Source organism: Paraburkholderia bryophila (assembly GCF_003269035.1).
GTDB lineage: Bacteria > Pseudomonadota > Gammaproteobacteria > Burkholderiales > Burkholderiaceae > Paraburkholderia > Paraburkholderia bryophila.
Genome location: NZ_QLTK01000004.1, coordinates 112,487 through 225,618, shown reverse-complemented (window position 1 = coordinate 225,618; position 113,132 = coordinate 112,487). Strand labels below are relative to the sequence as shown.

General features: G+C 63.0%; 104 protein-coding genes, 1 tRNA gene and 2 pseudogenes (2 of these 107 running past the window's edge). 47 read left to right on the top strand and 60 right to left on the bottom strand.

The features are described from left to right. Positions 1-199, top strand: partial view of a hypothetical protein gene (locus BX591_RS09745; RefSeq protein WP_035552216.1) — the 3' portion only. Its footprint begins 23 nt before the window's first position; the window shows 199 of its 222 coding nt (coding positions 24-222); the start codon falls outside the window, past its left edge; the stop codon is at positions 197-199. 188 nt (positions 200-387) lie between these two features. Further along, positions 388-1,095 (top strand): glutathione S-transferase N-terminal domain-containing protein, encoded by a 708-nt coding sequence (locus tag BX591_RS09740; RefSeq protein ID WP_111930646.1) that lies wholly within the window; start codon positions 388-390, stop codon positions 1,093-1,095. A 78-nt stretch (positions 1,096-1,173) separates the two neighbouring features. On the opposite strand, the gene BX591_RS09735 is transcribed toward BX591_RS09740, so the two are convergent. Together BX591_RS09735 and BX591_RS09730 are read right to left on the bottom strand one after the other, a co-directional pair. Further along, the gene (locus BX591_RS09735) at positions 1,174-2,064 is read right to left on the bottom strand and encodes a LysR family transcriptional regulator (RefSeq protein WP_111930644.1); all 891 of its coding nucleotides are present in this window, start codon (positions 2,062-2,064) and stop codon (positions 1,174-1,176) included. A 285-nt stretch (positions 2,065-2,349) separates the two neighbouring features. Beyond that, complete coding sequence (locus BX591_RS09730; RefSeq protein ID WP_111930642.1) at positions 2,350-2,961, bottom strand: cysteine hydrolase family protein; 612 nt, start codon at positions 2,959-2,961, stop codon at positions 2,350-2,352. A 333-nt stretch (positions 2,962-3,294) separates the two neighbouring features. On the opposite strand from BX591_RS09730, the gene BX591_RS09725 reads away from it, so the two are divergent. Continuing rightward, entirely contained in the window at positions 3,295-4,797 is a 1,503-nt protein-coding gene (locus BX591_RS09725) for a sensor domain-containing diguanylate cyclase (RefSeq protein WP_338068889.1), read from the top strand. 12 nt (positions 4,798-4,809) lie between these two features. Here the strand turns inward: BX591_RS09725 and BX591_RS09720 are convergent, their stop codons facing one another. Further along, positions 4,810-5,034 (bottom strand): hypothetical protein, encoded by a 225-nt coding sequence (locus tag BX591_RS09720; protein ID WP_111930640.1) that lies wholly within the window; start codon positions 5,032-5,034, stop codon positions 4,810-4,812. Between the two features lie 227 nt (positions 5,035-5,261). Between BX591_RS09720 and BX591_RS09715 the strand changes: the two genes are divergently transcribed. Together BX591_RS09715 and modA are read left to right on the top strand one after the other, a co-directional pair. Further along, positions 5,262-7,391: a TonB-dependent receptor gene (locus tag BX591_RS09715; protein ID WP_111930638.1), complete on the top strand. Its 2,130-nt coding sequence runs from the start codon at positions 5,262-5,264 to the stop codon at positions 7,389-7,391. A gap of 2 nt (positions 7,392-7,393) precedes the next feature. Then, positions 7,394-8,233 carry a molybdate ABC transporter substrate-binding protein gene (gene modA, locus BX591_RS09710; protein WP_111930636.1) on the top strand — a complete coding sequence of 280 codons (840 nt, stop codon included), beginning with the start codon at positions 7,394-7,396 and terminating at the stop codon, positions 8,231-8,233. A 98-nt stretch (positions 8,234-8,331) separates the two neighbouring features. On the opposite strand, the gene BX591_RS09705 is transcribed toward modA, so the two are convergent. Together BX591_RS09705 and BX591_RS09700 are read right to left on the bottom strand one after the other, a co-directional pair. After that, positions 8,332-9,582, bottom strand: a complete 1,251-nt coding sequence (locus tag BX591_RS09705; RefSeq protein WP_111930634.1) for an RNA polymerase sigma factor — start codon at positions 9,580-9,582, stop codon at positions 8,332-8,334. Between the two features lie 39 nt (positions 9,583-9,621). Further along, complete coding sequence (locus BX591_RS09700) at positions 9,622-9,975, bottom strand: YciI family protein (RefSeq protein ID WP_111930632.1); 354 nt, start codon at positions 9,973-9,975, stop codon at positions 9,622-9,624. Positions 9,976-10,839: 864 nt separating this feature from the next. Between BX591_RS09700 and BX591_RS36425 the strand changes: the two genes are divergently transcribed. The 3 genes from BX591_RS36425 to BX591_RS36420 all read left to right on the top strand — a co-directional run bounded on the left by BX591_RS36425 (position 10,840) and on the right by BX591_RS36420 (position 11,980). Then, positions 10,840-11,064: a hypothetical protein gene (locus BX591_RS36425; RefSeq protein WP_167444521.1), complete on the top strand. Its 225-nt coding sequence runs from the start codon at positions 10,840-10,842 to the stop codon at positions 11,062-11,064. Then, positions 11,015-11,650: a DUF2335 domain-containing protein gene (locus tag BX591_RS09695; protein WP_111930630.1), complete on the top strand. Its 636-nt coding sequence runs from the start codon at positions 11,015-11,017 to the stop codon at positions 11,648-11,650. Before BX591_RS36425 ends, BX591_RS09695 begins: the two co-directional genes overlap by 50 nt. 177 nt (positions 11,651-11,827) lie before the next feature. Continuing rightward, complete coding sequence (locus tag BX591_RS36420) at positions 11,828-11,980, top strand: hypothetical protein (RefSeq protein WP_167444520.1); 153 nt, start codon at positions 11,828-11,830, stop codon at positions 11,978-11,980. A gap of 272 nt (positions 11,981-12,252) precedes the next feature. Here BX591_RS36420 and BX591_RS36890 read toward each other — a convergent pair whose 3' ends face one another. After that, a complete protein-coding gene (locus BX591_RS36890) occupies positions 12,253-12,468 on the bottom strand; it encodes a hypothetical protein (RefSeq protein WP_111929927.1) in 216 nt (71 codons plus the stop codon). A 99-nt stretch (positions 12,469-12,567) separates the two neighbouring features. Next, complete coding sequence (locus BX591_RS09680) at positions 12,568-12,969, bottom strand: hypothetical protein (RefSeq protein WP_146749751.1); 402 nt, start codon at positions 12,967-12,969, stop codon at positions 12,568-12,570. 59 nt (positions 12,970-13,028) lie between these two features. Between BX591_RS09680 and BX591_RS09675 the strand changes: the two genes are divergently transcribed. Then, complete coding sequence (locus BX591_RS09675) at positions 13,029-13,280, top strand: hypothetical protein (RefSeq protein ID WP_111930624.1); 252 nt, start codon at positions 13,029-13,031, stop codon at positions 13,278-13,280. Here the strand turns inward: BX591_RS09675 and BX591_RS09670 are convergent. Continuing rightward, positions 13,261-13,542, bottom strand: a complete 282-nt coding sequence (locus BX591_RS09670; protein WP_111930622.1) for a helix-turn-helix domain-containing protein — start codon at positions 13,540-13,542, stop codon at positions 13,261-13,263. The genes BX591_RS09675 and BX591_RS09670 overlap by 20 nt on opposite strands. Before the next feature lie 318 nt (positions 13,543-13,860). On the opposite strand from BX591_RS09670, the gene BX591_RS09665 reads away from it, so the two are divergent. Further along, entirely contained in the window at positions 13,861-14,976 is a 1,116-nt protein-coding gene (locus BX591_RS09665) for an acyltransferase family protein (RefSeq protein ID WP_167444519.1), read from the top strand. Positions 14,977-15,445: 469 nt separating this feature from the next. After that, positions 15,446-16,603 (top strand): acyltransferase family protein, encoded by a 1,158-nt coding sequence (locus BX591_RS09660; RefSeq protein WP_111930618.1) that lies wholly within the window; start codon positions 15,446-15,448, stop codon positions 16,601-16,603. 213 nt (positions 16,604-16,816) lie between these two features. On the opposite strand, the gene BX591_RS09650 is transcribed toward BX591_RS09660, so the two are convergent. The 6 genes from BX591_RS09650 to BX591_RS09630 form a co-directional block, all read right to left on the bottom strand. After that, positions 16,817-18,307: a hypothetical protein gene (locus BX591_RS09650; RefSeq protein WP_111930614.1), complete on the bottom strand. Its 1,491-nt coding sequence runs from the start codon at positions 18,305-18,307 to the stop codon at positions 16,817-16,819. Further along, positions 18,294-18,467: a hypothetical protein gene (locus BX591_RS36415; protein WP_167444518.1), complete on the bottom strand. Its 174-nt coding sequence runs from the start codon at positions 18,465-18,467 to the stop codon at positions 18,294-18,296. The genes BX591_RS09650 and BX591_RS36415 overlap by 14 nt, the downstream gene beginning before the upstream one ends. A gap of 56 nt (positions 18,468-18,523) precedes the next feature. Continuing rightward, positions 18,524-19,339 (bottom strand): DNA circularization N-terminal domain-containing protein, encoded by an 816-nt coding sequence (locus tag BX591_RS09645; protein ID WP_111930612.1) that lies wholly within the window; start codon positions 19,337-19,339, stop codon positions 18,524-18,526. Between the two features lie 321 nt (positions 19,340-19,660). Next, positions 19,661-20,044 (bottom strand): hypothetical protein, encoded by a 384-nt coding sequence (locus BX591_RS09640; RefSeq protein WP_146749750.1) that lies wholly within the window; start codon positions 20,042-20,044, stop codon positions 19,661-19,663. Further along, positions 20,014-20,388 carry a hypothetical protein gene (locus BX591_RS36065; protein WP_146749749.1) on the bottom strand — a complete coding sequence of 125 codons (375 nt, stop codon included), beginning with the start codon at positions 20,386-20,388 and terminating at the stop codon, positions 20,014-20,016. Before BX591_RS36065 ends, BX591_RS09640 begins: the two co-directional genes overlap by 31 nt. 86 nt (positions 20,389-20,474) lie before the next feature. Continuing rightward, positions 20,475-21,044: a hypothetical protein gene (locus BX591_RS09630; protein ID WP_111930606.1), complete on the bottom strand. Its 570-nt coding sequence runs from the start codon at positions 21,042-21,044 to the stop codon at positions 20,475-20,477. Between the two features lie 85 nt (positions 21,045-21,129). On the opposite strand from BX591_RS09630, the gene BX591_RS09625 reads away from it, so the two are divergent. Beyond that, positions 21,130-21,426 (top strand): hypothetical protein, encoded by a 297-nt coding sequence (locus BX591_RS09625; RefSeq protein WP_111930604.1) that lies wholly within the window; start codon positions 21,130-21,132, stop codon positions 21,424-21,426. A 38-nt stretch (positions 21,427-21,464) separates the two neighbouring features. On the opposite strand, the gene BX591_RS09620 is transcribed toward BX591_RS09625, so the two are convergent. The 12 genes from BX591_RS09620 to BX591_RS09570 form a co-directional block, all read right to left on the bottom strand. Then, positions 21,465-21,950 (bottom strand): TubC N-terminal docking domain-related protein, encoded by a 486-nt coding sequence (locus tag BX591_RS09620; RefSeq protein ID WP_111930602.1) that lies wholly within the window; start codon positions 21,948-21,950, stop codon positions 21,465-21,467. Then, the gene (locus BX591_RS09615) at positions 21,947-24,166 is read right to left on the bottom strand and encodes an AAA family ATPase (RefSeq protein ID WP_111930600.1); all 2,220 of its coding nucleotides are present in this window, start codon (positions 24,164-24,166) and stop codon (positions 21,947-21,949) included. Before BX591_RS09615 ends, BX591_RS09620 begins: the two co-directional genes overlap by 4 nt. Further along, a complete protein-coding gene (locus BX591_RS09610; protein ID WP_146749748.1) occupies positions 24,163-24,495 on the bottom strand; it encodes a hypothetical protein in 333 nt (110 codons plus the stop codon). The genes BX591_RS09615 and BX591_RS09610 overlap by 4 nt, the downstream gene beginning before the upstream one ends. Next, a complete protein-coding gene (locus tag BX591_RS09605) occupies positions 24,485-24,844 on the bottom strand; it encodes a hypothetical protein (RefSeq protein WP_111930596.1) in 360 nt (119 codons plus the stop codon). Before BX591_RS09605 ends, BX591_RS09610 begins: the two co-directional genes overlap by 11 nt. Further along, on the bottom strand, positions 24,837-25,124 hold the full coding sequence (locus BX591_RS36060) for a hypothetical protein (RefSeq protein ID WP_146749747.1): 288 nt from the start codon (positions 25,122-25,124) through the stop codon (positions 24,837-24,839). The genes BX591_RS09605 and BX591_RS36060 overlap by 8 nt, the downstream gene beginning before the upstream one ends. A gap of 293 nt (positions 25,125-25,417) precedes the next feature. Beyond that, positions 25,418-25,681, bottom strand: a complete 264-nt coding sequence (locus BX591_RS09600; RefSeq protein ID WP_111930594.1) for a transcriptional coactivator p15/PC4 family protein — start codon at positions 25,679-25,681, stop codon at positions 25,418-25,420. Next, positions 25,678-25,911 carry a helix-turn-helix transcriptional regulator gene (locus tag BX591_RS09595; protein ID WP_111930592.1) on the bottom strand — a complete coding sequence of 78 codons (234 nt, stop codon included), beginning with the start codon at positions 25,909-25,911 and terminating at the stop codon, positions 25,678-25,680. The genes BX591_RS09600 and BX591_RS09595 overlap by 4 nt, the downstream gene beginning before the upstream one ends. An 88-nt stretch (positions 25,912-25,999) precedes the next feature. Then, positions 26,000-26,449, bottom strand: coding sequence for a helix-turn-helix domain-containing protein (locus tag BX591_RS09590; RefSeq protein WP_167444517.1), 450 nt, complete (start codon positions 26,447-26,449; stop codon positions 26,000-26,002). Positions 26,450-26,653: 204 nt separating this feature from the next. Continuing rightward, positions 26,654-27,880 carry a tyrosine-type recombinase/integrase gene (locus tag BX591_RS09585; RefSeq protein ID WP_111930588.1) on the bottom strand — a complete coding sequence of 409 codons (1,227 nt, stop codon included), beginning with the start codon at positions 27,878-27,880 and terminating at the stop codon, positions 26,654-26,656. A 167-nt stretch (positions 27,881-28,047) separates the two neighbouring features. After that, positions 28,048-28,122: transfer RNA gene (locus BX591_RS09580), tRNA-Arg, on the bottom strand. A gap of 559 nt (positions 28,123-28,681) precedes the next feature. Continuing rightward, positions 28,682-30,160: a DEAD/DEAH box helicase gene (locus tag BX591_RS09575; RefSeq protein WP_111930586.1), complete on the bottom strand. Its 1,479-nt coding sequence runs from the start codon at positions 30,158-30,160 to the stop codon at positions 28,682-28,684. Between the two features lie 212 nt (positions 30,161-30,372). Continuing rightward, the gene (locus BX591_RS09570; protein WP_105507625.1) at positions 30,373-30,564 is read right to left on the bottom strand and encodes a rubredoxin; all 192 of its coding nucleotides are present in this window, start codon (positions 30,562-30,564) and stop codon (positions 30,373-30,375) included. 341 nt (positions 30,565-30,905) lie between these two features. Here BX591_RS09570 and BX591_RS09565 point away from each other — a divergent pair, with 341 nt between their 5' ends. The 5 genes from BX591_RS09565 to BX591_RS09545 all read left to right on the top strand — a co-directional run bounded on the left by BX591_RS09565 (position 30,906) and on the right by BX591_RS09545 (position 38,750). Then, positions 30,906-31,307 carry a DUF4399 domain-containing protein gene (locus BX591_RS09565; RefSeq protein WP_111930909.1) on the top strand — a complete coding sequence of 134 codons (402 nt, stop codon included), beginning with the start codon at positions 30,906-30,908 and terminating at the stop codon, positions 31,305-31,307. 182 nt (positions 31,308-31,489) lie between these two features. Next, on the top strand, positions 31,490-33,427 hold the full coding sequence (locus BX591_RS09560) for an ATP-binding cassette domain-containing protein (protein WP_111930584.1): 1,938 nt from the start codon (positions 31,490-31,492) through the stop codon (positions 33,425-33,427). A 316-nt stretch (positions 33,428-33,743) separates the two neighbouring features. Further along, a complete protein-coding gene (locus BX591_RS09555; protein ID WP_111930582.1) occupies positions 33,744-35,729 on the top strand; it encodes a DNA topoisomerase IV subunit B in 1,986 nt (661 codons plus the stop codon). 64 nt (positions 35,730-35,793) lie between these two features. Next, the gene (gene parC / locus BX591_RS09550) at positions 35,794-38,118 is read left to right on the top strand and encodes a DNA topoisomerase IV subunit A (RefSeq protein ID WP_111930580.1); all 2,325 of its coding nucleotides are present in this window, start codon (positions 35,794-35,796) and stop codon (positions 38,116-38,118) included. 173 nt (positions 38,119-38,291) lie between these two features. After that, the gene (locus BX591_RS09545) at positions 38,292-38,750 is read left to right on the top strand and encodes a CopD family protein (RefSeq protein ID WP_111930578.1); all 459 of its coding nucleotides are present in this window, start codon (positions 38,292-38,294) and stop codon (positions 38,748-38,750) included. A gap of 26 nt (positions 38,751-38,776) precedes the next feature. Here the strand turns inward: BX591_RS09545 and BX591_RS09540 are convergent, their stop codons facing one another. The 6 genes from BX591_RS09540 to BX591_RS09515 form a co-directional block, all read right to left on the bottom strand. After that, positions 38,777-39,985, bottom strand: a complete 1,209-nt coding sequence (locus BX591_RS09540) for a chromate transporter (RefSeq protein ID WP_111930907.1) — start codon at positions 39,983-39,985, stop codon at positions 38,777-38,779. A gap of 154 nt (positions 39,986-40,139) precedes the next feature. Next, positions 40,140-42,506, bottom strand: coding sequence for a bifunctional diguanylate cyclase/phosphodiesterase (locus BX591_RS09535; RefSeq protein WP_111930576.1), 2,367 nt, complete (start codon positions 42,504-42,506; stop codon positions 40,140-40,142). Positions 42,507-42,992: 486 nt separating this feature from the next. Further along, the gene (locus BX591_RS09530) at positions 42,993-43,913 is read right to left on the bottom strand and encodes a PhzF family phenazine biosynthesis protein (protein WP_111930574.1); all 921 of its coding nucleotides are present in this window, start codon (positions 43,911-43,913) and stop codon (positions 42,993-42,995) included. A 192-nt stretch (positions 43,914-44,105) separates the two neighbouring features. Next, positions 44,106-44,570, bottom strand: coding sequence for a RidA family protein (locus tag BX591_RS09525; RefSeq protein WP_111930572.1), 465 nt, complete (start codon positions 44,568-44,570; stop codon positions 44,106-44,108). Positions 44,571-44,639: 69 nt separating this feature from the next. Then, positions 44,640-45,836, bottom strand: coding sequence for an aminotransferase-like domain-containing protein (locus BX591_RS09520; protein WP_111930570.1), 1,197 nt, complete (start codon positions 45,834-45,836; stop codon positions 44,640-44,642). A gap of 78 nt (positions 45,837-45,914) precedes the next feature. Beyond that, positions 45,915-46,604, bottom strand: a complete 690-nt coding sequence (locus tag BX591_RS09515; RefSeq protein ID WP_111930568.1) for a VOC family protein — start codon at positions 46,602-46,604, stop codon at positions 45,915-45,917. A gap of 334 nt (positions 46,605-46,938) precedes the next feature. On the opposite strand from BX591_RS09515, the gene BX591_RS09510 reads away from it, so the two are divergent. Next, on the top strand, positions 46,939-48,393 hold the full coding sequence (locus BX591_RS09510; protein WP_111930566.1) for an aminotransferase-like domain-containing protein: 1,455 nt from the start codon (positions 46,939-46,941) through the stop codon (positions 48,391-48,393). Between the two features lie 195 nt (positions 48,394-48,588). Beyond that, positions 48,589-50,484 carry a molecular chaperone HtpG gene (htpG, locus tag BX591_RS09505; protein WP_111930564.1) on the top strand — a complete coding sequence of 632 codons (1,896 nt, stop codon included), beginning with the start codon at positions 48,589-48,591 and terminating at the stop codon, positions 50,482-50,484. A 115-nt stretch (positions 50,485-50,599) separates the two neighbouring features. Here the strand turns inward: htpG and BX591_RS09500 are convergent, their stop codons facing one another. Next, entirely contained in the window at positions 50,600-50,869 is a 270-nt protein-coding gene (locus BX591_RS09500; RefSeq protein ID WP_111930562.1) for a hypothetical protein, read from the bottom strand. Positions 50,870-51,171: 302 nt separating this feature from the next. On the opposite strand from BX591_RS09500, the pseudogene BX591_RS09495 reads away from it, so the two are divergent. From BX591_RS09495 to BX591_RS09465, 7 genes and pseudogenes are all read left to right on the top strand, one after another. After that, positions 51,172-52,509 (top strand): annotated as a pseudogene (locus BX591_RS09495) (tetratricopeptide repeat protein); the annotation flags it as partial. A gap of 109 nt (positions 52,510-52,618) precedes the next feature. After that, positions 52,619-53,362: a chorismate--pyruvate lyase family protein gene (locus BX591_RS09490; RefSeq protein ID WP_111930560.1), complete on the top strand. Its 744-nt coding sequence runs from the start codon at positions 52,619-52,621 to the stop codon at positions 53,360-53,362. Continuing rightward, positions 53,362-53,835, top strand: a complete 474-nt coding sequence (locus BX591_RS09485; protein WP_111930558.1) for a DNA-deoxyinosine glycosylase — start codon at positions 53,362-53,364, stop codon at positions 53,833-53,835. The genes BX591_RS09490 and BX591_RS09485 overlap by 1 nt, the downstream gene beginning before the upstream one ends. Beyond that, entirely contained in the window at positions 53,832-54,752 is a 921-nt protein-coding gene (locus BX591_RS09480) for a class I SAM-dependent methyltransferase (protein WP_111930556.1), read from the top strand. The genes BX591_RS09485 and BX591_RS09480 overlap by 4 nt, the downstream gene beginning before the upstream one ends. Positions 54,753-55,052: 300 nt before the next feature. Next, positions 55,053-55,292, top strand: coding sequence for a DUF3311 domain-containing protein (locus BX591_RS09475; RefSeq protein WP_105507641.1), 240 nt, complete (start codon positions 55,053-55,055; stop codon positions 55,290-55,292). Beyond that, complete coding sequence (gene mctP / locus BX591_RS09470; protein WP_111930554.1) at positions 55,292-56,842, top strand: monocarboxylate uptake permease MctP; 1,551 nt, start codon at positions 55,292-55,294, stop codon at positions 56,840-56,842. The genes BX591_RS09475 and mctP overlap by 1 nt, the downstream gene beginning before the upstream one ends. Positions 56,843-56,983: 141 nt before the next feature. Further along, positions 56,984-58,108 (top strand): FUSC family protein, encoded by a 1,125-nt coding sequence (locus BX591_RS09465; protein WP_176343050.1) that lies wholly within the window; start codon positions 56,984-56,986, stop codon positions 58,106-58,108. Positions 58,109-58,138: 30 nt separating this feature from the next. Here the strand turns inward: BX591_RS09465 and BX591_RS09460 are convergent, their stop codons facing one another. From BX591_RS09460 to BX591_RS09440, 5 genes are all read right to left on the bottom strand, one after another. After that, complete coding sequence (locus BX591_RS09460; protein WP_111930550.1) at positions 58,139-58,549, bottom strand: VOC family protein; 411 nt, start codon at positions 58,547-58,549, stop codon at positions 58,139-58,141. 245 nt (positions 58,550-58,794) lie between these two features. Next, positions 58,795-59,748 (bottom strand): transaldolase, encoded by a 954-nt coding sequence (gene tal / locus BX591_RS09455; protein ID WP_111930548.1) that lies wholly within the window; start codon positions 59,746-59,748, stop codon positions 58,795-58,797. A gap of 240 nt (positions 59,749-59,988) precedes the next feature. Then, on the bottom strand, positions 59,989-61,209 hold the full coding sequence (locus BX591_RS09450; protein ID WP_111930546.1) for a benzoate/H(+) symporter BenE family transporter: 1,221 nt from the start codon (positions 61,207-61,209) through the stop codon (positions 59,989-59,991). A gap of 56 nt (positions 61,210-61,265) precedes the next feature. Then, complete coding sequence (locus BX591_RS09445; RefSeq protein WP_111930544.1) at positions 61,266-62,441, bottom strand: vWA domain-containing protein; 1,176 nt, start codon at positions 62,439-62,441, stop codon at positions 61,266-61,268. Between the two features lie 102 nt (positions 62,442-62,543). Then, complete coding sequence (locus tag BX591_RS09440; protein ID WP_105507648.1) at positions 62,544-63,386, bottom strand: AAA family ATPase; 843 nt, start codon at positions 63,384-63,386, stop codon at positions 62,544-62,546. Positions 63,387-63,707: 321 nt separating this feature from the next. Between BX591_RS09440 and BX591_RS09435 the strand changes: the two genes are divergently transcribed. Continuing rightward, positions 63,708-64,076 (top strand): c-type cytochrome, encoded by a 369-nt coding sequence (locus BX591_RS09435; RefSeq protein ID WP_035551998.1) that lies wholly within the window; start codon positions 63,708-63,710, stop codon positions 64,074-64,076. A 58-nt stretch (positions 64,077-64,134) separates the two neighbouring features. Beyond that, on the top strand, positions 64,135-64,518 hold the full coding sequence (locus BX591_RS09430; RefSeq protein ID WP_105507649.1) for a c-type cytochrome: 384 nt from the start codon (positions 64,135-64,137) through the stop codon (positions 64,516-64,518). A gap of 107 nt (positions 64,519-64,625) precedes the next feature. On the opposite strand, the gene BX591_RS09425 is transcribed toward BX591_RS09430, so the two are convergent. The 3 genes from BX591_RS09425 to rsxB form a co-directional block, all read right to left on the bottom strand. Beyond that, positions 64,626-65,060, bottom strand: coding sequence for a DUF1841 family protein (locus tag BX591_RS09425; RefSeq protein ID WP_035551992.1), 435 nt, complete (start codon positions 65,058-65,060; stop codon positions 64,626-64,628). Between the two features lie 100 nt (positions 65,061-65,160). Beyond that, positions 65,161-65,805: an endonuclease III gene (nth, locus tag BX591_RS09420; RefSeq protein ID WP_111930542.1), complete on the bottom strand. Its 645-nt coding sequence runs from the start codon at positions 65,803-65,805 to the stop codon at positions 65,161-65,163. A 29-nt stretch (positions 65,806-65,834) separates the two neighbouring features. After that, the gene (gene rsxB / locus BX591_RS09415) at positions 65,835-66,740 is read right to left on the bottom strand and encodes an electron transport complex subunit RsxB (RefSeq protein WP_167444516.1); all 906 of its coding nucleotides are present in this window, start codon (positions 66,738-66,740) and stop codon (positions 65,835-65,837) included. Between the two features lie 235 nt (positions 66,741-66,975). Here rsxB and BX591_RS09410 point away from each other — a divergent pair, with 235 nt between their 5' ends. Beyond that, complete coding sequence (locus tag BX591_RS09410) at positions 66,976-67,608, top strand: TetR/AcrR family transcriptional regulator (RefSeq protein WP_105507651.1); 633 nt, start codon at positions 66,976-66,978, stop codon at positions 67,606-67,608. 150 nt (positions 67,609-67,758) lie between these two features. On the opposite strand, the gene BX591_RS09405 is transcribed toward BX591_RS09410, so the two are convergent. Together BX591_RS09405 and BX591_RS09400 are read right to left on the bottom strand one after the other, a co-directional pair. Beyond that, complete coding sequence (locus tag BX591_RS09405; protein ID WP_111930538.1) at positions 67,759-69,036, bottom strand: polyhydroxyalkanoate depolymerase; 1,278 nt, start codon at positions 69,034-69,036, stop codon at positions 67,759-67,761. Positions 69,037-69,217: 181 nt separating this feature from the next. Continuing rightward, a complete protein-coding gene (locus BX591_RS09400; RefSeq protein WP_111930536.1) occupies positions 69,218-71,098 on the bottom strand; it encodes a glycoside hydrolase family 15 protein in 1,881 nt (626 codons plus the stop codon). A gap of 230 nt (positions 71,099-71,328) precedes the next feature. On the opposite strand from BX591_RS09400, the gene BX591_RS09395 reads away from it, so the two are divergent. Then, the gene (locus BX591_RS09395; RefSeq protein ID WP_105507654.1) at positions 71,329-71,574 is read left to right on the top strand and encodes a hypothetical protein; all 246 of its coding nucleotides are present in this window, start codon (positions 71,329-71,331) and stop codon (positions 71,572-71,574) included. A gap of 171 nt (positions 71,575-71,745) precedes the next feature. Here the strand turns inward: BX591_RS09395 and BX591_RS09390 are convergent, their stop codons facing one another. Beyond that, positions 71,746-71,898, bottom strand: coding sequence for a DUF3096 domain-containing protein (locus BX591_RS09390; protein WP_081935917.1), 153 nt, complete (start codon positions 71,896-71,898; stop codon positions 71,746-71,748). Positions 71,899-72,297: 399 nt separating this feature from the next. Here BX591_RS09390 and BX591_RS09385 point away from each other — a divergent pair, with 399 nt between their 5' ends. After that, on the top strand, positions 72,298-73,455 hold the full coding sequence (locus BX591_RS09385) for a lactonase family protein (RefSeq protein WP_420849357.1): 1,158 nt from the start codon (positions 72,298-72,300) through the stop codon (positions 73,453-73,455). Between the two features lie 137 nt (positions 73,456-73,592). On the opposite strand, the gene BX591_RS37410 is transcribed toward BX591_RS09385, so the two are convergent. The 3 genes and pseudogenes from BX591_RS37410 to BX591_RS09375 all read right to left on the bottom strand — a co-directional run bounded on the left by BX591_RS37410 (position 73,593) and on the right by BX591_RS09375 (position 78,635). Beyond that, positions 73,593-73,817 carry a DNA translocase FtsK gene (locus BX591_RS37410; RefSeq protein ID WP_476739453.1) on the bottom strand — a complete coding sequence of 75 codons (225 nt, stop codon included), beginning with the start codon at positions 73,815-73,817 and terminating at the stop codon, positions 73,593-73,595. Between the two features lie 38 nt (positions 73,818-73,855). Continuing rightward, positions 73,856-77,915 (bottom strand): annotated as a pseudogene (locus BX591_RS37130) (FtsK/SpoIIIE family DNA translocase); the annotation flags it as partial. A 132-nt stretch (positions 77,916-78,047) separates the two neighbouring features. After that, the gene (locus tag BX591_RS09375) at positions 78,048-78,635 is read right to left on the bottom strand and encodes an META domain-containing protein (protein ID WP_176343049.1); all 588 of its coding nucleotides are present in this window, start codon (positions 78,633-78,635) and stop codon (positions 78,048-78,050) included. Positions 78,636-78,875: 240 nt separating this feature from the next. Between BX591_RS09375 and purT the strand changes: the two genes are divergently transcribed. The 3 genes from purT (at position 78,876) to BX591_RS09360 (ending at position 81,062) form a co-directional block, all read left to right on the top strand. Continuing rightward, entirely contained in the window at positions 78,876-80,096 is a 1,221-nt protein-coding gene (gene purT, locus BX591_RS09370; RefSeq protein ID WP_111930530.1) for a formate-dependent phosphoribosylglycinamide formyltransferase, read from the top strand. 305 nt (positions 80,097-80,401) lie between these two features. Then, positions 80,402-80,578 (top strand): DUF6726 family protein, encoded by a 177-nt coding sequence (locus BX591_RS37230; protein ID WP_338068888.1) that lies wholly within the window; start codon positions 80,402-80,404, stop codon positions 80,576-80,578. A 115-nt stretch (positions 80,579-80,693) separates the two neighbouring features. Next, positions 80,694-81,062: an MliC family protein gene (locus tag BX591_RS09360; RefSeq protein WP_111930526.1), complete on the top strand. Its 369-nt coding sequence runs from the start codon at positions 80,694-80,696 to the stop codon at positions 81,060-81,062. Here BX591_RS09360 and BX591_RS36050 read toward each other — a convergent pair. Continuing rightward, entirely contained in the window at positions 81,052-81,273 is a 222-nt protein-coding gene (locus BX591_RS36050) for a hypothetical protein (RefSeq protein WP_146749745.1), read from the bottom strand. The genes BX591_RS09360 and BX591_RS36050 overlap by 11 nt on opposite strands. Before the next feature lie 136 nt (positions 81,274-81,409). On the opposite strand from BX591_RS36050, the gene BX591_RS09355 reads away from it, so the two are divergent. The 3 genes from BX591_RS09355 to BX591_RS09340 all read left to right on the top strand — a co-directional run bounded on the left by BX591_RS09355 (position 81,410) and on the right by BX591_RS09340 (position 86,485). After that, a complete protein-coding gene (locus BX591_RS09355) occupies positions 81,410-83,062 on the top strand; it encodes an acetolactate synthase large subunit (RefSeq protein ID WP_111930524.1) in 1,653 nt (550 codons plus the stop codon). A 52-nt stretch (positions 83,063-83,114) separates the two neighbouring features. Then, on the top strand, positions 83,115-84,551 hold the full coding sequence (locus tag BX591_RS09350) for an aldehyde dehydrogenase family protein (protein ID WP_111930522.1): 1,437 nt from the start codon (positions 83,115-83,117) through the stop codon (positions 84,549-84,551). 440 nt (positions 84,552-84,991) lie between these two features. Continuing rightward, positions 84,992-86,485 carry a DEAD/DEAH box helicase gene (locus tag BX591_RS09340; RefSeq protein ID WP_111930903.1) on the top strand — a complete coding sequence of 498 codons (1,494 nt, stop codon included), beginning with the start codon at positions 84,992-84,994 and terminating at the stop codon, positions 86,483-86,485. 261 nt (positions 86,486-86,746) lie between these two features. Here BX591_RS09340 and gluQRS read toward each other — a convergent pair whose 3' ends face one another. Then, the gene (gene gluQRS / locus BX591_RS09335) at positions 86,747-87,640 is read right to left on the bottom strand and encodes a tRNA glutamyl-Q(34) synthetase GluQRS (protein ID WP_111930520.1); all 894 of its coding nucleotides are present in this window, start codon (positions 87,638-87,640) and stop codon (positions 86,747-86,749) included. 208 nt (positions 87,641-87,848) lie between these two features. Continuing rightward, entirely contained in the window at positions 87,849-88,712 is an 864-nt protein-coding gene (locus tag BX591_RS09330) for a sulfurtransferase (protein ID WP_111930518.1), read from the bottom strand. Between the two features lie 435 nt (positions 88,713-89,147). On the opposite strand from BX591_RS09330, the gene dnaE reads away from it, so the two are divergent. Continuing rightward, positions 89,148-92,729: a DNA polymerase III subunit alpha gene (dnaE, locus tag BX591_RS09325; protein WP_111930516.1), complete on the top strand. Its 3,582-nt coding sequence runs from the start codon at positions 89,148-89,150 to the stop codon at positions 92,727-92,729. A 217-nt stretch (positions 92,730-92,946) separates the two neighbouring features. On the opposite strand, the gene BX591_RS09320 is transcribed toward dnaE, so the two are convergent. Together BX591_RS09320 and BX591_RS36885 are read right to left on the bottom strand one after the other, a co-directional pair. Further along, positions 92,947-93,708 (bottom strand): glycosyltransferase family 2 protein, encoded by a 762-nt coding sequence (locus BX591_RS09320; protein ID WP_111930514.1) that lies wholly within the window; start codon positions 93,706-93,708, stop codon positions 92,947-92,949. Positions 93,709-93,870: 162 nt separating this feature from the next. Further along, positions 93,871-94,089: a hypothetical protein gene (locus tag BX591_RS36885; RefSeq protein WP_244146940.1), complete on the bottom strand. Its 219-nt coding sequence runs from the start codon at positions 94,087-94,089 to the stop codon at positions 93,871-93,873. Between BX591_RS36885 and msbA the strand changes: the two genes are divergently transcribed. Continuing rightward, entirely contained in the window at positions 93,983-95,746 is a 1,764-nt protein-coding gene (gene msbA / locus BX591_RS09315) for a lipid A export permease/ATP-binding protein MsbA (RefSeq protein WP_244146937.1), read from the top strand. The two genes, BX591_RS36885 and msbA, sit on opposite strands and share 107 nt — an antisense overlap. A gap of 323 nt (positions 95,747-96,069) precedes the next feature. Here msbA and BX591_RS09310 read toward each other — a convergent pair whose 3' ends face one another. Then, entirely contained in the window at positions 96,070-97,770 is a 1,701-nt protein-coding gene (locus BX591_RS09310) for a glycosyltransferase family 9 protein (protein ID WP_244146929.1), read from the bottom strand. 84 nt (positions 97,771-97,854) lie between these two features. Between BX591_RS09310 and BX591_RS09305 the strand changes: the two genes are divergently transcribed. Both BX591_RS09305 and BX591_RS09300 read left to right on the top strand, forming a co-directional pair. After that, positions 97,855-98,787, top strand: a complete 933-nt coding sequence (locus BX591_RS09305; RefSeq protein WP_111930508.1) for a glycosyltransferase family 2 protein — start codon at positions 97,855-97,857, stop codon at positions 98,785-98,787. Positions 98,788-98,865: 78 nt separating this feature from the next. Then, positions 98,866-99,711, top strand: coding sequence for a glycosyltransferase family 2 protein (locus BX591_RS09300; protein ID WP_111930506.1), 846 nt, complete (start codon positions 98,866-98,868; stop codon positions 99,709-99,711). A gap of 23 nt (positions 99,712-99,734) precedes the next feature. Here BX591_RS09300 and BX591_RS09295 read toward each other — a convergent pair whose 3' ends face one another. Then, positions 99,735-100,061 carry a hypothetical protein gene (locus BX591_RS09295; RefSeq protein WP_111930504.1) on the bottom strand — a complete coding sequence of 109 codons (327 nt, stop codon included), beginning with the start codon at positions 100,059-100,061 and terminating at the stop codon, positions 99,735-99,737. A 94-nt stretch (positions 100,062-100,155) separates the two neighbouring features. Here BX591_RS09295 and BX591_RS09290 point away from each other — a divergent pair, with 94 nt between their 5' ends. From BX591_RS09290 to BX591_RS09270, 5 genes are all read left to right on the top strand, one after another. After that, positions 100,156-101,079 (top strand): recombination-associated protein RdgC, encoded by a 924-nt coding sequence (locus BX591_RS09290; RefSeq protein ID WP_111930502.1) that lies wholly within the window; start codon positions 100,156-100,158, stop codon positions 101,077-101,079. A 267-nt stretch (positions 101,080-101,346) separates the two neighbouring features. Continuing rightward, positions 101,347-101,718 carry a hypothetical protein gene (locus tag BX591_RS09285; protein ID WP_111930500.1) on the top strand — a complete coding sequence of 124 codons (372 nt, stop codon included), beginning with the start codon at positions 101,347-101,349 and terminating at the stop codon, positions 101,716-101,718. 66 nt (positions 101,719-101,784) lie between these two features. Further along, positions 101,785-103,203 (top strand): HdeD family acid-resistance protein, encoded by a 1,419-nt coding sequence (locus BX591_RS09280; protein WP_111930498.1) that lies wholly within the window; start codon positions 101,785-101,787, stop codon positions 103,201-103,203. Between the two features lie 319 nt (positions 103,204-103,522). After that, positions 103,523-104,326 carry a transglutaminase-like domain-containing protein gene (locus BX591_RS09275; protein ID WP_111930496.1) on the top strand — a complete coding sequence of 268 codons (804 nt, stop codon included), beginning with the start codon at positions 103,523-103,525 and terminating at the stop codon, positions 104,324-104,326. Between the two features lie 151 nt (positions 104,327-104,477). Continuing rightward, positions 104,478-104,864: a hypothetical protein gene (locus BX591_RS09270; RefSeq protein WP_111930494.1), complete on the top strand. Its 387-nt coding sequence runs from the start codon at positions 104,478-104,480 to the stop codon at positions 104,862-104,864. A 21-nt stretch (positions 104,865-104,885) separates the two neighbouring features. Here BX591_RS09270 and BX591_RS09265 read toward each other — a convergent pair whose 3' ends face one another. The 6 genes from BX591_RS09265 to BX591_RS09240 all read right to left on the bottom strand — a co-directional run bounded on the left by BX591_RS09265 (position 104,886) and on the right by BX591_RS09240 (position 112,539). Then, entirely contained in the window at positions 104,886-105,842 is a 957-nt protein-coding gene (locus BX591_RS09265; RefSeq protein ID WP_111930492.1) for a Csu type fimbrial protein, read from the bottom strand. Continuing rightward, a complete protein-coding gene (locus BX591_RS09260) occupies positions 105,839-108,316 on the bottom strand; it encodes a fimbria/pilus outer membrane usher protein (RefSeq protein WP_244146928.1) in 2,478 nt (825 codons plus the stop codon). The genes BX591_RS09265 and BX591_RS09260 overlap by 4 nt, the downstream gene beginning before the upstream one ends. A gap of 119 nt (positions 108,317-108,435) precedes the next feature. Continuing rightward, complete coding sequence (locus BX591_RS09255; RefSeq protein WP_111930899.1) at positions 108,436-109,170, bottom strand: fimbrial biogenesis chaperone; 735 nt, start codon at positions 109,168-109,170, stop codon at positions 108,436-108,438. Positions 109,171-109,187: 17 nt separating this feature from the next. Beyond that, complete coding sequence (locus tag BX591_RS09250) at positions 109,188-109,673, bottom strand: Csu type fimbrial protein (RefSeq protein WP_244146936.1); 486 nt, start codon at positions 109,671-109,673, stop codon at positions 109,188-109,190. A gap of 627 nt (positions 109,674-110,300) precedes the next feature. After that, positions 110,301-110,774, bottom strand: a complete 474-nt coding sequence (locus tag BX591_RS09245; protein ID WP_111930490.1) for a VOC family protein — start codon at positions 110,772-110,774, stop codon at positions 110,301-110,303. Between the two features lie 169 nt (positions 110,775-110,943). Continuing rightward, positions 110,944-112,539, bottom strand: a complete 1,596-nt coding sequence (locus BX591_RS09240; RefSeq protein WP_111930488.1) for an SH3 domain-containing C40 family peptidase — start codon at positions 112,537-112,539, stop codon at positions 110,944-110,946. Positions 112,540-112,752: 213 nt separating this feature from the next. On the opposite strand from BX591_RS09240, the gene BX591_RS09235 reads away from it, so the two are divergent. Beyond that, positions 112,753-113,132 carry the 5' portion of a TOBE domain-containing protein gene (locus BX591_RS09235; protein WP_111930486.1) on the top strand. Its footprint extends 46 nt past the window's final position, so only the first 380 of its 426 coding nucleotides appear in the window; the start codon lies at positions 112,753-112,755; its stop codon lies beyond the right edge, outside the window.

Below are 113,132 nucleotides of genomic sequence, written 5' to 3'. Positions count from 1 at the left end.
GATGTTCGAACGGCAGTACCTGGAAGGCAAGGCGCCGGTCGATCTGGAACAGACCTGCGCGAGCTACGCCTCCTGGTTGGCGGCGGCATGGGAGCTACTCGACGGTGAGCAGAAGACGCTGCTGCTGACGGTCGGCGCGGCGCTGTGGCGCGAAGGCTATAACTTGCGCGCCGGCACGGCGACCAAGGACTTGTGGTGAGCGCGTGGTGAGCCTGTAGTGAGCGGCTCCGCACGCGTTGCGGCGAGTCGGTTTATATTTGGCGGTCGCGCAAATTCGCAGTCTCGCGTTCCGGGATTTCAATGCCGGGCCTCCGGGCCCGGACTGGCTCGCGCCTCCGATTTGCTCTCCTGCGTTGCTCAACTCTCGTACAAGGCTCACATCGTCCCATGACCGATCTCTCCGATTTTCCGATCACGAAGAAATGGCCTGCCGAGCATCCGGACCGGATCCAGCTCTATTCGCTGCCGACACCCAACGGCGTCAAAGTGTCGATCATGCTCGAGGAGATCGGTTTGCCGTACGAGCCGCATCTCGTGCGCTTCGATACGAACGATCAGATGACGCCCGAGTTTCTGTCGCTCAATCCGAACAACAAGATTCCGGCGATCATCGATCCGAACGGTCCCGGCGGCCGGCCGCTGGCGCTGTTCGAGTCCGGCGCGATTCTGATCTATCTGGCCGACAAGGCCGGCAAGTTGATTCCGGAGGACATCGGCGGTCGCTATGAAGCCATTCAATGGGTGATGTTCCAGATGGGCGGCATTGGGCCGATGTTCGGGCAGCTCGGCTTCTTCCATAAGTTCGCCGGCAAGGAGTACGAGGACAAGCGTCCGCGCGACCGCTACGTCGCCGAATCGAAGCGGCTGCTCGGCGTGTTGAACCAGCAACTGGAAGGACGCGACTGGATTCTCGGCGACGCGTATTCGATCGCCGATATCGTGACCTTCCCGTGGGTGCGTAATCTGATTGGGTTCTATGAGGCGGGTGATCTGGTCGGCATCGACGACTTCGCGAATGTGAAGCGCGTGCTGGCCGCGTTTGTCGCGCGTCCGGCGGTGGTGCGGGGGCTGGATATTCCGAAGCGGCCTGCGTGAGGGAGTGGGGCGGCCCGTGCTTCCTGATGCCCTTGCGGGGGAAAGCCGGGTTGCCCCGGGCTGTTCCGCGTTGCCTCATTACCCGCGATAGTGCCCGGCCATGTGGTCGACGAAAGCCCGCACCTTCGGCGCCACGTAACGCGTTTGCGGATACAGCGCGTAGTAATGCCGGCTGCCGAGCGTGCAGCCGGGCAGGATCTGAACCAGACGGCCGCTCGTCAGGTCCGTCTGAACCGTCTGCCGCGTGAAGGCGGCGATGCCCGCTCCGGCCAGTGCCGCCGCATGGAGCGCGGTGATGGTGTCGGTCTTCAGTCGGCTGCGCGGCGCGACGCGCGTCGATGCGCCTTGTGCGGATATCAGCAGCCATTCGTCGACGTCGAGCGCGCCGGTGAAGGTCAGTAGCTCGTGTTCGGCGAGTTGCTGAGCGGTCTGCGGCAGTCCATGGTGCGCCAGATAGGCGGGCGACGCGACGAGCACCACCTCGGACACCGTCAAGCTCTTCGCCACCAGCGTCGTATCGGCCAGCGGGCCGCTGATGCGAAGCGCGACGTCGAAGCCCTCCGCGACCAGATCGACGAACTGATCGCTGCACGACAACTCGAGCTGGATGTCGGGAAAACGCTGCTGGAAATCGGGCAGCCAATCCGTGAGTTCGAGCGTGCCGATCGCCAGCGGCACGCTGACGCGCAGCAGGCCTGCTGCGTTGTCCTGTTCGTTCGCCATGGCCTGCGCCGCCGCTTCCACTCGTTCGAGAATGTCGACGCTTGCCTTGTAGTAGCGTTCGCCCGCGGCGGTGAGTGTGAAGCGCCGCGTGTTGCGGTTGAGTAGCTGAACGCCGAGCGCGGTCTCGAGCTGCTTCAATTGACGCGAGACGCGCGAATGCGTCGTGTCGAGCCGCTCGGCGGCGGCCGAGAAACCCTGCGCTTCGACGATGAAGCGGAAAGCGCGCATTGCAAGCAACTGGTCCATGGGCGATGAGGTTGGCGATGTCGGGATTGACCGCGATGGGTGTATCGGGAACGTTGTCCGCCGCAATGCTCAGCGCGCGATCGATGAAGTGCGCTCGAACTCGCTATTCACTGCGCCGGCCGTCTCTTTGCGCCTGAACCGTGCTGTGCGTTCCGCTCGATCTCTACCTCGGCGGACACGGTGGCACACGGCGGCACACGGCCGCCACGCATGATGCCGCGGCGGCCGATCCTATCACGAGCTGAAATCCCGTCTGGGGCGACGGTCGTCTGCGTAACGACGTGATTATTGGACGGCCAGCGCCAGGACGTCACGCGTGCTCATTACCGAACCGAAGGTATCCGCGATTTCGGCCAGGGCTGATCGGTGCAATGTGTCGTGTCCGACGCGCAGTTCGTGATCGACGGCGATGTCGCGCGTCGCGCAAGCATCGGCGGCCACGATGACTTCGAAGCCGGCCGGCACGGCGTCTCGCGCGGCGCCGGCTACGCAGGCGTGCGTCATGAGGCCGCAAATGACGAGGTGCGTGATGCCGTCGGTTTTTAGCGTTTGCGCGAGATCCGTGCTTGCAAAGACGCTGACTGTGTTTTTCGTGATCACGCGATGGCAGGGCGCAGCTTGCATGTCGGCGTGAATCTCGGCGTGCTGACTGCCGACGGCGAACAGCGGGGAATCGGCGGGCGCGACGTGCTGCACGTGAACCACGCGCCAGCCGTATCGGTCGGCGTGGTCGACGAGCGCGCGTGCGTGCTGCAAGGCTGCCGCGCCGTTTGGAATAGGCAGTGAGCCGGTGAAGTACTCGTTCTGGAAATCGATCGCCAGTAATGCGGTGGTGTGGGCGAGGAGCGAAGTAGGCGTAGTGGCGCCGAGGAGGTAGCGAAGCGTGGGTGCGGACATGACGATTCCTTTCGAGGACGTGCTTGGAAAGGAATTCAGTCTAGGGTTCGCCACGCTGGGCAACAACGCTGCGCGCGGGACATAACCTGTGCACGATGTGCACAGGTTATGACGTGTTTCGGCGGGTCGGTGCGTCCCCGGAGAATCTCAGTTACTGATACAGCAGACCCCGACCGAAGATATGCACAGAGTTGTCGATATACTCTCCCTAGGTTAGCGGCGGGAGTGTCTGTTTCTGCTTGACCCCCGGCGTCGCCAATTGTTGACAAGCTGTCTGCGGAGACTAGTTTGATTCTGAATCGACCGTCCATCATCTGGCGGGCGATCGCTTTCGTGGCGGTTGTCTGTCTGTCCCTCGTAGTGCTCGATGGTTGGCGGAGCTGGAATGCGCGGTCGGTCCAATTGGGCGAAATGGATGTCGCTACCTCGAATCTCTCACGGGGTATGGCTCAGCAGGCCGACGACACCTTCAAGGAAGCGGATACGGCGTTGTTGGGCATCGTCGAGCGGGTAGAGCACGACGGCACCAGCCCGGCCGCGCTTCAGCGACTGCACGACATTCTGGTGATGCGCCGGCAGGAGCTGCCCCAGCTCGCCGGTCTGTTCGTCTATGACGAAAAGGGCGCCTGGATCGTCAATTCGACGTCGACGCCACTCGATCGATTCAATAACGCGGATCGCGAATATTTTATCTTTCATCAACATTCCACTGATACGGGGCCGCACATTGGCGTCCCGGTCATCAGCAGATCGAGCGGCAAGTGGGTCATTCCCGTTTCAAGGAGAATCAACAAGCCGGACGGTAGCTTTGACGGCGTCGTGTTGGCGACCGTGGATATCGATTTCTTCAAGACGTTCTACGACAGTCTTCAGATCGGCAACGCCGGGGCCGTTGCCCTCGTATTGAATAGCGGCGAGATGCTCATTCGCCGCCCGTTCGATGCCAACCTGATTGGCAAAAGCATGCGTGGAACCGCGCTATACAACTCCTACAAGGCGCACGGACCGGTGGGGACGTCTTTCATCAAGTCGGCGCAGGATGGCATCACGCGGCTCAATAGTTATCGCGGTCTTCAGCACTATCCGGTCTTCGTGGCCGCAGCCTTATCCAAAGACGAGATCTTGCATGAATGGTGGCGCGACACGCTTTGGCATTCCGCCGGCGTGCTGTGTCTTGTCTTCGTGGTGGGACTGTTCGGTTGGCACCTGATCCGGCAAATCGAACTACGAACCCAGGCCGAAGCGGAACTGACCAGGACACACGCTTCGCTCGAAAAGCTGAATCAGACTCTTGAACGACTCGCGATGCAGGACGGCCTGACGGGGCTGGCGAACCGCCGTCAGTTCGACGTGTCGCTGCAGAACGAATTCAGCCGCGCCACGCGTCATGCGAGCGCGCTGGCACTGATCATGATGGATGTCGATTGCTTCAAGCAATACAACGACATCTACGGACACGCTGCCGGCGATGAATGTCTGCGAACGATCAGTCGTGTCATCCGGGATCTGACGGCCCGGCGTCCTGGCGATCTTGCCGCCCGCTATGGCGGGGAGGAGATCGCGGTGCTTCTGCCGAACACGGACGTGACGCATGCCGTCGCGATCGCGGACAAAATCCGCGGCGCGATTCGTGATCTGGAAATCGAACATGCGGGCGGCCCCACGGGTTTTGTCACGATCAGCGCAGGGGTGGCCGCGCGAGTCCCGACTCGGGGCGCGAGCGAGCCTACCGAGCTGATCCTCGTTGCGGACAAGGCGCTGTATGAAGCAAAGACGAGTGGACGCAATCGGGTACTCGCCGCCCGGGGGATTTCAAGCCCAACCGCGAACGATTAGCCCCCGCCGCGCTCAATGCTGCCCCGCGTTCATCAAGGTCCAAAGCTGCCGTGCGGGCTTGCCCGATAGCACGCGGCTCAGCACGCCACTACATTGCGCGCACGTGTACGTTTCCGCCGCGCGCTGACCTTCCTTCCAGTCGACACTGTCGAGCAGCAATGCATCGTGCGGATCGGCAAGCGACGGTTGACCGTGCAGGTTCGCGCATGCGGCGCAGGGTTGAATCCAGAGTTCCATCCAGTTCGTCTCGAGCCAAGTGTTGCGGATAGTAGCAGTCGCGCGGCAGAGGCTTCCTTCGCTCGACCAGCTACAGGCCAGATCTTCTGCAGATCAACCAGGCCATCGTAGTCGCTGAATTTTTATGCTATTTCAACTATTTGCGCCAGAGCCCTTACTAGAACGCGCGGCCGCCGTTATATTTCGCGAAATATTGCGAACCGCAATACTTCGTAACGGCAATTTCGATGACATTACCCTCCCGCTGCACCCTACGCATGCTTGCAGTCGTCTCCGCAGGCGTCGCCGCGACCGTCCCGGCCCATGCGCAGGATTCCGACGCTCAACTGACCCCGATCGTCGTCACCGGCATCAAGCCCACCCCTTACCCTTCGTATCAGGTCGACCAGGCGGTAGTCGGGCCGCTGGGCAAGAAGAATCTGCTCGACACGCCGTACTCGGTCAACGTCATTCCAAAGTCGCTGGCTGAGAATCAGCAACTGCGCAGTGTGCAGGAGGCGTTCAGTTTCATCCCCTCGGTGCAGGGGTTGAATATCCGGCCGCAAACACGTGGTATGCAGGCCGGCGTGGTGCAGAACACGCGCGTCGACGGCATGAACATCGCCGCGACGACCGATTACCCGATCGAGCAGTTCGACAGCATCCAGGTGCTGAACGGCCTCGCTGGGGCACTCTACGGACCGGCCAGCCCGGCCGGCACGTTCAACTACGTGCTCAAGCGGCCGACCGACCAGCCGCTGCGCGAATTCACGTTCGGCTACGAGTCGAACGCGTTGTTCACCGAGCGCGCGGATCTCAGCGGGCACTTCGGCAACGACGATCGTTTCGGCTACCGTCTCAACCTGCTCAACCAGAATGGCGAGGGGTACGTTTCGGATAGCCGCCTGCGCCGGGACCTGGCGAGCCTTGCCTTCGATATCCACTTCACGCCGGACACCCGGCTCGAAACCAACTTCAGCACGTACCATTACCTGGACACCGGCTTCCCCGGGACCTTCGCCCTGGCAAAGAACGTGCTGCTGCCCGCCGCGCCGAACCCGGCGACGGTCGGCTACGGGCAGTCATGGGCCGGCGACGACAACGTCACGAACATGATGAGCGCCACGCTGAAGCACGACTTCAATCCGGACTGGCACCTGAGCGCCGGCGTGCAGCGCGAAACGAGCGACCGCGCGTCGACTGTGCCGACGCTCACGCTCACGAACAACAAAGGCGCGTACACCGAAACGACGGCGACGACCACGTACAGTCTCGATCAGGTGATCAGCAATACGATCGCGCTGAACGGCCACGTGGTGCTAGCCGGTCTGACCCACGACGTGTTCGTCTCCACCACGGGCTTTTACTGGAATCGGTACACGCCTTATCAAACGGGCGCCATCACGCTCGGCACCGGAAACCTCAGCAATCCGGCTAGTTTCGCCCAGCCTGCGTTGCCCGATTTCTCGGATCGCTACCGCTCCGTCAGCACGTTCCAGCAATCCATCAACGTGGGCGATACGATCGGTTTCGACCGGCACTGGTCGATGCTGCTGGCGGCCAGCCAAAGCTGGATTCATGCCGAGAACTACAACGCGAAAGGGACGATCACGAGCAGATATTCCGCCGACGGCGTCAGTCCGACGGTGAGCCTGATGTACAAACCGCAGGACAACATGACCGCCTACCTCACGTACGCGGACAGCCTGCAGCAAGGCGATATCGCACCGTCGGGCACGCTCAACGCGGGCAATTCCCTCGCGCCGTACCGAAGCAGGGAATGGGAGCTCGGCTACAAGGTCGACATGGCGGGCGCGACGCTCGGCGCCGCGCTGTATCGCATCGAACGGCCGTATGCGCTGGTGGAATCGAGCAACGTTTTCGCCGAGGGAGGCCAGCAGGTCAACCGTGGGATCGAACTGACCGCGACGGGTGCCGTGACCCGCGATCTCAACATCTATACCGGACTTTCGCTGCTCGATCCGCGTCTGCACGACACCGGTGTCGCCGCCACTAACAACACGCAGATTCTCGGCCTGTCGCGCGTGGTATTCGACGCCCTGGTGGATTATTCGGTGCCCACGGTGGCCGGCCTCGGCTTGAACGTCGACATGAATTATGCGAGCCGTCGTGCCGCCAACTATTCGAACAGCGATTACGTCGACGGCTACACGATCTTCAATCTCGGCGCACGGTACCGCACCAAAATCGCGGCCAAAGCCGTGACGCTGCGCCTCGGCGTCGACAACGTCGCCAACCGGCACTACTGGGCCAACATCACGCCGGCCGGTCAGAGCGGCTATTCCGGCACCGACAGCGGCACCGCCACCTTGGGCGCCCCGCGCACCGTTCGCGCGTCAATCCAGATCGACCTTTAAACATGACAAAACCGCAATCCATTCTGCTTCGCACGCTGCTGTCCTCCGTTCTGGCCATCAGCGCCGGCCTCGCCATGGCGCAGCAGACTCCCGCGGCGCCGCTCACCATCTATACGGCCGGTAGCATGAGCGGCGCGCTCGGCGCGATCACGCGCCAATATACGAGCGAGACCGGTCAGCCGATCGAACTCGTCAGCGGGCCGGCCGGCATGCTGCTCGACAAGATCGAGCACTCGGCCAAGGCGGACCTTTTCGTTTCCGCGAACATGGCGCATCCGCAACGGCTCACTGCTGAAGGTAAGGCGGCGCCCACGGTCGTCTTCGCGAGAAACCGGCTGTGCGTGGAGGCGCGCCCTGACGTCGGCCTGACCACCGGCAATCTGCTCGACAAGCTGCTCGATCCGAACGTCAGGATCGGCACGTCGACGCCGAAGTCGGATCCGGGCGGCGATTATGCGTGGGCGTTGTTCGCCAAGGCCGGCACTGTTCGCCCCGGCGCGACCCAGACACTCGAAGCGAAGGCGCAGCAACTGGTGGGTGGCGCCGTCGCCCCTCAGGTGCCGGCCGGCCAGGATCCGGGCAAGTACTTCATGACGACGCGACGCATCGATGTATTCATCGGCTATTGCAGCTCGCATGAACCGACGCCCGACACGACCCTGACACAGGTCGAACTGCCGGCGGAGCTAGCTATTGCCGCCGACTACGGCATGACTGTTCTCGAGTCGCGGCAGAACGCCGCCTCGCGCGATGCCGCGTATCGTCTTGCGCTGTATCTGATGAGTCCCGCCGCGCAGGACGTCCTGACGCGCTATGGGTTCACACCCGTTGCGCGCCAGTGAGGGAGAGGAGCCTGCGCCGCTGGGTTCGATCACGTCAGTGAGTTGAACGCATTTTTCTTTGGGCCGGGGGACGTGCGGCGCATCGCGCCGATAGACGATCAGTTTGCCAAGCCGGCCTGGCGCCGCTGCAGGAAGCGCCGGACCGCGGGGTCGCGCTCGAGGCCGATCGCCATGTCGTAGGCCTCGCGCGCTTCGCGATGCGCGCCGGTCCGCGCGAGCAACTCCGCACGTGCCGCCCAGTACGGCTGATATTGCGCGAGCCGGGCGTCGGTGGCCACCTGGGGCAGGGCGCTCAGGCCGGCGTTCGCGTCCTGCAACTCCGCGACGGCGAGTGCCCGGTTGATCGCGACCACCGGGGATCCGGTGAGCCGCGCGAGTGCCTCGTAAAGCTGCACCACCGCGGCCCAGTCGGCGTGTCCGGTACGGCGCCGATGAACATGCGCCGACTGCAGCGCCCCTTCGAGCTGATACCGCCCGATCGAACCGAGCGCGCTCGCGTGCCGCAGCAGCGCTTCGGCCTCGTCGATCATCGGCCAGTCCCACCGTGCCGGGTTCTGCTCGGCAAGCGGCACGTATTCGCTGTCCGCGCTGCGTCGCGCGCGACGCCTTGCCTGTGCATGCAGCATGAAGGCGAGCAGGCCCAGCGCTTCCGGTTCCCGCGGCAGCAGTCCGGCCACGAGCCGCGCCAGAAACAACGCTTCTTCCGTGAGATCGCGGCGTGCGACGTCGGTGCCGCCGGGATCCGTCCAGCCCTCCGTGAAGGCGGCATAGATGGCGTCCAGCACGGCGCCGAGCCGGCCGGCAAGTTCTTCGCGCTCGGGGACGTTGAACGCAATGCCAGCTTCGCGGATTTTGTTTTTGGCTCGCACGAGACGCTTGCCCATGGCGGCCGGCGACATGAGAAACGCCGATGCGATCATCTTCGCGTCGAGCCCGAGGACCACTTGCAGCATCAGTGGCGCGCGGATGGCCGCCTCGATCGCCGGATGCGTGCAGGCGAACATCAGTGGCAGACGATCGTCGGGGATGCCGGCGTCCGCCACGCTTTCGTCGAACGCCGGCCCGAGTAGCAGCCATTGCACGGCGGCCGCCTTGCCGGTGCGGCGGCGCCTGGTGAGGTCGATCATCTTGCGGCGCGCGACGGTAAGAAGCCACGCTTCCGGGTTCGACGGACAACCGTTGTGCGGCCAGGTGGCCAGCGCCGAGGCAAACGCCTCGGATAGCGCATCTTCGGCCGCCGCCACATCCCGCGTACGTGCCGCGAGAAAGGCGACGAGCTTGCCGAAGCTGCGGCGCGCGACAGCGTCCGCGGTGTCGCGCGCGTTCATGGCGTCGTCGGGCAAATTCATGCGTTCACACCTCGCCTGCGACGCGGTTCATGACACGGCTTAGCCCGCGGCGTGCCAGAGCGGCCGCACCTCGACCACGCCGTGACTCGCGGTCGGGCAGCGGGACGCCCACGAGAGGGCGGCGTCGAGATTAGGCACGTCGATCAGGTAGTAGCCGCCCAACTGCTCTTTCGACTCTACGTAGGGGCCGTCGAGCACCTGCGACTTGCCGTCCGCGATACGGACGGTCGTCGCCGTCGCGGTCGGCTGCAGACGCCCGCCGGCCACGAGCGCACCCGCTTTCTTCAACGCCTCCGTGTACGCGGCATAAGCCGCCACGCCCTGTTCCTGCTCGGTCTTCGTCAGGCTGGTCCAGCCGCCTTCATTCGCATAGAGCATCAGCATGTATTGCATCTGGAATTCTCCGTCATGGGTTGGGTTGTCGGCGGGCACATTGCTCCACCTGACCAATGACGCTCGAACCGCCGCGATTTGGACAATTGCTGTTTTTCTGACGACGGGTTTGAGGCGGCGGTGTTTTGTTGGCGTGTTCGGCGAGGTCTTCGGCGGTACCCTCGGAGCGTCTTGCCTGGGTTGGGCAACTTTGGGCAATAGTGGCAACAAAAAAACCCCGCAGCGCAAGGCTTACGGGGCTTTTGTGGCAAATCCGGGAGAGACTGGGACGCTGGGTGGTCCCCTGACAGAATTCATACGTCAAGGCTGACAGCGGATTGCGGCAATTTTTGCTATTTTTATGCCCCCACCAATGCCCCTAAAATCCGTCCCCAGAGGAAATGCGGGTGCGATTCCTGCATTGCGCGCGAGGCGACACCGAAACACTGCCGCATAGTTTCGCTGGCGCCGATGCGACTGGTCGGAGGAGCAACCCATGATGCGGGCCGGATGCTGTTGTCGCCGGGCACTTTTTGTCGTTCTCACAGAAATTAGTGCTCCATCACCCGGGGGCACACTGCAATTGATTGCACTTGGCAGCTACTTCTAAGTTGCGCGCGGCGGAGCACTGTTCGTCTTGAATTTCACAGCGAAACTACCACTTAGTGTCTTAGCATCGAAGCTTGCGATCCGTTTTCAGAAACAAAAACGGGCGTCGCAATTTTTGACGAAAGATTTGGCGGATGCACAAAACGTCAACTAAAACGGTAGAATACTTACATGTGTGACTAAGTTAAGCCTCAACTTTTCTGAGGTTTTGCCGTCAAACACATGACGTAACCGCCACCTACACAAGCCGCTACCGTAAGGCGCGGCACGGAGAGCATGATGAAAATCAACATAGAGCGTGGACTCTGGTTGACGCTCGATGCATTGCCCGACGTCTTGGATCTGGCGCCTTCAAGTAGCTACAGAATTCTACGCCCTGCGGCAAAATCGCCGAAGGTCAGGTCTGACGAAGCATGGACGCGCAGCAACGAACAACTGAAAAAAACCATAAATGAGTTCGGATCCACCCATCGAAAAGCAATCGTCGCACGAAACCGCTGACGCCAAGGGGTCAGCGGTTAGCTACGCTGCGGATCCGAGCAAGCTGGACGGCAAATTCCACGTTGTCGATGAACAGCAAATTGAGGCAGTCGTCGAGCGTATCGTAATGCGGACGGAGGCCTTCTCAGGGCCGACGCCCCATCCGGAGCACTTGGAGCGATACGAAAAAACGTATCCAGGCGCCTCGAAGTTGATCTTCGAGCAGTATGTAGCGAATTTGGAGCACAGCAGGTCCATGGACCGGTCGTTCGTTGATCTGCAAAACAAAAAGCTCGATGCGGAAGTGAAGCGCGACCACCGTAGCCAGCGAAGTGCGTTCTGGCTTGTTGGTGGCGGCTTACTCGTCGTGCTCGCTTGCGCGTACCTCAAGGCCACCACGATTGGATGTGTGGTCGCTGGTACCTTGCTCGTAACGGTTTTGCGGTCCTTCCTACTCGGTAAACACCATGCTGAGAAAGACGCGGAGGGAGGGGCTGGATCGAGCGACAAGGAAAAACCAGGCGACAAGGATTCCCCGGACCGAGAGAAGTCAGGCGATAAGCAACAAGAGGAAGATGCTGCGGATTCTGAATCCAAGTCGAATTAGAGTGGCTCACATCTGAATTGCCGCATCCGACGACTAGCCCAGCCCGCGCTGGGCTTTTTCATATCTGTCGCACTCCGACCGCTTCCGGGTATCTCCGCCTCGCCGGCCGCGCGCTACAAAAAACCACAGTACCCGGGCGGTGAGGGGGATATGATCGTTGCAGAGGTACACACGATCATGCTCACCATCACCGACTTCCAGTCTCAGGCCCGACTCTTCGGCATGTTTCCAATCCTGCTCGCGCTAGGCGGCTGGTATTTTGTCCGCGGGGACCGGCTCAAGCACGCGCTCCGCAATAGAATTACGGATGGCACGCAGGCCACACATTGAGGCCAGCGCCTCAGTCATCCGTCTGGACCGGGAGCGCACACGACGCCGACGGTTCTGAGCGTCTTCGCAACATTTGGAGTGCCTCATCGAATGCCAATTCGTTCTGACCATCCTTGACAGTTTGCGCTCCCCAAGCGCCGTATGCTTCACGGATAACGAATCGGGGATCGCATGAAACCATCACATCACCTCTTCGCAGGCGGCATTTTCCTTATTCTCGCGCTTGGCTGCCTGGGTGCGCTTATGGTCGTGTAGCGACGGGGGGAGCATGGCTAACGCCCGCGCCCACCGCCGTGGTCGCCATGGCCGCCGTGTTCTCCCCAACCACCTCCGATCCCAATACCCAGGTCGATCGAGGGTGCGGCGTAGTAGCCGGGACCGTAGCCATACGCCGGGGCCGGTTCATATCCGTAGCCAGGCCCTGCCGGGGCGACTACACAGCCGGCGAGAGCGGCGACCAATGCAAGTGCGCTGGCTATTCTGATCATCATATTCCCCTGTGGTTATGCACATTGGGAATGGCGCAATATCTGATCCCGAGCCGTAAGACGATAGTCGGGCGGCTAGGTGGTAGCTCCGAGATTCCTTCAGGGGGCGCCATGCAACTGCGTTCTGCAGGCCGTATAGATTCCGCGCGCGATCGGCGACCGATAGTCGAGTCGCCAGCCGTGAGTGAAGAGTTTGGCGAGCCAATCGGGGTCGGCGAATTGAGGGATGTCCACAAAGCTCCAAGCTACTTTCTCGGACAGCGCGCCGAGCCGCACACGATCCTCCCAGCTAGCATCAGCGCCGTTGCCTGCGAGCCAGATCCGCGTCGACTCGACGAGGTGATCAGTGCGCAGCCATACACCGGTGCGCGCTCGAGCGATGAGCTGCGCCACCACCAAATAGCAGAGCAGTTCGGCGCGGCCTTCGTCGTCGAGCCTTACTTGGCGATCTGGCATTGGCGTATAGGCTGAGTGGTGGCGCGCGGTGTAGCAATTCAGCATAGCGTTGGTCGCGCGCCACCGGGATAAAATTCACCATCCCCATTCGAGACGGCGGCCCTATGAGCGATAAACCGGTAGACGTTCGGCTGGCGGTTACCGCCGGCGGAGAATCCGCGGGTGCATTCGATGCGGCCTGCACTCACGTAAGGAATTGGACCCAAGCGCGCTGCGCTGTCGTCGTCGTCATTGACGGAGAGTTTGGTTCGGGCTATTCGGTGATGGGGCCGCTCGATGCTCAGATTCTATTGCCGGACATTCTGGAGCGGATGGCCAAGACATTGCGCCAGCAGCTCAGCAAGAATTTGCAGTAGCCTCGGCGCCGGCGCCAGGCGTTACATCACTCGCCACCAGAGTAACAGTTTTGAGTTTGTTACCCTTGGTGCCTTGGGTAACAGGTTGGGTAACAGGTTGGGTAACAGTCGGAGTACCGTCGCGGCGATACTTTTTCAGATTCGCATTCGACGCATCGACATCGATGTCGTCGCCCGCAAACACAAGCCAGCCGCGCTCTTTCCACTTCGTGACAGTCTTCCGACTGACGCCGTGAAGTTCCGCGAATGCACTTTGGTTCATGTGCGAGCTGTTACCCTGTTACCCAAATTTTAAAAGTCCACACCTAGACAAATATCGCGGCGCGCAATGCCCGTGGCCCTTCCTTTTGGGAAGAGGGACCCGAAAGGATTTCGCAGGCCTTCATTCGCTAACATGGTGAGCGTTCCTATCGGTTAGCGGTTGACATAGCTACGCGGGCGGAGCAGATGACATGCGGCGTCCGACGCTCAGTCGCTGGCCGCCTTACGAAGTATCTCTTGCGTGACGTGATCTTTCGTTGAACAGGCGTTCGTTGTGCATTTGATACAATCGAACCCGTTCAATGAACGGCTAAATCCAGTGAAAAATCAAAGACTTGAGTTTGCGAACGCGCTGCGTGGTGTGGCAGCGCTTTCAGTCCTGATCTCGCACTACCTTGGAATATTCTGGTTCGCGAGACCTATTACCGAAGCGTTGATCAACGCCCCTATCGCGGATGCAGCCGCGCTTCCCACGCCCGCGATCGCGGCGTGGCTTGAATCACTACCGATCGCAAGTGGCCCTTTCGGGGTCGCCCTGTTCTTCATGATCAGCGGTTTCGTTATCCCGTTTTCGTTTGAGCGCTCAAGTGTCGCCGGCTTCTTGATTGGCCGCTTTTTCCGAATCTACCCTCTGTACTTCGCAGGATTTACAGTAACGCTGGTCGCCGTCTACCTATCCGGCCTCGCGTCCGGTAGGTCGTTTCCTTACGCGCTTTTCCATGTGCTCGCGCATTACGTTCCGGGCGTGCGGGATCTGCTTTGGCTGCCATCTATCGACGGAATCGTCTGGACACTTGAAATTGAGTTGAAGTTTTACCTGCTGTGCGCGCTACTCGCGCCGCTACTGAGGACCGGCAGCCTGAAGGTTTTCCTCGCTCCCGTGCTTCTTTTCTGTATCGCAATCGCAGCGCATCGTCAGCCATGGGGAACCCTCGAAAAGACGTTCGCCTTTGATAGCGAATACATGTTGATGATGTTTTGCGGCGTCGCATTCAATTTCTATTTCAGGCCCCACATTACAAACGTGATGTTGAGCATCATTGGCCCGTCCTGCTTGGCCATGTTTTGCGTCAGCATGTATATCAGCGGCGATCTTCCCGTGCGCGGCATCCTAGGCTATATCGCTGCATTTGCAACCTTTGCGGTTTGTGCGTCGCTTTCCAGTCGGTGGCCAAGCTCGCACACGCTGTCGTTTTTCGCTGACGTCAGCTATCCGCTTTACGTAGTGCATGGCGTCATGGGATACGCCGTGATGGCGCACATGGTCGAGAGGAACGTTGCCCCATCGATTGCCATTGCTTGCGCCTTCGCTTTATCGATCATAGTGGCGTGGACACTGCATAAGATGGTCGAGAAGCCGTCGCATGAGATTGGGAAGCGTCTATCTCAATCCATCTCAACGGGCGGACGGCCGGGAATCGCAGCTGATTCCTAGCCTCCCAAGTACGTGCCGGTAGGATAAGTAGGCTTCGTTAGCAGTCGTTTTGTCGGATCCCCCGAGGAGCCTCCGACCATCGTGCGTAGCGCTTTCCGATACGTTGTGCATATTGTAGGCACGGCCACCGCATTTTCGTAGCAACGCAGGATGGTTGTATCTGAATCGACAAGCGCTGCGAGCACTTGCGCCGGATACGCCGACCATGTGAGTGGAGTTGCATAGGGAACCCACGCGCCGCTCTGATACCGCATCGCACCGGTCAACAGGTTGAGGTCGTCGAGAACCTGAACCAAGGTGTCGACTGGGTTATTGCTTGCTGCGTAGCCATACGGCGCTCCTTCTATCTGACATTCCGTCGACACGCTGCTGGTCGGGTATCGGTTTTGAGGATAGGCCGCGGCCAGCGGGCCGCGTCTTACAAAATCTCTCCTGCTGTAAAATCGCGACATTCAAAAAGGACGCGATTATGTCGACCATCAATGCCGGAGACGCTAAGCACCAGGTAGTAGAAGATCTAAAGCCGCTTACAAGTCTTCGTTTCGTGGCTGCAATGATGATTGTGATCTTGCATGCTAAAGCATACTTCACATGGCCATGGCTAAAGGATGCCGTATGGCCACTTGATCACGGTGTTAGTTTTTTCTTTGTGCTATCAGGCTTCATCTTGACTCACGTTTATGCATCGAAGTCTTTTCCCGGCTATATTGCATTTATTCGAGCGCGTATCGCTCGACTTTGGCCTGTGCATGTCTTCACATTGCTTGCGACAGTCATCTTTATACGCGCAGACAGACTGGTACTGGATGGGCCCGGCATATTCAACAAATGGTTAGAGCTAGCTTCGAATCTTTCCTTAACGCATGCGGCTATGCCTTTCGATGCGTATGTTTTTTCGTGGAACAGCGTTTCTTGGAGCATCTCGACTGAAGCTTTTTTCTACCTTGCATTTCCGATGCTACTTATTAATATTCGGCACACCTGGCTTTGTAAACTACTCGGGTCGGCATTGATCGCGCTCGGTGTTGTAGCTGTTATGAAAATGTTTGGCGTGCCTCCAGATGGGGGCCGATTCCAAGTCTCACTAAGGTCGGGCCTTTACGCGTTCCCGTTGGTCCGGGCCTTTGAATTTTGCCTAGGCATGTCAACGTGGGTGCTCTGGGATCGGTACATCAGACACCTCCGAATGTCTGCTTTGGCTTGGACCGTTCTTGAACTGGCCATGCTAACGATCATCGCTCGATGGTTCGGAAACGAATTTTACGTCGTTGCTGATCATATCCGGTTGGCGACCTTGTATACGCTATTTGGTCAATCAGGGTCTGCGTGGCTGATTGCCCCCTTGATAGCAGTTTTAGCGGCCGGGCGAGGTGCGATTGGGAAAGCACTGTCCTGGCGCCCATTTGTGTACCTAGGGGAGATCAGCTTCTCCATTTACATGCTCCATCAAATTTTGATGAAGTTCTTCTCGTGGGACGTTTTACCTGAAATCGCCACTCCAGTGATGTACTTTTGCGCGTTAATTTTCTTGGCTGCAGCAAGTCACGCATTGATCGAGGTGCCCTGCCGAAAGCGGATCCTTCAACAAAAATCCAGAATCTCGCTTTCCCCGCGTTCAATCCCCTAGCAGTTAGGGCTGGGCAAATGCCCAAACTCCTTTCGTTTCGATGGCCGTCCAATGTGACCCCGGCATCGGGGACGAGTCAGTCACATCTACAAGGGTTGCCACGAACTCTGGCGTGAAACGATCAACAATCGGGATTTCGTTACCGTCTGCATCCGTCATCGGCTGGATTATTTCGACTACGAAACCCGAGTCTATACGTGCATAGGTGCGCATTTATGCGAACTCCTGAATTGTCACAATGCCGTTCTTGCCGGCGCCACCAGTCCCGGTGCCACCCGCCTGATTGAGCGCGATGCCGCCGCCTCCGCCGCCAAAATTGGCGGCGTTTTGGCCGTTTGAATTTCCGGCAGCCCCTTGCGCTCCCTGACCATACGGAGTGGCGCCCCCACTACCGCCGATCAGAGCGGACGCCCCTGTGCCAATGCCGCAACTTGGCGAGCCCGCCAGACCCTGGATAGCAATCATGTTCGCCCCGGTCGTGGCTGTCGCGGCTGTTCCGTTACCTTGGTAGTAGGGAGGTGTTACCGTGCCGGCTAATGTTCCGCCCGGGCCGCCCGGAGCTGTCATAAGCGACCCAATAGAACTGCTTCCGCCTGAGTTACCCGAACCGCCGCTCACTGCCGCCCCACCTAATCCGACCGTAATGGTTTGCGAAGCACCGACGGCTGTCACAGACCACAAAGATTTCCCATACGAACCACTTGCACCCGGAGCACCGAGAGATACTGTCGTCGAAGTGGCACCGGTCGCTCCAGATCCGGCACCGCCGGCACCCTGACACTCGCCGATCACCGTGTTGGTGGTCGACAGCGGGACGAACGTCGTCGCACCGGTGGTCGTCGCTGCACCTCCGTTGACAGACACATACTGCGTGCCGCCGACGTTTGTGTAGATCGACGTGCGAAGAAGGCGACCGCTGTTGATCCCCGCAATACTCGCCTCTTGAGAATAAAGGGATGGGGTGGTGCCTTGCTCGACTTTGACACGTCGGAAAACGATGCCGAATGCGCTCGAAGTAACTCCATTCAGAACCAACTGCGGGACCACATACGCAGTATTTGCGGGCGTCACAGCGGTCGTCGAATAGCGCGTGAGCGATGCATTGGGAACCGCCGACGTGCCGATGTTGGAGATATAGCCGCCAGCCGACGTATAAGCCGCGAGGGAGATCTGGACGGTGCCAGCCGCGCCGTTCGAAACGTCCATCGACAAACACACGTTCTGGCTAGGACCAATCGGGACTTGCTGGCCAGCTACTGCAAACGTGTACGAAGTCAGCGCACCAGAATTCGAAAAGAAACTGCCGATCTCGCCGCTGGTATCAACGAACTGCGAAAAAGAACCCAAGGTCCAGCCGACGCTCCCGAACTCGCCGGAGCCATTGAATAGCAGGTTCGGATTGTTGGAACCGTTGATCTTGCCGGTGGTGCTGATATTGCCGGTCGAACTGATGCCCTGACCGGCTGCTTTGATCAGAGCCTGAATGGCGAGAAAGACCTGGTTGTACGTTGTCTTGCTCGGCGTCAGGCCGGCTGCCACAACAATCGCGCGCAACTCTTCCTGGATCATGTTGAACCAGGACGCGCGCTCAAGAGTCGCGGGGGTGCCGGTTCCTGGGTTGCCTTCCGTGAAGTAACCTTCGGCTAATGCTGCTTCCGGAGTCGGCAGAGTCGTCGACGCGGTTGGGTCATCAATTCGATACATCGTTATCTTCCTCCGTCGGATGAGTCGGCTGCGGCGCATCCTGCGTGGCTACCGGGTGCTCGCAGTGAAGTCGCTCGCCGACGCGTCGGTTAAAGCCGCCAGCGACGGACTGCGGCGCATCAGCCTCTTGCGTTGCATTCGTATCGACTTTCGTTTCCATGAAATCTCCAAATAAGTACTACCAATTTAAAAACGAACGAATCAGGTTCACGAGTTTCATAGGCCTAGAGATTCTGCGGATTTCTTAAGAGCGTCCGCTGCGTCAAGGACCGTCTTTCTCGCCTGAGTCCCATAGGCGGTCAGCGTTTGCACCGTCGCATTAGCTTGCTGGGCAGTGCCTAGCGTCCTTTGCAAACTTGAAAGAGCGGAATAGCCGGAGAAGCCAACAGTGCGGCCGCCGGCGAATCGCCCATATGAACCAGTCAGCCCGGTGACCATGTGAAATATGCTCGTTGCGCCGTTCACCAGCCCGATCGCCTTGCCTGCCCACAGCGTCGCAGTTGAAACCGCTTGCTGTACCACGGCCGCGCCTTGCTGCAAATCAGGCTTCGCGCGCTTTGCGAAATCGGCGTTCATCGCAGCGTTGGCGTCGTCAGCCGCCTGGTTGACCGCGTCGCCTGTTGAGGTGGCCGCACTCGGGAATATCTGCAGCCCACTTTCGATGAACGAGAGGTGAATCTCGAACATGAGACCATCTTCCTTTCGCTCCGATACCTCGAACGAAAGAAGACTGACATCGAGGCGACCCAACGTCGGATGCACCAATTCACCCGGGCCTTCCGTCTCGCATGCCCCGATCATGTCCTCGCGCTGATCGATTACATCCCCGCCGTTGTAGACGAGGTCATTCTCGAGCAGGAACCCGCGAATGTTGATGCGCCCCGCCGCGCGGCCGAGATCCTCTACCCAGACTTCATCCCGATTCGGGTATTCGTGAATCGCCTGCCTTCGACCGAAGCGGGCATCAGCGGCATTCACACCGAATGGAATGCCCCGCCATGATGCCTGCTGCAAACTGTCCCAGAAACTCATAGCGCGCCACCATTGGCTGAATCGACCGCGCACATGTTCAGTTGGGTTCCGGCTGCCAGCCGCGTTTGGAGGCTGCTCTGATCGCCACTGGCCGACATGTCGCCCTGCGGGAGTGCGTGTTGCTCAGTTTCCAATTCCATGCGTTGAGTTCTCCGTTGCGCGCGAAAGCGCCGATTCAGGATTGCTCCCATTGCTGCTTTTCCTATCGTTGTACACTGCCGCCCGCCGCGCCGAAGCCGAAGGACTTGAACAGCTTCGGCGTTTCCATTACGTCGGCAGTTGCACCTGTTGTTTAGCCGACCTGGTGCTGCGGCTCGCCCCTCAAATTGCCTTCTGTGCGAAGCCGACTTCGGAGCGATCCAGGAGCTTCACCGTGCTGGGGGCGCCCTCTTGAACTGGGACCGCGGCATCATCGGGGCTGACAAGAAAGCCCAGCCGAATCAATCGTTCAACCTCGGTTGCCGGTAGTTCGACCGTTTCGCCAGGGCCCCGCGGATCTGCGGGTTTAACCACGTCGACCTCCTTATTGAGGGCATGGTCCCAAGCCTTAGTGATCGATGTTCCAACAAATACGGTACGTCCGCGCGCAACGATCGCGGTGAGCTTTTCTGCGGGATTCACATCGTTCGCTTGCGGAAGATTTCTTGGCATGTCTGCACCTTCTGGGTTGATGGTTATGCGCTTTTTTCGATTACCGAGAGCCACTTGCCACGCTCGCTCTCGAGCGACGCCAGCTCGTTACGCTTCAGGTCGATTTGCTGGCCGAGTGCGCGAACGTGTTGGGCGGGTGACATTGCGGCGGATTGCTCGGATATGGGGACCGTAATCGGAAAGGTGGTCCCATCAGGCATGGTGCGCATGACAGTGGTCGTACGTGGCGTTTCCGCGATCGGCGCGCTGACGCGGATCTTTTTACCGTCGGACAGCGTCCAATCAACTTGATGACGCTTATCAGATGCGCGAGGGGATGTTTCCGATTTGCCCGCAGCGCTTCCCGCGGAGATCAAATCGGAAAAAGGAGTTGGTGTGCGAGCGCGGCTCGAACTCATAAGGCTCTCTGCGTGCGGTTGGCGATGACCACACTTTCACAGAATCCCTGAGTTACCTCACCGAAAGGACTTGACGTAAGAGCGTTTCAATATGCGCCGCCCGAATGCCGTAAGCGCCCGGGTTCCACTTGCTCTATTCGCCCCGAAGGTTTCGGCCATGCGGGCAGGTTGCGCCTGGGCCGCGGGCGCCTGCGCTGGGTGAGTCCAAGTTCAGACGCCCGCTTCATCAGGTATCCCTTCTGGCGAAATATGCCCCATTCCGCCAGAGTGGCGAGAGCCTTGTCGTAGTCGACCCTTTTCGATCCTGATCCCAGCATCGCTATCGTGACAGCGCGATCGTTCAGTTGGTCGGTGCGTGCAAGCGTGGCGCGTTTGCCGCCGCCGTAGATCGCGCGCTCGGTCTTCGCTGGCGTATTGGCATCAAGGAGCGGCCGGCGAAGCCGCGCCATGCCGCGCATTACGCATCGCCTCAAAACCTGCCATTCGCGACGAATCGGGGGGCGGCGCCCCCGCGCCGCAATCCACGCTCTCTCGGCGTGATTGAGACGGTCAAGCGCGTCGAGCAGAAGTAGAAAGTTGCCGCTATCGCGCCACTCGCTGAAATAGGCCCAGCCAGCCAGTATCTCTTTGTCTGATGCTTCGTGAATAAAAATCATGATTAGATTCGAACTTACCTTTGGTTTCGATAAAAGTTCCCTGTTTACGGTAGTCTGCCTGCACCGATAACCAGTAGAGAGTCCAATGAAGCGCGACGAAAAATTGATGTATCAAATCCTCGACCTACTTGAGGAACTGCCGTACTCGACAGTGCTAAAAAGCAAAGTCGTTGATCTGCTTGAAGAAACGGGGTTAAAAATAGACGCTGGCGTGGTTGAGCATCACATGAGACTTCTACTGGATAGAGGTTGTGTTGCTGAAATGACGTCTGCCACTACGGGCGCTACTGACCGTTGGCGGATCACAGATAACGGTCATAATCTCGCAGCGAAAAACCCGGAGAGAAATGTCGCTGGGTTTGCCAGCCTTGAGAAGCAATAAAGTAACGCGCTGTGACGCCGGACGGCGTTGGACATCCATCACTCGAATTTCCAAGACCGCTTAGCCAGAGCATCGCGCGCCGCTTGGTCGGCGCGCGCAGCCGCCAGCCGGGATTGAAAATAGGCTAGATCCGGCCGGAGCGTTGACGCGGGTTGGCGTTCGATGCACATCATCGTGTGATCGTAGTTGTCTTTTTTCCAGCCTTCCAGCTTCGCCAGTTCGTCGACCACCTCGAATAACTCGCGCTGCATCGCCCTCAGTTGCGCCTGATCGACGTATGGCCCCCAGGGCAAATACAATCCACCGTCAAGATGACGCAGCGCGCCCGCGCAGTCGGCCGGCACGGGGGTGAGGTCATTTGATGCCGCGCGCAAATAGGTCAGGACCTCCGACTTGTGCGCCGCGATGTCAGGCTTGATGGCAGCGATCGCGTCCGCTGCGCCGCGCATCTTGACAATGTCACCGGCGAGCCAAAGGCGTACACCAAGCGATTGCGCCTTGCTCAAAATGTGGACAATGCTCATATGCCATCCTCCGTCTCGCCAGCCTCAGATTCCGAAGAAATCCCCGAAGATGTCACTCCGTCCGTGTTGGCATCTTCGGCGCGAGAACCGAAATCGACCGCCCGCAAACCCGCGTGGTTGCGGAAGGTGCCACGACTCCCCGAAGGTGCCAACGTATAGAGAGTGGCAACTTCGGTGGCACATTCGGAACTTGGCATCTTCGGAAGCGCCCATTGCCAACCTTCTTTCATGCCGATTTTTCGCTTCTCTACCCCCAATGTGTCTGCGGCACGATGCATCGTCCGCCACGCATATCCCGCTTCGTCTGCATCCTTACGGATCTGCTTAGAGGACAGCGGGCCATCGGAAAGCAGGCTTTCCAGGAACTCGGCGGCCGCTACTCGTTCAGACTTGGCTTCGTCATCTTGTTGCTCCACGTCGCCGAGAATCTCGCGAGCGCTGCCGTCGATCATCTCGCCCCACACGACCCGGCTCGCCTGGATGCCGCCGGCATCGGCCATTTCGAGCGTGTAGCTGACACCGCCGTCGTCCGGCGCAATGTTGGACTTGGCACGAGCGAGAATGCGCCGCTCGGCTGCTTCGTCTTTGCCCGCCACCAACACCATGCGGGCGAGCGCGACAAAAGCCTGGGAGCCGATTACGCGCTCAGCCGGTGAGCTGCCCTTCGTACCCTTGGCGAAGTGGCTGATGCCGAGCACGGCACATCGATAACCCGCCGCCATGTCGACCAGAGCCTGTAGGTTACGGCGCACGTCATTGACGCGGTGAGCGTCGCCAGACACTGCAGATACGATCGGATCGACGATGAGCATCGCGGCGCCCCCCATTTCGGCTAGACGCTCGCCGAGCAACGGAATATCGCAGGACGGATCGAAAGGCTGGATCTCGCCGTTTTCATCAGTGCGACCGGTGACGATGTGAATTCGATGCATGTCGGCGCCGGCCGCCATCAACCGCGGTGCGATCGTATCGGCAGGGTTGTCTTCGCCGCTCCAAATGAGCACATCGCCGGCACGATTGCACACGGTCCCGTCAGGCCACTTGCCCCCTCGCGACACAGTTGCGGACAGGGCGAGCGCCAGCGTGGTCTTGCCGGTGCCCGGCGAGCCCGCCAGCAGCGTCAATTTCCCTTCAGGTAGCCAGTCCGGCCACAACCAGCGGATAGGCTCTGGAACGATGTCGCTCGCGCGGGTGAGTAAAGCGGTTGGGCGGACCTTGGCCAGCGGCTTAGCCAATCCGGCAGGTACAGTAGCGGCATCGATGCAGCGACGCAGCGCGTCTAGACCGCCGAGGGCGTGGAGGTCGTTAAAGTCGCTCGACCGGTCAGGCCGATCGGGGCCGAAGTCCGGGACCGCGAGCGAGGCACCGACAGCGCGCGCAGCTTCCAACGCTTTCGTCATCCCCGGATTGCCAGCGGTTTCCGTGTCGTCGTCAGCGCAGATCACGATGCGGATCTGCGGATACTTTGCCCGCCATGCCTTTGCGACGTTCAGCAGGTTGCCAGCGTTCATCGCTGCGGCCACCGGGAAACCAGTCGCCTCGTGGAGGCTGCAAGCCGTCGCGAAACCTTCGGCGATCAGTAATGGAGTGCTGGCGTTCGGCTTCACGCCAGCCGTCACCGCCGCAAAGCAACCGCTGATGCGGCCGCCAGTCTGGAATGTCTTGCTCCCGTCCGCCTGAATGTACTGGGCCGAATGGTGGGCACCGTCGACGTCCTGAATCCTGACGACAATCTGCTCACGCAGTTGCTTCGCCCCGTACGGTTTGATCTTCTTCGAGCGGATATAGGCATGGTCGGCGCGGACCTGTCCAGCCTTGTCCCACAGATCCCGCGCCTTATCTGCGGCTTCGGCCTGGGTGCGTTCATGCTGCTCTGCGGCTGCTTTCGCTTCCTGCTCGCGCGCATCCCGCCGCCGCGTCCTCTCGACGGGATCGATTGGCTTGAGCGGTTCGTTCTCAGTGTAGCCGTGGGTAATGGCTTCTTTGAACAGTGTGGCAATGGTGATGCCGCCGGCCTTGAACGACCGCCAGACAGCTTTCGCGTCTGCTTCGCTATAGGTCCCGCCGGTCTTCGACCATTCATCCCAAAGGTCAAAGCCGCCGTCGCCGAGTTCAGCCTTGACAGCCATTCCCATCTGCACCCAGGTGTCTCGGGCATCGGCGGGGACGTGGCTCAATGCCGCACGAATGCGATCTTCTTCAACATACGCGCTCATGCGCCTCCCTGTAAGGAGTCCTCAGCGCTATGCAAACGCCGAAATGAATGATTGGGCAGTGCAGCGGAGCAGCTCTCGGTGTAGGCGCTGAAATCGGTGCTGTACTCGGTGAAATCGGAATCACCCGTTTCACAATTGTTGATGCCGAGTTGGGCGAGCCGCGCGGTCAAGGAGCCGGCGGGCGCCGCTGCTCTGATCGCTTCGAAAACCGCGCAAAGATCCGCGAATGATTGAGCCGCGGAGGCAAACAGGCCTGCGGCCATGTCGATTTGACTCACGATCTCTTTGACGTCGAGCGACATGGTCGGCGCAGTAGTTTCATTTGCCATTGCTGCTCTCCAAAATGCCGTACTGGTTCGCTTGGCGCGCGGCCCGATCGATGTCATCGACCAGCAGATCGCAAGCGGCTGCAGCAAGAGCCATCAGCACAGAAACTGCGTAAGGACTCATGGGTGGCTCGATGACCTCGCCTACCTCACGATCGCTAAAGGCGTCCGCCTGTACCTCGTTGGTAATCTGCATCTTCGCGATTTGCGCGACGCCGCGGGCGATAGCTTGTGCGCGGTTCAGGGCGCCGAGAAGGGGCGTCGCATTCAGGTTGCCGTGCTCGGCGGCTTCGTGCACGCGGTCGATGAACGGACTGAAGCTCTGTTCGAGGAAGTTTGTCGCGTTAGCCATGGCGAGCGACCTCCGAACGGGATTGACGGGCGATCGACACCGCGATCTGGCGAGCAAATGCGTCGTTGAACGCTTCGCGGCGTGCGGCGTCGCCGGCGAACGAGTTATCGCCAGCAACCAGATTGCGAAAGCGCAGATCGCGGAAGTCGGCCATGCTCAGCGGTGCGCCAATAAGCCAGAGCTCGGCAGCGTTGCGGCCAGCAAATGCGAACAGCGGGAAACGTTCGGTGAGGGTATTCGGGAGAGACGTTTGCTCAGGACGAGCGGGGATATGACGCATGATGCGACCTCTTACGTGAGCGGTTTTCCCGCTGCCCATCGCCAAATGGGGTGAGCGGGCACAAGGCGAGGTTGGCGAACCGGTCACGTAAGCACCCGGCAGACCCGAAGGTCTCCCCACCCAGGCCCGCCCATTGAAAGAGGCGCGCAAAGGCGATACGCACAAAAAAGCCGCTATGCGCGGCTGTGCGCTTACGAGGTTCGGGTCGCCAAACCCGGAGGCTGTTGTTTCAGCCACGTAAAAAGTATACGCGCCGGGGTTTACGGCTTGCAAGGTCTTTTTCGAGGGCAGCATCAGTTCGCCCCCCGGGGATCAATCGCCCGCGAAGCCAACAGCAGACCTTGCGTGACTTCTGCGATCTGATAGGGCCGCAGCGATACGCCTGCGCGCCCGGGCTTGAATTCACCGGAGTCGACCGAATACCAGACGCGCAGGTCAATAAACGTGCGGCCGCGGTACTCGCTGACCGTGATGCGAAGTCGTTCGCTGTCGCTCTTGCGGATGTCGAGGAACGTCGCCGCGGCCGGTGCGGAGGGCGCTTGAGTTGAGCGGTTCATGTCCCCTCCGCGCGGTAGTTCAGCGGATCGGCAAGCCAGCGATGAATCTCGCGATTTTGCCAAACGGCGCATCGCTTAGTCAGTTGTTGCCGCTTTGGAAAAAGACCAGCGAGCTCGCGCTGCCGCACTGTCTCTCTACAGAAGGGGACGAATACCTTGATCTGCTCCCAGCGCGACAGTCCGTCGAGAGGGAGGGCCGCGCCGGCGGATGCTGGGTTTAAGGTTGCCATGCCTTGCACTCCTTGTGCGTCGTTGTGACGGAGTGCATTGAACGGGCGCAAGGAGGTCTTGCGCCCAGCAAAATTTGAAACTCGCTAACTATCCCCGTTTGCGAGTCACCCCGAAAGGGTCTTGCGGCGTCAGCGCAATGACCTTGCGGTCGTCACTGCGTTCACGCTTGCCGATGATTTGCGACAGCCGTTGGCGAGTAATTCCGAATTCGGCGGCAGTTTTGGTCTTGTTGCCACCATTTCTTTCTAGCGCCTGATGCATCGCCGTTTCGCGGTTAGCGCTGCCACGCTCATCGCTTTGCAGTGAAGCGTTCGTCGCCTCTAGCATCCATCGGGCGGCTTCAATCCCGTTTTCGTTAAACCATCTAAGAACGTCGCTTATTGAGGCCACCCAATCTGCGGTAATCGGGTCGTCCTCGTCCGTCACGCCGCTGTTGTGCACGTCGTAGGGAAGAAGGGTGGTCGGATGATAGACGGCTAACGCACCATTTGAGCCGGCATTGATAAGGGCATTCGTGAGCCTCGCAAAACCGGCCAAGAAAGTCTCTTGACTGGGATCTCGCCCGTATACCCACGCTGCCATGACGAATAGTGGGCACAAGTGGCCCGGTAGGGACTCAGCTGGGTCAGCAAATATGGTTTCGGTCATTGAGCGCCCTCACATACCCTTAAAAATTTGATGCCGCGCCAGCAGGATAAGGGAGCCCTGTTTTAGCCCCGTCGGGCTAGACGCGACAAGCCGCTACGGATTAATTCGTTCGTCGGGAAGATCCCGGGCTTGATCGAGGTAATCGGCCCAGCGCTGCATCATTCGGCGCCGCTCCGGCAGGTACTCGGCGTGAACGTACGCGGCGGTTACCTGATTGCGTTCAGCGTGCGCGAGCTGTCGATCGACGACATCGCGGCTGTAGCCCAACTCGCGCAGCACCGTGGCGGCAAGTCCACGGAAGCCGTGGCCTGTCATTCGGGACTTGTAGCCCATGCGGTAGAGCGCAAACAGCATCGTGTTATTTGAGATAGGCGCCCGGGTGCGGCCCTGCACGCTGTGAAAGACGTACTTTTCCCCGCCGTTCAGAGCGCGCAGCTCTTTCAGGACTTCGAGCGCCTGGCTAGACAGGGGGACGATGTGCGGATCTCGCATCTTCATCCGCTCCGGCGGTACCCGCCACTCGGCGTTTCTTTCGTCGATCTCGGTCCATTCCGCATTGATCATTTCGGTGGTCCGGACGAACGTTAGAGCCATGAAGCGAAGCGCTAGGCGGGTTACTACGTCACCTTGGTAGCCCGCGATGTCGCGCATCAGTTGCGGAATTTCGATGGGCTTGACCCGGGCCATATGGCGCACGCCGGTGCCCTTCTTGAGCACCGTCTCCGCGTCAATATCGGCCGCCGGGTTGCGGGAGCACCTGCCGGTCATGATGCCGTACTGAAACACCGCGCGCGATCGCTGCAGGACGCGCTTCGCCGTTTCGCGCACGCCGCGCGCCTCAATCGCCCGGACGATTTCCAGCATGTGCGGCGCTTCGATGTCCCCGATCGGCTTGGCTCCGATCTTCGGGAAGGCGTCGACCTCCAGCGAATTGATCACCTTGCCTGCATAGACCTCCGTCCAACTGCCTTTCTGCGAGTCGAACCACTCGCGGGCCACCGCTTCAAACGTGGAAACCGCCTCGAGCGCTCGCGCGCGCTTCACTTTCTTTTTCTGTTCCGACGGATCGATGCCGGCGGCCAGTTGCTGGCGCGCGGCAAGGCACGCCTTTCGAGCGTCTGCGAGGCTGACCTCTGGGTAGACGCCGAAGGCGGCGCGTTTTTCCTTGCCGTCGAACCGGTATTTCATCCGCCAGTAGCGCGATCCGTTGGGCATCACCTCGAGGTACAGACCCTTGCCGTCGGCGAGCCGGTATGACTTCTCAGCCGGCTTGGCCTTGCGGGCCTGCATCTCTGTGAGTGGAGCTATTTGCTTGGGCATCGCGTGGGGGCATCGATTTTTGGGGCATCGGTCAATTTCCCCAATGATGCCCCCAACCAACTTGGTTAGTAGTGGGCAACCATGGGCAATGATGGCAGAAAAAAGCCCCGCAGCGCAAGGCTTACGGGGCTTTTCTGGCCAAACTTGGGCGACGCTGGGACGCTAGTTGGTCCCCCTGACAGGAATCGAACCTGTATCTAGCGCTTAGGAGGCACTTGTTCTATCCATTGAACTACAGGGAGATGGATATGGGCAATGGGACGACTGGCCCCTTGCCGGTATTGATTTGAGCCTTGTCGTACAGGCGTTTTCGGCTTCTTTGCTTCTTCCTAAATGAAGCGCCGTGACACCATGTGGAATCTAGCACCGCCACAGCGATCGAGGCCAGGAACGAACATGGCTTCAATCCCGTCGCCGGGCAGTCGCTGACGTGCCCAGCTACGTAGGCGCGGCCAGAGTATAGCAAAAACATTCAAAACGAAAGGCGTGGCGCAGGTGTGGGCGAGGGCGAAAAAAGTCGGGAGCGAGAAGGGGGGGAACGCCGTCGACGCAGCCACCATCAAGGTGGGCTGGCTCGTGACGAAACATCGTCCGCCACACCGACTGACCGCTCGATTCGACACCGCCAAAGCGGACTGGCATCGCTCGATCGCCCCTTCATCCTATGAACCTCAGCGAGCCAAGCAGACGCCGTGACCCGCCGACCTGATGCACGCCGAAGCCTCGCCGCTGTCTGCCAGCAGTCCGCAATCGCCAGCCCGTCCCAGTAGCGTTGGCATGACTCGTTCCCACAAATCAGCGTCAGCGTTTTCCATGGCCACCAGCGGGTTTGCCAGCCGGTTTAGGCGACCCCCCCACAGTCGGCTTGCCGGCAGCTTTGCCGCGTGGCTTTTGCGCACTGAATGGGCTACCGCTGAACAAGCTCGTGCCTCGACTACCTTGACTGTCTTTAGTGCCCTTACTGCCTTTCCCCGCCGCTACAGCGCGCTGCGCCACAGGCTTGCGTTTGCCTTCCCCGCTTTGCAGGCGCGGTTTCTTGTTCACCGCCTGAGGCGCGCCAACCACACCCTGCGGCACCTTCGGCTTCTTAGGTTTTTTGGGTTTCTTAATGATCTCGCCCGTCGCACTGGTCTGCGGCACGCGATGTTCGGCTTCAAATCCCGGCTCTTCCTCGCGACGCAGCGTTTGCCGGATCAGCGCTTCGATCGCGGCCAGTTGCGGTGCTTCATCGGCACACACAAGGGACACCGCCACGCCGCTCGCGCCCGCGCGGCCGGTGCGGCCAATACGGTGCACGTAATCTTGCGCTACGATCGGCAGATCGACGTTGATCACCAGCGGCAGGTCGTCGATATCCAGTCCGCGCGCGGCCACGTCGGTGGCGACCAGCATTTGCACCTGGCCCGTCTTGAAGCGCTCCAGCGCACGCAGGCGCGCGGGTTGCGGTTTGTCGCCGTGGATGGTGTCGACCGCATAGCCTGCGTCATCCAGCATGGCCGCCAGGTAATCCACGCCGTTGCGGGTTTTGACGAACACCAGCGCGTGCGTCCAGTCGTTCTCGGCCACGAGGTGCATGAAGAGGTCGGGCTTGTTCTTTTTATCCACCGGCACCACCCATTGCTTGATCCTGCTGGCCGTGGCATTGGGCGGGCTGACGCTGATATCGACCGGGCTGCGCAGAATACCTGCCGCCATGGCGCGGATATCGTCGGAAAACGTGGCGGAGAACAGCAGGGTCTGGCGCCGGGCCGGTAAGGCGGCAAAGACGGCGTTGAGTTCGCGCTCAAAGCCCAGATCCAGCATGCGGTCGGCTTCGTCCAGCACCAGCGTCTGCACCTGATCGAACTGCACGGCGTTCTGGCGATGGAGATCCAGCAGACGGCCCGGCGTGGCAACGAGGACATCCACGCCTTTGCGCAACGTCATCATCTGCGGGTTGATACTCACGCCACCGTAGGCGGCCAGACAGCGCAAGTCGAGGCCTTTGCCGTAATCGACAAAGCTCTGCAGCACCTGTTCGGCCAGTTCACGCGTGGGGACCAGCACCAGAGCCCGCGCGCGGTTGCTGGACACCGCCGGGCCGTGTTGCACCAGCCGTTGCAAGAGCGGCAGCGCGAACCCCGCCGTTTTGCCCGTGCCGGTCTGCGCCGCCGCCATGACGTCTTTGCCGCTGAGCACGGCGGGAATCGCCTTGGCCTGCACCGGCGTGGGGGTCTCGTAGTTGAGGTCCTGCAGGTTACGCAGCAAGGGACCGATCAGGCCGATCGAGGCAAAAGACATTGACGTATTCCGGGCTAAAGTCGCAATTCTAGCGGTTGCCGCCTCACTGCACGGCGCGGAACCCTCTGCATGGCTCGCACGGCCGACAAGCCGCGAAAAAGCGCACTCCAGAACGCAAAACGGCCCAGCGGGCAACCCTGCTGGACCGTCGGAACTACCGCGCCGTACGCCACTATCACCGCGCGCAGGCAAGGCTCAATCAAAAGCCAACCTCAAAACTCCACGACCGCGAATTCCGCCTTACCCACATCGCACAGCGGGCAGCGCCAGTCTTCGGGAATCGCGGCGAAGCGCGTGCCCGGCGCGATGCCTTCCTCGGGAATGCCTTCTTCCTCGTTGTAGATCCAGCCGCAAATCAGGCAGACCCAGCTTTTATATTCAGTCACTTCGATTACTTCGCTCACGACGTACTCTTCTCTCTATTCAATGCAAATGATCCGCCCGTCTGCCCCTTTTTTAGGCACGGCGGCGACCCGCAATATTACCGGAATTTGTCAATTCGACCGAAAACTACCGACGCTGCGGCGCCGCAAAGCGCCAGCGACGAGACGCGCCCGACCGCCGGATGACTCGCGAACGACTCGCGAATCCCGTCGCGCACAGCGTGTATGCTCTGATCCGCAGCCTGTCGTTGAAACGGCCGCGCCGGGTGTCCGGCACGGCTTGCGACGATCGGCCACACACGGCCAGGCCGGTTTCGACGGCCCGGCCCGCGCATCATTTCGTTTCCAACAGGGGAAAAACGATGTTCAAAAACAAATGGTTGGCAGGTGCGGCAATGGCTGGATTGCTCGCCGTGTCGGGCGTGGCGCAGGCGGCGAGCGTGTCGTTCGTGCAACCGGCGGACGGCGCGAGCGTCAGCAATCCCGTGCACGTGGTGTTCGCCGTCGACGGCATGAAGATCGCGCCGGCCGGCACGATGACCGAAGGCACGGGTCATCATCATCTGCTGATCGACGGTCAGCCGCTGCCCAAGGGCGAGGTGATTCCCGCGACCGACAAGTCGCTGCACTTCGGCAAGGGCCAGACCGAAACCGATCTCACGCTGCCGCCGGGCGACCACACGCTGACGCTGCAATTCGGCGACGGCATGCATCGTTCGTACGGTCCGGAATTGAGCAAGACCATCACGGTGCACGTGAAGTAATCGCGCGCCGCACGAGCCGGCCGGTCCGGTGTATCTGCCGACCGGCCGCTCGCACCGCGCACACGGCCGATCCACGTTCCACCAGCCCGCCAAACAGCCTATCTCTTCCGCCATACAGGCACCGCCCCGCGCGCCCGGTACAATGGGCAGTTCCGACTCATCGCTGTCTTCTCCAATTCTCCATGTCGCTTTACACCATTACCGGGGCGCAACTCGCGTTCGGTCACGTCGCGTTGCTCGATCACGCGGATTTCTCTCTCGAAGCGGGCGAGCGCGTTGGGCTGATCGGCCGTAACGGTGCGGGCAAGTCGTCGCTGCTCAAGATCGTCGCGGATCTGACCAAACCTGACGACGGCCTCGTCACGCGTCAACAGAACCTGACCACGGTCTACGTGCCTCAAGAGCCCGAGTTCGATACGGACGACACGGTGTTCGAGGCGGTCGCCGCGGGCCTCGCGCACGCCCGTTCGCTGCTCGACGAATACGACGTGGTCGCCAATCAGCTCGCCGACGAGCCGGAAGGCGCGGAGCACGACGCGCTGATGGACCGCATGAACACGCTGCAATCGTCGCTGGACTCGGTCGATGCATGGAACTGGAGCACGCGCGTGGCCACCACGCTGCAGCAGATCGGCCTGAACGGCGAGGCGCGCGTCGGTTCGCTGTCGGGCGGTATGCAAAAGCGCGTGGCGCTGGCGCGCGCGCTGGTCGTGCAGCCGGACGTGCTGCTGCTCGACGAGCCGACCAACCACCTGGATTTCGAAGGCATCCGCTGGCTCGAAGACCTGCTGGTGTCGCTGCGCGCGGGCCTGTTCTTCATCACCCACGACCGCGCGTTTCTCGACCGTGTCGCCACGCGTATCGTCGACCTGGATCGTGGGCGTCTGCTGTCGTATCCGGGCAATTTCTCCGCTTATCAGACGCGCAAGGCGCAGCAACTCGAAATCGAACAGGTCGAAGCGGCCAAGTTCGACAAGCTGCTCGCGCAGGAAGAAGTCTGGATCCGCAAGGGCGTCGAGGCGCGCCGCACGCGCAGCGTCGGCCGGATCGCGCGGCTCGTGGAAATGCGCAATCAGCGCGCGGAACGCCGCAACGTGCAGGGCAACGTCCGGCTCGACGTCGGCCAGGGCGAGAAGTCCGGCAAGATCGTCGCCGAATTGACCGACGTGACCAAGCGCTACGGTTCGCGCACGGTGGTCGACAACTTCACCGTCACGGTCATGCGCGGCGACAAGATCGGTTTTGTCGGTCCGAACGGCGCGGGCAAGACCACGCTGCTCAAGATGATCCTCGCCGAACTCGCGCCTGACGAAGGCACGGTGCGCGTCGGCACTAATCTGCAGGTCGCGTATTTCGACCAGATGCGCGCGCAACTGGATCTGGAAAAGAGCCTCGCCGATACGATCAGCCCCGGCAGCGAATGGGTCGAAGTCAACGGCCAGAAGAAGCACGTCATGAGCTATCTCGGCGACTTCCTGTTCGCGCCGGAGCGCGCGCGTTCGCCGGTCAAGTCGCTGTCGGGCGGCGAGCGCAACCGTCTGCTGCTGGCGCGTCTGTTCGCGCGGCCGGCCAACGTGCTGGTGCTCGACGAACCGACCAACGACCTCGACATTCCCACGCTGGAACTGCTCGAAGAACTGCTCACCGAATACGACGGCACGGTGCTGCTGGTCAGCCACGATCGCGCGTTCCTGGATAACGTCGCGACCTCGGTGATCGCGTCCGAAGGCGGCGGCAAGTGGCGCGAATACGTCGGCGGCTTCACCGATTGGCAGATTCAGCGCGACCGCTCGCAGCAAATGGCGCTGGAGGCGCAAAAGGAAGCCAATAAAGACGCCGGCAAAGACACCGCGCCGGCCAAGGACACGGCGGCCCGCAATACACAGCAGCGCGCCGCCAAGCTGTCCTTCAAGGAGCAGCGCGAGCTGGAGGCGCTGCCGCCGAAGATCGCCGAGCTGGAAGCCGAGCAGAAGACCATCGGCGCGCAACTGGAAGACGGTTCCGTGTTCGCTAAAGACCCGCAGGAGGGCACGCGCCTGACTGAACGCTACGCCGCGATCGACGAAGAACTGCTGCTCGCGCTGGAACGCTGGGACGAACTGGAAAACCGCCGCAAGTGAAGTGCACAAGCGGCGGCCGCGAGTGCAGCGCGACGGTGCGCTGCGCGTCGCGGCGCGCCCGGCACCTGCCGTTCGTCGAGATTGAAGCGGCGTCGTTGTCCACGCTGCCCCTTATCCAGATGGCCAATCCGGCAAGTAGTGAATTGCCGCCTGATTCGAAATCAGTAAAATACCCCGCGAACAGGCATGCCCGCACGGCGGGCACGCTGCCTAACTCCGTTGTTTCGTTTCGCTTTTTTTGAAAAGTCAACGCATTGTCCACGGACCTGTCCACAGGACCTGTGGACAACGATGAACCGCCGCACCCGAGTCAACCATGTCTACGAAAAAGCCAAACGCCGCGTATAGCGAAGCGTCGATCAAGGTGTTGAAGGGCCTCGAGCCGGTCAAGCAACGGCCCGGGATGTACACCCGCACCGAAAATCCGCTGCACATCATTCAGGAAGTCATCGACAACGCGTCGGACGAGGCCCTCGGCGGCCACGGCCGCCAGATCACCGTCACGCTGCACGCGGACCACTCGGTCTCGGTCGAAGACGACGGCCGCGGCATTCCGTTCGGCCTGCATCCGGAAGAAGGCGTGCCGGTCGTCGAAATCGTCTTCACGCGCCTGCACGCGGGCGGCAAGTTCGACAAAGCCGCCGGCGGCGCGTACACGTTTTCCGGCGGCCTGCACGGTGTCGGCGTGTCGGTCACCAACGCGCTGTCCACCCGCCTCGACGTCACCGTGTGGCGCGACGGCAAGGTCGCCGATCTGAGCTTCGCCAATGGCGACGTCGCCAAAGCGCTCGAAGTGCGTGCCGCGGTGAAGGGCGACAAGAAGTCCGGCACGCGCGTCACCGCGTGGGCCAATCCGAAATACTTCGACTCGCCGAACCTGCCGCTCGGCGAACTGCAACGTCTGCTGCGTTCGAAGGCGGTGCTGCTGCCGGGCGTCGAAGTTACGCTGATCAACGAGAAAACCGGCGAACAGCAAACCTGGAAATACGAAGACGGTCTGCGCGGCTATCTGCTCGAAGGCATGAACGGCAGCGATCTGCTGATCCCGCTGTTCGAGGGCGAACGTTTCGTCGAAAACTCGCGCGCGAGCGAAGAAACCTTCGCGGAAGGCGAGGGCGCGTCGTGGGTCGTTGCGTGGAGCGAGGAAGGCACGCTGATGCGCGAGTCGTACGTGAACCTGATTCCGACGCCCGCGGGCGGCACGCACGAATCCGGCTTGCGCGACGGTCTGTATCAGGCGGTGAAGAGCTTCGTCGAACTGCACAATCTGCAGCCGAAGGGCGTGAAGCTGCTCGCCGAAGACGTGTTCGCGCGCGTCTCGTTCGTGCTGTCGGCCAAGGTGCTCGATCCGCAATTTCAAGGGCAGATCAAGGAGCGCCTGAATAGCCGCGACGCGGTCAAGCTGGTGTCGTCGTTCTCGCGTCCGGCGCTGGAGTTGTGGCTGAATCAGCACGTCGAGCACGGCAAGAAACTCGCCGACCTCGTCATCAAGCAGGCGCAGGCGCGTACGCGTGCCGGCCAGAAGGTCGAGAAGCGCAAGAGCTCGGGCGTGGCGGTGTTGCCGGGCAAGCTGACCGATTGCGAGTCGACGGAAATCGGCCGCAACGAACTGTTCCTCGTCGAGGGCGACTCGGCGGGCGGGTCGGCCAAGATGGGCCGCGACAAGGAATATCAGGCGATCCTGCCGTTGCGCGGCAAGGTGCTGAACACGTGGGAAACCGAGCGCGACCGGCTGTTCGCCAATAACGAAGTGCATGACATTTCGGTAGCGATCGGCGTCGATCCGCACAGCCCGGACGACAAGATCGATCTGTCGAATCTGCGCTACGGCAAGATCTGCATTCTGTCGGACGCCGACGTCGACGGTTCGCATATCCAGGTGTTGCTGCTCACGCTGTTTTTCAGGCATTTCCCGCAACTGATCGAACGCGGGCATGTGTGCGTCGCGCGTCCGCCGTTGTTCCGGGTCGATGCACCGGCGCGCGGCAAGAAGCCGGCGCAGAAACTGTACGCGCTCGACGCGGGCGAACTCGAAGCGATCCTCGACAAACTCCGTAAAGACGGCGTACGCGATACGCAATGGTCGATCAGCCGCTTCAAGGGCCTCGGCGAAATGAGTGCGGAACAGTTGTGGGATACGACCATGAACCCCGACACGCGGCGCTTGACACCGGTCGCGCTCGGCGAACTCGACTACGACGCCACGGTAGCGCGCATGACCATGCTGATGGGCAAGGGCGAAGCGGCCTCGCGCCGTAGCTGGCTGGAAGAAAAGGGCAACGAAGTGGAAGCGGACATCTGAGCGCGTCGAAGCGCGCTCGATCTCCCTGAACTCACTTCACGCCAAACACGGATACGGAATCTAGATGGACGACGACAACACTCTCGACCTTTTCACCGAGCCGCCGCCCCCGGAGGGCGACATTCTGACGCTCGGCAATTACGCGGAAGGCGCGTACCTCGAGTACGCGGTGAGCGTGGTCAAGGGCCGCGCGCTGCCGGACGTGTGCGACGGCCAGAAGCCGGTGCAGCGCCGCATCCTGTTCGCGATGAACGACATGGGTCTGTCCGACAACGCCAAGCCGGTCAAGTCCGCGCGCGTGGTCGGCGACGTGCTGGGTAAGTACCACCCGCACGGCGACCAGTCGGCGTACGACGCGCTGGTGCGCCTCGCGCAAGACTTCTCGATGCGCTACCCGCTGATCGACGGCCAGGGCAACTTCGGTTCGCGCGACGGCGACGGCGCAGCGGCCATGCGCTACACCGAAGCACGCCTGACGCCGATCGCGAAGCTGCTGCTCGACGAGATAGACCAGGGCACGGTCGATTTCATGAAGAACTACGACGGCGAGTTCGACGAGCCGCGTCTGCTGCCCGCCCGCCTGCCGTTCGTGCTGCTCAACGGCGCATCGGGCATTGCGGTGGGGCTGGCGACGGAAATTCCTTCGCACAATCTGCGCGAAGTCGCGGGCGCCGCGGTCGCGATGATCCGCAACCCGAACCTGTCGCATGCCGAATTGATGCAACACATTCCGGGGCCGGACTTCCCGGGCGGTGGCCAGATCATTTCGAGCGAAGCGGAAATCTCCGCGGCGTACGAAACCGGTCGCGGCAGCCTGAAGGTGCGCGCGCGCTGGAAGATCGAGGAACTCGCTCGCGGCCAGTGGCAACTGGTGATCACGGAACTACCGCCGAACACGGCCGCGCAGAAGGTGCTCGAGGAAATCGAAGAGCAGACCAATCCGAAGATCAAGCTCGGCAAGAAGACGCTCACGCCCGAACAACTGCAGACCAAGCAGACCATGCTCGCGCTGCTCGACGCGGTGCGCGACGAGTCCGGCCGCGATGCGCCGGTGCGCCTCGTGTTCGAGCCGAAGTCGAGCCGCATCGACCAGACCGATTTCGTCAACACGTTGCTTGCGCATACGAGCCTGGAGTCGAACGCGTCGCTGAATCTGGTGATGGTGGGCGGCGACGGCCGGCCGCGCCAGAAGGGGCTGCGCGAAATTCTGCAGGAGTGGATCGCGTTCCGCTTCGCGACCGTGACGCGCCGCACGCGTCATCGGCTGTCGAAGGTCAACGACCGGATTCACATCCTCGAAGGGCGGATGGTCGTCTTTCTGAATATCGACGAAGTCATCCGCATCATTCGCGAAGCCGACGAACCGAAGGTCGCGTTGATGGCCGCGTTCGGCTTGTCCGAGCGGCAAACCGAAGACATTCTCGAGATCCGGCTGCGTCAGTTGGCGCGTCTGGAGAAGATCAAGATCGAGAAGGAACTGGCCGAACTGCGCGACGAAAAAGCCAAACTCGAAGAACTGCTCGGCAGCGAATCGGCGATGAAGCGTCTGCTCATCAAGGAAATCGACGGCGACGCGAAGCAATACGGCGACGAGCGCCGCACGCTGATCCAGCAGGAAAAGCGCGCTACTTTCGAAGCGCGGGTGGTCGATGAACCGGTCACGGTGGTGGTGTCGCAGAAGGGCTGGGTGCGCGCGCTGAAGGGCCACGGTCTCGATGCCGCAGGATTCACGTTCAAGGCTGGCGACGGTCTCTACGCGGCGTTCCAGTGCCGCACGCCGGACACGCTCGTCGCGTGGGGCAGCAACGGCCGCGTCTATTCGGTCGCGGTGGCCTTGCTGCCGGGCGGTCGTGGCGACGGCGTGCCGGTCACGTCGCTGATCGAACTGGAATCGGGCAGCCATCTGATGCATTACTACGCGGCCTCGGCGGATCAGGCCTTGCTGCTCGCGTCCAGCACCGGCTTCGGTTTTATCGCGAAGGTCGGCGACATGGTGAGCCGCGTGAAGGCCGGCAAGTCGTTCATGACGATCGACGCCGGCGCCGCACCGCTCGCGCCAATGCCGATGCTGCCGGATGCAACGCACATTGCATGTCTGTCGTCGGGCGGGCGTTTGCTGGTGTTCGGCCTCGACGAGATGAAGACGCTGTCGGGCGGCGGCCGCGGCGTCACGCTGATGGCGCTCGACGAGAACGAAACGCTGGTGCAGGCGCTGTCCGTCAATCACGCGGGCGTGATCCTGATCGGTACGCGGCGCGGTGGCCGCGTCGACGAAGAAAAGCTCGGCCCCGCCGCGCTCGCGCCGCATGTCGGCAAACGGGCGCGCAAGGGACGCACGCCCGAGAGCAAGATGAAGCTCGACGGCATGCGTCCGGTGCCGGCTGCCTGACAAAGCTTGACGTTCGAGCACGGCGAGCCTCTGCTAGCATGCGGGGCGCTCGCCGCGGGGAAAGCCTCGCGCGTCAGGAACTGCACGCACAGCGCGCGGTCGAATGCGCTCAGTAGCCGCCGCAAATATTATTCGTCATAAGCGGCACGGCGTCGTCGGGAGAGGAAAACAACATGAACAAAGCTATCGAACTCGCACTCTTTCTCCATCTGCTCGCGGTCGCGGTGTGGGTGGGTGGGATGATCTTCGCGCATTTCTGCCTGCGCCCGGCCATTGCGGATTTATCGCCGCAATTGCGCCTGCCTTTGTGGGAATCGGTGTTTAGCCGCTTCTTCAATTGGGTTGCGGCGGCGGTGCTGGTGATTCTGATCACCGGCGGCTTACTGCTGATGCAATTCGGCGGCGGTCATGCCACGTGGCCGTTGCATGCCATGGCCGGCCTCGGCATCGTGATGATGCTGATCTTCGGGCATATCCGGTTTGCGGTGTTCCCGCGCATTCGGCGCGCGGTGCAGGCGCAGAAGTGGCCGGACGGCGCCCAGGCGGTCGGTACGATCCGGCGCCTGGTGCTGATCAATATCGTGCTTGGCGTGGTGACGATCGGTGTCGCCGTGCTGTCGCGCGGGTTTTGAGGTTGCAAGGCTAGAGCGGGGCCACGCTACGGCAGCGACCCATACGCAAGCCACAACCCGCACACCACCGCCACCGTCCCATACACCACGTACACCGGCACCTTCAGCTTCACGAAGCACATGCCGGAGAACAGCGCGGTAAGCAGATACGCCGGCTTGAACGGCACATGTCCGGCAATGCGCAGCACCGCCACCGCGAGAAACGCGGTGGTGACCGCGCGCAGCATCCGCATGCCGTGCTCGAAGCGCGGATTCGCCTTCAGTTGATGCAAATGCCGCTGCGCCAGCACGACGAGGCAGCCCGACGGCACGAACAACGCCAGCGTGGCGATCAGTGCGCCCAGCCAGCCGTCCACCAGATAGCCGAAGAACGGCACCACGTTCAGCAGCGGACCGGGCGACAGCGGCGACAAAGAAAACGCCAGCGTGAAGTCGTTGTCCGACACACCGATCGCCGGGGTGACGAACAGCGTCTTCAAAACCGGCAGCGCAGAGAAACCGCCGCCGAACAGGGTCATGCCCGCGCCGGCCAGACGCGGCCACAGCAGCGCAAGTTCATAGCGAGTCGGCAATGGCAGCGCGAACAGCACCAGCAGCACGCACAGCGCGATCAGCAGATGCCGGTCGCCGCGTCCGAACGACACGACAAGCCGCGTATTGCGAATCGGGCTGATCACCCAGCCTGCGCCAAAGGCCGCACCGAGCATCGCCACATAAGCAGCGGGACTGCGCGCATAGAAAAGCGCGACGCAGCCGAGCGCCGCCGCGAGCCATTCGAGTTTGCCGCGCAACAGCGCGCGCGCCTGCTTATACCAGGTGACGGCGATCAACGTGGCCAGCACGACACTGAAGTGATTCAACAAGGTTTGCGAAGCGGCGGCACGCACGAACGGCGTGCGGTAGAAGATCGCGAACAGCGTCATCAGCATGAAGAAGGGCAGCACGCTGGCAATGCCCGCGACCCACGCGCCGGTGCGTCCGCGCAGCGCGTGCCCCAGCTGCACCGCGACGTTGCAGCCCACCGGACCGGGCACCATCCACGCCAGCGCGATCAGATCGGAGAAGGCGATGCGCGAGAGCCGCCCTTCGCGTTCGACATAGTGGTTTTCGAGTTGCGCCATGAGTGCGAGGCCGCCCCATGACAGCGCCGACAGGCCGAATACGACCCGGAATAGCGTCCATAGCGGTTCTCGTGCGCCTCGTCGGGCGGCATCCTGGCTCGTGATCGTCTGCATGGCGCCGCGGGCGACCGGCACGCGGCGCGCCCACCCTCCGGGATCATCGTTATATGAGGCGCGGCCGGTGGCGGGCATCGCGCTGTGATGCGGTACTGCGTGAATGTAGCCGGTTTTGCGCGGCCGTGGTGAGGCGCGTTGCGCGCCATCAGGCTCAGGGATTGGCGCTGGCGCTCGTGCTGGAGGTGACGGTGGCGTTGTCCGCTTCATGCGCCGGGCGACGGCCAGCCATGCCGCATACGCCGAAGCGCTCCAGCAGCGCGGGGATGGCCTCCACCGGCACGGGCCGCGAAAACAGGAAGCCTTGCGCCTCGATATGACCGAGCGCGGCGAGCCACGCGATCTGCTCCTCGGTTTCGGTGCCTTCGACCACCACGGTGAGCCCGAGCGAGCGCGCGAGGTTGACGATTGCGGTGACCATCACGCAGACGCTGCGGTCGCCGGGAATGGCCTGGATAAACGAGCGGTCCACCTTCAGCGTATCCACCGAAAAGCGGTTCAGATAGGACAGCGACGAATAGCCGGTGCCGAAATCGTCGAGCGCGACGCGCACACCGAGACGCTTCAACGCGAAGATCTTCTCGGAGACGAGTTCGGGATATTCCATCATCGCCGTTTCGGTGATTTCGAGTTCGAGGCGGCGCGCGGAGATGCCGCTTTCCTCGATGGCGTGCGAGATGGTTTCGTACAGATCGCCACGCCAGAACTGCACCGCCGAGATGTTCACCGCGAGCGACAGCGTGTCGTAGCCCTGTTGCTGCCACAGCGCGAGCTGCCGGCAGGCGGTCTCGATCACGAAGTCGCCGATCGGCACGATCAGGCCGGTCGATTCGGCAACCGGAATGAATTCGTTCGCCGGGATCAGGCCGTGCTGCGGATGGTTCCAGCGCACCAAGGCCTCGAAGCCCGTGATGCAGCGGCGTGTCAGGTCGATCTTCGGCTGGTAGGCGAGAAACAGCTGGCCTTCGGTCAGCGCCACGCGCAGTTGCTGTTCCCACTTCATCAAATGGTCGGCGCGGTGCGACAGTTGCGGCGAATAGAACTGGTAGCAGTTCTTGCCCGCGTCCTTGGCGCTGTACATCGCGAGGTCGGCTTTTTTCAGCAGGTCGATTTCGCTTTCGTTCGCGACCGAATAGAGCGCGATGCCGATGCTCGCATGCAGCACGAAAGAACTGCCACGCACCTCGAACGGCTTGGCGAAGACGTCCGCCGCCGCTTCGGCCAGCGCGATCGCCTGCTTCTCGACGTCGTCGCCCTTGAGCACCACGACGAACTCGTCGCCGCCGATGCGGCTCAACGCGCCGCTCTCGCCGACCGCGGTGGCGAGGCGTGATGCGGTCATTTGCAGCACGATGTCGCCGGCGTTGTGGCCGAGCGTGTCGTTGACGGTCTTGAAGTTGTCGAGGTCGATAAACAGAATCGCGAGACGGCCGAGGTTGGCCGGCTGCGTGACGTCGTGACGCAGGCTCTGCAGCGTCGCGTAGCGGTTGCGCAGACCGGTGAGCAGATCGTATTCGACCAGATGCGTCATCTCGCGCTCGCGGCCGAGCAGTTTGCCGATCAGGCCGGTGGCGACCGCGAAGAAGCTCAGCATGGCGAGCGAGATGAAGCCGGCCATCAGCAGATAGACATTGCGCGTGTGGTTGTAGTCCGCGAATTCCTCGGCTTGCGACAAGCCGACCAGCACGCCGAGCGGATAGCCGTCGATATGCCGGTACGACACGATGCGCGTGACGTTGTCGATCGAATCGATGTAGGTGCCCGACACGTGTTCCGAAGTCGGGTAGGTGCCGCTCGCCGAGAACGTGCCGTTGGCGCTGCTGGCGCTGCCGGTGCGCCGCGCGAGCACGGTGCCGTTGTCCGAGATCACCGCGATCACGCCTTCACGGCCGATCGCTGCGTTGTTATAGAAGTCGCTGGTGAAATAGCTGGGATCTTCCGACACCACCACCACGCCCGCGAACGAGCCGTCCGGATGATTCAGACGCCGCGTCATCTGCAAGGTCCAATGGCCTGACACGCGGCCGAGCACCGGCTTGCTGATATACAACTGGTCGTCGTTCTCGTGCTCGTGAACCTTGAAATGTTCGCGGTCGGACAGATCGATGTGTCTCGGATTGAGCTCGGCCGTATTGGCGATCAACGTGCCGTGTTCGTCGATCAACGACACCTGTACCAACGTCTCGCTCTGCACCACGCCTTTTTCAACCGTGCTGGCGAGATCGAAATGCCCCGGGGTTTTCTCGAATTCGTATTTGACGAAGCGCGTGATCTGGTCGACCTGGTGAATCGCCTTGACCGTGTGCTGCTCCAGTGCCGCGGAGAGTATGGCGGCAGAGGCCATGGCCTCGCGATTGGTGGCTTCTTTCTCGACCGACAGACGCGCGAAAATCACGGTCCACAGCAGAATCAGCACCAACACGCCGAGCGCCGGAATGGCGAACAGGGCTCGACGGCGCGACACGGCGGGGTCGCGGCGGGGTTGGGCATCGCGCTGGTCGGAGAAGCGTGACTTGCTCATCGGCGAGTCCGTGCCCGGGTTCCGGCCGGTTGCAAACGAGCGAGGGTCGACTGCGCTGATTTCATGGTTGGCTGCATCGTGACCAGGGTGCCGGAACTGCTGCGCAGGAGGAGGGAGCGTGGTGTCGTGCCCGATTGTCCGCACGTTATCAGGCACGTTTCGATATTACTTAATGCCACTGGATTAAGGAAGGGTCCACGCTTCGGGTATACGCGGGCGCAGCAAACGGCGCAGCCGGGATGATTTCGTGGCCGCGTCGGCCGGTGCTGGGGCCGCGGCCCGGTGGTCGTTTTCGAATGTTTCATCGGGAGTCGCGGCTGGGCGTTCAGGTGTGCCAAGCCTTGCTCAATGCAAAATGCATTGATTGGGCGAGAGTCCGCGGCGCTTCGTGGCGTAGCGTGGCTGAGCGCGGCAAACCGCGTGCGTCGTTGCGTGACGCTGGCGAGGACACGCTAACCAGCGCCCGGCAGGCAAGGAGTGTGCCGTTCATGGCAGGCGGAACGTGCCGTCCACGATCGTTACCGAGGCGCCGCCGATCCATGTCTTGCCTTGTGTGTCGTCGTAGTGCACCGACACCTGGCCCGCGCGACCGAGGACGGTGCCTTGACGGGCCGTGTAGCGCTCGCCCGGGCGTCGTTGCTGCGCGCTCAACAAACCGGCGAGCGCCGCATTGGCGCTGCCGGTGACCGGGTCTTCCCCCGTACCGAAGCGATCGCCGGCCATCAGGCAACGTACTTCGAACGTAGCAGGGCCGTTCGGCTCATGCGGACCGTAGACGGCGAGGCCAATGGCCTCGACCGAATGCACGAGTTTGGCGAGTGCGCCCGCTTCGGGTTCGAGCGCGAGGCAGTCTTGCGCCGAATTGACGCGTACCACCAGCCACGGTGCACCATTGTCGACCGCGCAGGGCGCGGCGCTGAAATCGATCGCGTTACTACGCAAAGCCGTAGACAGTTCGGTATAGCGATCCGCGCCGAGCGGCGTGATGCGAGCGGGCGGCGCGGCGAAAGCCCACGCGCGTGGTTCGGTGTTTTGCGCGCTATCTACGCTAGCCGCGGCCGGCAACGCCTTGAGTTCGACGAGACCCACGCCGCATTGCTGGACGAGGCGGCCCGTCTGCTTCGGCTGATAGCCGCTTTCGAGCAGCGCATGCGCGGTGCCGAGCGTTGGATGCCCCGCGAACGGCAACTCGCCTTCTATCGTGAAGATGCGTACGCGATAGTCGGCGGCCGGGTCGGTGGGCTTTAGCAGAAAGCTGGTTTCGGACAGATTGGTCCAGCGCGCGATGGCCTGCATCTGATCCGCATCGAGCGTATCGGCATCGAACACCACGGCAAGCGGATTGCCTTTGAACGGCACCGACGTGAACACGTCGACTTGTTTGAAACGGACAGGGTTGGCGAGCATCGTGCGCGGTCCGGCGAATCGTGCGAGTGGATCGGGTTCGCGGATTCTATCTGCTGCCGACGCGACGAGCCACCTCGCCGCAAAAAGCAGAACGCGTCGCGAGGTGCTTAGACCTCGCGACGCGTTCTGGTTGTCCGGCGCGATGATGCGCTTTACTAATGCGAGTCCGCGACGCGTTAGCGTTACGCAGCCTTACTCGACTTCGGCGATCATCTCGATCTCGACGCACGCGCCGAGCGGAATCTGCGCGACGCCGAATGCCGAACGCGCATGCTTGCCGCGCTCGCCGAAAACGTCGGCGACCAGTTCGGACGCGCCGTTGGTGACCAGATGCTGTTCGGTGAATTCGAGCGTGGAATTGACGAGGCTCATCAGCTTGACGATACGCGTAACGCGGTTCAGATCGCCGACGTGCGTGTGCAGCGTAGCCAGCAGGTCGATGGCGATGGAGCGTGCCGCGGCCTTGCCTTCTTCCGTCGTGAGGTTGTCGCCGAGCTTGCCGGTCCACACCTTACCGTCTTTCTTCGCGATGTGGCCCGACAGGTACACCGTGTTGCCGCTTTGCGCGCTCATCACATAAGCGGCGGCCGGCGCGCCGGCGCTCGGCAGTTCGATGCCCAGTTCCTTGAGCTTGTCGTACACATTGGTTTGAGCCATGTTGCGTCCTTGGTCAGTGATGGAATTCGGAGGTGCCTGCCGGGCGCTATGCGCGCAAGCAGGCTTCGCTTAAATCTTCGCGCGGATCAGTGCGCCCAGACGCGCCATGCCTTCGTCGATCTTGGCCGGCGGCACCGTGACGAACGACAGGCGCAGCGTGTTGTGTTGCGCCTCGTTTGCGAAGAACGGTCCGCCCGGCACGAACGCGACATTTTGCGCGACGGCTTCTTCGAGCAGTTTCATGCTGTCGATCTGCGCGGGCAGATTCACCCACACGAACATGCCGCCTTCCGGACGGTTCCAGCTCACGCCTTCGGGCATATAGCGTTCGAGCGCGGCCAGCATGGCTTCGCACTGATTGCGGTACAGCTCGCGGATGGTCGGCACGTGCGTGTCGAGGAAGCCGTCCTTGATCACTTCGTGGACGATGCGCTGCGTGAAGCTCGGCGTGTGCAAGTCAGTGGCCTGCTTGGCCTGCACCAGTTTGAAGATGAGTTCTTCGGGCGCGATGATGTAGCCGACCCGCAGGCCCGGCGCCAGCACCTTCGAGAACGAACCGAGGTGGACGATGTGGTCCGGCGCCATGGAGAGCATGGTGGGCAACGGCTCGCCGGCGTAGTCGAGCGCACCGTACGGGTCGTCCTCGATCACGGGGAACGGCGCGGTCTTCGCAAACTCGGCGAGCGCGCGGCGGCGCTCGACCGGCAAACGGCGGCCGGTCGGATTCTGGAAGTTCGGTTGCGCGTACAGCAGGCGCGCGCCGGCCGTCAGCTCGGGCGTGAGGCCTTCGGGAATCAGGCCTTGCTCGTCAGTCGGCACCTGAACGTAGCGCGGCTCGTACATCGAGAACGATTGCAGCGCGCCGAGGTAGGTGGGCGTTTCGACCAGCACGGGGCTGTCCGGACAGATCAGCACTTTACCGAGCAGGTCGAGCGCCTGTTGCGAACCGGTGGTGATCAGCACCTGACTGGCACGGATCTGGGCGCCGTTCACCGAATAGCGTTTGGCCACCCATTCGCGCAGCGGCAGATAGCCTTCTGTCGCGCTGTATTGCAGCGCCGCGGCGGGCGAGTCGCGCAGAATCCGGTCCGATGCCTCGCGCATGCGTTCAGCCGGGAAGGTGGCCGGCGAGGGCAGACCGCCCGCGAACGAAATGACTTCGGGCCGTTCCGTGACTTTCAGAATCTCGCGAATCGCCGAGCTCGTGAGCTTGCGTGCGCGTTCGGATAGTTGCCACGTGGGGGCTTTCAAGTCGCTTTGGTCCATGGTCTTCCTCTGCTGGTATCGGTGGAACCGGTCAAAAACTTCAATTATCGCGCGAGTCGGCGACCCGCGCGCGCTGCTTTAATTAAGGGTCCGTAGACCCTCGGGTGTATCGAACTCGGCGACGAGCGCCGCGGCGCCCTCGGCTGGCTGCAACGCGATCAGATGCGCGGCGCCGAGCCATTGCAACTGCGCCGCGACGAGCTCGGCTTGCGGATGCGTACCTTTCAAGGCTTTCAGGGCGATGCCCGAATCCGGCAGGAACGCCGACGGATGGTGCGCCGAGTCCCATTGAATCAGTGACGGCAGTACGCCGTCGCCGGCGCCTTGCCAACTGGGGAAAGCGCCGTCGTCGGGCACCGAGAGGCCCCATGTGAAATCGCCGCGCGTCATCGGCACGATTGGCGCAATGCGCTGCGGATACTGCGTTTGCCACGTCGACAGCCGCTTCGGCCGGTCGACCCGCGCCACCCAGTGCGACAGGTACGGCCCGTGGTCGAGCCGCGCCTGGGTGGCCGGGTCGTCGAGCGCGAACAGACGGGCGCGCGGTGCGCTGCCCTCGGCTGGCGCGGCGGCGTGCGGATCGATCGCGATCACTTCCAGATAGACGCCGCCCCACAGGTTCAGCAGACGGTTGTGGGTTCGCATCAGCGGATGCGCGCCGCCGCCGGCCGGTGCGACACCCAGCGCGTCGGCGACGTACTGCGTGCCCTCGTCGAGGGTGCGGGCGGAAATCACGAGGTGGTCGAGACGAAGCGTTTGGGCGGTCATGACGGAATCGGGAAACGGGAAACGGAGAACGGTTTTTCTGCGGCCGGCCGGCGCGCGTCGCGCGGGCCGCGCGCGCCGGGTAGGGCGGCTGCGCTGCCGGGGCCGTAAGCATAACCGTTTGCCGGATCGGCGGGCCATGCGCGGGGTGTTTTCGGCGGGTCTTGCCGGATCGCTGGCGGCCGGCGGGCCATCCGTCCCGCTGGGGCCGGGTCGCGTTGCCCCGTTGCTTGTCTCAAAATGTAGCGACGACGACCGGCACAGTAACGGTACAATCGATTCGATACTTTCCAGTACGCCTGTACGACGCCCCTCCGGGGAACAGTTGGAGCCTGTCATGTCCGTCCCGCTCGCCCAGATTCCCACGCCGCACGACACGACCGCGATGACGCTGGTCGAGCAGCTCGTGCAGTGGGCCCGCCGCCGTATCGAGGAACGCGTGTTTCGTCCCGGCATGCGCATGCCGTCGATCCGCAAGCTCGCGCTGGACAAAGGCGTGTCGCGCTTCACGGTGGTCGAGGCCTACGAGCGGCTGGTCGCGCAAGGCTATCTGGAGTCGCGGCGCGGCTCCGGCTTTTATGTGCGCGAGCGTCTGAGCGGGGTGGCGCTGGTCGAGACGCGCGCGCCGAGCATCGCCACGCCCGAGCCGGCCGCGCTCGACGTGGTCTGGCTGCTGCGCAACATGCTGCATACCGGTGCGCGCTCGGAGCGCAGTCCGGGTCTCGGTTATTTGCCGATGCGCTGGCTCGACGGCGATCTGATCACCAACGCGCTGCGCACGCTCGGCCGGCAAAGCGGCGCGCAGATGCTCGGCATCGGCACGCCGCAGGGATTTCTGCCGCTGCGCCAGCAATTGCAGACGCGGCTCGAGGAGCTGGAGATCGGCGCCTCGCCGGACCAGATCGTGATGGTGTCCGGCGTCACGCAGGCCATCGACCTGATCTCGCGCATTTACGTGAAGCCGGGCGATGCGGTGATCGTCGGCGATCCGGCGTGGTTTCAGATGTTCGGGCGTTTCGTGTCGCAGGGCGCGCGGCTGGTCGGCATGCCGTACACGCCGGACGGCCCGGACCTGGACGCGCTCGAAGCGCTGGTCGAGACGTGGCGGCCCAAGATGCTGGTGATCAACTCGGTGTTGCAGAATCCGACCGGCACGTCGCTGACGGCGGCCCAGGCGTTTCGCATTCTGCGGCTCGCCGAGGCCTACGATTTCATCGTCGTCGAAGACGATATTTACGGCGATCTGTGTCCGCCGAGCTATCCGGGCACGCGGCTCGCGAGTCTCGATCAGCTCAAGCGGGTGATCTACCTCGGCAGCTTTTCGAAGACGCTCGCGCCGAATCTGCGCGTCGGCTTTATCGCGTGCGCGCCGGACGTCGCGCGGGCCGTCAGCGATCAGAAGATGCTGGTCGGCATGACCAGCCCGGAACTGAACGAGCGGGTGCTGTACAAGATTCTGACCGAGGGCCATTACCGGCGGCATGTCGAGCGGCTGCGCGTGCGGCTCGACAGCGTGCGCGAAAAATCCGTGCGGATGCTGGAAAAGACCGGCCTGAAGCTGTTCCTGACGCCCGCGGCCGGCATGTTTCTGTGGGCCGATACCGGCGTCGACGCCGGCGCGCTGGCCGCCGCCGGCCACGAAGCCGGCTTTCTGCTGACGCCCGGTAGCCTGTTCTCGCCACAGCAGTCGCCGACCACCTGGATGCGCTTCAATATCGCCAACTGCGGCGATCCGGAACTGGCGACGTTTCTGTCCCGCTATCTCGACGGAGTTGCGCGCCGCGCCTCTTGAAACTGCGCGAGCTTGCCCCAAAATACGCGGGCAATGCGGTAGTCGCCGAATTGACGCACCGACGAATCGACTCGGCGCGCCGGCCGCCGGCGCTGCGCGGCCCGTTGCAAAGGCCACACCGGCCGCATCGGCCGCGCCAGGCGTCCTGCATCACCCCGATTTGAATCCCATTCGTAACAGAGAGGAAGTCCGACCATGGCACAAGAAACCATGAGCTTTCAGGCAGAAGTGAAACAGCTTCTGCACCTGATGATCCATTCGCTGTACAGCAACAAGGAAATTTTCCTGCGCGAGCTGATTTCGAACGCGTCCGACGCGGCCGACAAGCTGCGCTTCGAAGCGATCGAAAACAGCGCGTTGTACGAAGGCGATTCGAACCTGCGGATTCGCGTGTCGTACGACAAGGCCGCCCGCACCGTCACGATAGACGACAACGGCATCGGCATGAGCCGCGACGAAGCGATCGCCAACCTCGGCACGATCGCCCGTTCGGGCACCAAGGAATTCTTCGGCAAGCTCTCCGGCGACCAGCAGAAAGACGCGGCGCTGATCGGCCAGTTCGGCGTGGGCTTCTATTCGGGCTTCATCGTTGCCGACAGGATCACGGTCGAAACGCGCCGCGCCGGTTTGCCGGCGTCGGAAGGCGTGCGCTGGGAAAGCGCCGGCGAGGGCGACTTCGCGGTCGAGAGCATCGAGCGCGCGGCGCGCGGCACGACCATCACGCTGCATCTGCGTGCCGACGAAGACGAGCTGCTGTCGTCGCATCGTCTGAAGTCGATCATTCAGAAGTACTCGGACCACGTCGCGCTGCCGATCCTGATGCACAAGGAAGAGTGGGACGCGGAAAAGAGCGAGATGGTCACGAAAGAGGAAGACGAGACCGTCAACCAGGCCAGCGCGCTGTGGACCCGTTCGAAGAACGACATCACCGAAGAGCAGTACAAGCAGTTCTACCAGCACCTCGCGCACGACCATCAGGACCCGCTCATCTGGACGCATAACCGCGTCGAGGGCCGCAGCGAGTACACGCAACTGCTGTACGTGCCGACCCACGCGCCGTTCGACCTGTTCAATCGCGACCATCGCGGCGGCCTGAAGCTGTACGTGAAGCGCGTGTTCATCATGGACGAAGCCGAGCAACTGCTGCCGGGCTATCTGCGCTTCGTGAAGGGCGTGGTCGATTCGAGCGATCTGCCGCTGAACGTGTCGCGCGAAATCCTGCAGGAAAGCCGTGACGTCAAGACGATTCGCGAAGGCGTGATCAAGCGTTCGCTGTCCATGCTCGAAGAGCTGGCCAATTCGGAAGACGAAGCGGAAAAGGCCAAATACGCCGGTTTCTGGAAGGAATTCGGCCAGGTGCTGAAGGAAGGCATCGGCGAAGACTTCGCCAATCGCGAGCGGATCGCGAAGCTCGTGCGCTTTGCGTCGACGCATACGGACACGGCGGAGCAGACGGTGTCGCTGGCCGATTACGTCGCGCGAATGAAGCCCGAGCAAACGAAGATTTACTACGTGACCGCCGACACCTGGCTGGCCGCGACTCACAGCCCGCATCTCGAAGTGTTCCGCAAGAAGGGCGTGGAAGTGTTGCTGCTGACCGATCGCGTCGACGAATGGATGCTGTCGTTCCTGAACGAATTCGACGGCAAGCCGCTGCAAAGCGTGGCGCGCGGCGATCTCGATCTGGGCGCGCTGAACGATGAAGAAAAGCAGGCCCAGGAAAAGGTCGGCGAAGAGTTCAAGCCGCTCGTCGAGAAGATGAAGGAAGCGCTGAAGGACAAGGCGAAAGACGTGCGTCTCACGTTCCGCCTCACCGATTCGCCGTCCTGTCTCGTGGCCGACGACGGCGAAATGAGCGGCTATCTGCAACGCATGCTGAAGGCGGCGGGGCAGGACGCGCCGTCGTTCCATCCGATTCTCGAAGTGAATCCGGAACATGCGCTGGTGAAGGGCTTGCACGCGGATAGCGCGAACTTCGACGACTGGTGCCACCTGCTGTTCGACCAGGCCATGCTGGCTGAAGGCGGATCGCTGGAAGATCCGGCGAGCTTCGTGAAGCGCACCAACGCGTTGCTGCTGGCGCGTGCGTAATAAGCGCGGTTTAACGAGTGTGAATTAACAGCGGTCGGTTGACGCTGGGAGTCGAAAAATGCGCTGCCTTTGGGCAGCGCATTTTTTTTGGCTGTGCCGGACTACGGCGCGAAATTTAGCGGGCCGGAACCGGCCGGTTCAGATGCGTGACCTGCGAAAGCACGCAGCCGGCCAGTTCCTTGGCTTCGTGGCAGGACGCGTGGTCAGCCAGTACCTTGGCCGCCAGACTGCCGATCTTCTGGCTGGTCTGTTTGGACGTGTGATGCTGCGCCAGTGCCGAACCGGCGAGTTCTTTCTCCGCAAACGTGACCGATGCGCGCCGCAAAACCAGCGCGGCCAGATGAGCGATTCGGTCGGACGTTTCTTTCGTGTTGACGGTATTCAAGGGTGACTCCGGAATGGTTAATTATCGATGATGTCGGCCGTGCAGGCATGGCCTGTCTGGTCGACCGGGATAAGTATGGGTAACTAACTAAACAGAATCAACGATCATAAATTGAGATTGGTTTATGAGACGTAATAGCGGGGGATCGTCTTATTCTTTCGGATTCTAGATTCGGATGCCTGAAGGATTTATCGCAATCTTCCAGGTCGCATTTGCGCCGGATCTTATTCAACGAAGACGCGTTCGCGCGTCACGACTTTCCGTGAATTCCCATGCTCGATTCCGCCCTGGCAATATCCTCCGCACAGACCGAGCGCCGCGCTGCGCTCGCGCGGGCCTACGCGCTCAACCCCGAGCTCGATCCCGCACTGCCGCTGCAACTCGCGCTGGCCTTGCGCGAGATTCGCGACTGGCCGGCGGTCGAACGTCTCTGCCGCGAGCGGCTCGCGCGCCATCCCGCGGATGCGGAAATGGCCTGGCAACTCAGCCACGCGCAGTGGCAAAGCAACGACGCTGCCGCAGCGGAAGCGACCATGCGCGCCGTCGATCGCGCCGCGCCCGGCAATCCGCACGTGTCGGCGGCCATTGGCATGTATCTGGCCGAGCAGGCGCGCTACGACGCGAGCGAAGCAGCGTTGCGGGCGGCGCTGGCCCTCGATCCCTCGATGGTCGAGGCGGCCGTCGACCTGGCCGATCTGGAATTGCGGCGCGGCGCATGGGCGTGCGCCTGGCCGCGCTTCGAGGCGCGGCTCGCGCGCAACGACCGCGAGCCCAACAACATCGTCAACGTGATGGCGGCGCTGTGTCCGCGCTGGCGGGGCGAATCGTTGGCAGGCAAAACGCTGGTCGTGCATAGCGAGCAGGGTAGCGGCGACGATATCCAGATGGTTCGTTTCGTGCCGCGACTGGCTGCGCGCGTGCGTGCCGAAGGCGGCCGCCTGGTGCTGGCCGTGCGCCGCCCCTTGCAACCGCTGTTCGCGCGGTTTTACGCGGATTGTGTGTCGATCGAGGAGGGGCCGCTCGGCACGCCCGACTACGCCTGGCCGATGATGAGCCTGCCGCTCGCGCTTGATCTGCGGCCCGACGAACTACGTGGCGCGCCATACCTGCAGGCCGACATCGTGAAGATGGCCGCATGGCGTGAGCGGATCCACGCCTGCGCTCCGGATGCACGGCATCACGTCGGTCTGGTGTGGTCCGGCAGTCCGACGCATCGGCGCGATGCGAAGCGCTCGATTCCGCCGGCCGCGCTCGCGGCGCTGCTGAGGCTGCCGGACATCGTGTTCCACCCGCTCACGCCCGGCCGTCACGACGACGTGGCGGCGCTGATCGCGCAGGGGTATCGCGTGTGCGATCTGACGGCGGCCTATGCAAGCGGATTCGACGACGTCGCGGCGCATCTCGGCGTGCTCGATGCGCTGGTAACCATCGATAGCGCGCCGTTGCACCTCGGCGGCGCGCTCGGGCGGCCGGTCCTCGCGATGCTCGATCACGTGTCGCATTGGTCGTGGGGCAACGAGGAGGCGCAACCCTGGTACGACTCGCTGGAACTGTTCAGGCAGCCGCGTCCGGGGGACTGGGCGCCGGTGGTCGAGCGGGTCAAAATCTGTTTGCAGGCGATAACGGCCTGCAAACCGTAGGTGTGGGGCGTGGGCGAATGCGTGGGCGAATGTCGAGGGCTAGCCGCCCCTGGATGCCCTGGTGCGGCCGGCACAGGCTCGTCGCGTAGCGCCGCTATAATCCGACACCATGCCTATCCGTTTCGATGCCGCCGACGCCCATTGGCGGGTTGCTCCTTTACCCGGCTTCAGCGCCGCCCAGAAAGACTGGCTGACGCGCGGCGGTTCGCTGACCGCGCATCTGCGCGCGCTCGGTGCGGTCGCAGTGCGGGTCACGCGTGAAAGCGTCGCGTTGCCATGGACCGACGAATCCGCCGCGCTCGGCCTCGCGCCACGCGCGCCGGTGTGGGTGCGGGAAGTGGTGCTGTCGGTGGCGGGCGTGCCGTTCGTCGCCGCGCATAGTGTGACGCCGCTCGCCGCGAGCGTCGGCGTGTGGCAGGCCACCCGGCGTTTGCGCACGCGGCCATTGGCCGAGCTGCTGTATAGCGACAGCAGCGTCGCGCGTTCGGCGCTGGTGAGCCGGCGCCTGACCGAACGTCATCCGTTGTACCGGTTGGCGGCGCGTGAAATGGCCGCGACCGGTTTTTTGTCGCCGCATACGCTGGTCGCGCGCCGCTCGGTATTCGAGCGCCACGGTGCGCCGCTGATGGTGACGGAATGCTTTCTGCCCGCGCTGTGGTCGCATCTCGCCGCGATGGTTTCTTCCGGCGTCGATGACGCGAACGCGTTGGCCCAATCGCCGCATGCCGCGCACCCGCGTGTGCGCGAGCACGGCCGTCCGCTTGAACACACCGCGTCGCGCGCGCATGCCTCGAAGGAAATCGCACTGGAAGATCCAGCGGCGGTGCGTGCATCCAGCGAGCGAGGCCGCTGATGCTGCGCGGCTTTCCTCCCGTCGTCGCGGCGGATACCCACACGCTGATTCTGGGCAGCTTTCCCGGCGAAGCGTCGCTGGCCGCGACGCAGTATTACGCGCATCCGCGTAACCAGTTCTGGCGTCTCGTTGGCACCGTGCTCGACGAACCGCTCCCCACGCTCACTTACGAAGAACGTCTGCGCCGCCTGCTCGCGCATGGCATCGGCGTGTGGGACGTGCTCGCCGCCTGCGAACGCGAGGGCAGCCTCGACGTGGCGATCCGCAACGCGAGCCCCAACGACTTCGCGTCGTTGCGCGCACACGCGCCGCAGCTCGCGAAAGTCTGCTTCAACGGCAAGACGGCCGGCCGTTTCGCGCCGGTCATCGGCGCCGCCGGCTACGCTACCCTGGTCTTGCCTTCGTCCAGTCCGGCGAATGCTATGCTCTCGTTCGACCAAAAATTGTGCCTCTGGCGCGACATCCTCACATGACGAAATTGATCAAGCGCGCTTCGGCCGAAGCGCGTGCCTTCCGCCATCGCGACGCCGATACCGCTGCTACCGGCGGCAAGCAGCCAGCCGTGCGCAGCAGGAAGCGCGCATTGCACGACGACGATCTGCACGACGCGCCGCAAATCGAAACGCCGCGCAAGCCGCGTTTCGCCCCGGTGACGTTCTCCGAAGAAGGCGGTGTGCGCTTCCTGCATTTCGGCACGGAATGGGTGCAAGGCGCCATGCGTCTGCGCAAGCCGGATCACATCGAACTCGAATACGCGCAGCAAATGATGGCCTGGTTGCTGTTCATCGAAACGCCCAGGCGCGTCGTCCAACTCGGTCTGGGCGCGGCGGCGCTGACCAAGTTCGCGTACCGCTTCCTGAAGCGCGCGAAAGTCGAGGCGGTCGAACTGAACCCGGCGGTGGTGGTGGCCGCCCGCACGATGTTCGAATTGCCGCACGACGACGCACGCCTGACCGTGCACGAAACCGACGCGTGGGACTTCGTCAACGACAGCGCCAACCACGGCACGATCGGCGCGCTGCAGGTCGATGTCTACGACGCGACCGCGCGCGGTCCGGTGCTCGACAGCGTCGGTTTCTACCGCGCGGCGCGCGCGTGCCTGACCGACGCGGGCGTGATGACGGTGAATCTGTTCGGCGATCATCCGAGTTTCGTGCGCAACATGAAGCGCCTGAACGAAGCCTTCGACGGCCGCGTGATCGCGCTGCCGGAAGTGCATGACGGCAACCGTATCGCGATCGCATTCTCGGGCCCGGCGCTCGACGTGCCGTTCGCGGCGCTGCAAGCGCGCGCGAAGCTGATCGAAGCGGAACTCGGCTTGCCGGCCCGCAAGTGGATCAAGGGTCTGCAGGAATCGACCGGGCAGCAGGGCGAGTCGTTCGCGATCTGATGCTGTAAGGGTCGGGCCGGCCGAGGCCGGTTCGACTTCCCCAGGGCTTCGCGCCCACCCGTTGCGTGCATGCGACGGTTCGGCAGTCCGCAGTCCGCAGTACCCCCTCGTTTCCGCTAAACCGCCGCTGCGCGCGCCCCAGCAGCACGCCCGCGCCTCGGGTCGTCCCTGCTTGACCGCACGTTCGCGGCTCCTATACTCTTTCGAAGCTTTCGGGGCGCCCGTGGCTATCCGCGACGGGATCCACCACCCGTCAAACACGGGCCAACAACATTTCAATAATAGGGAAGAGGAGACGTCATGGCTCACGACGCCGACGCGAACAAGGCCAGCAAGCACTGGCTCTGGTTGCTGCTGTTGCCCTGGATCGCGATGATCTGGGTGCCGTCATACAACAAGGTCGAACCGCAACTGTTCGATTTTCCGTTCTTCTACTGGTATCAGCTCCTGTGGGTGCTGATCAGCGCCGTTATCACGGCGCTCGTGTACTTCAAGACCAAGACGCGCTCCACGAGCGGTCCGCAAGGGGGCGCACGCTAATGAACGCCACTGCAACCTTCGTTTTCGTGCTGTTTTTCATCGGCGTCACGATTCTCGGCTTTGTCGCGGCCCACTGGCGGCGCGGCGATCTCGCCCATCTGGAAGAGTGGGGCCTCGGCGGCCGGCGCTTCGGCACCATCGTCACCTGGTTCCTGCTGGGCGGCGACCTGTACACCGCGTACACCTTCATCGCCGTGCCGGCGCTGGTGTTCGGTGCGGGCGCAACCGGTTTCTTCGCGCTGCCTTACACGATCCTGATCTATCCGTTCGCGTTCGTGGTGTTCCCGAAACTGTGGAGCATCGCCAAACGTCAGGGCTACGTGACATCGGCGGACTTCGTGTCGGCACGCTACGGCAGCCGCATGCTCGCCCTCGCGATCGCCGTGACCGGTATCGTCGCGACCATGCCGTATATCGCGCTGCAACTGGTCGGTATCGAAGTGGTGATCGGCGCGCTCGGTTTCGACACCAAGGGCTTCGTCGGCGATCTGCCGCTGATCATCGCGTTCGCGATTCTGGCGGCCTACACGTACACCTCGGGCCTGCGCGCGCCGGCCATGATCGCGGTGGTGAAGGACGTCCTGATCTACATCGTGATCTTTGCCGCGATCATCGTGATTCCGCCGCAACTGGGCGGCTTCGGGCATATCTTCAGCATCGTGCCGCCGGCCAAGCTGCTGCTGAAGGCGCCGGACGTGTCGAGCCTGAACGGCTACAGCGCGTACGCCACACTGGCGGTGGGCTCGGCGCTCGCGCTGTTCCTGTATCCGCACTCGATCACCGCGGTGCTGTCGTCGAAGTCGGGTAACACGATCCGCCGCAACATGGCGATGCTGCCGGCTTATTCGCTGGTACTTGGCCTGCTCGCGCTGCTCGGCTTCATGGCGTTGGCCTCGGGCGTGAAGGACATGCCGGAATTCGCGCCGTACTTCAAGGCGTTCGGCCCGAACTTCGCGGTGCCGGCGCTGTTCCTGCACTTCTTCCCGTCGTGGTTCGTCGGCGTGGCGTTCGCGGCGATCGGGATCGGCGCGCTGGTGCCGGCGGCGATCATGTCGATCGCGGCGGCCAATCTGTACACGCGCAACATCCATAAGGAGTTCGTGAACCGCAACATGTCGCACGAGCAGGAGACCAATGTCGCGAAGCTGGTCTCGCTGATCGTGAAGGTCGGCGCGGTCGCGTTCATTCTCGGTCTGCCGCTCACGTACGCGATCCAGTTGCAACTGCTCGGCGGGATCTGGATCATCCAGACGCTGCCGGCGATCGTGCTCGGTCTGTACACGCGCGTGCTCGACTATCGCGGCCTGCTGGCCGGTTGGGCGGTGGGGATTGCAACCGGCACGTGGATGGCGATTTCGCTGAAGCTGGCGGGCTCGATCTTCACGATCCACCTGTTCGGTCTGGCGATTCCGGGCTACGCGGCGGTGTGGTCGCTGATCGTGAACCTGGTGGTGTCGGTGGTGGTCAGCCTGCTGGTGCGTGCGTTCGGCATGCAGCGCGCGGAGGATCGCACGCGTCCGGAAGACTATCTGGATGCGGTCGAGGGCTAACCGCGTCTGACTGGTTCCATCGCAGCATCGCAGCATGAAAAATAACGGCGCCCGCGGACGAAAGTTCGCGGGCGTCTGTCTTTATAGGACAGTTCAGGGCACGATAGCGGAACTGTGTTTCGAAGGCTTCGCCGCGCCGCCATGGCCTCTGCCGATTCCCACACCGTGATTCCCCGCCGCTCGGCGCTCAGCCGGATGGTGCGCGCGATCACCTCGCCGTATTACCGCTATCGCCACGCGAAGGTGCTGCATAGCCTGCGCGTTGGCCTGGCGATGCTGGTGTCGATTCTCGCGACCACCGGTATCGACATTCCGCATGGCATCTGGTCGTCGGTGACGTTGCTGGTGGTGATCGGCGGCTTGCAGCATCACGGCAATATCCGCAAGAAAGCCGCCGAGCGCGCGGCCGGCACGCTGCTCGGCGCGACCATCGGACTCGCGCTGATCCTGGTGCAGAATTTCACCGGCTCGCTGCCGTTGACCTATGTGCTGATGTCGATCGTCGCGGCGATCTGCGCGTGGTTCGCGATCGGCTCGTCCGGGTACATCGGGCTGTTGACGGCGATTACGATGTGCATCGTCGCCGGGCATGGCGACAACCTGATCGACGTCGGGCTGTGGCGCACGCTGAACGTGCTGATCGGCATTGTGATCGCGCTGGCGTTTTCGTTCGCGCTGCCGCTGCATGCCACCTATTCGTGGCGCTACGGCATCGCGGCCAATCTGCGCGAATGCGCGCGCATCTACACGCGGCTGATCGATGGCGAGACGATCAGCGAGGAAGAACAGGTCCAGCACTTTCTGGCGATCAACAAGCGGCTGGTGCAGTTGCGCGCGCTGATGCCCTCGGTCGCAAAAGAGATCGACGTGCCGCAGTCCAGACTCGAGGAGATCCAGCGGTTGCACCGTTCGGTGCTCAGTTCGCTCGAACTGCTCGCCACCGGTCCGCTGATGCACGCCGACGCGATGGCACGCGCCGCGTATGGTGCGCAGTGCGGCGCCGAAGTGCGCGCCGTGCGGGCGATTCTGCTGGCGATATCGCGCGGTTTGCGCTTCGGCCGGGCGACGCATTTTGGCATTCCGGCCGCGTCGCCGCTCGCGCAGGCGCATGGCGACGCGGCGCTCAAATTGCCGGCCGATCTGCAGGGGCCGTACTGGCTCGGTCAGCGGCTCGCCGAACAGGTGGACCGGCTGCGCGAGCTATTGCTGGAAACCGAGCCGAACTGGAATATCGAACGGCATTCGCGGACCTTGCTGAAGGTTTAGCCGCGTCTGCGGCATGGGGCGACGGCGTGTTCAGTCTTCCGGTAACGTCACCATCCACATCAGACCGAAGCGGTCCAGCACCATGCCGAAGCCCTTGCTCCAGAAGGTCGGTTGAAACGGCAGCGTCACCTGGCCGCCGTCGGCGAGCGCGTTGAAGTAGTGTTCGGCGACGGCGGGTTCGGCGGTAAGAGACAGCGCGAAGCCTTCCATTTTGGCGGCGGGATCGCAATGACCGTCCGAAGCCATCCAGACGGTCGAACCCATCTTGATCGACACGTGCATGATTTTTTCTTCCAGGCCGGCGCGCGGCGGGTTGTGCGGGTCGGGCGGCGCGTCTTTGTAGCGCATCTTGAGCAGCACTTCGGCGCCGAGTTTCTCGGTGTAATAGTCGAGCGCTTCTTCGCAACGGCCGTTGAAAAACACGTAAGGCTGAACGGACATGATCGTCTCCTGAAGTAGGAACAGCAGGCGCCGGCGACCCTCGGTAAACGGCCACGAAGGACGGACGTGGTGAAAATTGTAGTCGTCCGTTGCGGCGGGATCGTGACTTTATGTCGTAGGGCGGAGCGGGCTGCTGTAAACGGCAAACGGCCCCGAACCGTCAGGTCCGGGGCCGTTTGCAGAACAAACTTCGCGTCAAGCGCGGCGACTTACTGCGCCGCCGCCAATCCCACCGCCGACTGCAATCAACGCAGCGCTTCGATCAGCTTTTCCAGCTTGACCGCGTCCGCCGCGAACGCGCGGATGCCTTCGGCGAGCTTTTCGGTCGCCATGGCTTCGTCGTTGACGAGGAAACGGAACGACGATTCGTCCACCGGCACGCGTTCGATATCCGCGCCCTGCGAGACATCCGGCGACAGCTTGCGTTCGACCTTCTCGGTGCTTTCCTGCAGCTTTTGCAGCAGATCCGGGCTGATGGTCAGCAGATCGCAGCCGGCCAGTTCCAGAACCTGACCCGGGGTGCGGAAGCTCGCGCCCATCACCTCGGTCTTGTAGCCGAACTTCTTGTAGTACGCGTAGATGCGGCGCACCGACTTGACGCCCGGATCGTTGGCGCCGCCGTCTTTCGCTTCGTCCCACGCGCTGCCGGCGTTCTTCTTGTACCAGTCGTAAATACGGCCGACGAACGGCGAAATCAGTTGCGCGCCCGCTTCGGCGCACGCCGCGGCCTGTGCGAGCGAGAACAGCAGAGTCATGTTGCAGTGGATGCCTTCCTTCTGCAGCACTTCGGCCGCACGGATGCCTTCCCACGTGGACGCGAGCTTGATCAGCACGCGTTCGCGGCCAATGCCGTGATCCTGGTAGAGCGCGATCAACTCGCGGCCCTTGGCGATCGACGCTTCGGTGTCGAACGACAGGCGTGCATCGACTTCGGTCGACACGCGGCCCGGAATGATCTTGAGGATTTCGGTGCCGAACGCGATCAGCAACTGGTCGATGATCGCGCCGACCGGCTTCGACGCGTGCGCCTTCACGGTCTTTTCGAGCAGCGGCTTGTAGTCGTCTTTCTGAACAGCCTTCAGAATCAGCGACGGGTTGGTGGTCGCGTCCTGCGGCTTGTACTGGGCAAGCTGCTGGAAGTCGCCGGTATCGGCGACGACGGTGGTGTATTGCTTGAGTTGGTCGAGTGCGGTTGTCATGTTCGAGCCTTCAGGGCGCATGCGCGCCGTGGTTCAGGAGAAATGAGATCGCCGCCGGACTGATCGGATTCACCAGTGCCGGCGGCCGCGGGTCACGCTGCAGCGCTGCCCGTCATGGTGCCCGGGCATTTTGACGGAAAGCGCTGCCGGATGCTTCTATTCTATGGCGGATCGCCTGATGCAGGGTTGACACTTGCCCAGAGCAATCCGTTCACCATGATTTCGAGGGATGGCGGGCGCTCAGGCACGCCGCGCGTTCAGCACCACCTGGGTCACCACGCCCGCCACCAGCCCCCAGAACGCCGAGCCGATCGACAGCAGGGTCAGCCCGGAGGCCGTCACCATGAACGTTACCAGCGCCGCTTCGCGCTGCCTGACGTCCTGCATCGCATTGGCGAGGCCGCTCATGATCGAGCCGAACAGCGCCAGCGCCGCGACGGACACCACCAGCGCCTTCGGCAGTGCCGCGAACAGCGCGGCGATGGTCGCGCCGAACACCCCGGCGATCAGATAGAAAATGCCGCACCAGACCGCCGCGGTGTAGCGCTTGTCGCGGTTTTCGTGCGCCTCGGGGCCGGTGCAGATCGCCGCCGTGATCGCCGCAAGATTGATGCCGTGCGAACCGAACGGCGCGAGCAGCAGCGAGGCGAGGCCGGTCGTCGAAATCAGCGGCGCCGACGGCGTGCTGTAGCCGTCCGCGCGCAGCACGGCGATGCCCGGCACGTTCTGCGACGCCATCGCGACGACGAACAGCGGAATGCCGATGCTGACGCTGGCCGCGAGCGAAAACGCCGGCATCGTGAACACCGGATGCGCGAGCGCCACGTGAAAGCGGCTGAAATCGAGCAGACCGAGGCCGCCGGCGGCCGCCGTGCCGACGATCAGCGTCGTCACGATCGCATAGCGCGGAGCCAGCCGTTTGACGATCAGATAGGTGAAGAACATGGTCAGCACGAGCGCGGTCTGAAATTGCGCGGCGCGAAAAATTTCAATGCCGATCTCGAACAGAATCCCCGCCAGCAAAGCCGAGGCGATACCGGCCGGGATTTTTTTCATCAGCGTGTCGAACCAGCCGGTCAGACCGACCACTGTCAGCAGCACCGCGCAGACGATAAACGCGCCGATCGCCTCGGGATACGCCACATGCGGCAGCGACGACACCAGCAGCGCCGCGCCGGGCGTGGACCAGGCGATCACGATCGGCGCGCGAAAGCGCAGCGACAGGCCGATCGTGCAGACGGCCATGCCGATCGACAGCGCCCAGATCCACGACGAAATCTGCGCATCGCTCAGATGCGCGGCCTGACCCGCCTGGAACATCAGCACGAGCGAGCTGGTATAGCCGGTCATCATCGCGACGAAACCGGCGACGATGGTGGACAGCGAGGTGTCGGCGAACGGGTTGGAACGTCCCGGCGGCATGGCGGACGGGGACACATCGGGGGAGGCAGACGGACGCATGCGGCAGCTTTCTTATAGTTGAAGGTGAAGCAGGTGAAGATAAAGCACGAACGGATTTATTTGCTCAGCGCACGCATGGCGGTCTCCAACCCGGCGAGCGTGAGCGGATACATGCGGTGACCGAGCACCTCGCGGATCGCGCTGACCGACTGGCGATACGCCCAGAGCCCTTCCGGTTCGGGATTGAGCCACGCGTGATGCGGGAAGTGGTCGGCGAGTCGCCGTAGCCAGACCGCGCCGGCCTCGGGATTGTTGTATTCGACCGAGCCGCCCGGCTGCAGCACTTCGTACGGGCTCATGGTTGCGTCGCCGACGAAGATCAGCTTGTAGTCGGGCGTGAATTTGTGCAGCACGTCCCACGTCGGCATGCGTTCGGCGTGGCGGCGGCGGTTGTTCTTCCACAGGAAATCGTACACACAGTTGTGGAAGTAGTAGAACTCGAGGTGCTTGAACTCGGCCTTGGCGGCCGAGAACAGTTCCTCGACGCGCTTGATGTGGTCGTCCATCGAGCCGCCCACGTCGAGCAGCATCAGCACCTTCACCTTGTTGTGCCGCTCCGGGACCATCTTCAGGTCGAGCCAGCCGGCGTTCGCGGCGGTGCTGCGAATCGTGTCGGGCAGGTCGAGTTCCTCGGCGGCGCCTTCGCGCGCGAAGCGGCGCAGACGGCGCAGCGCGACCTTGATATTGCGGGTGCCGATCTCGACCTGGTCGTCGTAGTCGCGATAAGCGCGCGATTCCCACACTTTGACCGCGGTGCGGTTGCCCGCCGCGTCGCCGCCGATCCGCACGCCTTCCGGGTTATAGCCGCCGTTGCCGAACGGCGAGGTGCCGCCCGTGCCGATCCACTTGCTGCCGCCTTCGTGGCGCTCTTTCTGCTCGTCGAACAGTTCCTTGAGGCGCTCCATCAGCTTGTCGAGGCCGCCCATGGCTTCGATCTGCGCTTTTTCCTCCGGCGACAGATCGCGTTGCAGCTTCTTCTTCAGCCAGTCGAGCGGGACGTCGAAGGCCAGTTCGGACGCTTTCGCGACGCCGTTGAAATAGGCGCCGAACGCCTGGTCGAACTTGTCGAAATACTGCTCGTCCTTGACCAGCGTGATGCGTGAGAGGTAGTAAAACTCGTCGAGCGACGGCGCGATCACGTTGGCCTTGAGCGCCTCGAGCAGTGTCAGATATTCCTTCACCGACACCGGCAGCCTGGCGGCGCGCAGCGAGTAGAAGAAGTCGATCAGCATGCTGGGTCCTCGGCGGGTGGTCGGTGTGACGGGCTCGTCGGCGACGGGCGGCGTTGTGTCGGCGCCTGTGCGGCGCCGGCTCGTGCACGCGCCGGACGGCGATTAACGGTTATTGCGGTTCATGAAGATCAGCCGTTCGAACAGGCTCACGTCCTGTTCGTTCTTCAGCAGCGCGCCGTGCAGCGGCGGGATGATCTGCTTCTGGTCGGTCGAGCGCAGCGCTTCGGGCGGAATGTCTTCGGCGAGCAGCAGCTTGAGCCAGTCGAGCAGTTCCGAGGTGGACGGCTTCTTCTTCAGGCCGGCGACATTGCGCAGTTCGAAAAAGCTCTGCATGGCCGCGGCCAGCAGTTCTTTCTTGATGCCGGGGTAGTGCACCTCGACGATCTGCTGCATCGTGACCGGATCGGGAAATTTGATGTAGTGGAAAAAGCAGCGGCGCAGAAACGCGTCGGGCAATTCCTTCTCGTTGTTCGACGTGATGATCACGAGCGGGCGATGTTTCGCGCGGATCAACTCGTGCGTCTCGTACACGTAGAACTCCATGCGGTCGAGTTCGCGCAGCAGATCGTTCGGAAACTCGATGTCGGCCTTGTCGATCTCGTCGATCAGCAGCACGGTCTGCTCGTCCGCCTCGAAGGCCTGCCACAGCACGCCCTTCACGATGTAATTGCGGATGTCCTTGACGCGTTCGTCGCCGAGCTGCGAATCGCGCAGGCGCGACACCGCGTCGTACTCGTAGAGCCCTTGCTGGGCCTTGGTGGTGGACTTGATATGCCACTGCAGCAACGGCATACCGAGCGCGGCGGCGACTTCTTCCGCGAGCATGGTCTTGCCGGTGCCGGGTTCGCCCTTGATGAGCAGCGGGCGCTTCAGCGTCATCGCGGCGTTGACCGCGAGCTTGAGGTCGTCGGTGGCGACGTACTGCGATGAGCCTTCGAAACGCATGGCGAGATGCTCTTTTTTGGGAAAAAACCCAGTATAAGTCAGAAGGCCTGTTGGCCTGAAACGGGCTCGCGTAAGGTGTGACCCGCGTTGCCGCACGCCGGGGCCGGTGTCTGTCAGGTGCGGGAGACTGGCCCGAAACGCTCGCCCGGTAGGCCCGGTAGGCGGGTCGCCGGGGCTGCCCACCCCGCTCGGTGGACGTTTCGCGCAGCGTCGCGGTACAATTAGCCCGATTTTTTTGGCCTGCGTGGCTACCCTATAAGAAGAACGGCGCGGGCCGTTGCCTTTTTGGGCGCCCGTTCCCCTCATGCCAGGTTACATGCTATGAATAAATTCGTCGGCAAACACGTCGTGATCGCAGCGCTGTCGGTGCTCGCGGGCTACGCGGCCAGTGTGCAGGCAGCGGATGTCGTAGGCAACGCCAAGGCGGGCCAGGGCAAGGTCGCAATGTGTATCGGCTGCCACGGCATTCCCGAATACCGTACGGCTTACCCTGAGGTGTACCGGGTGCCCATGCTGGGCGGCCAGAATCAGCAGTACCTCGAAAACGCCATGCACGGTTACAAGAAGGGCGACCGCCACTTCGAAACCATGCATGCGATCACCACGTCGCTGTCCGATCAGGACATCGCCGACATCGCCGCTTACTACGCAGCGCAAAATTCCTCTTCGAAAAGCAATCCCGACAAGTGATCGGCCGCGGTTGTCCGCCCAGTCACCCGGTTAATCAATTCGCGGGATAGGAGAATTCATGAATAAGCCACAACAGGCACTCCACACGGTGTTCAAGGCTGCATGCGCGTCGGCGGCAGTAATCGGTCTGGTTGCAGCGAACGTCGCGCATGCCGCCGACGCCGGCAACGGCAAGGTGCTGGCCGACGCCCACAACTGCGCGGCGTGCCATGGTGTCAACCTGAACAAGCCGGTGAGCCCGGAGTATCCGAAGCTCGCCGGTCAGCACGCCGATTACATTTACTGGGCGCTGCGCCAATACCAGATGGGCAACGGCAACCCGCATCTCGGTCGCAACAACGCGATCATGCAGGCGCAGGTGCAGAGCTTGTCGCAAGGCGATATGAAAGACATCGCCGCTTATGTCGAATCGCTGAACGGCGATCTGGTGCAGAAGAAGTAAGCAGCGCGTCCGGCTGGTTGCGCTACGGCTTCCGGATCGAAAAGCAAACACCCCGCTTCGGCGGGGTGTTTGCTTTTGGGGCGTCGGTTTTGGGTTTGTCTCGGACGTCAGTCGCGAGTGGCGCGCCGCTCGATACGCTGCAGATACGCGTCCGTGTCCGGCGGTGTGCCGGTGCGCTGTGCTTCCCAGATGGTCTCGCCGAGGCAGTCCATGATCGCGTGCTGCGCCTCGTGGGTCGAGCCGAGCCGCGCTGCGAGCCGCTCGTGCGCCGCGCGAATGCCGGGCGGCTGGTCGATCGACAACTGTTCGGTGATCGCCAGATGCATGGACAGATGCAGGAACGGATTGGTCTGGCCGCGCTCGGGCGAGTAGTCCTGGGCTTGCGCGGCGTCGCCGTCGGTGAGGTCGGCGTGGTATTCGGGGTGCTCGACGATCCAGTCGGCGGCGATCGCCTCCAGCGGCGTCAGAATTTCGCCTTGGCGCTGCTTGCGCCAGGTGTCGGTGAAAAAGAGGCGGACTTCGTCGCGGCTGGGATTGAACATCGTGGGACCGGTGCTGTGGGTGAGGCGTTATGTGGGGCGGCGAGCCGCCCGTGAAGCGCAACATTTTACGCCGGGACCGGGCGCCCCGCCGGGCGGGCGCTCATAGATCCGGCGGCGGTGTCTTCGGCCGGAACTCGCAGAGCGGTTCGATCACGCAATGCCAGCATTCCGGCTTGCGCGCCTTGCACACATACCGGCCGTGCAGGATCAGCCAGTGGTGCGCGTCCTGCCTGAACTCGGCGGGCGTGAATTTCTCCAGCGCCGCTTCGACCGTGCGCACGTCTTTGCCGGGCGCCAGGCCGGTTCGATTGGCAACCCGAAAGATGTGCGTGTCCACGGCGATGGTCGGATGACCGAACGCGGTATTCAGAATGACGTTGGCGGTCTTGCGGCCGACACCCGGCAGGCTTTCGAGCGCCTCGCGATCTTCGGGCACTCCGCCGCCGTACTGGTCGAGCAGAATCCGGCAGGTCGCGATGACGTTCTTTGCCTTGGTCCGGTACAGGCCGATGGTCTTGATATACCCGGTCACGCCTTCCTCGCCGAGATCGAACACCTGCTGCGGCGTGTTCGCGACCGGAAACATCTTGCGCATCGCCTTGTTGACCGACACGTCGGTTGCCTGTGCGGACAGCAGCACGGCAATCAGCAGTTCGAACGGCGAGGTGTACTCGAGCTCGGTGGTCGGATGCGGGTTGAGACTCTGAAGCGTTTCGTAGATGGCGCGGCGTTTGTTCGCGTTCATGCTGAGTGAGCGTGCGGGTGCGGGGGCTGTTAGTGCGGCTTGGACGACGGGCCGGTTTTGGCGGCGGCGCCGGCGGGGGTGGTGTTGGCCGAGCTGTCGTCGCTCTGGCCGGCGCCGGCATTGCCTGCGGCGAGTGCGAGACGGCGGCGGCGTGCTTCGGCGGCGTCGATCTGCGCTTGCACGTCCGCGCTGACCTGCTCGGTGTTCAGCGGTCCCTGTCCCTTGGCCGCCAATTCTTCTTTCTTCTTGCGAGCGCGTTCGAGCGCGGCCTGAATGATCGCGCGTTTCTTCGCGTCGGCGTCTTCCACGGCGGCGGCCGCCGGTGCAGCCGTCGCGCCGGCTTCGATCGTTTGGGCTGTTTGTGCCGCTGCGGCAGGGGCGCCGCTGCCGGCTCGCCGCGCTGCAGCACGCGCCTCGGCGGCTTCGCGTTCGCGCGCAAGGCGCCCTTCACGCCGGTTATGTTGCTCGCGCGCCGCGTCGGCCTGGCTTTGGCTCCACGCGTCCCAACCGGTTGCCGCACCGGTGACCGGCGGTAGCGCGATACAGTCGACCGGGCAGGGCGGCACGCACAGATCGCAGCCGGTGCAGCGATCGGCGATTACCGTATGCATCTGTTTCGGTGCGCCAACTATCGCGTCCACCGGACACGCCTGCATGCACAACGTGCAGCCGATGCAAACCTGTTCGTCGATAACCGCCAACGGCCGGGGCCTTTCGGCGCCGTTGGCGGAATTGAGCGCGAGCACCGGCTTGCCGAGCAACGCAGCGAGACGCGCGACGCCTTCGGCACCGCCCGGCGGGCACTGGTTATAGAGGGCTTCGCCGCTCGCGACGGCTTCGGCATAAGGCCGGCACGCGGGGTAACCGCACTTCGTGCATTGCGTCTGGGGGAGCAGATCTTCAATGCGATCTGCGAGTGTTTTATTGTCTGTCACGGTCACGACGTTGGGGCTTGGCTTGCGGCCGCACAGCTTGAACTAAATAGCACATTATCGCCGATTTCCCCAATTGCCATCCGCAATCCATGTGCCATAATCGAAGCGCTTTTTCGAAAGACCGCAGAAGGGTGTCCCCCAACCATGGCGCGCCCGTTCAACGCTGTCGGTGCAAGGTCCGAGGAGAGACCGGCGGCGCGATCCGGATAACGCGGCTCACGAAGATGATGCCACCATGAATCAGCCGAAAATCAAAAGAGATCCTGAAGGCACGCGGCGCCGCATTCTGCTTGCGGCGGCCGAAGAGTTTGCAAATGGTGGGCTATTCGGCGCGCGCGTCGATCAGATCGCCCGCCGCGCGGAGACGAATGAACGCATGCTCTATTACTACTTCGGTAGCAAGGAGCAGCTTTTTACTGCGGTACTCGAGCACGCGTTCAGCGCGCTCAACGAAGCGGAACGCACGCTCGAACTGGCCGGCATCGCGCCGGTCGAGGCGGTCACGCGGCTCGCGCATTTTGTTTGGGATTACTACCGCGATCATCCCGAACTGCTGCGTCTCATCAACAACGAAAATCTGCATGAAGCACGCTACATGCAGAAGTCGACACGCATCCGCGAAATGATCTCGCCGATCGTCGCCACGCTCGGCGGCATTCTCGAGCGGGGTCAACGCGCGGGACTGTTTCGCACCAACGTCGATCCGTTGCGCTTCTATGTGACGCTGTCCGGCATGGGTTATTACATCGTGTCGAACCGCTTCACGCTCGAAGCCACCCTTGGCCGCGATTTCAGCAGTGCGGCCGAACGCAGCGAAGTGATTCAGATGAACACCGAGTTGCTGCTCGCGTATCTGTTGCGAAAGTAGCGGCGAATATCGCGCTGAGCGGAATGCCGCGTTATTCGCGCGGTATTCCTAACCGTCGTATTCGCGCCATCGCTTGCCGGTTTCACTAACGACAACGGCCTCCGAAGAGGCCGTTGTGAGTCACTGCGCGCGCTGGGTGTTGCAGGCCAGTCAGGCTTCGACTTTTTCCTTCACGACCTTCGCCACCTTATTGTGCTCGAGGATAAAGTCGCGCAGCTGCGGATAGATGATGGTGCGCCAGCGGCGCCCCGAGAAAATGCCGTAGTGTCCGCACTTTTCCGCCGTGAAGTGACGCTTGTCCTTCTCCGGAATGCCGGTGCAGAGATCGTGCGCGGCATAGGTCTGGCCGTCGCCGGAAATATCGTCGAGCTCGCCTTCGATGGTGAACAGCGCGGTCTTCGTGATGTCCTGCGGACGCACACGTTCACCGGATACGTCCCACGTGCCTTCGGCCAGATTGAAGTCCTGGAACACCACGCGGATCGTGTCGAGATAGTAATCGGCGTCCATGTCGAGCACGGCGTTGTACTCGTCGTAGAAACGGCGATGCGCTTCCGCGTCGTCTTCGTCGCCGCGCAGCAGGCTCTGGTAGAAGTCCCAGTGCGAAGCCGCGTGACGTTCCGGATTCATCGCGACGAAACCGGTGTGCTGCAGAAAGCCCGGGTAAACCTTACGGCCCACGCCCGGATAATTCGGCGGCACCGTGAAGATCACGTTGTTCTCGAACCATTGGTGCGAGTGCTGCGTGGCGAGCGAGTTGACCGAGGTCGGGCTCTTACGCGCGTCGATCGGGCCGCCCATCATCGTCATGGTACGCGGCGTGTCTTCGCCGCGGCTCGCCATCAGCGAAATGGCGGCGAGCACCGGCACCGTAGGCTGGCATACCGAAATGACGTGCAGATTCTTCGCGCCGATGTGGCGGATGAATTCCTGAATGTACGCGACGTAATCGTCCAGACGGAATTCGCCGGCTTCGAGCGGCACCATGCGGGCATCGATCCAGTCGGTCAGGTAGACCTTGTGGTCCTGCAACAACGTGCGCACGGTATCGCGCAGCAGCGTGGCGTGGTGGCCCGACAACGGCGCGCACACCAGCACGACCGGCTCGTCTTTCAATTGGGTAACAGCGTCGCTGTCGTCCGCGAAACGCTTGAAGCGCATCAGGCGGCAAAACGGTTTTTCGATGATCGCTTGTTCGATGATCGGAATGTTGTGACCGTCTTTGACAATCTGATGAAGGTTGAACTCAGGCTTTTCGTAATCCTTGCCGAGCCGGTAGAGCAGTTCGTAACCGGCCGAGAGGCGCGTGGCGCCGGGCACATAAGCTAGCGGGCTGGCGGGATTCGCGAATGATTTGGAAGCGGCCTGGGCCCAGGCGGTGAGAGGGCTCAACATCGCCCGCTGGAATTCGTGCAATTGGTAGAGCATAGGTGCTCCGTTTCAAGGCGGTTCGCATGGGGCTTCGCAAACACGCGTAGGGCGTTGTGGCGGGCCAAATTGGTTGTGGGCGCATTGATTTTCGGCCAACAATCTGTCCGATCATATCGAACAACGCCTACTTGTGCAATGCAGCAATTTGCGTACTGCATGCACGCAAACTGTCATTGAATCATGCTACTGGCGATGCTGCTGCGCCGCTATCGGGGCTTGCCTCAGCCTCAAGTTCCGACTGTCCGGTGCCGTTATGCGGCGGCTGGCCGGTAGCCTGAGCCATCTGCTGTTCGTGTTTCATCAGGTTCAGGCCGGTGTGAACCAGCGCCACATGCGAAAACGCCTGCGGGAAATTGCCGACCAGGCGTTTCGTCGCCGGATCGTATTCTTCCGCGAGCAAGCCGACGTCGTTGGCGAGCGCGAGCAGCCGCTCGTACATGGCGATCGCTTCGTCGAGGCGGCCTTGCAGCGCCAGGTTGTCCACCATCCAGAACGAGCACGCGAGAAACGTGCCTTCGCCGGGCGGCAGACCGTCGTCGAATTCGGTGGTGCGGTAGCGCATCACGAAGCCGTCGTGCATCAGATTTTTTTCGATCGCCGCGACCGTGCCCTTGACCCGTGGATCGTCGGGCGGCAGGAAGCCGACCATCGGCATCAGCAGGACGCTGGCGTCGAGCTGATCGCTGCCGTACGACTGCGAGAAGGCGTCGAGCGTGGGGTTCCAGGCCTGTTCGCAGACCTGCGCGTGAATCGTGGCGCGGGTCGCGCGCCAGGCGTCGAGCGGGCCGTCGAGTTTGAACATCTCCGCCGAACGGATCGCGCGGTCGAACGCGACCCACGCCATCACCTTCGAGAACGTAAAATGCTGGCGGCCGCCGCGGGTTTCCCAGATGCCTTCGTCGGGTTCCTGCCAGATCGTGTCGAGGTGGCTCAGCAGCGCGCGCTGCACGTTCCACGCGGTGTCGTCCGCCTGCAGGCCGCCCACGCGCGCCAGATGCAGCGCGTTCATCACCTCGCCATACACGTCGAGCTGCCGCTGGCCGACCGCGTTGTTGCCGATCCGCACCGGCTTGGCGTCCTGATAGCCCGGCAGCCAGTCGATCTCGAACTCGGGCAACCGCCGTTCGCCGGCAATGCCGTACATGATCTGCAATTGATCCGGCGCGCCGGCCATTACGCGGCCGAGCCAGCTGCGCCATGCGCGTGCTTCGTCGAAATAGCCGCCGCGCATCATGGCGAGCAGCGTGATGGTGGCGTCGCGCAGCCAGCAATAGCGGTAGTCCCAGTTGCGCGTACCGCCGAGCTGTTCCGGCAGCGAGGTGGTGGGCGCGGCGACGATGCCGCCGGTCGGCTCGTAGGCGAGCGCCTTCAACGTGATCAGCGAGCGGCGGATCGGCTCGGCCCAACGTCCTTCGACGGTGCCGCGCGCCGACCATTCGAGCCAGTGATTTTCGGTGCGCGCGAGCGACGTATGCGGATCGCGCGCGGGTGGAATGCGCAGATGCGAGGGCGCGTAGGCGAGCGAAAACGGTACGCGTTCGCCTGCGTTCACGGTGAATTCGGCGACGGTTTTCATCTCCTCGCCGCGCAATTCGACCGGCGTGCGCAGCACGGCGGTGTCCGGCCCGACGATCGCCTTGATGCCGCTGTCGTGCTTCAGCCGATCCACCCACGGCACGGAAAAGCCGTAGTCGAAGCGCAGCACCAGTTCCATCTTCATGCGTACGCTGCCGCGTTTGCCGACCACGATGCGCACCATCTCCGACCAGCCGTTGCCGGGCGGCATGAAGTCGATCAGCGTGACGGCGCCCTCGGGCGTTTCGATGTCGGTTTCGAGGATCAGCGTTTCGCCGCGATACTGGCGCGTCACGGTTGGGGTGGCGTCCGTGACCGGCGCGATCAGCCAGCGGCCGTTGTCGGGCGTGCCGAGCAGGGCGGCGAAGCAGGCGCCGGAGTCGAAACGCGGCCAGCAGAGCCAGTCGACGGAACCGTCGCGGGAGACGAGCGCGGCCGTGTGGCCGTCGCCGATAAGCGCATAGTCTTCGATGAGTGCGGGCATGGAGTAGCGTGTCAGAGTGACGCACGGCGAGCACCGCCGTGCGCAAGGTCGTGGTTATTACCGGACTCGCCTAATGCGCTTTGGTTCACCGGGCAATACCGCGAAACGCGGGTTGGTAAATTGTCAAATCCCTGCCTACAATCGGAACTCGAGCCGATGCCCGGAGCGCTCCGGATCGTGATCGGCCTTGCCCATGGCGCATAGAGACGCCGCTTCCGAGGATCCGAACGATGCTGAACCCGTCGAAAACCGATTGCATCACCATACTCTCGGCCGCGAGCAAAGTGGCCGACGATTCGATGTTGCCTCTCGATCACGGCCGGCTGGGCCTAAGCCGCAACGGCATGTTGACGGCCATGGCGTTTCTGGTCGAACGGGCCTGCTTTCGCCGCTATCAACACGGTGACGGCCATTATGCCGTCGGCGGATTGTCGTTGCAGGGGCGGCTGCGCCTCGAGCAGCTTTCGAACGGCTGACTGTCGGCCTTGACCGGCGGCCGCGCGTCGAACCCACGCTGAAGCGCGCTCGCGCGCGAGGCATGCGCGAGTTGCGCGCTGCACCCCTTCACCCTGAATCAACGCACGACCGGATTCAAGCGCCGGCCGTGCGTTTTCGTGCGTCCAGGGGGCGCTGGCTTGCCGCCGGTTTCAAAAATGCGTCGACCCCATGCCGAAGATCCCGATGATGCCGATGATGATCAGATAGAGCGCGACGATGTAGTTCAACAGGCGCGGCATGACGAGAATCAGAATGCCGGCGATCAACGAAACGAGCGGGCCCAGGCTGAGTGTGACGTTCATGAAGACTCCGTAGTGTGAGACGCGTGAGTAATGATTGAATAAGAGATTGAAAAAATGCCCCGTCGGACGGGACACTATTTACCTGTTCAGCTTCGCAAGCAGCAGCCTGCCGGCCGACCGGATTCGCTGCATGATCCGACACAACGCTTCTATACTGCTCCGACAAGAATAACGCTCGACCTATCGCGCGGCAGACCAGAGACACCATTACAACCGATTCACCGAATAACCGATGTCCAGGAGGTCTCAATGCTTCGTCGTCACCGGGCCGCTCAGCGTGCCGTCGCGGATTCTCATCTTCATGCCGCTGCGCCACATGCGGCTCAAGCCACTTCATGGCGCGCGGGGCGGCCTGCTCCGTCGCGCTCCGCCCGCTCGATAATAAAAGGTTTCGCGCTCATGGTCTCGATTGTTGCAACGCACGCGTTTGCGCAAGATTCCGGCCCGGTCGCGGCCGATGGTGTTTACGACATGCTGGTCGGTACTTACACCGGCGGCACGAGCCAGGGGGTGTACGTCTATCGCTTCGACACGAAGACGGGCGAGGCAACGCGCGTCTCGGTCGCGCAAACGGTCAACCCCTCGTATCTGGTGGTGAGCCGCGACCGCCGCTTCGTCTACGCAGTCAACGAATTGCCCGGCGACAACGGTCCGGCTTCGCAGCGCGGCGGCATCAGCGCGTTCCGTTTCGACGCCGCGAGCGGCCAGCTGAGCTTCCTCAACAAGGTTTCCTCGGACGGCAACGATCCGTGCTATCTGAGCCTGTCGCCGGACGGCAAATATCTGCTGACGGCGAACTACTCGGTCGCGGCCGACCCGGGCGGCAGCTTCGCGGTGTTCCCGTTGCAGGACGACGGCCAGGTCGGCGCCTCGGTGCTGACCGTGCATCATGAAGGCGGCGGTCCGGTGAAGGGCCGTCAGGACAATTCGCACGTGCATTCCACGGTGTTCTCGCCGGACGGACACTATCTGTTCGCGCAGGATCTCGGCGCCGACAAGCTGTACGCGTACCGTTACACGCCGGACGGCAGCCGCGGCCTGTTCGGCCCGACCGACTGGCGCTATACGCAGGAGAAGGCGGGCACCGGGCCGCGCCATCTGGTGTTCGGCGCCAACGGCAAGCAGGCGTATCTGACGAGCGAACTGGCGGGCACGGTCAGCACCTTCAATTACGACGACGGCAAGCTCACGCAGGTGCAAACCCTTTCGCTGACCGAGCCGGGCTTCAAGGGCGCGGTGGGCGGCTCGGCGATCCATCTGTCGCCGGATGGGCGCTTTCTGTACGCGTCCAATCGCGGCGACGCGAACGACATCGTGATCTTCTCGGTCGATCCGACCAATGGGCATCTGAAGAAGATCGGTCATCAGTCGAGCCTGGGCAAATCGCCGCGCGAGTTCGCGATCGATCCGACCGGCAACTGGCTGATCGTCGGTAATCAGAATAGCGGCACGGTGTATGTGTTCAAACGCGATCAGCAGAGCGGTTGGCTCGAAGCGAACCCGAAGCGGATCGAGATCGATTCGCCGGTGGATTTCAAGCTGGTGTCGCCGTCGTGATGGCGCGTTCGGCGTGTGAGTCGGCGTGTGGGTTAAAGACACGCGCTGAATGAAAAACGGGCCGCTCAAGATTGAATTGAGCGGCCCGTTTTGCTTGCGCGTTGGCTTGCGCCGACGATCGACGATCGGTCGTTTCGTTACTCCGCCGGTCCTGGCGCGAGCACTTCGCGGCTGCCGTTGATGCCCATGGCCGACACGAGTCCGGCGGTTTCCATCTGTTCGACCAGACGCGCCGCACGGTTATAGCCGATGCGCAATTGCCGCTGCACCGACGAGATCGACGCGCGCCGCGTGCGCACCACGAACGAGACGGCTTCGTCGTAGAGCGGATCGGCTTCCGCGTCGGGCGATTCGCCGAACAGGTCCTGGGCCGCGCCGCCGTCGGTGGCCGGGCCGTCGAGAATGCCTTCCTCGTATTGCGGTTCGCCGAACTGCTTCAGATACTCGACGATCCGATGCACTTCTTCATCCGCGACGAACGCGCCGTGCACGCGCTGCGGGTAGCCGGTGCCAGGCGGCAGGAACAGCATGTCGCCCTGACCGAGCAGCGACTCCGCGCCCATCTGGTCGAGGATCGTGCGCGAGTCGATTTTCGACGATACCTGGAACGCCACGCGGGTCGGAATGTTGGCCTTGATGAGGCCGGTGATCACGTCGACGGAAGGCCGCTGCGTCGCGAGAATCAGGTGGATGCCGGCGGCGCGCGCTTTTTGCGCGAGGCGTGCAATCAGCTCTTCGATCTTCTTGCCGGCCACCATCATCAGGTCCGCCAATTCGTCGATCACCACGACGATCAGCGGCAGCGGCGCGAGCGGCTCGGGCGCTTCCGGCGTCAGCGAAAACGGGTTGCCGAGCTTCTTGCCCCTGGCTTCGGCGTCACGGATCTTCTGGTTGAAACCGGGCAGATTGCGTACGCCGACCGCGGACATCAAGCGGTAGCGTTTTTCCATTTCGCCGACACACCAGTTCAGCGCGTTGGCCGCCAGCTTCATATCCGTGACGACCGGCGCGAGCAGATGCGGAATGCCTTCGTAGACCGACAATTCCAGCATCTTCGGGTCGATCATGATGAGGCGCACTTCTTCGGGCGTGGCCTTGTAGAGCAGCGAGCAGATCATCGCGTTGATCGCCACCGACTTGCCCGAACCGGTGGTGCCCGCGACCAGCATGTGCGGCGCCTTCGCCAGATCGGCGACCACCGGATGGCCGGTGATGTCCTTGCCCATCGCGAGTGTCAGTTGCGAATGCGAGTTCTGATAGACGCTCGCTTCGAGGATTTCGGACAGACGGATGGTTTGCCGTTTCGCGTTCGGCAGTTCCAGGCCCATGCAGGTCTTGCCGGGAATCGTTTCGACCACGCGGATCGACGTGAGGCCGAGGCCGCGCGACAGATCCTTCATCAGGCCGACGATCTGGCTGCCGCGCACGCCGAGCGCCGGCTCGACTTCGAAACGCGTGATGACCGGACCGGCCGATGCGCCGACCACGGTGACCGGCACCTTGAACTCCTGCAGACGCTGTTCGATCAGCAGGCCGGTTTCGATCAGCTTTTCTTCGGAAACCGGTTCGATGTCGATGTCGGCGGGCGCGAGCAGGTCGAGGGTTGGGAGTTCGACCCTCGACGCAGCGGGGGCGCGGAATTCGAAACCGTTGGCGGGGCCGTGGCCGCGGACGGGGGGACGCTGGGGGGCGGGGGGCGTGGGTTCGGGGTGGGTGATCGGGTCGATGGAGTCAGGTGAGTCGATGGACTCTACGGACCCAATGGACTCAACGGACCCAATGGACCCAATGGACCCAGCGGACTCAACGGACTCGACGGACTCGACGGACTCGGACTCAATGGGTCCGATGGGTCCGGTCGATCCGGCGGGCAAGCCTGACGGCGAAACCATTCCGGCCTGAGCCGCGAACGGGAAGCGAACCACGTTCGATGCCGGCGCCGGAACATTCGTTACCTGCACGGCGGCGACTACGTCCGCTGCGCCATGAGCCGTTGACGGTTCCGTTGCTCGCGATTCGCCGGATAGGGCAGGGGAGTCCGCCGGTTCCGCCGCGCTTGGCGCCGCGTCGCCACTCGGGCTCTCGACACGCGGCGACGGCGCAACCTGATGCGGTGGCACCGAGGCTTCCGGCACGGCGCTGCCGCGCACAGGCGACTCGTTTGCCGACCGCGCCGCGTGCGACGACGCGGCAGTATCGGCGATGGTTTCCCATGGCGCGAGCGGCTTCGGAATGACGACCTCGGCAACCGGCACGGGCGCGGTGGATAGCGGCTGAGCGATTGGCGCGGTGTCTGTCGGTTGCATTGCTGCCGCACTACCGGCCGACGCCGTGGTGTCGGATGTCGCTACGTGTGCCCGCTCGGCGAACTGGCCGACAGGTTGCGCGTCGTCGATGTCGGCGTTCGTCAGGTGTTCGGTTTGAGCAGCGGACGGCGTTGCGTCGTCTTCCGTGTCTTCCGTGTCTTCTGCGTATTCCGCGTTGCCTGACAGAGACTCGTTGTCGGAGGTCGTGCTCTGCTCCAGACGGGCCGCGAAGATCTGGAACGGCGTGGGTGTGGCGACCGGCGCGGCAGGTACAACTGGCGCGAGTGCCGGCGCGGCTGTCAACGGCGGGTGAATGACCGGCGGTTCGATCGGCCATTGCACGACGGGATTGTCGTTGGCGTCAGTGTCGGCGTTCGCTTTGGTGTTAGCGTCGACGTCATCAGCGTCAGGGTCGACGTGGGCGTGGTCGTCGGCTTCAGTGTCGGCTTGAGCACCAACGTGAGCGTAAGTGCCAACGTCGGCTTGAGCGTCAACGGGAGCGTGCGGGGCAAGGTCAGCGGCAACGTCGGCGTGAGCGGCGACACCGTCCTCGGCACGAACGCCAACGTCGGCGGCAGCGGCTGCTGCGTCGAGCGACGTATCGAATGCAGTGTGCGCGTGCCGCGCGTCAAGCGATATCGCGGCCGCTGCGTCAGTCTGCTCCGTTTCAATCGCGGATTGCGCCGGACGATCATGCTCAGCTCGAGTCGAGGCCGAGGCCACCGCATTCGCCGGGCCTGTACCGAGCTTTGCGCTTTCCGCGCCGCTCGTGCGTGCGAGACTCACGCCGGCAATGTCGGTCCAACGAGCGGTGTTTTCCGCGATGCTGCGCAGCGTCTCTTCGACGCTCGCGGGCGGTGCGACTTTTTGCGCGGCCGGCATGGGCCGCGTGTAGCCGGACGCGATCGGGCGACGTGTACTTGCCGTCGATGCCGCCATGTCGACGCGCGACGCGACCTGGGACGGTTGACGCTGCACGGTAGTGCGATCGATCGGCCCCGCCGTGCCCGCTGAACTCTGGCCCGTCGACGGACGACCCGGTTGGATTGCGGTGTTTCTTACGGCACCCGCAGCCGTGTTGGCGGTTGAATTCGTCGAAGCTGGACCAGCCGTGCGCGGCGCGGCGTGCGTCGCAGCCGCGCTCATTGCGTGCGTCGCTTGTGCGGCGCCGGCTTGAACCGCGGTGGACCTTGCGGCGCTCGCCACACCTGGCGCGCTGGCCAAACCACCCGCATTCGCAGCACTCGCAATACCAGCCAAACCGGCTGCACTAGCCGCAGCGCCAGTCGTTGCACCGACCGTTACACCAGCCGCAGCACCAGCCGTTGCACCAAGCGCCGACCCCGCCGACCTTTGCTCACGCAACCATCCGGCCGGCGCAACCGGCTCAGCGGGCATCCACCCAGCTCTATCCGCGGTCGACTTCGGCGAGGGCATCTGCGCTTGCCGCGTCGGCGTTGCAACACCCGTGCGCAGCACCGGCTCGGCCGGCTGCGCCGGGCGGGCACGCGACGGCGTCGCACCAGCACGCCAACTCGCGCCCGCATTCCGCGCAGCCGCATCTTTAGCCGCCGCAGCAGCACTAGCCGCACCCGCCGCACCCGCCGCACCCGCCGCACCCACGTCCCCGCCACGCCCACGCGCCGGCGGCCGCCATACCGTCGGCCGCGCATAGCGCCCATTGGCCTTGGGGGCCATCGTGTTCGTCGTCGGCGACACATGCGACGGCATACCATCGTCGACGCTGCGATGCCGGCGCGCTTCTTCGTCGCGTTTAGCCAGCCCGCGCGACAAGCCCAACCCGAACGCGCCGTCGGCCCACACCGCGACATCGCGCCAACGGAAATCGATCAGCCAGGGCAGGCTGATGCCGAGCAGCGCCAGCGCCGCGAGCGGCGTGCCGATATGCCCGAGCAGATGGCCGAAACCCGCGGCCAGTGCACGGCCGAAACCGTTCACGCCGATCACGTCGATGAGCGACGCCTCCAGCGTGCAACTCGCCACCATCACGCAGACGAAGCCGAGCCACAGCCGGATCGTGCCCGGACCGCGCAAACCCGCGCCGCCCGGCAGCACCGACTTCACGAGACGCCACAAAAGAGGAATGAACCAGACGGCCGACCCGCCGAACCAGCCGAAAACTACCGTGTGCATGCTAGACATCAACGAATGACGGACGCGTGAGAACGCAATCCGTCGAGTTTAAACCGGCGAAGCCAGCGGCTTCGAAAGCAGACGCGAGCGCGCTCGCGTCGAAAAGGAAAACGGTGCGTTGCCGCGCGCCGGTCATTTAGCGCTGCGGTCGAACGTCAGCGTATCGCCGTTATCGAGCACCAGTTGCATCTGCTGCGGCGCGCGCATCTGCACGCCGGTACGGTCGATATGCGTCAGCGCGTTCAGATACGCGCCTTCGATCTGGCCACCCGGCGTCATGCATGCCATGCGCGTGCCGCCCAACGTGCCGAAGCTTAGCTTGCCGTCTTTCAGACCATACGAACCCATGTAGCGGTTGCAACCGGAATAGCCGCTCGCATGCCGCTGGCCTTTGTCGGTGGAGAGCGTGAGCGTGATCGGCGCGCCCTGATCGGCGGACGGAATCGCGCGCGCGGTGCCGTCGGCCTGCTTCCAGCCGCTCAACACCCAGCTCGTGTCGTCGAGCAACTGCGTGGCGGCGGGATTGAAGGGATCGGGCGCGGCGGCTTCCGAATCGGGATGTTTCGGGATCGCGCAGGCGCTCAACAGCGCGGCGACGCCCAGCCCGGCCAAAACCGTGCGCGCATGAGGCGCAAAACGCGAAATGGAACGCGTAGCCGAATACGAGATGAAATGCGAGGTAAAGCGCGCAATACGTCGCGCGGAGGAGCTTTGGAGCATGGCGTCGTTCCTCTTCAAACTGGCGAAGGCGTAAGGGTAACGCACTAAGCTCGCCGCACGCGAGCGCAACGGCGTGCAAAGCGCTTAATCGGGCCGCAGGCGGGCCGGTTCGCGGCGCGCCTGCGCGCCCCGCGCGCGGATCAAATGCAGCCGCCGCGAGCAAGGCGCGGCGAGGGGCCAGCATGTTAACATCGTGTTCTATCCAATCCCACCCTCATCCGACTTTTATCTGGAGACCCCATGCAGATCGGCCAACGGATCGGCACGCCCCTTTCTGAATCCGCCACGCGCGTCATGCTGCTCGGCGCCGGCGAACTCGGCAAGGAAGTGATCATCGCGCTGCAACGGCTGGGCGTCGAAGTGATCGCCGTCGACCGTTACCCGAACGCGCCGGGTCACCAGGTCGCGCATCGCGCCCACGTGATCGACATGACCGACCGCGCCGCGCTGCGCGCGCTGGTCGAACAGGAACGTCCGCATCTGATTGTCCCCGAGATCGAAGCAATCGCCACCGACGCGCTCGCCGCGATCGAAACCGACGGTCTCGCCGAAGTGATCCCGACCGCGCGCGCCACGCAACTCACCATGAACCGCGAAGGCATCCGCCGTCTGGCCGCGGAAGAACTCGGCCTGCCGACCTCGCCGTACGCGTTCGCGGATTCGCTCGACGAACTGCGTGCCGGGATCGCCAAGGTCGGCTATCCGTGCGTGGTGAAGCCGGTCATGTCGTCGTCGGGCAAGGGCCAGTCGGTGCTGAAAAGCGACGCTGACGTCGAACCCGCGTGGCACTACGCCATGGCCGGCGGCCGCGTGAATCACGGCCGCGTGATCGTCGAGGGTTTTATCGACTTCGACTACGAAATCACCCAGTTGACGGTGCGCGCAATCGACCCGTCGAGCGGCGCGGTCGGCACGTATTTCTGCGACCCGATCGGCCACGTGCAGGTGGCGGGCGACTACGTCGAATCGTGGCAGCCGCAGCCCATGAGTCCGCTCGCGCTCCAACGTTCGCGTGAAGTCGCGGAGAAGGTGACCACGGCGCTCGGCGGCCGCGGCCTGTTCGGCGTCGAGCTGTTCGTGCGCGGCGACGAGGTGTGGTTCTCGGAAGTCAGCCCGCGTCCGCATGACACGGGTCTGGTCACGCTGTGCTCGCAGCGCTTCTCGGAGTTCGAACTGCACGCGCGCGCGATCCTCGGTTTGCCGGTGGATACGTCGTTGCGGGCGCCGGGCGCATCGGCGGTGATTTACGGCGGTCTGGACGAAACCGGCATCGCGTTCGAAGGCGTGGCGGCGGCGCTGGCCGTGCCCAATGCGGATCTGCGGCTGTTCGGCAAGCCCGAGAGTTTCCTCAAGCGTCGCATGGGCGTGGCGCTCGCCACCGGCGAGAACCTCGACGAAGCCCGTGCGCGTGCGAAGCAGGCCGCGGCGGCGGTGCGGCCGGTGTCCACGAAGTCGAAGTGAGGTTGAGGCGACGTTGAAGCGACGTTGAGGCGATGTCGAAGTGACGTTGGAGCGATGTCGAAACAAGGCTACGCGAAACAGGGCGAACGAATGCACGGCGGCGCGTGTCTATGTGCCATACAGTCCGCCGTGTGCGCGGTGCCGCGCGCGGCGTCCGAATCGTCGTAGCAGGTAAGCAAGTGTAAGAGGTAGGCATGATGCAGGGATTGCGCAGCAGTCAGTCGGGCAGTCACTTCGAGTTTGAGTCCAAGGTCGGGTCCGAGGCGGGCGTCGACTCCGCGTCCAGCGCTGGAAAACGGCGCGGCATGACCGCGCGGTTGGGCGCGTTGAGCGTGGTGCTTGCGTTGAGCGCTGGGCTGGCAGGTTGCGGTCTCGCGGCCGCGCCGTGCCGGGTCGCCTCGGCAGGGCTGAAGATCGTGCCGCTGGTCGGCCACGTGGCCGCCGCGCCGACCGACGCGTGCGCCAATGTGATCGATCCATAAGTACAGCGTCGGCGATTTCGATGCGCGGCATGCGGCCGCGCTGCGTGGTGGCGTCGGGTGTGCGGTCGGCGGCGTGCCTTGCATCCGCGGCAAGGGGCAACTAACGAGGCTTCCTATGAAGAAATGGCTTGTTGCAGTCACCACGGCGGCGGGTCTCACGGCGCTTTATGGCAATGCGTGCGCCGAACCGTTACGCCTCGCCGAGATTCAACCCAAAAACCGTCAGACGCACAAATACACCTGTGCGACCGGCAAGATTCTGCAAGTCACTTACTGGAACGCGGCTAACGGTCAGAGTTTCGCGCTCGTGCCCGTGAAGGGGCAGCAACTGCTGTTCGTCAACACGCTGTCGGCGTCCGGTGCCAAATACCAGGCCGGCAGCTATACGTGGTGGACCAAGGGGCCGCGCGCCGACCTGTACGACGCGACAGACGGCGAGAATGCACCGCCCATGCTCTCCGATTGCGTCACCATCAATCGCTGAACGCGATGCGGCGGCTTTGTACTGCTATGCCGCTTGTCTTGATTGCATTGCGTGCGCTGCCTGCTTCGGTCACGTCGTCTGCTTTGCCCAAGTTACGTGCGGGACCCGCTTCGGCCGCATCACCCGCATCACCCGCCTTCTTCCCAGCGGCATTGCCCGCGCGCACACATCCTTTCCGTTCGAGTAGTAAGCTGTCCGGCGTGGCATGCAACGAGCCGTTCCGCCATGCCGCGCGTTGTTCGCGCGGCTGCCGTCGTCTTCGATCGTCCGTATTGTCCGTATTGTCCGTTCCCGGACCCTGACGGCCGGGCTCAGGCCCGCGTCCGTTTCATCAAGCGAGACCCTCCATGAAAGCATCGGACCTGTTCGTCAAATCGCTGGAAGCCGAAGGTGTCGAGTACGTGTTCGGCATTCCCGGCGAAGAAAATCTCGATCTGCTCGAATCGCTGCGCCGCTCGAAAATCCGTCTGATCCTCACGCGTCACGAACAGGCGGCCGGTTTCATGGCCGCCACCTACGGGCGTCTCACCGGCCGCCTCGGCGTTTGCCTGGCCACGCTCGGCCCGGGCGCCACTAACTTCGTGACCGCCGCTGCGTACGCGCAGCTCGGCGGCATGCCGATGCTGATGGTCACCGGCCAGAAGCCCATCAAGTCGAGCAAGCAGGGCCATTTCCAGATCGTCGACGTGGTGCGGATGATGGAACCGCTCACGAAGTACACGCGGCAGATCGTCTCGATCGGCAATATTCCGGCGGCGGTGCGCGAGGCGGTGCGGCAGGCCGAAGAAGAGCGGCCCGGCGCCACCCACCTCGAATTGCCGGAAGACGTCGCGCATGAAGAGGGCGACGGCAAGCCGATCCCGAAGAGCTTCAGCCGCCGTCCGGTGGCCGAGGAAAAAGCGGTGGCGCGCGCAGTCGAGGCGATCAGGCGCGCGAAGCATCCGCTGCTGATGATCGGCGCAGGGGGCAATCGCAAGACCACCACCAAAATGCTGCGCGAGTTCGTCGACCAGATCGGCATTCCGTTCTTCACGACGCAGATGGGCAAGGGCGTGATCGACGAATCGCATCCCATGTGGCTAGGCAACGCGACCTTGTCCGACGGCGATTTCGTGCACCGCGCGATCGATCACGCCGACTGCATCATCAACGTCGGTCACGATGTGATCGAGAAGCCGCCGTTTTTCATGCGCAGCGGCGAAGCGGGCGAGAAGACGGTGATTCACGTCAACTTTCTCGGCGCGGAAGTGGATACGGTGTATTTCCCGCAGATCGAAGTGGTGGGCGATATCGCCAATGCCGTGTGGCAACTCAAGGAAAGTCTGAAGGAACCCCAGGAGCATTGGGACTTCGCCCGCTTCAAGGAGATCAAACAGCACTTCGAGGCGCATCTGGTCAAAGGCCAGCACGACGACCGTTTTCCGATGTACCCGGTGCGAATCGTCAACGACGTGTACGAGACCACGCCGGTGGACGGCATCGTGTGTCTGGACAACGGCATGTACAAAATCTGGTTCGCCCGCTATTACCGCGCGCACGAACCGAATTCGCTGCTGCTCGACAACGCGCTGGCCTCGATGGGCGCGGGCTTGCCGTCCGCGATCGCCACCAAGATCGTGCACCCGGACCGCAAGGTCATGGCCGTGTGCGGCGACGGCGGCTTCATGATGAACTCGCAGGAACTGGAAACGGCGGTGCGTCTGAAGCTCGATCTGGTGGTCCTGATTCTGCGCGACGACGCGTTCGGCATGATCCGCTGGAAGCAGGAAAACATGAATTTCCCGGACTACGGCATGACGCTTGCGAACCCGGATTTCGTTGCCTACGCGCAGAGTTACGGCGCAAAGGGGCATCGGATCGAATCGGCGGCGGAATTCGCGCCATTGCTGCGCGAATGCTTCGTCACGCCGGGTGTGCATGTGATCGATCTGCTGATCGACTATTCGGATAACGAGCGCGTATTGAACCGCGAGATCAAGCGGTTGAGCGCGCAACTTTAAGCACGGTGAGCGCGGTCAGCACCGTCATGCACCGGAACAAGGAGAGCGCGTCATGTTGAACAAGACTTACCCGTATTACCTCGCCAACGAAGCCGTGGCAGCCAACACCGATCTCGACGTCACCGACAAATTCAGCGGCGAAGTGGCCACCCGTGTGGCCATGGCCGACGCCGCCGCGATCGACCAGGCGATCGGCCACGCGGTCGCGGCGATGCCGGCCATGCGCGTGTTTCCGCCGTTCAAGCGCCAGGCGGTGCTCGAACATTGCGTGAAACGCTTTCGCGAACGTTACGACGAACTGGCGCTGGCGCTGTGTATCGAGGCCGGCAAGCCGATCAACGACTCGCGGGGCGAGGTTACGCGGCTGATCGATACGTTCAAGGTGGCCGCGGAAGAATCGGTGCGGATCGACGGCGAGATCATCAATCTGGAGATTTCGCCGCGCGCCAAGGGTTATCACGGCTATGTGAAGCGCGTGCCGATCGGGCCGTGTTCGTTCATTTCGCCGTTCAATTTCCCGCTGAATCTGACGGCGCACAAAGTCGCGCCGGCGATCGCGGCGGGCGTGCCGTTCGTGCTGAAGCCGGCGAGCCGCACGCCGGTCGGCGCGCTGATCATGGGCGAGATTCTGGCGGAAACCGATCTGCCGAAGGGCGCGTTTTCGATTCTGCCGGCGCACCGCGACGGCGCGGATCTGTTTACCACCGACGAACGTTTCAAGCTGCTGTCCTTCACCGGCTCGCCGGCGGTGGGTTGGGAACTGAAGAAGAAGGCCGGCAAGAAGAAGGTGATTCTGGAGCTGGGCGGCAATGCGGCCGCGATCGTCGACGGCGATCAGGGCGGCAAGCTCGACTACGTGGTGGACCGGTTGGCGTTCGGCGCGTTTTATCAGTCGGGGCAGAGCTGTATCGGCGTGCAGCGGATTCTGGTGCATACGAGCCTCTACGACGCGCTGCGCGAGAAGCTGATCGCGAAGACGAAGTCGCTGATCATGGGCGATCCGAAGGACGAAAAGACCTTCGTGGGGCCGATGATCTCCGAATCGGAGTCCAAACGCCTCGCCGGCTGGATGGACAGCGCGGTGCAGGCGGGCGCGAAGATCGTCGCCGGCGGCAAGGTGGAGGGCGCGATGTTCGAGGCCACGCTGCTCGAAGGCGTGAAGCGCGAGAGCGACCTGTATCGCAAGGAAGCGTTTGGGCCGGTGGCGATTCTCGAGCGTTTCGACGACTTCGGCGCGGCGCTCGCCACCGTCAACGACAGTGACTTCGGTCTACAGGCCGGCATTTTCACGGATTCGCTCGCGAATGCGCATCGCGCGTGGGACGAGCTCGACGTGGGCGGCGTGGTGATCAACGACGTGCCGTCGTTCCGGGTCGACAACATGCCGTACGGCGGCGTGAAGGATTCCGGGCTGGGGCGTGAAGGCGTGCGCTACGCGATCGAGGACATGACCGAATTGCGCCTGATGGTGATGCGTGAGACGTGGTAGGCGGGGGTAAGCGCGAGTAAACGGCGGTCAGCCCTCGCTGAGCGCGGGCTGTCACGCAACTGTCGTCTGCGCGCACTACGCTCGCCTGCGAGGCGAGGCGAGGCGAGGCGAGGCGGTGCTGTTTTGCCGGCGGTTGCGGCGGTTGGGCTGGCTTGGCCGGCATGCGCGCCGCGTTGCCAGTCTCCGGACAGCGAGCGGCCGCGCGGCTTTCGCCGGCGTAAGCAGAAAGCCGGCGGATGCGCCATGAGTGTTTTTGCTGAAGTGCTACAATACCGGCCTTTCCGGCGGGTGTTTCCGCCGGCCGGAGCCGGCCGCATTTTTCCTGCAGTACCAACGGGTCCCGTGCGGAACGCCGTGGCTCCGCCTTCATCACGATGCCCTCTGCGGTTCCGACCGCTGCCGCGCGCACGCGCCAAGCGCATTTATTAGCGAAAGCCACCATGTCCGACACAGCCGTCACGCCCAGCACTGCGACTTTTGATCAATTCGGTCTCGCGCCCGATATCCTGAAAGCCGTCAAAGAGTCGGGCTACACCACGCCTACGCCGATTCAGGAGCAGGCGATTCCCGTCGTGCTGGCGGGCCGCGACATGATGGGCGCCGCGCAAACCGGCACCGGCAAGACCGCGAGCTTTTCGCTGCCGATCATCCAGCGGCTGCTGCCCCAGGCGAGCACGAGCGCTTCGCCGGCCCGCCATCCGGTGCGTGCGCTGATTCTCACGCCGACCCGCGAACTGGCCGACCAGGTCGCCGCGAACGTGCAGTCGTACGCGAAGCACACGGCGCTGCGCAGCACGGTGGTGTTCGGCGGTGTCGATATGAACCCGCAGTCCGAAGCGTTGCGCCGCGGCGTCGAAATTCTGATCGCCACGCCGGGCCGTCTGCTCGACCACGTGCAACAGAAAACCGCCAATCTCGGCCAGGTGCAGATTCTGGTGCTCGACGAAGCCGACCGCATGCTCGACATGGGTTTCCTGCCGGATTTGCAGCGCATTCTGAATTTGCTGCCGAAAGAACGTCAAACCCTGCTGTTCTCGGCAACCTTCTCGGGCGAAATCAAGAAGCTGGCCGCGACGTATCTGCGCAACCCGCAGACGATCGAAGTCGCGCGCAGCAATTCCACCGCGACCAACGTGACGCAAATCGTCTACGAAGTCGCGGAAGGCGATAAGACCGGCGCGGTCGTGCAGCTGATTCGCGAACGCGGCCTCAAGCAGGTGATTGTGTTCTGCAACAGCAAGATCGGCGCAAGCCGCCTTGCGCGTAGCCTCGAACGCGACGGCGTGGTCGCGACCGCGATTCACGGCGACCGCACGCAGAACGAGCGGATGCAGGCACTCGAGGCGTTCAAGCGCGGCGAGATCGAAGCGCTGGTGGCGACCGACGTCGCCGCGCGCGGCCTGGATATCGCCGAATTGCCGGCGGTGATCAACTTCGATCTGCCGTTCAACGCGGAAGACTATGTGCACCGCATCGGTCGTACCGGCCGCGCGGGTGCGTCGGGCGACGCGTTGTCGCTGTGCAGCCCGAACGAGCGCAAGCAGCTCGCCGACATCGAGAAGCTGATCAAGCGTCCGCTGGACGTGCAGCATCTGACAGTGAATACGCCCGTGCGTCATCACCATGACGAGCGCGCGCCGCGCCGTGAGCGCAGCGAAAGCCGCGGTGAGGGTCGCGAAGGCCGTGATGAGCGTGGTGCTCGCCGGCGTTCGGGTCCGGCGTCGTCGGGTTCGTTCGATCGGCCGCATCATCATCGCGCGCAGCCGGTGGACGATTTCTTCCTCAAGCCGTATGAGCCGTCGGCGGCTTCGGTTCGCAAGGTTGAAGAGGCTGCCGCCTCTTCCGCCGCGCCGCAGAAGTCCGGTTCCAAGCAGCCTTTGGCGGCATTGCTGGGTGGGTTTGGGATGCCGCGGAAGTCGACTTCGTCGACCTGAGCGCGCGCAGTGGCAGGTTGTGGTTTTGCAGGTTGATCGGCGCTGCGCCCTATGCCCCGAGCGGGGTGGCAGCCGATAGTTTTAGGCTTGACAGGTTGTTCCTCGCGGCGGTTTTTCTACAAAACTGCCCTTTGTTTTAGCTTCGCGTTTTTCTTCGGCTTTTCTTCGGTTTTTCGTCGCTTTCGGCTTCATTTGACGCCGCTCGGGTTCAGTTCGACCGGGCTCGCGGGACACACGCGAGGCAAAACCTCCCGCTCGCATTCACTCGCTGATTCCCATTCGACTGGCCCACGCTGCCGCGGCGGCTGCGTAGAAGCCTTCCAGCGTTTCCGCCGGTGTTGAGCCGATCGTCGTCAGGTCGAGACCGAGATGCCGCGCCGCGGCGTTCAGCGCGTCGAGCGGATGGTCGCCATCGAGCGCGGTCGCGCCATTCTGCTTGCTGAGCTTTTCGCCGCGCTCGTTCGTGACGACGGGCACATGGCAGTAGTGCGGCGTCGGCGCGCCAAGACAGTGCTGCAGATAAATCTGACGCGCCGTCGAATCCATCAGGTCCGCGCCGCGCACGATATGCGTGATGTCGTCGTCCGCATCGTCGATCACCACGGCCAGTTGATACGCCCATTGGTCGTCCGCGCGCCGCAGCACGAAATCGCCGACTTCGGTAGCGAGGTTTTGCGTCTGCGGACCTTGCCAGCGGTCGAGGAAGGCGATGACGGCCGCGTCGCCGTCGGGCACGCGCAGGCGCCACGCGCGCGCCGGCTTGCCATGCAGGCCGGCGCGGCAAGTGCCGGGATACGCAAGGGTCGTGTTGCGCGCACGCACGTGCAGCAGCGAGTCGGCGATCTCCTTGCGCGTGCAGCCGCACGGATAGATCAGACCGGTGGACTTCAACTGCTCCAGCGCCTGCTGGTAGCGCGGCATGCGGCGGCTTTGCCAGACCGGCGGTTCGTCCGGGATCATGCCGAAACGTTCGAGCGTCGAGAGGATACTTTCGGCGGCGCCCGGTACGGTACGCGGACCGTCGATGTCTTCGATACGGACCAGCCACGCGCCGCGATGCGCGCGTGCGTCGAGCCAACTGGCGAGCGCGCTGACGAGGGAGCCGAAATGCAACGGCCCGGTAGGCGATGGCGCGAAGCGCCCGCGATAGGTCATGGCTGGGGGAGCGCGCAGGTTGTTACGGGTGCCACGGACGCGGTGGTAGCGCCAGTGGCCGCTTCAAACGCACCGCCTGCGCCGCAAACGAACCTGCCGATAGCGCCGTAAGGCAACCTGCCGCATGCACCCCGAACGAACGCACCGCCTACGCCGCAAAAAGCTCGCTCAGGTCGTCTCGCCGCGCCGCCGCAGTGCACCGCCGTCATCACGCCGCGTGCGCCGCCTTGCTGTCCGGATGACACGCGGGGCAGGTCTTGCCCGCCACGTACAGCGGCGACTGTTGCGCCTCGGGCGGCACCACCGCGCGGCAGCCGAAGCATTGCACGGTCGAGGTGGGTTCCAGTTGCGGATTCAATGCGGTGCGGTAATCGAACACGAAGCAGTCGCCGCGATAGTGCGCGCCGCCCACTTCCTCGAAATACTTCAGGATCCCGCCTTCGAGCTGATACACATTCTCGATGCCGACTTCTTTCATGTGAATCGCGGCCTTCTCGCAGCGAATCCCGCCGGTGCAGAACGACACGACGGTTTTGCCTTCGAGGTCGGCGCGGTTCTGCTCGATCACCTCGGGAAATTCGCTGAATTTCGAAATGCGGTAGTCGAGCGCGTTCTCGAACGTGCCGACATCGACCTCGAACGCGTTGCGCGTGTCGAGCATCACGACCGGGCGACCCTGGTCGTCGTGACCGCGGTCCAGCCAGTGTTTCAGCGTGGGCGCGTCGACGAACGGCGCACGGCCGAGTTCCGGACGGATCGCCGGCTTTTTCATGGTGATGATTTCGCGCTTGAGCTTGACCAGCATGCGCGTGAACGGCTGCTTGCCGGACAGGCTTTCCTTGAACTGCAGCGTGGCGAACTTGCCTTCGAACAGCGCGTCGTGACGGATGTAGTCGATGAACGTGTCGGTTGCCTCACGCGTGCCGGCGACGAACAGATTGATGCCTTCCGGCGCGAGCAGCACGGTGCCGCGCAGACCGAGCGCGTTGCAGCGTTCGGTGACGAACGGGCGCCATGCGGCGGTGTCTTCGATGGTCGCGAAATGGTACGCGGAGAGGTTGACGATACTCATGTGTGTCCAGCGGTATGAAGTGGCCGGCGGCGCGGAGAACGGGGTAAGTGGGGCTGCCCGCAGTTGGGGGCGCTCACGTTTGGACCTCGTTTGGACCCCGGGTGGCGCGGCCACGTCGAATAGGGCGAAACCCATATTATCCCTCAACCCGGCAGTTTCCCCGACTCGGCCGAATGGCCAGGGCATTGCGCTAGCGCAAACCGTCCGCGATCCCGTGACGCGTTGCGGCCGATCGTTGGCAATGACGGGGCAAGTTCACGCGAAGGCGCGCAAGGTTTTTTTGCGCCGCGGGCGAGCGACGTCGCGCTCGTGTCGCCGCCGGAATTGTTAAAAATAGCGCGGACCGCCAGCGCATAAAGGCTCCCGTGTTGGTGTCCTAAGCCGAACGGCTAACGCGCGGTTTTGGCCTGAAAACTCCCGGAGGGTGGAGTTACAATGTCGCCCATGTCAGATCCCCGCTTCGTTCATCTCCGCGTTCACTCCGAATTCTCGATTGCCGACGGCATCGTGCGTCTTGACGACGTCGTCAAGGCCGCCGCCAAAGACGGTCAGGGAGCGCTCGCCCTCACCGATCTCGGCAACGCGTTCGGTCTCGTCCGTTTCTACAAGGAAGCCCGTGGCAAAGGGGTCAAACCCATTGCCGGCTGCGACGTCTGGATCACCAATCCCGACGACCGCGACAAGCCTTCCCGTTTGCTGCTGCTGGTCAAAGACCGGCGCGGCTATCTGAATCTGTGCGAGTTGCTCAGCAAAGCGTCGCTCACCAATCAGTATCGTGGTCGCGCCGAAGTCGAGGCCGGCTGGCTCGAAGCCGGCCTGGGTGAAGGGTTGCTCGCGTTGTCCGGTGCGCAGCAGGGCGACATCGGCCTTGCGCTCGCGGCGGGTAACGAAGAAGCGGCCAAACGCAATGCATTGCATTGGGCGAAAGTCTTCCCGGGCGGCTTCTATATCGAGTTGCAGCGGAGCGGTCAGCCGGGCGCCGAGCAGTACGTGCAGCAGTCGGTCGCGCTTGCCGCGGCGCTGAAGTTGCCGGTGGTCGCCACGCATCCCATGCAGTTCATGACGCAAGACGATTTCACCGCGCACGAAGCGCGCGTGTGTATTTCCGAAGGCGACATTCTCGCGAATCCGCGCCGCTCGAAGCGCTTCACGTCCGAACAGTATTTCCGCACGCAGGAAGAAATGGCCGCGCTGTTCGCGGACATTCCGTCGGCGCTCGCCAATACGGTCGAAATCGCCAAACGCTGCAACCTCACGCTGGAACTCGGCAAGCCGAAACTGCCGCTGTTCCCAACGCCAGACGGCATGTCGCTCGACGACTACCTGGTGCTGTTGTCGAAAGAGGGGCTCGAGAAACGTCTCGAACAGTTGTACCCGGACGCGGCCGAACGGGAAGCGCAACGCGCAACGTATTACGCACGCCTCGAATTCGAGTGCGGCACGATCATCAAGATGGGCTTTCCGGGCTACTTCCTGATCGTGGCGGACTTTATCAACTGGGCGAAGAACAATGGCGTGCCGGTAGGGCCGGGGCGGGGTTCGGGCGCGGGTTCGCTGGTCGCGTACGCGCTCGGCGTGACCGACCTCGACCCGCTGCGCTACAACCTGCTGTTCGAACGTTTCCTGAATCCGGAACGGGTTTCGATGCCCGACTTCGACATCGACTTCTGCCAGCACGGCCGCGATCGCGTGATCCAGTACGTGAAGGAAAAGTACGGCGCGGACGCGGTGTCGCAAATCGCCACGTTCGGCACCATGGCGGCGAAAGCGGCGGTGCGCGACATCGGGCGGGTGCTCGATCTCGGCTACATGTTTACGGACGGTATCGCCAAGCTGATTCCGTTCAAGCCCGGCAAGCATGTCACGATTGCCGACGCGATGAAGGAAGAACCGCTGCTGCAGGAGCGCTTCGACAACGAAGACGAAGTGCGTCAACTGCTCGAACTCGCGCAGCGCGTGGAAGGCCTCACGCGAAACGTCGGCATGCACGCGGGCGGCGTGCTGATCGCGCCCGGCAAGCTGACCGATTTCTGTCCGCTGTACACGCAGGGCGACGAAAGCGGCGTCGTGAGCCAGTACGACAAAGACGACGTCGAAGCCGTCGGGCTCGTGAAGTTCGACTTTTTGGGTCTGACCACGCTGACGATTCTCGACTGGGCCGAGCGCTATATCCGCCGTCTCGATCCGTCGAAACAGGATTGGTCGCTCGCGCAGGTGCCGCTGGACGACGCGCCGTCGTTCTCGATCCTGAAGAAGGCGAATACCGTCGCGGTGTTCCAGCTGGAAAGCCGCGGTATGCAAGGCATGCTGAAAGACGCGCAGCCTGACCGCTTCGAGGACATCATCGCGCTGGTCGCGTTGTACCGTCCGGGCCCAATGGACCTGATTCCAAGCTTCTGCGCGCGTAAGCACGGCCGCGAAGTCGTGGAGTATCCGGATCCGCGCGTCGAATCTGTTCTGAAAGAGACCTACGGCATCATGGTCTACCAGGAGCAGGTGATGCAGATGGCGCAGATCATCGGCGGCTATTCGCTGGGCGGCGCCGACTTGCTGCGTCGCGCGATGGGTAAGAAGAAGGCCGAGGAAATGGCCGAGCATCGCGAGCTGTTCCGCCAGGGCGCCGCGAAGAACGGGCTGACCGGGGAAAAGGCCGACGAAATCTTCGACTTGATGGAGAAGTTCGCGGGCTACGGCTTCAACAAGTCGCACGCGGCCGCGTACGCGCTGCTCGCGTATCACACCGCATGGTTGAAGGCACACCATCCGGCGGAATTCATGGCGGCAAATATGTCGCTCGCCATGGACGACACGGACAAGGTCAAGATCCTGTTCGAAGACTGCCTGACGAACAAGATGACGGTGCTGCCGCCGGACGTCAATCTGTCCGCATACCGCTTCGAACCGGTCGCCGAGGCGGACGGCAAGCGCTCGAAAACCATCCGCTACGGTCTCGGCGCGATCAAGGGCAGCGGCCAGAACGCGATCGAAGAAATTCTCCGCGCGCGTGAAGACGGGCCGTTCATCGACATTTTCGATTTCTGCAATCGCGTCGACCGACGTATCGTCAATCGTCGCACGGTCGAGGCGTTGATCCGTGCCGGTGCGTTCGACTCGCTGCATGGCAATCGAGCGCAATTGATCGCGTCGGTCTCGCTTGCCATGGAAGCCGCCGAACAGGCGAGCGCCAATGCGCTGCAGGCGGGGCTGTTCGACATGGGCGACGCGCCGTCGCAAGGTCACGAACTCGTCGACGAGCCGGAGTGGGCGGAAAAGAAGAAACTGCAGGAAGAAAAGGCCGCGCTCGGCTTTTACCTGTCTGGCCACCTGTTCGATGCATACAAGAGCGAAGTACGCCGTTTCGTGCGCCAGAAGATCGGCGAGCTGAAGGAAGGGCGCGACAAGCTGGTCGCCGGCGTGATCGCGTCGCTGCGCACGCAGATGACCCAGCGCGGCAAGATGCTGATCGCGCTCCTCGACGACGGCACGGGCCAGTGCGAAGTGACGGTTTTCAACGAGACCTTCGAAGCCCACAAGCAATTGTTCAAGGAAGACGAGTTGCTGGTCGTCCAGGGGCAGGCGCGTAACGACGCGTTCACCGGCGGCATCCGCTTTACCGTCGAGACGGTCATGGATCTCGGGCGCGCGCGCTGCCGTTATGCGGAGGCCGTGAAGGTGGAAATGAACGGCAACGCAGACGCGCTTGCGTTGCGGCGCGTGCTCGAAGCCCATAGCGCGGGTAAGGACGAACCGGCGGCCGCCGCGGCGCCGGTTGCATCGGCGCGTGGCGGCAACGGGGGCGGCCGCAATGGCGGTGGAGGCGGTTATGGCGGCGACAACGGCCGTCAGCGTCAGGCAGTGCAGATCCCGAACGGGCTGGCTGTGCAGGTGGTGTATCGCAGCGAAACCGCGCAGGGTGAAATGCGTCTGGGCGACGCGTGGCGCGTGAAGCCGACCGACGAGCTGCTCGCGGCGTTGCGCGGCGAGTTTGCCGGCAGTTCGATCGAAATCGTTTATTGATGGTCTGATTGCCCGCGCCGGGGGCGCGGGTAAAACGAGCAAAGGGTTCGGTGAGAGCTTAGAGGGTTGCCGCTGCCGCTTAGGGCTTGGTACGTTTGCGGGGATGCGGCAGCGTCGGCCCGGAAACGAACAACCTCGACAATCAGGCGCCGCGATAAAACACCATCGAGCAGCACGGGAACTCGTTTCACAGCCCACGCCACGTCCGGTCCCGCCCTCAGTGTCGCGTTTCATCCCCCAGCCGCGCCAGCTTCAAAAACCGGTAGTACACCGTTTCCGCGTTGAACACCGCGATCATGAAACCGGCCTTGCCGTCCAGAAAGCCGCGCCGCAGCACGTAGGTCCGCACGAACGCCCAGGCTCCGCGCCCCAGCGCCTTGCCGAAACTGCCGCGCTTGCCCGCTGCATGACGCTGCGCCGCGCCGGCGGTCGAATACGTGTCGAGCTTGCGCAGCACGCCTTCGAAGTCCTCGTACGAGTAGTGCATCAGCTTGCCGGTGAGCCGTTGCGCGGGCGTGTCGAACACCAGTCGCTCGTGAACGAGGTCGTCGGAAAACCGCGCCGCGCCGCGTTTGAACAGGCGCGGAATCCAGTCCGGATACCAGCCGCTGTGATGAATCCAGTGGCCGCAGAAACTCGACAGGCGGTCCACCGCGTAGACGTCGGCGGTAGGGGCGGTCAGTGCGGCGCGGATCGCGGCGGCCAGTTCCGGCGAGACGACTTCGTCGGCGTCGAGGGAAAGAATCCAATTGGTGGAGAGCGCCTGCACCGCACGGTTTTTCTGCGGACCGAAACCCGGCCAGCCGGTCTCCTCGATCACGCGAGCACCGTGGGCGCGGGCAATATCCGCGGTGCCGTCGGTGCTGCCGCCGTCGATCACGACGATCTGGTCGGCGAACGACACAGCCTGCAGGCATTCGGCCAGCCGTGCCGCCGCGTTTTTGGTGATGATGGCGACGCCGAGGGTGGTTTCTTGCATGCCGGAATAGGGTGGAGCGCAAAGTGATGGATCGAGCCGCACGAGCGACATTCGCGAGCGGCACACGCCTGCAACCGCGCGAGCCGTCAGCGGGTCGCAGCAGCGGGTTGCAGCAGTATACCCAGGCCATTTGGCCAGCTCCCAGCCTGCGCCCGCAACCGTTTACAATGCTCTTCTTTGAATTTCCTCGCGGCGGACATTCCGTCCGCCGCGCGGCAGCCGTCCCGCCTTCCCAGAGGATTCCTTGAGCGCGAAGCCAACGTTAAGCAAACCCATCGGCACCGGCGAGGCGTCGTCGCCATCCGTCATTTTTCGACGCCTGTGGCCGTACATCAAGCCGATGGTCTGGGTTCTCGTCGGTGCGATCGTCGCGATGGCCATCAGCTCCGCGACCGACGCGGCGATCCCGGCCCTGCTCAAGCCATTGCTGGACAAAGGCTTCGGCGCGCACGCCAACGACAAGACCAAGTGGTTCGTGCCGTCCGCGGTGATCGGCCTGGCGCTGATTCGCAGCCTGTCGCAATACGCATCCGGCTACCTGCTCGCGTATGTGTCGAACAGGATCCTGCTCGAACTGCGCCTGAAGATGTTCAACCGCATGATTCACACGAGCGTCGCGTTTTTTCAGCGTGAAACCGCGAGTACGGTGATCAACGCGATCGTCTTCGAGGTGAACCAGATTCTCAACGTGCTGTTGAGCGTCATGGTCACGCTGGTGCGCGATTCGCTGACCGTGGTGTTCCTGCTCGGCTATCTGTTCTATCTGAACTGGCGTCTGACGCTGATCGTCGCGGTGCTGCTGCCCGCAATCGGCTGGCTGGTGGGCAAGATCAACCGTCGCTTGCGGCGCCTGAACCGCGAACATCAATTGCTGACCAACGAGCTGTCGTACATCGTCGAAGAGACGGTTGGCGGTTATAAGGTCGTCAAGGTGCATAACGGCGAGCAGTACGAGATCGACCGCTTTACGTCGATGAGCAAGCGTCTGCGTGGTTATGCAATGCGTATGACCGTTTCCGGCGGCCTTGCGCAGCCGCTCACGCAGTTTCTCGCGTCGATCGCGCTGGCGGTCGTGATCACAATCGCGGTGGTGCAGTCGTCGTCGGATCAAACCACGGTCGGTGGGTTCGTCGCGTTCGTGACGTCGATGCTGCTGATCATTTCACCGCTCAAGCACCTGATGGACGTGAATCAGCCGCTGCAACGCGGCATGACGGCGTGTGAACTGATTTTCGGCTTAATCGACGAGCCGTCCGAGCCGGAAGGCGGCGGCAAGCCGCTCGAGCGCGCTCGCGGGGAGGTGGAGTTCCGCGATGCGTCTTTCAGCTACGGCGCTAGCGCTACGAATAATCGCCACACGCTGGATAAAGTGTCGTTCAAGGTGGCGCCGGGGGAAATGGTTGCGCTCGTGGGGCCGTCGGGTAGCGGCAAGACTACGCTGGTGAATTTGTTGCCGCGGTTTTTTGATCCGACTGGCGGAGAGATTCTGGTCGATGGCGTGGCGTTGCCGGAATACGACCTGCATGCGTTGCGTGGCCAGATTGCCATGGTTAGTCAGGATGTCGTGCTGTTTAACGATACCGTTGCCAATAACGTTGCCTATGGGCAAGTGGCCGATTCGGACAAGGTCAAAGCGGCGCTGCGCGCGGCTAACCTGTGGGATACGGTTCAGGCTATGCCGAGCGGCATCGATACGCTGGTTGGGGATAACGGTCTGATGCTCTCCGGTGGCCAGCGGCAGCGGCTCGCAATCGCGCGGGCGATCTATAAGGACGCGCCGATTCTGATTCTCGATGAAGCGACTTCAGCGCTGGATTCCGAGTCGGAACGTCATGTGCAGGCTGCGTTGGAGACTCTGATGAAGGGGCGTACTACGCTCGTTATTGCGCATCGGTTGTCGACTATCGAGCGGGCCGATCGGATTCTTGTGATGGAGGCTGGGCGGATCGTGGAGCGTGGTAGTCATCGGGAACTGCTGGCGCAGGATGGGTTGTATGCGAATTTGCATCGGATTCAGTTTCAGCAGGATGTGGCTTGATGGCGGCGCGGCGCGGGGCTTGCTTGTTGGCCTTTCCTTGCTTTGTTAATGGTCTATTAGCGTTGCCCCTGTGCGGGGCGGCACCTACTTTTCTTTGCCGCCGCAAAGCAAAGTAGGCAAAAGAAAGCGGCTCACACCGCTAATTCTGAAGTGGGTTTCTCGCACAGCAACGGTAGTGGCTCATCTGGAATCCGTGTTCTCGCACATTCGGCGCTCGTGACACAGCAGTCATGCTTCCGGCAGCGCTTCGCGTGCCGTGGCGGTCGGGCTTCGGTGGGGCTTGCCAACTAAGCCGCTGAAACAAGACGCGGGGCCTTCCTCTGTTACGCCGCAACACCTGGCTTATCTGGACCCGCCAAGCCCGCCAAGCCCGACGGAGCCGCCCCGCTCGATAACCCCACCAACTGCGTCCGGATCGCGTTCATTACCGCCGTCGGCGCAATCTCGTCGACGTCGCCGGTACTTTGAATTCCAATCGAACGGCACGCTTCGGTCAGCCGCAGATAAGGTGGCTCGCGATCGGAAAACAGCGAGACGCTCGGCGTGGGTGTGGAGTGCGCTACGTGCATCAGGCCTCCGTCGGCGCCGACAAAAAGGCTTGCCTGCGCGGCGACTTCGCGTGACTGCAGTAACGTCAACCGGGCCACGCACGAGCTGATCTTCAGCGTGCTGAATGTCCGCCTCAACAGTGCCTCGGCCGTGGCGAGGCCGTTGTCGGAGCCAAGCAGTACGATGTGCCTCGGTATGCCCGGCTCATCCGATCGATCGAGCAGATCCAGTAATTCGCCCCATCGCCCATAAGTGCGATTCGTATCGAGTCCGCCAACCGCCAGCGCCACGAACGGCTCGTTCGGCACCAGCGCACGCACCGACTCGCGCGTGCCCACCTTCGCAGCCAGATAAGGTTTGCTCATCGCGACGATGTCCGCCAGCGCATACCCCAGCGAAAATGCGTGATTCACCGCCGCGTAACTGAACGTCGTCTGGTTGCGGTCCGGGCCGTAGAAATACTGGAACAGGCAGACGTAGGGTAAAGCCCTGAAATTGCGGGCCTTGAGTTTGATGGACGGCAGGTTGAATTCCGACATCACGATCGCGTCGTACCGGCGGCCGGCAAGCTGCTGCAAATCGGAGTAGACGTGCTGGAATACATCGTCTTCCTCGAACAGCTTGTGGAGGTTCGGCAGCGTGAACAGATCGATCTCGAAACCGCAGCCCTTCAGTAGCGCGCGCCCGGACATGTCCATGGTCGCGTCGCCGAAATTGCGTTTGCCAGTGTAAATCCATAGCAGCCGCTTCGCGTCGGCGGCACTGCCCAGTTCGAGACGGGATTGCCCACGCCATTTGAGCAGCCAGTGCTTGTGCAGGTACTTCTTGACGATTCTGGCTCGCGACGTCTTGCGCAGAAACACCTCGGGCTCGTGCGCGACGCCCGCGTAAGGAATCTGGACGGAGCGCTCGACAGCTATCTCCACGAAGCGTTTCAAGGCGGCGGGCGCAGCGCGGTAGAGCGCGCAAATCAATCGGTTCATTGCTCGAAACTGGAATAAAGCGCAGGAAATTCTGAAGCCGGCCGCCGCCGCAGCGCCCGCCGTATCGGCATGACGGCGGCTTGAGGGCGGCTTGAGCGGCGGGTAAGTGGTCCGTATCGTACCAGCCCACTCCAGCAAGCCGACGCGCACATTGCCGCGCCAGGGCCGGCGCCGCCGTGGCCACGGCCCGGCAAGCTTCGTGTTGCCTGCAAGCCGCGTGGGCTTGGGTCTCCCGCCCGATTTGTAGGAACAGGACCCTAACCCGGTACAATGTCGGGGCCATCCTACCGGGTCGCACGGCAACTGTCGCGGCGGCCGGCTAAATTCATAAGACATGTCGACGCCCGCCCATTTTCCGTTTCTGAGCGTCAACTCACGAAGCCCGCTGTCAGCGCCATTTTCGCTTACGTTTGCGTCAGCCGGTTGGCTGAACCTGCTCGATCTGCCTGAAAATGGCACGGGCGGCGCGTTATCAGTGGCGGTCCTGGCCATGTCGTCCGCGTTCCCGATTTCTGCCCGCGGCATCGAAGTGACTCGCGTCGCGCGATCCCATTCAACACGTTTTCCCGTCGCCTCATGTTCAGTATCCTGATTCCGAGCTGGAACAATCTGCCGTATCTGAAGCTGTGCATCGACAGCGTTCGCCGTCATTCGGCGTTCGATCACGAGATCATCGTGCACGTCAACGACGGCAGCGACGGCACGCTCGACTGGGTGCGCGCGGAAGGCCTTCGCCATACGTGGAGCAAAGGCAATGTGGGCGTCTGCCTGGCGTTGAACGACGTGGCGCGCCTCGCCACGCGCGACTGGATTCTGTTCCTGAACGACGACATGTTCGTCACGCCGGGCTGGGACCTCGCGTTCGAGGCCAGCCTGCGCTCGCTGGGACATTCGTCGGCGTATCTGTCCTCCGTGCTGATCGAGCCGACCGATACCGGCAATGCGAACGTCACGGCGGCCAACTTCGGCAGCGGGCCGGGCAATTTCGACGAAGCCGGGCTGCTTGAATACGCCGCCGCGATGACGGCAACCGATCGCGACGGCGTCGCGTTGCAGCCCATGCTGATCAGCCGCCAGTTGTGGCACATGGTGGGCGGCTACAGCATTGAATTCGGCCCCGGCATGAGCAGCGACGACGACTTCCTGATGAAACTCTGGCTGGTCGGTTGCCGCACGTTCCGCTCGGTCGGCGCGTGCCGCATCTATCACTTCGGCACCAAATCGACCGGCCGTATCCGGCGCAATCGCGGCGGCCGTGAATTCCTGATGAAGTGGGGCATTTCCCAGCGCGAATTCGCGCGCGACTATATTCGCCGGACGGCCGGCGCCGCGCCGGGTTCGCTGCCTAATGTGCCGCGCGCGCCGCTCAAAAGCCGCTTCAAGCGCGTGCTGTATGCGCTGGGCCGCTATCCGTTCGAGGATCTGGAAGGCTGGGAAGTGGATCTTCCCGCCAAGCTCACGTTCAACGAACCGTTCAACACACCGTTCGAAAAAACGACAAAAGACTAGACCGGGCGCAGCCGATCCGCGTCGCACGCCAGCGGCACGATCCGTTTGCATGGGCCATCACCACGGAATACCTATTCGATGTTTTCAATCATCATCCCGAGCTGGAACAACCTGCCTTATCTGCGCCTCGTGATCGAGAGCCTGCGGCGTCATTCGACGCACACGCATCAGATCATCGTGCACGTCAACGACGGGTCGGACGGCACGTTGGCGTGGGTGCGCGAGGAGGGCATCGAGCACACCGCGTCGCCCGGCAACATCGGCATTTGCCATGCGGTGAATATCGCGGCGGCGCGCGCCACGCACGACTACATCGTCTACATGAACGACGACATGTATTGCTGCCCCGGCTGGGACGACGCGCTCGTCAAGCGGCTCGCGCAGATGCCGGCCGACAACCTGTTCATGCTGTCGGGCACGATGGTCGAGCCGGTCGATTCGGGCAACCCGTGCGTGGTGGTGCGGAATTTCGGCCGCGACGTGGAAAATTTCCGCGCCGACGAACTGGTCGCGGCCACGCCGAAACTCGTGCGTGCGGACTGGCGCGGCGCGACCTGGCCGCCCACGCTCGTGCATCGCGAGTGGTGGTTCAAGCTCGGCGGCTACAGCAGCGAATTGAGTCCCGGCATGAGCAGCGACAACGATTTCTCGATGAAGCTGTGGGATGCCGGTTGCCGCGTGTTCCTGGGCGTCGGCGACAGTCTCGTGTATCACTTCCAGCAGAAGAGCACCGGCAAGGTCGTGAAGAACGACGGGCGTCGTCAATTCCTCAACAAGTGGGGCATGACGCAGGCCACGTTCGACCGTTATTTTTTGCGGCGCGGCACGGCGGTCGAAGGCGGCCTGGCGGTGAGCGAGCCGGAACAGAACGGCAGTTTGCGGCGCGCGCTGTTCAAGTCGCGAATCAAGCGCGCGTTTAGCTGATCGCTAGCGGGCGGGCGCAACGCTCACACGCCGCCCGTCACCAACGGCAGCACCGTCAGATCCGGATGCGTTCCTTCTACGATGCTGCGTCCCACGTGCACCCCTTCGTACAACGCTTCGTCATGTCCGGCGAAGCTTTCTTCGCCGTCCGCATGGAACGGCACCGCATGGCCGGGAATCGCCGCATCGGCGCCAGGATGGCAGACGTAGCCGACATACGTGTAGCGGTTATCGGCCGCGCCTGGCGCAGACCCGCCGCCTTCGCCCGGCGGCGTCTTCGGGAACGGCGCCACGTGAATCTCGAAACCCTCGTATTCCACCATTTGCCAGGGTGCGGTTTCATCGGCCATGGTCGCCTCCTTCCAGATCGTGCCTCTCAAAAAGTGTAGGTGATTTTGCCGTCAGATAGAATGGCGCGCCTTGCTCCAAACACGACCGTCGCCCATGTGGTTCAAAAACCTTCAGTTGCACCGTCTTCCCGCTCCGTGGTCCGTCACCCCCGAACAGATGCAGAAGTGGCTCGCGCCGCACGCATTCGCGCCCGGCAACACCGTCGAGATGCAAAGTCACGGCTGGGCTTCGCCGCGCGACAACGACTCGCTGGTGTATGCGCTCAACGGCCAGATGCTGCTGGTGTTTCGCACGGAAAAGAAGCTGCTGCCGGCTTCGGTGGTCACGCAGGTGACCAAGGCGCGTGCCGCCGAACTCGAGGAACAGCAGGGCTTCAAACCCGGCCGCAAACGGATGCGCGAACTCAAGGAGCAGGTCACCGACGACCTGCTGCCGCGCGCGTTCAGTATCCGTCGCGATACGCGCGTGTGGATCGATTGCAAGAACGGCTGGCTGGTGATCGACGCGGCCTCGCAAGCGGTCGCCGATGAAGTGCGCGGTCTGCTGGTGAAGTCGATCGATCAGTTGCCGCTGGGCACGGTGCGCGTCGCGCAATCGCCGGTCGCCGCGATGACCGGCTGGTTGCTCTCCGGCGAAGGCCCCGCCGGCTTCACGCTCGATCAGGATACCGAGTTGCGCTCGCCGACCGAAGGCAACGCGACCGTGCGCTACGTCGGCCATACGCTGGACGCCGACGACATGCGCCGCCATATCGAAGCCGGCAAGCAATGCATGCGACTCGCCATGACGTGGAACGATCGCGTGTCGTTCGTCCTGACGCCGTCGCTGGTGATCAAGCGCATCGCGGCGCTCGACGTGCTGAAAGAAGCCAGCGATCCGACCGCGCAAAACGACGACGAACGTTTCGACTCCGACGTCACGTTGATGACCGCGGAACTCGACCGCATGCTCAGCGATCTGCTCGACGCGCTGGGCGGCGAGCAGGACGTGGCGATGCCGCAAGCCGCGGCGGCCTGAGGCCGTTTTCGTTCGCGTTTTCGTCGGCGTTTTAGTTGGCGTTTTCGATGTTGCAGGCCGGCGCGCTCGGATGCTCGCGTCGGCTTTTATTAAGCCAGATTATGCCTATCTGAAACCGGCTTAATAAAATTTACCCTTCATGTCCCGGCCGTTACACTGTTTGTGCTGACGGTGCAAGCCGTCAGGAACGAACCTTCCGATCCATCGACGCGCGCCGGGCCTGTCATTGCCTTCATGCCGGCCGCGTCATCCTGACCAGGACCCGACATGAAACTCGCCCCCTCGATGATCGCCATTGGCCTCGCTTGCGCCGTTGCCGTGCCGGCTTCGGCTAGCGCTAGCGACGCGAAGTATCCGCCTGCCCCGTTGCCTGCCTATGCACAGGATGAATTGCAACGAGTTGTCGATGCCGCGACCGGTTCGTCGCCGGATGCGCAGGCTGTGCTGAGCGCGCCGCGAGGCGAGGCGACTGTGCCTGCTGGCCCGGCTGGTGTGCAGAACGGTTCGCATGCCGCGCCGCGCAATGAACCGGATGCCGCCGCGAGCGCGAACACCAGCACGAGCACGAGCGCGAGTTCCAGCCAACGCGAGGGACGTCGGTCGAAACCGCGTCGCCATGAGAAGCACAAGTACGTGTGAGTTCCATTCCCGCTAATCTGGTTAAGATTGCGATCAGAAGCGCGCGTCAGTCACGGAGGTTTGCCGATGGTCCGTCTGGTCATGATCCTGCTGGGAGTCGATTACCTGCGCACACGCTGGCGCGCGCTGCAATTGACCGGCTGGGTGAGTCTGCTGCTTGGCGTGGTGGTGTTCGTCGACGCGCTCGACAGTGCGCTGTATTTTCCGATCACGCCGTTCGCGTTGCTGCTGCTGCTCGAAGGTCTCGCCACGCTGGCCGTCGCGTGGACCGGCATGGGCGGCCAGCGCACGCTGCGCTATGTGAAGGGCTGCGCGTTCTGCTGCGCGGCTGCGTTGATTCTCGCTGGCCATCATCACGGCAACTTCATACTTTCGATGATCTTCGGCACGTTGTTTCTGGCCGACGGTCTGCTGCAGATCGTCTCGGCCAGAGTGGTCCGCTACCGCACGTGGCGCTTCGCGATGATCGGCGGTGGTGTCGAAATCGCGCTGGCGGTTTTTTTCTACCAGCCGTATCCAACGCACTATGTCGGCACCGTGCCGTACTGTCTGGGTCTCGGCCTGATATTCGGCGGCTGGAACATGATTCTGCTGAGCACGCGGGTTCGGCGTTTGGTGTCGAATCCGGCGGTGGCTGACGATAAAGCGGCAGACGGCGGCAATGCCGCCGCGAACACGGCCGGTACCGCCGGCACCACAACCATCAGCCGCCCAGCAGTCCCGCCCCGAACGCGCACGCTCGAATGGGACGGCCCGCCCGGCACCGAGGAAGCCGCACTCACCGTCCACGTCTGGACCCCGGTCGGCACCGCCAAAAGCGAGGCGCGCCGTCAGCCGATCGTCGACCGTTATATCGCGGCGGTGGATCGCAACGGCGTGATCTCCACCGGCCACGCCGCGCTCGAATCGCCCGAGGGCATTTACATCAGCCTGTACCCGGGTGTCGAGATCGATCGCTCGCCCGACGATTTCGCGCGGCTTCTGCGCGCCACGCGCGAGAACGACGTGCCGGGCGTATTCCAGCCCGACTACCCGACCGAATCGAAAGCGTGGTGCCCGTCGACGGTTCAGGTGCGTATCCGCAATTACGACCCCGTGCGTCTGCGCCGGTTCTGGGAGCGTTATCGGGAGGACGCGACTTACAACCTCACGTATCGCAATTGCTCGAGCAGCGTGTCGCGCGCGCTGGAAGCGGCGATCGAGGGCGCGTCGGCGCGCGCGTGGGGCGATCGCGGCGGATGGCGGCCCTTTCTGCGCGTGATCGCCACCCCCGAACTGTGGGTCGCCGCGCAACTACGCAAACGCGCCGCGACCATGGCATGGACGCCCGGCCTCACGCTCGACTACGCGCGTGCCCTCAGCATGCTGGCCGACCCGAGGCCGTCGGGCTGGGTCACGATGGCGCGTATCGCGGTGCGCCGAATGGTTCGCTCGCGTCGTCAATGGCGCGAGGAGGCGCGCAGTGCGCCGGCTGCGCGCGATTGAACCCGCTAAACCCGCTACACCCCACGCCGCTGCCCCATTTCGGCAACCCGGAAAAAATGGCAATCGCATCAATAGCTTGCAGTTTTTGCCGGATAGTTATACACAGATTTGCGAACAGTTTCTGTTGATAACTTTCGCGCGTGCCGCTGCGGCCACGCGATATTATTTAACCAATATGGCGGGTGTATGCTTGGGCCTAGCTGGCCTCTTCGACAGCACCCGACCACGCCGAAACAGGCCGTGCCTCAATTCAAAATCAAACCGTGCCGGGCGCTTCGCGCTCACTGAGGCGGCGGCTTTCTCTGCAAGTGTGAACACAATGAAATTGCACGTCGGCTACGAGCTGGTTTATGAGTGCGTGCAACCGACACCGATGATGTTGATGTTGAACACGCACTTTTCGCACGTCAAGGAAGTACTGAGTCCCGACCTGCTGACGGTCGATCCACCCGTGCCGATCACCCAGTATCGCGACGGCTTCGGCAATCTGTGCAGCCGGCTGGTGGCGCCACAAGGCAAGGTATCGTTCTCGACGAGCGCGGTGCTGGAAGTGTCGTCGGAACCGGAGCGGCGGCCGCCGTTTGCCGACCAGCATCCGGTGGAAGCGTTGCCGAACGACTCGCTGGTGTTCCTGCTGGGCAGCCGCTACTGCGAAACGGATCTGCTGTCCGAATTCGCGTGGCAGACATTCGGCAAATTGCCGCTGGGGCGAGTGCGGGTGGAAGCAATCTGCGACTACGTGCACCAGCACATCGAGTTCGGCTACGACTTCGCGCGACCCACCAAGACCGCATGGCAGGCATGGCAGGAGCGCAAGGGCGTGTGCCGCGATTTCGCGCATCTGGCCGTCGCACTTTGCCGGGCGATGAACATTCCGGCGCGCTATTGCACCGGCTACATCAGCGACGTCGGCGTGCCGCCGCCGTATTCGGCGATGGATTTCGCCGCGTGGTTCGAGGCGTACGTCGGCGGCTGCTGGCAGACGTTCGATCCGCGCAACAACGTGCCGCGCATCGGCCGGGTGCTGATGGCGCGTGGGCGGGATGCCGCGGACGTCGCCATCAGCAATGCCTTCGGGCCGACGCAGTTGCTGAAGTTCGCGGTGGTGTGCGAGCCGGTTTAGCGTCGTTTGCCGCGGAACGTCTAAAGTTTTTGCACGGAATGCCGACATGCTGTGCATCGGCTTTTGACGTTCGCTTTAGAGCTGGTTTTCGAGCCGGCTTATGAACGCGCTATCGACCTAACCCCGCTCTTCGAGGCGACTCCGGAACAGCATGATTTCCCGTAATCTGGCCGCCGTTTTCGCGGCCGTCCTTCTTGCCTTACCCAGTGCGCCGGCTTCGCAGGCGGCGCCCGCTGAACTGGCCGCGATCGCCGTCAGCCTGACCGTGCAGGAAACCTGCCTCGTGCAATCCGCGGACGCGGCGATCAGCGTGGCGAACCAGCCGGTGGTGTCCTGTCTGCACGGCGCGCCGTTCGAGATCACGGAAGGCGGGATCGATCCGGCGGGATCGGCGAATGCAGCGCAAAGCACCGCTCAGAACACGGCGCAGAGCACGACCCTGAACGCGGCTCAGGACGCGGCCCAGAACGCGCCGCCGCCGGTGCAATACGTCGCCGCACGCGACGCCCGGCAAACCGTCTGGACCGTCAATTTCTAACCTGCGCCGCACCCGTGACCCTCAAAAACTGATCGTCGCGGTGATCGTGTCGCTGTAACTGCCGGGCATCGGCGTGCTCTGCGCCGGCACCAGACCGTAGACCGTTATCGAGACCGGATTGCCGGTGCCCGTGCCGGTCACCATCGTCGTACTGCCCGTGCCGTCGCCCCATGCGTGCGCGTGGCCTGCATCGGTATAAAGCTGGTAGTTCACCGCGCCGCCGCCGCCCGAGCGCTGCATCTGGCGCGCCGAGACATTGCCGCTCGAGCCGCCGTTCAGCGCGATCTGGTAGGCGTCGCCGTTGGTGCAGCGCGCCGTCACCGCGCCCGTCGCGCTCAACGCCGAACTCAATACCCCCGTCGCCGTGAACGCGAGGTTGGTCGCGCTGATCAGACAGTTGTTGATCACCGTGGCGCTCGCCGTGAACGCGAAGCTGCCGGCGCTCGTTGTCAGCGACGCGCAGGTCGGTGCGATCAGCAGATAGAAGCCATAGTTCAGCGAGGTCTGGCTCAGCAACTGCGAATACACCGTGCTGGCGTTGTTCACGGTCGGCACGGTCGGCTGGCTGCTGCTGACCTGTCCGTAGAAATTAACCGTTGCCGACGCGGTGACGTCCGTCAACGGTTTATTGAGGATCAGCGAGATCGGCGTCGTGCCGAGTGCCGACGACCCCCACGCGATCGAATAACCGCCGTCCTGATACAGGTTGTATTGCAACTGGTTGGCGCCGCTCGTCATATAGCGCGGGGTCGTGCCGCCCATGTTCAGGCAGACCTGCACGCTCGGCGTCAGCGTGACTGCGGGCCACGTGCATTGCACCGTGATGCTGCCGGTCGCGTTGACGACGCTCAGCGCGATCGGGCTGACGTTGCCGAAACTCAGCGCCGAGGGACTGGCGGTGCAGGTTTGCGCGCTCGCGGCGCGTGGCAGGAAACCGAGCAGGGCGCACAGCCCGAGCAGCAGGAAGAGCCGCTTCATCGCGCCGCCGTGGGGTTGGGCGTGCCATCTTCCGCCGCATTCGAGGTCGGCTTCCCGCACGTCAACGGTCCAATGGTCGGCAGCGCGCCATTGCCGGGCCGCTCATACGTGAACGCAACGCTGCAATGCACGTTCGTCCCTTCCACCTCCAGATGATTGTCGCGCTGCAGATGCTCGATAAACGTCAAGCCGTCATACCCGACGATCGTATCGCCCCCGCTTTCCACGTGATGCACGCGCGTGCCCGGTGCCAGGAATTTGCCGTCCGCGCCGCGCAGGATCACCGAAGCCGCGCTGTAACGCGACACCCGGAACGTCGCCAGCACGCCTGCGTGGGCCTGCGGCACCAGATCCATCGCGGTGGTCGCAATGCGCGCGTCGGCGGGCAGATTCATGCTGTCGATCGCGACCTGGTTGTGCTGGTACGCGTTCAGATCGGGAATCAGCAGATGTCCGCTGCGATCGGTCGTGCCGATCACGCGGTTTTCGTGCAGCACCGGCACGCCCGCGACGCCGTCGGTGGAGACCAGCGCGAAACCGTCGTCGATACGGCGTGCCGGCTGGATCGTATGGTCCATCAGCACGATCGCGCCGGTCATGTCGAGCGAGGCGCCGGCATGCCGGTCGATGTCCTGCGCCACCGCCGTCACCTCGCCGTATTTGCCGAGGTACTGCGCCTGCGCCTGACGATACGGCACCGCGCCGGTGCCGCCGGCCTGCACGCCCCAGCCCCAGCCGCCGGCGTAATCGGGCGGGCGCTGCGCGTTGAGGTTGTACGTCGACTGGCCGTTCTGGCGCCCCACGCTCGCGTTGATCGATGTGTTGTTGCCGAGACCGAAACTCGCGGTCAGGAACACGCCTTGTGCGTCGTGCTGCAGAAAATCCTTGTAGGTGCTGAACGTGAGCGAGGCCAGATTGCCGAAGCTCAGCGTGTACGACAGCGAACCGATCCGCGACGCCGACACGCCCGGGTAACGGTAGCCGATATAGCTGAGCGACAGCGTCTGCCGGCTGAACAGGGGGAGCGCGAGCGTCACGCGGTCGGTCGCGGTGGGCACCGGCGTGCCGTCGCGCGCGGCGAGGTCGCCGTAGTTACCGTAGGCGCGCAAGGTTTGCGCGTCGATCGAAAAGCGTGGCTCGATCAACTGATAGCCGAGACCGAGCTGCGTGCCGTTCAGCTTGCCGGCGCTGCCGGACACCGAACCGTTGATCACGCCCGCCATGCCCATGCGCAGCAGCGCGCCGGCGCCCGCGTTGACGAGGCCGCCGGTCGCTTCCGCGTGACCTTCGAGTGTCAGCGAATCGCTGATGCCGCGGCGCGCGGTGGCGCTGGCGGCCGGCCGCGGATCGTAGGAAAACGAATCGATGCCGTAGTTGCGCCGCAGAAAACCCGCTTCGAACGAATAGCTCGACAGACCCGCCGCCAGCATCCGCGTGTCCACATAGAGCGGCAACGAGGTGGCGATCGTGCGGCCGAGGGCGTCGTGCGTGATCACGGTTGCTTCGCCCGCGCCGGTAATGCCCGGCACGTTGTTGACGATGAACGGTCCGCTCGGCACGTTGCCGCTGTACTGGCGCACGTTGTTGATGTACAGGTCCACCGCCGACGGCACCACCGCCGTGCCCGATAGCGACTGCACCGGAAAGGTCACGAGATCGGGGCGCAGCGCGAAGTTGCTGCGCCACTGGAAGCCGCCGATACGGATCGAGCGGCTCCAGTCGAGCGATGAGGAAATCGTGTCGCCGATTTGCGTGGTGGTGAGTTGGGCGGGGTCCGACTTGCTCCACGACGTGTCGTAGCGCACGTAGCGATGCAGATCGCGATACAGATACGCAATGCCGGTGTTGCTCACCACGCCGTTCGGATCAAAGTAGCGTTCCTCGCTCCAGAGCGCGAGTTGCGCGTTGGTGTCGGTTTGCGCGAACGCGTCGTAATTGATCAGGAAGCCGCGCGACGATGCCGCGTCCGGCGTTTTCGTGAGCTCGCGGGTGTCGAACGTGTAGGGCTTGCGGATCGCGTCGGGTACCTGCAGGTCGATGCTCTGGCTGGCGGCGTCGTACTGGTATCGCAGGCCGGGAATGCGGTCGAGTTCGAGCGACGCGCTGTCGGCGGCGCCGAGTTTGTCGGTGGCGACGCCGATGTCGCTCAGGTCTTTCGCGCTGGCGCTGAGGTGGCCGTCCACCTCACGAAAATGCGCGATCAACGAAGTGCGTTGGCCGTTGAGCATGACTTCCAGATACAGATCACGCGCCTGCGCGGCGGCCGCGCCAGGCGCGGCGGCCTGTGCGGCGGCGCCGGGCGTGGCCGGCTGCGGCGGCTGTGCTTGCGGTTGCTGGGGCGGCTGCGGTTGCCGGAATGCAGGCGGCGTCGGCGGCGTCTGCGCGTCGGCCCGGCTGGCGCCGAGCAGATCCAGCGTGACCGCGAGCGCGACGGCATGCGGCTTCCATCCATGACGTATTCGCCGTCGTGTCATTCTCATCGGTTGCGTGGCGGTCCATCGTGTCGGTTCCCTTCGGCCGGCGCGCGCTCATGGCCGGACTCGTGTGCTTTGGGCCGCGCCGTGGCCGCCTGCCGCAGCTTGCAGCCGGTGGCCTAGTCGAGCTTCACGGCGGCTTCGGCGGGCAGCGAGTTGACCGAGGCGCGTACCTTTAGCGGGCCGTTCTGCGCGACGTTGTCAGGCAGCGCGACCGGCCAGTGCCGTTCGCGTCCGGCCAGCGCGTAGCCGAGCAGTCCTTTGTTGATCGGGTAGGCGTTGCCGGCGTTGTCGATCAGTTGCACGGCGGCGATCTGCGCGCGTTTGCGGCCGGTATTGTCGACCCGCAGCATCCAGCTTTGCGTGCCGCGCGACAGATGCCACGACAGCTTCGGCTGCCCCATGTCGACGGCCGGTTCGACGAACACCGGCACCGAATAACGCAGGCGGATCGTGACGCCGCTGGTGGGCGCGGTGTCGGGTTCGGGCAACTCGTCGATCAGCACGCGATAGCCTTGCTCGGCCGCCGACGGCGCCTGATTCGTGCGCACCAGCCGCACCAGTTGATCGGCATGGCCGGCAATCTGGATCAGCGGTGGGCTGGCGACGAGATCCTGCGTGGGCGTCAAGGTGTCTTCGCCGTCGGCCTGATCCCAGCGGAATACCCGCACCTGGCCGAACAGCGGCTTCTCGCCCGGGTTCTTCAGCGTGATGCCGGTTGCGTTGGCGTCCGCCGTCATATCCACCATGACCGGCGAAATCTGCAGCGTCGCGGCCTGGGCGAACGGCGCGACGGCCGTGCTCAGCCACCAGGCGAACGCGCTTGCTGCGAGGGGCCGGCGAAGCGCGCCCAGGCGCCAGGCGCCGCGCGTCAAAAGTAGACCGTGGCGGTAATGGTGGTCTGATACGTGTCAGGTTTCGGAGTGGTCTGCGCCGGCACCTGGCCGTAGACGGTGATGGATTGCGACGAGCCGGAGCCGGTGCCGCTGACCGTGTTGGTGCCTTGCGTGTTGCCCCACAGCGTGGTGTGGCCGGCGTCCTGATACAGCTGGAAGCCGACCGTGGTGCCGGTGTTGCCGGTGGCGGTGCCAGCCATCAGGCGGCTCGTCACGGTCGAACCGGTGACCGTGCCGCCGTCGAGCCCGACGTTGTAGGGCGTGGTGTTGGTGCAGGTGACCGCGACGGTGGTCTGCTGGTTGATCGCGGTGGCGAGCACGCCATTGCTGCCGAAGTTCAGCGGGGTCGCGCTGATCGAGCAATTGGCGGCGAGCGTGAGCGTGACGGTGAAGGTACTGGTCGCGGTGCCGTTCGAATAGACGGCGGCGCGCGCAAGCTGAAGAGGCAAGCCGAACATCATTACGACGATCAGACTGGATGACAGCAGTTTTCGTTTCATCATGAAACCTCTCAGGCCGACAGGACACCGGTTTTATCGCGCGGTCAATTTCAATTTACACCGCCGGATAGACGGCGAGTGGTTGAAATTTCCGCGCTGAGTGTTTGCTTTATGAAAAACGTCATTCCAATTGTTGAAAATGAGTCTACACCAGACTTTCTTTGCCATACAAATGCTTAGGTGAGAATTTTCGGTTCAGGCAATGGGTCAAGGGTGCGTCAACGGCAAGGGTAGGCTGGGCGGGCATGTTGCCGGAAATTGTTTCTATGTGGCAACGCTGGGGAAAATACCTAAGCGTGGTATTTTTTCCTAATTTCAATTGCACCTGGCAATCCGACGCTGTGAGCGACGATTTGAAATTATGCGAATCGGGTAATTGAATAATGCGGGTTGGCTCAAATCACATTCGTCTAAAGCGCGCATTCAATTCCTCGTCATGCGCGATTAGCGGTCGCGAAAATCATGATCATGGAGAGCGCCGCGATCGACCGGTCGATGCGCATGCTTGCGGAAAAGAAAAGGCCGCCCCGAGGGTCGGCCTGGGTTGGCCTGATTCCGCTACCTGTCGTACGGCGTCGTACTCGCGCGTTACTGTTCTTTCATGCAATCGCCCATGTTCTGCTGGATCTGTTCCGGGCTCAGATCCTGGATGTGGGTGGCGAGCGACCAGCCGTGCCCGAACGGGTCCTTCAACTGGCCGTAACGGTCGCCCCAGAACATGTCGGTGACGGGCATGATCACGGTCGCGCCGGCCTCGACCGCCTGGTTGAAACTGGCGTCGACGTCCTGCACGTAGTGATGAATCATGACCGGCGTGCCCTTCAGCGCGAGCGGGCCGAGCGTGTTGTGCTCGGGCCATTCGTCGGTGAGCATCAGCATGGAGTCGCCGATCTTCAGGCAGGCGTGCATCACTTTGCCGCCGGGGCCGGGCAGACGGAACTGTTCGACGGCGTTGAAGGCTTTCACGTAGAACGCGATGGCGTCCGCCGCGTTGGCGCAGATCAGATATGGTGTAAGCGCGTGCATCCCTTCCGGGATCGGTTTGACAGCGGTGCTGGACATGACGGCGACTCCTTGGTTGAACGGATTCGTGAGTGGAAGACCAACTCGCTGGGCGAGGCCTTCGACAGTACGACGAGTGCGCCACCGCCGAATCGACACCCCGGGAAAAATATTTTCAGCACGGGCGTGCAGCGAGTCGGCGCATTGGCCGGCACAACGGCCGGCCACGTCAGCCGGCCGGGTTGTCTTCGTCCGGCGGCGTGGCGGGCGTGCCGGACGCGCCAGGTGTCGATGCGGCGCCGTCCGGTGCGCCGAGAATGCTCACCTGGAAGATCGGCGTCGCTGCCAGCGACTGCAGCGTCGGGTCCTCCGGAATGTGTTCGAGCAGCGGCAGGATCACCGAGCCGCCGATCACCGCGCGCCGGCTGTCGTCGGCGGGGCGCAAGCCCCACACGTCCTGGTAGACCACCGGCACCGCTACGCCGTTGCGGGTCGTGTTGCCGATGTACAGCATCACATGCCCGCCGATGTAGATCAGCGTGCGCAACGGCACGCCATGCTGCGCGAGGTAGTCGAGCCGTTGCGCGGGCGTGGACGCCGACAGATCGACCATGCGCCCGGCGTTCATCTGCGTCGACGAATGGCGTGGCAGCCACACGCCGAAGGTCGCGAAGATACTCTGCAGTTCCGACGAACAATCGTTGTACAGCCCGCTATTGCCCCAGCCGTACGGCCGCCCGATCAGCGTCTTCATCAGCATGGCCAGATGACGGGGCGTGGCGGCGAGCGGCGTTGCCGCGATCTGGGTGTCGTTCAGCGTGGCGCTGCGGATCAGCGCCTGACCGTCGGCATCGCGGGCGGGTACGAGGAGTGGTTGGGACGCCGCCGACGCCGCCGTCCGAGCCACCAGCGGCAGCAGCGTGCCCGCGGGCGCATCGAAGCGGAACACGCCGCGGTTGTCGCGCACCGGCGCCGACGCGACGATCACCGCGCCCAGCGATTTCGCGGTGGCGGCGCGCCACGTGTCGACAAAGCGGTCGTCGGTCATGCCGACCCCGTCGCTGCGCACCCAGCCCTGCACCTCGGGCGTCTGCACGTAGCGCCACGCGCCGTCCAACGTGCTGCCCAGCACATAAAGCGGTGTGCCCGGCCGCACCGCCGAGATCTGCAGGTTGTCGAACGGATAGCCCTCGCCAGCCAGACGATGGTCGTAGAACGACGGGTCGATGGTCGGCAACTCGCGCACCATCAGATTGGTCGTGGCGATCGCGCGGCGTTCGGGGCGATACGCGGCGTCCTGGGTGAACTGTGCGACGTTTTCGTTTTGCGCGATCGCGTCGATCCACGCCTTGTCGTGCGGCCGGAAATTCTCGCCGTAGCCCAACGCCGCACCGCTCTTGCCGGTGTTGTCGAACTTGTCGAGCCTGCGCTGTTGCAACGCGGCAATGTCCGCGCCTTGCTGGCGATAAACCCGCATCGCCACGAACGCCGAATTCCACGGCGACGGCGCGTTGCTGCCGGTGCCGAAGTAGCGCGCGTAGAGTGCCTTGACTTGCGCCTGCTGGTCCGCGGGACTCAGGAACGGTGTGTCGTAGCTGGCGCTGTCCGGTTCGAGCCAGTGGTCGACGTTCTGATCGTAGTGGGCGATCGGGAACAGCGTGACGGTGTCGAGCGGCACATGGGCGTCGCGGGACGGCGACGGATTGCTGCAGGCGCCGAGCGCAAGGAGCGCGGTCAGCGCGGCGCAGTTCGCGGCGGCGCGGCAGGGGTTCGACCAGTTGTTCGGCCACACGAGGGCAAGGCGGGACAGGACGGCGACAGGCATGGGCTTCGACGATGAAAAAGGGCCAAGGGCACGATGATACGGTGTCGGCCCATCACGCGACGCAAACCATGTGCGGTATCCCTGCCGCGTTGTGAAAAACCATACACAACGCTTTCGTGTTCTCATGGCGGCTCTGGCCGTGCAATACGGCTGCGCCACTTTCAGATCGGGCACCGACACCTACGTACGCGGCCCCACCACCAGGAGAACGACATGCTCACCAGCGCCCGCAATCAATTCACCGGCGACGTCACCGAAGTCAAGCACGGCGCCGTCAACGACGAAGTCACGCTGCGCACCCAGGACGGTCTCGAGATCGTCGCGATCATCACGCACGGCAGCGCGACCAGACTCGGTCTGGCCACCGGCAAAAAAGCGTTTGCGCTGGTCAAGGCGTCGTCGGTGATCGTGATGGTCGACGTCGCGAAGAACCAGGTGTCGGCGCGTAATTGCATCGCCGGGACGGTGTCGGCGGTGACGAAGGGCGCGGTGAATTCGGAAGTGACGATCAGCGCCGGCGGCGCGCAGATCGCCGCGATCATCACCAACGACAGCGTCGATCGTCTGGCGCTCGCGAACGGCAAGGCGGCCAC

What these genes read in the sequence shown, in the direction of transcription:
- BX591_RS09740 (WP_111930646.1), top strand. Translation starts at nt 388, where the DNA reads ATGACCGATCTCTCCGATTTTCCGATCACGAAGAAATGGCCTGCCGAG.
- BX591_RS09735 (WP_111930644.1), bottom strand. Translation starts at nt 2,064, where the DNA reads ATGGACCAGTTGCTTGCAATGCGCGCTTTCCGCTTCATCGTCGAAGCG.
- BX591_RS09730 (WP_111930642.1), bottom strand. Translation starts at nt 2,961, where the DNA reads ATGTCCGCACCCACGCTTCGCTACCTCCTCGGCGCCACTACGCCTACT.
- BX591_RS09720 (WP_111930640.1), bottom strand. Translation starts at nt 5,034, where the DNA reads ATGGAACTCTGGATTCAACCCTGCGCCGCATGCGCGAACCTGCACGGT.
- BX591_RS09715 (WP_111930638.1), top strand. Translation starts at nt 5,262, where the DNA reads ATGACATTACCCTCCCGCTGCACCCTACGCATGCTTGCAGTCGTCTCC.
- modA (WP_111930636.1), top strand. Translation starts at nt 7,394, where the DNA reads ATGACAAAACCGCAATCCATTCTGCTTCGCACGCTGCTGTCCTCCGTT.
- BX591_RS09705 (WP_111930634.1), bottom strand. Translation starts at nt 9,582, where the DNA reads ATGAATTTGCCCGACGACGCCATGAACGCGCGCGACACCGCGGACGCT.
- BX591_RS09700 (WP_111930632.1), bottom strand. Translation starts at nt 9,975, where the DNA reads ATGCAATACATGCTGATGCTCTATGCGAATGAAGGCGGCTGGACCAGC.
- BX591_RS36425 (WP_167444521.1), top strand. Translation starts at nt 10,840, where the DNA reads ATGATGAAAATCAACATAGAGCGTGGACTCTGGTTGACGCTCGATGCA.
- BX591_RS09695 (WP_111930630.1), top strand. Translation starts at nt 11,015, where the DNA reads ATGAGTTCGGATCCACCCATCGAAAAGCAATCGTCGCACGAAACCGCT.
- BX591_RS36420 (WP_167444520.1), top strand. Translation starts at nt 11,828, where the DNA reads ATGCTCACCATCACCGACTTCCAGTCTCAGGCCCGACTCTTCGGCATG.
- BX591_RS36890 (WP_111929927.1), bottom strand. Translation starts at nt 12,468, where the DNA reads ATGATCAGAATAGCCAGCGCACTTGCATTGGTCGCCGCTCTCGCCGGC.
- BX591_RS09680 (WP_146749751.1), bottom strand. Translation starts at nt 12,969, where the DNA reads ATGCTGAATTGCTACACCGCGCGCCACCACTCAGCCTATACGCCAATG.
- BX591_RS09675 (WP_111930624.1), top strand. Translation starts at nt 13,029, where the DNA reads ATGAGCGATAAACCGGTAGACGTTCGGCTGGCGGTTACCGCCGGCGGA.
- BX591_RS09670 (WP_111930622.1), bottom strand. Translation starts at nt 13,542, where the DNA reads ATGAACCAAAGTGCATTCGCGGAACTTCACGGCGTCAGTCGGAAGACT.
- BX591_RS09660 (WP_111930618.1), top strand. Translation starts at nt 15,446, where the DNA reads ATGTCGACCATCAATGCCGGAGACGCTAAGCACCAGGTAGTAGAAGAT.
- BX591_RS09650 (WP_111930614.1), bottom strand. Translation starts at nt 18,307, where the DNA reads ATGTATCGAATTGATGACCCAACCGCGTCGACGACTCTGCCGACTCCG.
- BX591_RS36415 (WP_167444518.1), bottom strand. Translation starts at nt 18,467, where the DNA reads ATGGAAACGAAAGTCGATACGAATGCAACGCAAGAGGCTGATGCGCCG.
- BX591_RS09645 (WP_111930612.1), bottom strand. Translation starts at nt 19,339, where the DNA reads ATGAGTTTCTGGGACAGTTTGCAGCAGGCATCATGGCGGGGCATTCCA.
- BX591_RS36065 (WP_146749749.1), bottom strand. Translation starts at nt 20,388, where the DNA reads ATGAGTTCGAGCCGCGCTCGCACACCAACTCCTTTTTCCGATTTGATC.
- BX591_RS09630 (WP_111930606.1), bottom strand. Translation starts at nt 21,044, where the DNA reads ATGATTTTTATTCACGAAGCATCAGACAAAGAGATACTGGCTGGCTGG.
- BX591_RS09625 (WP_111930604.1), top strand. Translation starts at nt 21,130, where the DNA reads ATGAAGCGCGACGAAAAATTGATGTATCAAATCCTCGACCTACTTGAG.
- BX591_RS09620 (WP_111930602.1), bottom strand. Translation starts at nt 21,950, where the DNA reads ATGAGCATTGTCCACATTTTGAGCAAGGCGCAATCGCTTGGTGTACGC.
- BX591_RS09615 (WP_111930600.1), bottom strand. Translation starts at nt 24,166, where the DNA reads ATGAGCGCGTATGTTGAAGAAGATCGCATTCGTGCGGCATTGAGCCAC.
- BX591_RS09610 (WP_146749748.1), bottom strand. Translation starts at nt 24,495, where the DNA reads ATGGCAAATGAAACTACTGCGCCGACCATGTCGCTCGACGTCAAAGAG.
- BX591_RS09605 (WP_111930596.1), bottom strand. Translation starts at nt 24,844, where the DNA reads ATGGCTAACGCGACAAACTTCCTCGAACAGAGCTTCAGTCCGTTCATC.
- BX591_RS36060 (WP_146749747.1), bottom strand. Translation starts at nt 25,124, where the DNA reads ATGCGTCATATCCCCGCTCGTCCTGAGCAAACGTCTCTCCCGAATACC.
- BX591_RS09600 (WP_111930594.1), bottom strand. Translation starts at nt 25,681, where the DNA reads ATGAACCGCTCAACTCAAGCGCCCTCCGCACCGGCCGCGGCGACGTTC.
- BX591_RS09595 (WP_111930592.1), bottom strand. Translation starts at nt 25,911, where the DNA reads ATGGCAACCTTAAACCCAGCATCCGCCGGCGCGGCCCTCCCTCTCGAC.
- BX591_RS09585 (WP_111930588.1), bottom strand. Translation starts at nt 27,880, where the DNA reads ATGCCCAAGCAAATAGCTCCACTCACAGAGATGCAGGCCCGCAAGGCC.
- BX591_RS09575 (WP_111930586.1), bottom strand. Translation starts at nt 30,160, where the DNA reads ATGTCTTTTGCCTCGATCGGCCTGATCGGTCCCTTGCTGCGTAACCTG.
- BX591_RS09565 (WP_111930909.1), top strand. Translation starts at nt 30,906, where the DNA reads ATGTTCAAAAACAAATGGTTGGCAGGTGCGGCAATGGCTGGATTGCTC.
- BX591_RS09560 (WP_111930584.1), top strand. Translation starts at nt 31,490, where the DNA reads ATGTCGCTTTACACCATTACCGGGGCGCAACTCGCGTTCGGTCACGTC.
- BX591_RS09555 (WP_111930582.1), top strand. Translation starts at nt 33,744, where the DNA reads ATGTCTACGAAAAAGCCAAACGCCGCGTATAGCGAAGCGTCGATCAAG.
- parC (WP_111930580.1), top strand. Translation starts at nt 35,794, where the DNA reads ATGGACGACGACAACACTCTCGACCTTTTCACCGAGCCGCCGCCCCCG.
- BX591_RS09545 (WP_111930578.1), top strand. Translation starts at nt 38,292, where the DNA reads ATGAACAAAGCTATCGAACTCGCACTCTTTCTCCATCTGCTCGCGGTC.
- BX591_RS09540 (WP_111930907.1), bottom strand. Translation starts at nt 39,985, where the DNA reads ATGCAGACGATCACGAGCCAGGATGCCGCCCGACGAGGCGCACGAGAA.
- BX591_RS09535 (WP_111930576.1), bottom strand. Translation starts at nt 42,506, where the DNA reads ATGAGCAAGTCACGCTTCTCCGACCAGCGCGATGCCCAACCCCGCCGC.
- BX591_RS09530 (WP_111930574.1), bottom strand. Translation starts at nt 43,913, where the DNA reads ATGCTCGCCAACCCTGTCCGTTTCAAACAAGTCGACGTGTTCACGTCG.
- BX591_RS09525 (WP_111930572.1), bottom strand. Translation starts at nt 44,570, where the DNA reads ATGGCTCAAACCAATGTGTACGACAAGCTCAAGGAACTGGGCATCGAA.
- BX591_RS09520 (WP_111930570.1), bottom strand. Translation starts at nt 45,836, where the DNA reads ATGGACCAAAGCGACTTGAAAGCCCCCACGTGGCAACTATCCGAACGC.
- BX591_RS09515 (WP_111930568.1), bottom strand. Translation starts at nt 46,604, where the DNA reads ATGACCGCCCAAACGCTTCGTCTCGACCACCTCGTGATTTCCGCCCGC.
- BX591_RS09510 (WP_111930566.1), top strand. Translation starts at nt 46,939, where the DNA reads ATGTCCGTCCCGCTCGCCCAGATTCCCACGCCGCACGACACGACCGCG.
- htpG (WP_111930564.1), top strand. Translation starts at nt 48,589, where the DNA reads ATGGCACAAGAAACCATGAGCTTTCAGGCAGAAGTGAAACAGCTTCTG.
- BX591_RS09490 (WP_111930560.1), top strand. Translation starts at nt 52,619, where the DNA reads ATGCCTATCCGTTTCGATGCCGCCGACGCCCATTGGCGGGTTGCTCCT.
- BX591_RS09485 (WP_111930558.1), top strand. Translation starts at nt 53,362, where the DNA reads ATGCTGCGCGGCTTTCCTCCCGTCGTCGCGGCGGATACCCACACGCTG.
- BX591_RS09480 (WP_111930556.1), top strand. Translation starts at nt 53,832, where the DNA reads ATGACGAAATTGATCAAGCGCGCTTCGGCCGAAGCGCGTGCCTTCCGC.
- BX591_RS09475 (WP_105507641.1), top strand. Translation starts at nt 55,053, where the DNA reads ATGGCTCACGACGCCGACGCGAACAAGGCCAGCAAGCACTGGCTCTGG.
- mctP (WP_111930554.1), top strand. Translation starts at nt 55,292, where the DNA reads ATGAACGCCACTGCAACCTTCGTTTTCGTGCTGTTTTTCATCGGCGTC.
- BX591_RS09465 (WP_176343050.1), top strand. Translation starts at nt 56,984, where the DNA reads ATGGCCTCTGCCGATTCCCACACCGTGATTCCCCGCCGCTCGGCGCTC.
- BX591_RS09460 (WP_111930550.1), bottom strand. Translation starts at nt 58,549, where the DNA reads ATGTCCGTTCAGCCTTACGTGTTTTTCAACGGCCGTTGCGAAGAAGCG.
- tal (WP_111930548.1), bottom strand. Translation starts at nt 59,748, where the DNA reads ATGACAACCGCACTCGACCAACTCAAGCAATACACCACCGTCGTCGCC.
- BX591_RS09450 (WP_111930546.1), bottom strand. Translation starts at nt 61,209, where the DNA reads ATGCGTCCGTCTGCCTCCCCCGATGTGTCCCCGTCCGCCATGCCGCCG.
- BX591_RS09445 (WP_111930544.1), bottom strand. Translation starts at nt 62,441, where the DNA reads ATGCTGATCGACTTCTTCTACTCGCTGCGCGCCGCCAGGCTGCCGGTG.
- BX591_RS09440 (WP_105507648.1), bottom strand. Translation starts at nt 63,386, where the DNA reads ATGCGTTTCGAAGGCTCATCGCAGTACGTCGCCACCGACGACCTCAAG.
- BX591_RS09435 (WP_035551998.1), top strand. Translation starts at nt 63,708, where the DNA reads ATGAATAAATTCGTCGGCAAACACGTCGTGATCGCAGCGCTGTCGGTG.
- BX591_RS09430 (WP_105507649.1), top strand. Translation starts at nt 64,135, where the DNA reads ATGAATAAGCCACAACAGGCACTCCACACGGTGTTCAAGGCTGCATGC.
- BX591_RS09425 (WP_035551992.1), bottom strand. Translation starts at nt 65,060, where the DNA reads ATGTTCAATCCCAGCCGCGACGAAGTCCGCCTCTTTTTCACCGACACC.
- nth (WP_111930542.1), bottom strand. Translation starts at nt 65,805, where the DNA reads ATGAACGCGAACAAACGCCGCGCCATCTACGAAACGCTTCAGAGTCTC.
- BX591_RS09410 (WP_105507651.1), top strand. Translation starts at nt 66,976, where the DNA reads ATGAATCAGCCGAAAATCAAAAGAGATCCTGAAGGCACGCGGCGCCGC.
- BX591_RS09405 (WP_111930538.1), bottom strand. Translation starts at nt 69,036, where the DNA reads ATGCTCTACCAATTGCACGAATTCCAGCGGGCGATGTTGAGCCCTCTC.
- BX591_RS09400 (WP_111930536.1), bottom strand. Translation starts at nt 71,098, where the DNA reads ATGCCCGCACTCATCGAAGACTATGCGCTTATCGGCGACGGCCACACG.
- BX591_RS09395 (WP_105507654.1), top strand. Translation starts at nt 71,329, where the DNA reads ATGCTGAACCCGTCGAAAACCGATTGCATCACCATACTCTCGGCCGCG.
- BX591_RS09390 (WP_081935917.1), bottom strand. Translation starts at nt 71,898, where the DNA reads ATGAACGTCACACTCAGCCTGGGCCCGCTCGTTTCGTTGATCGCCGGC.
- BX591_RS09385 (WP_420849357.1), top strand. Translation starts at nt 72,298, where the DNA reads ATGGTCTCGATTGTTGCAACGCACGCGTTTGCGCAAGATTCCGGCCCG.
- BX591_RS09375 (WP_176343049.1), bottom strand. Translation starts at nt 78,635, where the DNA reads ATGCTCCAAAGCTCCTCCGCGCGACGTATTGCGCGCTTTACCTCGCAT.
- purT (WP_111930530.1), top strand. Translation starts at nt 78,876, where the DNA reads ATGCAGATCGGCCAACGGATCGGCACGCCCCTTTCTGAATCCGCCACG.
- BX591_RS37230 (WP_338068888.1), top strand. Translation starts at nt 80,402, where the DNA reads ATGACCGCGCGGTTGGGCGCGTTGAGCGTGGTGCTTGCGTTGAGCGCT.
- BX591_RS09360 (WP_111930526.1), top strand. Translation starts at nt 80,694, where the DNA reads ATGAAGAAATGGCTTGTTGCAGTCACCACGGCGGCGGGTCTCACGGCG.
- BX591_RS09355 (WP_111930524.1), top strand. Translation starts at nt 81,410, where the DNA reads ATGAAAGCATCGGACCTGTTCGTCAAATCGCTGGAAGCCGAAGGTGTC.
- BX591_RS09350 (WP_111930522.1), top strand. Translation starts at nt 83,115, where the DNA reads ATGTTGAACAAGACTTACCCGTATTACCTCGCCAACGAAGCCGTGGCA.
- BX591_RS09340 (WP_111930903.1), top strand. Translation starts at nt 84,992, where the DNA reads ATGTCCGACACAGCCGTCACGCCCAGCACTGCGACTTTTGATCAATTC.
- gluQRS (WP_111930520.1), bottom strand. Translation starts at nt 87,640, where the DNA reads ATGACCTATCGCGGGCGCTTCGCGCCATCGCCTACCGGGCCGTTGCAT.
- BX591_RS09330 (WP_111930518.1), bottom strand. Translation starts at nt 88,712, where the DNA reads ATGAGTATCGTCAACCTCTCCGCGTACCATTTCGCGACCATCGAAGAC.
- dnaE (WP_111930516.1), top strand. Translation starts at nt 89,148, where the DNA reads ATGTCGCCCATGTCAGATCCCCGCTTCGTTCATCTCCGCGTTCACTCC.
- BX591_RS09320 (WP_111930514.1), bottom strand. Translation starts at nt 93,708, where the DNA reads ATGCAAGAAACCACCCTCGGCGTCGCCATCATCACCAAAAACGCGGCG.
- BX591_RS36885 (WP_244146940.1), bottom strand. Translation starts at nt 94,089, where the DNA reads ATGGCCATCGCGACGATCGCACCGACGAGAACCCAGACCATCGGCTTG.
- BX591_RS09310 (WP_244146929.1), bottom strand. Translation starts at nt 97,770, where the DNA reads ATGGCCAGGACCGCCACTGATAACGCGCCGCCCGTGCCATTTTCAGGC.
- BX591_RS09305 (WP_111930508.1), top strand. Translation starts at nt 97,855, where the DNA reads ATGTTCAGTATCCTGATTCCGAGCTGGAACAATCTGCCGTATCTGAAG.
- BX591_RS09300 (WP_111930506.1), top strand. Translation starts at nt 98,866, where the DNA reads ATGTTTTCAATCATCATCCCGAGCTGGAACAACCTGCCTTATCTGCGC.
- BX591_RS09295 (WP_111930504.1), bottom strand. Translation starts at nt 100,061, where the DNA reads ATGGCCGATGAAACCGCACCCTGGCAAATGGTGGAATACGAGGGTTTC.
- BX591_RS09290 (WP_111930502.1), top strand. Translation starts at nt 100,156, where the DNA reads ATGTGGTTCAAAAACCTTCAGTTGCACCGTCTTCCCGCTCCGTGGTCC.
- BX591_RS09285 (WP_111930500.1), top strand. Translation starts at nt 101,347, where the DNA reads ATGAAACTCGCCCCCTCGATGATCGCCATTGGCCTCGCTTGCGCCGTT.
- BX591_RS09280 (WP_111930498.1), top strand. Translation starts at nt 101,785, where the DNA reads ATGGTCCGTCTGGTCATGATCCTGCTGGGAGTCGATTACCTGCGCACA.
- BX591_RS09275 (WP_111930496.1), top strand. Translation starts at nt 103,523, where the DNA reads ATGAAATTGCACGTCGGCTACGAGCTGGTTTATGAGTGCGTGCAACCG.
- BX591_RS09270 (WP_111930494.1), top strand. Translation starts at nt 104,478, where the DNA reads ATGATTTCCCGTAATCTGGCCGCCGTTTTCGCGGCCGTCCTTCTTGCC.
- BX591_RS09265 (WP_111930492.1), bottom strand. Translation starts at nt 105,842, where the DNA reads ATGAAGCGGCTCTTCCTGCTGCTCGGGCTGTGCGCCCTGCTCGGTTTC.
- BX591_RS09260 (WP_244146928.1), bottom strand. Translation starts at nt 108,316, where the DNA reads ATGACACGACGGCGAATACGTCATGGATGGAAGCCGCATGCCGTCGCG.
- BX591_RS09250 (WP_244146936.1), bottom strand. Translation starts at nt 109,673, where the DNA reads ATGATGTTCGGCTTGCCTCTTCAGCTTGCGCGCGCCGCCGTCTATTCG.
- BX591_RS09245 (WP_111930490.1), bottom strand. Translation starts at nt 110,774, where the DNA reads ATGTCCAGCACCGCTGTCAAACCGATCCCGGAAGGGATGCACGCGCTT.
- BX591_RS09240 (WP_111930488.1), bottom strand. Translation starts at nt 112,539, where the DNA reads ATGCCTGTCGCCGTCCTGTCCCGCCTTGCCCTCGTGTGGCCGAACAAC.